The 94530-nt window shown below is 48.0% G+C and carries 106 protein-coding genes, 1 tRNA gene and 2 pseudogenes; 55 read left to right on the plus strand and 54 right to left on the minus strand.

All coding sequences use genetic code 11. The features are described 5' to 3' along the window. The first annotated feature begins 36 nt into the window (after positions 1 to 36). Together H6F51_24255 and H6F51_24260 are read left to right on the plus strand one after the other, a co-directional pair. Entirely contained in the window at positions 37 to 792 is a 756-nt protein-coding gene (locus tag H6F51_24255) for a class I SAM-dependent methyltransferase (protein ID MBD1825585.1), read from the plus strand. A 3-nt stretch (positions 793 to 795) separates the two neighbouring features. Further along, the gene (locus H6F51_24260) at positions 796 to 1482 is read left to right on the plus strand and encodes an SAM-dependent methyltransferase (protein MBD1825586.1); all 687 of its coding nucleotides are present in this window, start codon (positions 796 to 798) and stop codon (positions 1480 to 1482) included. Here H6F51_24260 and H6F51_24265 read toward each other — a convergent pair. Continuing rightward, on the minus strand, positions 1469 to 1873 hold the full coding sequence (locus H6F51_24265) for a 4Fe-4S binding protein (GenBank protein MBD1825587.1): 405 nt from the start codon (positions 1871 to 1873) through the stop codon (positions 1469 to 1471). The genes H6F51_24260 and H6F51_24265 overlap by 14 nt on opposite strands. Before the next feature lie 242 nt (positions 1874 to 2115). Here H6F51_24265 and H6F51_24270 point away from each other — a divergent pair, with 242 nt between their 5' ends. Beyond that, on the plus strand, positions 2116 to 2841 hold the full coding sequence (locus tag H6F51_24270; protein MBD1825588.1) for a PTPA-CTERM sorting domain-containing protein: 726 nt from the start codon (positions 2116 to 2118) through the stop codon (positions 2839 to 2841). Positions 2842 to 2928: 87 nt separating this feature from the next. After that, positions 2929 to 4107 carry a SpoIIE family protein phosphatase gene (locus H6F51_24275; protein ID MBD1825589.1) on the plus strand — a complete coding sequence of 393 codons (1179 nt, stop codon included), beginning with the start codon at positions 2929 to 2931 and terminating at the stop codon, positions 4105 to 4107. A 76-nt stretch (positions 4108 to 4183) separates the two neighbouring features. Here H6F51_24275 and H6F51_24280 read toward each other — a convergent pair whose 3' ends face one another. After that, positions 4184 to 4510 carry an STAS domain-containing protein gene (locus tag H6F51_24280; protein ID MBD1825590.1) on the minus strand — a complete coding sequence of 109 codons (327 nt, stop codon included), beginning with the start codon at positions 4508 to 4510 and terminating at the stop codon, positions 4184 to 4186. Between the two features lie 215 nt (positions 4511 to 4725). Here H6F51_24280 and H6F51_24285 point away from each other — a divergent pair, with 215 nt between their 5' ends. The 3 genes from H6F51_24285 to H6F51_24295 all read left to right on the plus strand — a co-directional run bounded on the left by H6F51_24285 (position 4726) and on the right by H6F51_24295 (position 6446). Next, entirely contained in the window at positions 4726 to 4911 is a 186-nt protein-coding gene (locus H6F51_24285) for a hypothetical protein (protein ID MBD1825591.1), read from the plus strand. Between the two features lie 74 nt (positions 4912 to 4985). After that, the gene (locus H6F51_24290) at positions 4986 to 5966 is read left to right on the plus strand and encodes a sugar transferase (protein MBD1825592.1); all 981 of its coding nucleotides are present in this window, start codon (positions 4986 to 4988) and stop codon (positions 5964 to 5966) included. Positions 5967 to 5987: 21 nt separating this feature from the next. Continuing rightward, positions 5988 to 6446, plus strand: a complete 459-nt coding sequence (locus H6F51_24295; GenBank protein ID MBD1825593.1) for an anti-sigma regulatory factor — start codon at positions 5988 to 5990, stop codon at positions 6444 to 6446. A gap of 11 nt (positions 6447 to 6457) precedes the next feature. Here the strand turns inward: H6F51_24295 and H6F51_24300 are convergent, their stop codons facing one another. Then, positions 6458 to 7168 (minus strand): Uma2 family endonuclease, encoded by a 711-nt coding sequence (locus H6F51_24300; GenBank protein ID MBD1825594.1) that lies wholly within the window; start codon positions 7166 to 7168, stop codon positions 6458 to 6460. 117 nt (positions 7169 to 7285) lie between these two features. On the opposite strand from H6F51_24300, the gene H6F51_24305 reads away from it, so the two are divergent. Further along, a complete protein-coding gene (locus tag H6F51_24305) occupies positions 7286 to 7882 on the plus strand; it encodes a 3-isopropylmalate dehydratase small subunit (GenBank protein ID MBD1825595.1) in 597 nt (198 codons plus the stop codon). A 4-nt stretch (positions 7883 to 7886) separates the two neighbouring features. Here H6F51_24305 and H6F51_24310 read toward each other — a convergent pair whose 3' ends face one another. Together H6F51_24310 and H6F51_24315 are read right to left on the minus strand one after the other, a co-directional pair. After that, a complete protein-coding gene (locus H6F51_24310) occupies positions 7887 to 8348 on the minus strand; it encodes a CYTH domain-containing protein (protein MBD1825596.1) in 462 nt (153 codons plus the stop codon). A 4-nt stretch (positions 8349 to 8352) separates the two neighbouring features. Beyond that, entirely contained in the window at positions 8353 to 9318 is a 966-nt protein-coding gene (locus H6F51_24315) for a carbohydrate kinase (protein MBD1825597.1), read from the minus strand. 72 nt (positions 9319 to 9390) lie between these two features. On the opposite strand from H6F51_24315, the gene H6F51_24320 reads away from it, so the two are divergent. Beyond that, the gene (locus H6F51_24320) at positions 9391 to 10683 is read left to right on the plus strand and encodes a cytochrome P450 (protein MBD1825598.1); all 1293 of its coding nucleotides are present in this window, start codon (positions 9391 to 9393) and stop codon (positions 10681 to 10683) included. On the opposite strand, the gene H6F51_24325 is transcribed toward H6F51_24320, so the two are convergent. Beyond that, on the minus strand, positions 10659 to 11597 hold the full coding sequence (locus H6F51_24325; GenBank protein MBD1825599.1) for a cation diffusion facilitator family transporter: 939 nt from the start codon (positions 11595 to 11597) through the stop codon (positions 10659 to 10661). The genes H6F51_24320 and H6F51_24325 overlap by 25 nt on opposite strands. A gap of 58 nt (positions 11598 to 11655) precedes the next feature. Here H6F51_24325 and H6F51_24330 point away from each other — a divergent pair, with 58 nt between their 5' ends. Then, positions 11656 to 12480: an HAD family phosphatase gene (locus H6F51_24330; protein ID MBD1825600.1), complete on the plus strand. Its 825-nt coding sequence runs from the start codon at positions 11656 to 11658 to the stop codon at positions 12478 to 12480. Between the two features lie 181 nt (positions 12481 to 12661). Here H6F51_24330 and H6F51_24335 read toward each other — a convergent pair whose 3' ends face one another. Then, complete coding sequence (locus H6F51_24335; GenBank protein MBD1825601.1) at positions 12662 to 13423, minus strand: hypothetical protein; 762 nt, start codon at positions 13421 to 13423, stop codon at positions 12662 to 12664. Positions 13424 to 13800: 377 nt separating this feature from the next. Here H6F51_24335 and H6F51_24340 point away from each other — a divergent pair, with 377 nt between their 5' ends. Continuing rightward, the gene (locus tag H6F51_24340; GenBank protein ID MBD1825602.1) at positions 13801 to 14517 is read left to right on the plus strand and encodes a Crp/Fnr family transcriptional regulator; all 717 of its coding nucleotides are present in this window, start codon (positions 13801 to 13803) and stop codon (positions 14515 to 14517) included. Between the two features lie 76 nt (positions 14518 to 14593). After that, a complete protein-coding gene (locus H6F51_24345; GenBank protein ID MBD1825603.1) occupies positions 14594 to 14683 on the plus strand; it encodes an NAD(P)-dependent oxidoreductase in 90 nt (29 codons plus the stop codon). Between the two features lie 39 nt (positions 14684 to 14722). On the opposite strand, the gene H6F51_24350 is transcribed toward H6F51_24345, so the two are convergent. The 3 genes from H6F51_24350 to H6F51_24360 form a co-directional block, all read right to left on the minus strand. After that, positions 14723 to 15958 (minus strand): lipid-A-disaccharide synthase, encoded by a 1236-nt coding sequence (locus tag H6F51_24350; GenBank protein MBD1825604.1) that lies wholly within the window; start codon positions 15956 to 15958, stop codon positions 14723 to 14725. Positions 15959 to 16018: 60 nt separating this feature from the next. Then, positions 16019 to 17542, minus strand: a complete 1524-nt coding sequence (locus tag H6F51_24355) for a carotenoid oxygenase family protein (protein MBD1825605.1) — start codon at positions 17540 to 17542, stop codon at positions 16019 to 16021. A gap of 99 nt (positions 17543 to 17641) precedes the next feature. Beyond that, the gene (locus tag H6F51_24360) at positions 17642 to 19066 is read right to left on the minus strand and encodes a folate/biopterin family MFS transporter (protein ID MBD1825606.1); all 1425 of its coding nucleotides are present in this window, start codon (positions 19064 to 19066) and stop codon (positions 17642 to 17644) included. A gap of 234 nt (positions 19067 to 19300) precedes the next feature. Between H6F51_24360 and H6F51_24365 the strand changes: the two genes are divergently transcribed. Then, complete coding sequence (locus H6F51_24365; protein MBD1825607.1) at positions 19301 to 19480, plus strand: high light inducible protein; 180 nt, start codon at positions 19301 to 19303, stop codon at positions 19478 to 19480. Between the two features lie 78 nt (positions 19481 to 19558). Here H6F51_24365 and H6F51_24370 read toward each other — a convergent pair whose 3' ends face one another. After that, entirely contained in the window at positions 19559 to 20956 is a 1398-nt protein-coding gene (locus tag H6F51_24370; protein MBD1825608.1) for a DUF2079 domain-containing protein, read from the minus strand. Between the two features lie 159 nt (positions 20957 to 21115). Here H6F51_24370 and plsX point away from each other — a divergent pair, with 159 nt between their 5' ends. Genes plsX through H6F51_24395 form a run of 5 tightly spaced genes read left to right on the plus strand, consistent with a single transcriptional unit; the run spans position 21116 to position 25512 of the window. Continuing rightward, the gene (gene plsX / locus H6F51_24375; GenBank protein ID MBD1825609.1) at positions 21116 to 22147 is read left to right on the plus strand and encodes a phosphate acyltransferase PlsX; all 1032 of its coding nucleotides are present in this window, start codon (positions 21116 to 21118) and stop codon (positions 22145 to 22147) included. Between the two features lie 26 nt (positions 22148 to 22173). Then, the gene (locus H6F51_24380; protein MBD1825610.1) at positions 22174 to 23172 is read left to right on the plus strand and encodes a beta-ketoacyl-ACP synthase 3; all 999 of its coding nucleotides are present in this window, start codon (positions 22174 to 22176) and stop codon (positions 23170 to 23172) included. 27 nt (positions 23173 to 23199) lie between these two features. After that, positions 23200 to 24081: an ACP S-malonyltransferase gene (gene fabD / locus H6F51_24385; protein MBD1825611.1), complete on the plus strand. Its 882-nt coding sequence runs from the start codon at positions 23200 to 23202 to the stop codon at positions 24079 to 24081. Between the two features lie 32 nt (positions 24082 to 24113). Continuing rightward, positions 24114 to 24752: a 1-acyl-sn-glycerol-3-phosphate acyltransferase gene (locus tag H6F51_24390; GenBank protein MBD1825612.1), complete on the plus strand. Its 639-nt coding sequence runs from the start codon at positions 24114 to 24116 to the stop codon at positions 24750 to 24752. Positions 24753 to 24810: 58 nt separating this feature from the next. After that, entirely contained in the window at positions 24811 to 25512 is a 702-nt protein-coding gene (locus tag H6F51_24395; protein MBD1825613.1) for a hypothetical protein, read from the plus strand. Between the two features lie 10 nt (positions 25513 to 25522). On the opposite strand, the gene uca is transcribed toward H6F51_24395, so the two are convergent. The 4 genes from uca to H6F51_24415 are packed head-to-tail and all read right to left on the minus strand — an operon-like array spanning position 25523 to position 30778. After that, positions 25523 to 29128, minus strand: a complete 3606-nt coding sequence (uca, locus tag H6F51_24400; GenBank protein MBD1825614.1) for an urea carboxylase — start codon at positions 29126 to 29128, stop codon at positions 25523 to 25525. A gap of 7 nt (positions 29129 to 29135) precedes the next feature. Next, a complete protein-coding gene (locus H6F51_24405; protein MBD1825615.1) occupies positions 29136 to 29318 on the minus strand; it encodes a hypothetical protein in 183 nt (60 codons plus the stop codon). 54 nt (positions 29319 to 29372) lie between these two features. Beyond that, entirely contained in the window at positions 29373 to 30014 is a 642-nt protein-coding gene (locus H6F51_24410) for an urea carboxylase-associated family protein (GenBank protein ID MBD1825616.1), read from the minus strand. Positions 30015 to 30049: 35 nt separating this feature from the next. After that, entirely contained in the window at positions 30050 to 30778 is a 729-nt protein-coding gene (locus H6F51_24415; GenBank protein ID MBD1825617.1) for an urea carboxylase-associated family protein, read from the minus strand. Between the two features lie 660 nt (positions 30779 to 31438). On the opposite strand from H6F51_24415, the gene H6F51_24420 reads away from it, so the two are divergent. Genes H6F51_24420 through H6F51_24435 form a run of 4 tightly spaced genes read left to right on the plus strand, consistent with a single transcriptional unit; the run spans position 31439 to position 34843 of the window. Next, positions 31439 to 32500, plus strand: coding sequence for an ABC transporter substrate-binding protein (locus tag H6F51_24420; GenBank protein MBD1825618.1), 1062 nt, complete (start codon positions 31439 to 31441; stop codon positions 32498 to 32500). Between the two features lie 3 nt (positions 32501 to 32503). After that, entirely contained in the window at positions 32504 to 33352 is an 849-nt protein-coding gene (locus tag H6F51_24425) for an ABC transporter permease (protein ID MBD1825619.1), read from the plus strand. Positions 33353 to 33375: 23 nt separating this feature from the next. After that, positions 33376 to 34146 carry an ABC transporter ATP-binding protein gene (locus H6F51_24430; GenBank protein ID MBD1825620.1) on the plus strand — a complete coding sequence of 257 codons (771 nt, stop codon included), beginning with the start codon at positions 33376 to 33378 and terminating at the stop codon, positions 34144 to 34146. After that, complete coding sequence (locus H6F51_24435; protein MBD1825621.1) at positions 34121 to 34843, plus strand: biotin--[acetyl-CoA-carboxylase] ligase; 723 nt, start codon at positions 34121 to 34123, stop codon at positions 34841 to 34843. The genes H6F51_24430 and H6F51_24435 overlap by 26 nt, the downstream gene beginning before the upstream one ends. Here the strand turns inward: H6F51_24435 and H6F51_24440 are convergent. Next, positions 34840 to 35493, minus strand: coding sequence for an endonuclease III (locus tag H6F51_24440; protein MBD1825622.1), 654 nt, complete (start codon positions 35491 to 35493; stop codon positions 34840 to 34842). The two genes, H6F51_24435 and H6F51_24440, sit on opposite strands and share 4 nt — an antisense overlap. Before the next feature lie 50 nt (positions 35494 to 35543). On the opposite strand from H6F51_24440, the gene H6F51_24445 reads away from it, so the two are divergent. Next, a complete protein-coding gene (locus tag H6F51_24445) occupies positions 35544 to 36032 on the plus strand; it encodes a crossover junction endodeoxyribonuclease RuvC (GenBank protein MBD1825623.1) in 489 nt (162 codons plus the stop codon). A 24-nt stretch (positions 36033 to 36056) separates the two neighbouring features. Here the strand turns inward: H6F51_24445 and H6F51_24450 are convergent. Beyond that, positions 36057 to 37427 (minus strand): annotated as a pseudogene (locus H6F51_24450) (glycosyl hydrolase family 57). A 212-nt stretch (positions 37428 to 37639) separates the two neighbouring features. On the opposite strand from H6F51_24450, the gene glgA reads away from it, so the two are divergent. After that, the gene (gene glgA, locus H6F51_24455) at positions 37640 to 39115 is read left to right on the plus strand and encodes a glycogen synthase GlgA (protein MBD1825624.1); all 1476 of its coding nucleotides are present in this window, start codon (positions 37640 to 37642) and stop codon (positions 39113 to 39115) included. A gap of 107 nt (positions 39116 to 39222) precedes the next feature. Here the strand turns inward: glgA and pyk are convergent, their stop codons facing one another. Further along, positions 39223 to 41004, minus strand: coding sequence for a pyruvate kinase (pyk, locus tag H6F51_24460; GenBank protein MBD1825625.1), 1782 nt, complete (start codon positions 41002 to 41004; stop codon positions 39223 to 39225). 401 nt (positions 41005 to 41405) lie between these two features. On the opposite strand from pyk, the gene H6F51_24465 reads away from it, so the two are divergent. Together H6F51_24465 and H6F51_24470 are read left to right on the plus strand one after the other, a co-directional pair. Then, positions 41406 to 43667 carry an amylo-alpha-1,6-glucosidase gene (locus tag H6F51_24465; GenBank protein MBD1825626.1) on the plus strand — a complete coding sequence of 754 codons (2262 nt, stop codon included), beginning with the start codon at positions 41406 to 41408 and terminating at the stop codon, positions 43665 to 43667. A 147-nt stretch (positions 43668 to 43814) separates the two neighbouring features. Next, positions 43815 to 44624, plus strand: a complete 810-nt coding sequence (locus H6F51_24470; GenBank protein MBD1825627.1) for a DUF1028 domain-containing protein — start codon at positions 43815 to 43817, stop codon at positions 44622 to 44624. A 66-nt stretch (positions 44625 to 44690) separates the two neighbouring features. On the opposite strand, the gene H6F51_24475 is transcribed toward H6F51_24470, so the two are convergent. Beyond that, complete coding sequence (locus tag H6F51_24475) at positions 44691 to 45671, minus strand: DUF2382 domain-containing protein (protein ID MBD1825628.1); 981 nt, start codon at positions 45669 to 45671, stop codon at positions 44691 to 44693. A 145-nt stretch (positions 45672 to 45816) separates the two neighbouring features. Here H6F51_24475 and H6F51_24480 point away from each other — a divergent pair, with 145 nt between their 5' ends. The 4 genes from H6F51_24480 (at position 45817) to H6F51_24495 (ending at position 48231) form a co-directional block, all read left to right on the plus strand. Further along, positions 45817 to 46473: a bifunctional 4-hydroxy-2-oxoglutarate aldolase/2-dehydro-3-deoxy-phosphogluconate aldolase gene (locus tag H6F51_24480; GenBank protein MBD1825629.1), complete on the plus strand. Its 657-nt coding sequence runs from the start codon at positions 45817 to 45819 to the stop codon at positions 46471 to 46473. Positions 46474 to 46476: 3 nt separating this feature from the next. Further along, positions 46477 to 46914, plus strand: a complete 438-nt coding sequence (locus tag H6F51_24485) for a DUF1311 domain-containing protein (GenBank protein MBD1825630.1) — start codon at positions 46477 to 46479, stop codon at positions 46912 to 46914. Between the two features lie 62 nt (positions 46915 to 46976). Beyond that, positions 46977 to 47951, plus strand: coding sequence for a cysteine synthase A (locus tag H6F51_24490; protein MBD1825631.1), 975 nt, complete (start codon positions 46977 to 46979; stop codon positions 47949 to 47951). 4 nt (positions 47952 to 47955) lie between these two features. Further along, positions 47956 to 48231, plus strand: coding sequence for a (2Fe-2S) ferredoxin domain-containing protein (locus H6F51_24495; GenBank protein MBD1825632.1), 276 nt, complete (start codon positions 47956 to 47958; stop codon positions 48229 to 48231). Here H6F51_24495 and H6F51_24500 read toward each other — a convergent pair. From H6F51_24500 to purH, 8 genes are all read right to left on the minus strand, one after another. Then, positions 48228 to 48950: a Uma2 family endonuclease gene (locus H6F51_24500; protein MBD1825633.1), complete on the minus strand. Its 723-nt coding sequence runs from the start codon at positions 48948 to 48950 to the stop codon at positions 48228 to 48230. The genes H6F51_24495 and H6F51_24500 overlap by 4 nt on opposite strands. A 30-nt stretch (positions 48951 to 48980) precedes the next feature. After that, a complete protein-coding gene (locus H6F51_24505; protein ID MBD1825634.1) occupies positions 48981 to 49283 on the minus strand; it encodes a hypothetical protein in 303 nt (100 codons plus the stop codon). A gap of 132 nt (positions 49284 to 49415) precedes the next feature. Continuing rightward, complete coding sequence (locus H6F51_24510; protein ID MBD1825635.1) at positions 49416 to 49955, minus strand: hypothetical protein; 540 nt, start codon at positions 49953 to 49955, stop codon at positions 49416 to 49418. A gap of 659 nt (positions 49956 to 50614) precedes the next feature. Further along, on the minus strand, positions 50615 to 52204 hold the full coding sequence (locus H6F51_24515) for a glycoside hydrolase family 57 protein (GenBank protein ID MBD1825636.1): 1590 nt from the start codon (positions 52202 to 52204) through the stop codon (positions 50615 to 50617). Positions 52205 to 52422: 218 nt separating this feature from the next. Further along, the gene (locus H6F51_24520) at positions 52423 to 52872 is read right to left on the minus strand and encodes a hypothetical protein (GenBank protein ID MBD1825637.1); all 450 of its coding nucleotides are present in this window, start codon (positions 52870 to 52872) and stop codon (positions 52423 to 52425) included. Positions 52873 to 52903: 31 nt separating this feature from the next. After that, a complete protein-coding gene (locus H6F51_24525; GenBank protein ID MBD1825638.1) occupies positions 52904 to 53392 on the minus strand; it encodes a hypothetical protein in 489 nt (162 codons plus the stop codon). A gap of 331 nt (positions 53393 to 53723) precedes the next feature. Next, positions 53724 to 54194, minus strand: a complete 471-nt coding sequence (locus tag H6F51_24530) for a DUF4079 domain-containing protein (protein MBD1825639.1) — start codon at positions 54192 to 54194, stop codon at positions 53724 to 53726. Between the two features lie 45 nt (positions 54195 to 54239). After that, positions 54240 to 55775: a bifunctional phosphoribosylaminoimidazolecarboxamide formyltransferase/IMP cyclohydrolase gene (gene purH, locus H6F51_24535; GenBank protein MBD1825640.1), complete on the minus strand. Its 1536-nt coding sequence runs from the start codon at positions 55773 to 55775 to the stop codon at positions 54240 to 54242. 72 nt (positions 55776 to 55847) lie between these two features. Between purH and H6F51_24540 the strand changes: the two genes are divergently transcribed. From H6F51_24540 to coaBC, 5 genes and pseudogenes are all read left to right on the plus strand, one after another. Further along, positions 55848 to 56477, plus strand: a complete 630-nt coding sequence (locus H6F51_24540) for an alpha/beta hydrolase (GenBank protein ID MBD1825641.1) — start codon at positions 55848 to 55850, stop codon at positions 56475 to 56477. Between the two features lie 97 nt (positions 56478 to 56574). Further along, positions 56575 to 56855, plus strand: a pseudogene (locus H6F51_24545) (guanyl-specific ribonuclease Sa). Between the two features lie 16 nt (positions 56856 to 56871). After that, entirely contained in the window at positions 56872 to 57246 is a 375-nt protein-coding gene (locus H6F51_24550; GenBank protein MBD1825642.1) for a barstar family protein, read from the plus strand. A gap of 122 nt (positions 57247 to 57368) precedes the next feature. After that, positions 57369 to 57581: a DUF2555 domain-containing protein gene (locus tag H6F51_24555; GenBank protein ID MBD1825643.1), complete on the plus strand. Its 213-nt coding sequence runs from the start codon at positions 57369 to 57371 to the stop codon at positions 57579 to 57581. After that, positions 57581 to 58786 (plus strand): bifunctional phosphopantothenoylcysteine decarboxylase/phosphopantothenate--cysteine ligase CoaBC, encoded by a 1206-nt coding sequence (gene coaBC, locus H6F51_24560; GenBank protein MBD1825644.1) that lies wholly within the window; start codon positions 57581 to 57583, stop codon positions 58784 to 58786. The genes H6F51_24555 and coaBC overlap by 1 nt, the downstream gene beginning before the upstream one ends. Here the strand turns inward: coaBC and H6F51_24565 are convergent. Together H6F51_24565 and fumC are read right to left on the minus strand one after the other, a co-directional pair. Next, on the minus strand, positions 58783 to 59034 hold the full coding sequence (locus tag H6F51_24565; protein MBD1825645.1) for a hypothetical protein: 252 nt from the start codon (positions 59032 to 59034) through the stop codon (positions 58783 to 58785). The genes coaBC and H6F51_24565 overlap by 4 nt on opposite strands. Positions 59035 to 59197: 163 nt before the next feature. Then, positions 59198 to 60586 carry a class II fumarate hydratase gene (fumC, locus tag H6F51_24570; GenBank protein MBD1825646.1) on the minus strand — a complete coding sequence of 463 codons (1389 nt, stop codon included), beginning with the start codon at positions 60584 to 60586 and terminating at the stop codon, positions 59198 to 59200. Positions 60587 to 60700: 114 nt separating this feature from the next. Here fumC and H6F51_24575 point away from each other — a divergent pair, with 114 nt between their 5' ends. Then, on the plus strand, positions 60701 to 61531 hold the full coding sequence (locus H6F51_24575; protein ID MBD1825647.1) for a flagellar assembly protein H: 831 nt from the start codon (positions 60701 to 60703) through the stop codon (positions 61529 to 61531). Between the two features lie 38 nt (positions 61532 to 61569). On the opposite strand, the gene H6F51_24580 is transcribed toward H6F51_24575, so the two are convergent. Genes H6F51_24580 through H6F51_24590 form a run of 3 tightly spaced genes read right to left on the minus strand, consistent with a single transcriptional unit; the run spans position 61570 to position 65046 of the window. Next, positions 61570 to 62235, minus strand: a complete 666-nt coding sequence (locus H6F51_24580) for an ABC transporter ATP-binding protein (protein ID MBD1825648.1) — start codon at positions 62233 to 62235, stop codon at positions 61570 to 61572. A 26-nt stretch (positions 62236 to 62261) separates the two neighbouring features. Further along, entirely contained in the window at positions 62262 to 63527 is a 1266-nt protein-coding gene (locus H6F51_24585) for an ABC transporter permease (protein ID MBD1825649.1), read from the minus strand. A 1-nt stretch (position 63528) separates the two neighbouring features. Further along, complete coding sequence (locus H6F51_24590) at positions 63529 to 65046, minus strand: efflux RND transporter periplasmic adaptor subunit (protein MBD1825650.1); 1518 nt, start codon at positions 65044 to 65046, stop codon at positions 63529 to 63531. Between the two features lie 61 nt (positions 65047 to 65107). On the opposite strand from H6F51_24590, the gene H6F51_24595 reads away from it, so the two are divergent. Beyond that, a complete protein-coding gene (locus H6F51_24595) occupies positions 65108 to 65293 on the plus strand; it encodes a hypothetical protein (protein ID MBD1825651.1) in 186 nt (61 codons plus the stop codon). A gap of 44 nt (positions 65294 to 65337) precedes the next feature. On the opposite strand, the gene H6F51_24600 is transcribed toward H6F51_24595, so the two are convergent. After that, positions 65338 to 65898 carry a hypothetical protein gene (locus H6F51_24600; GenBank protein MBD1825652.1) on the minus strand — a complete coding sequence of 187 codons (561 nt, stop codon included), beginning with the start codon at positions 65896 to 65898 and terminating at the stop codon, positions 65338 to 65340. 119 nt (positions 65899 to 66017) lie between these two features. Next, a complete protein-coding gene (gene bioA / locus H6F51_24605) occupies positions 66018 to 67298 on the minus strand; it encodes an adenosylmethionine--8-amino-7-oxononanoate transaminase (GenBank protein MBD1825653.1) in 1281 nt (426 codons plus the stop codon). A 77-nt stretch (positions 67299 to 67375) separates the two neighbouring features. On the opposite strand from bioA, the gene H6F51_24610 reads away from it, so the two are divergent. After that, the gene (locus tag H6F51_24610) at positions 67376 to 68113 is read left to right on the plus strand and encodes a cobalt-precorrin-6A reductase (protein MBD1825654.1); all 738 of its coding nucleotides are present in this window, start codon (positions 67376 to 67378) and stop codon (positions 68111 to 68113) included. Here H6F51_24610 and cbiE read toward each other — a convergent pair. Beyond that, the gene (cbiE, locus tag H6F51_24615; GenBank protein ID MBD1825655.1) at positions 68097 to 69299 is read right to left on the minus strand and encodes a precorrin-6y C5,15-methyltransferase (decarboxylating) subunit CbiE; all 1203 of its coding nucleotides are present in this window, start codon (positions 69297 to 69299) and stop codon (positions 68097 to 68099) included. The two genes, H6F51_24610 and cbiE, sit on opposite strands and share 17 nt — an antisense overlap. A gap of 48 nt (positions 69300 to 69347) precedes the next feature. Here cbiE and H6F51_24620 point away from each other — a divergent pair. The 4 genes from H6F51_24620 to H6F51_24635 all read left to right on the plus strand — a co-directional run bounded on the left by H6F51_24620 (position 69348) and on the right by H6F51_24635 (position 72392). Continuing rightward, positions 69348 to 69419: transfer RNA gene (locus tag H6F51_24620), tRNA-Lys, on the plus strand. 294 nt (positions 69420 to 69713) lie between these two features. Next, positions 69714 to 69875, plus strand: a complete 162-nt coding sequence (locus H6F51_24625; protein MBD1825656.1) for a hypothetical protein — start codon at positions 69714 to 69716, stop codon at positions 69873 to 69875. Positions 69876 to 69883: 8 nt separating this feature from the next. Continuing rightward, positions 69884 to 70021, plus strand: coding sequence for a hypothetical protein (locus H6F51_24630; GenBank protein MBD1825657.1), 138 nt, complete (start codon positions 69884 to 69886; stop codon positions 70019 to 70021). Between the two features lie 427 nt (positions 70022 to 70448). After that, positions 70449 to 72392 carry an amino acid transporter gene (locus H6F51_24635; protein ID MBD1825658.1) on the plus strand — a complete coding sequence of 648 codons (1944 nt, stop codon included), beginning with the start codon at positions 70449 to 70451 and terminating at the stop codon, positions 72390 to 72392. A gap of 370 nt (positions 72393 to 72762) precedes the next feature. Here the strand turns inward: H6F51_24635 and H6F51_24640 are convergent, their stop codons facing one another. Further along, a complete protein-coding gene (locus tag H6F51_24640; protein MBD1825659.1) occupies positions 72763 to 73230 on the minus strand; it encodes a phosphate-starvation-inducible PsiE family protein in 468 nt (155 codons plus the stop codon). Between the two features lie 131 nt (positions 73231 to 73361). On the opposite strand from H6F51_24640, the gene H6F51_24645 reads away from it, so the two are divergent. After that, positions 73362 to 73853: a hypothetical protein gene (locus H6F51_24645; GenBank protein ID MBD1825660.1), complete on the plus strand. Its 492-nt coding sequence runs from the start codon at positions 73362 to 73364 to the stop codon at positions 73851 to 73853. Positions 73854 to 73966: 113 nt separating this feature from the next. Here H6F51_24645 and H6F51_24650 read toward each other — a convergent pair whose 3' ends face one another. Both H6F51_24650 and H6F51_24655 read right to left on the minus strand, forming a co-directional pair. After that, positions 73967 to 74197, minus strand: coding sequence for a hypothetical protein (locus tag H6F51_24650; GenBank protein ID MBD1825661.1), 231 nt, complete (start codon positions 74195 to 74197; stop codon positions 73967 to 73969). A 21-nt stretch (positions 74198 to 74218) separates the two neighbouring features. Beyond that, positions 74219 to 74413 carry a hypothetical protein gene (locus H6F51_24655; GenBank protein MBD1825662.1) on the minus strand — a complete coding sequence of 65 codons (195 nt, stop codon included), beginning with the start codon at positions 74411 to 74413 and terminating at the stop codon, positions 74219 to 74221. Between the two features lie 598 nt (positions 74414 to 75011). Here H6F51_24655 and H6F51_24660 point away from each other — a divergent pair. The 4 genes from H6F51_24660 (at position 75012) to terL (ending at position 77836) form a co-directional block, all read left to right on the plus strand. After that, positions 75012 to 75431, plus strand: coding sequence for a hypothetical protein (locus H6F51_24660; protein ID MBD1825663.1), 420 nt, complete (start codon positions 75012 to 75014; stop codon positions 75429 to 75431). A gap of 205 nt (positions 75432 to 75636) precedes the next feature. Continuing rightward, on the plus strand, positions 75637 to 75879 hold the full coding sequence (locus H6F51_24665) for a hypothetical protein (protein ID MBD1825664.1): 243 nt from the start codon (positions 75637 to 75639) through the stop codon (positions 75877 to 75879). Positions 75880 to 75900: 21 nt separating this feature from the next. Continuing rightward, positions 75901 to 76455: an ArsR family transcriptional regulator gene (locus H6F51_24670; protein ID MBD1825665.1), complete on the plus strand. Its 555-nt coding sequence runs from the start codon at positions 75901 to 75903 to the stop codon at positions 76453 to 76455. Further along, a complete protein-coding gene (gene terL, locus H6F51_24675) occupies positions 76439 to 77836 on the plus strand; it encodes a phage terminase large subunit (GenBank protein MBD1825666.1) in 1398 nt (465 codons plus the stop codon). Before H6F51_24670 ends, terL begins: the two co-directional genes overlap by 17 nt. Before the next feature lie 45 nt (positions 77837 to 77881). On the opposite strand, the gene H6F51_24680 is transcribed toward terL, so the two are convergent. The 15 genes from H6F51_24680 to H6F51_24750 all read right to left on the minus strand — a co-directional run bounded on the left by H6F51_24680 (position 77882) and on the right by H6F51_24750 (position 85910). Next, a complete protein-coding gene (locus H6F51_24680; protein MBD1825667.1) occupies positions 77882 to 78601 on the minus strand; it encodes a DUF732 domain-containing protein in 720 nt (239 codons plus the stop codon). After that, the gene (locus H6F51_24685; GenBank protein ID MBD1825668.1) at positions 78552 to 79049 is read right to left on the minus strand and encodes a hypothetical protein; all 498 of its coding nucleotides are present in this window, start codon (positions 79047 to 79049) and stop codon (positions 78552 to 78554) included. The genes H6F51_24680 and H6F51_24685 overlap by 50 nt, the downstream gene beginning before the upstream one ends. Before the next feature lie 72 nt (positions 79050 to 79121). Continuing rightward, positions 79122 to 79427 (minus strand): hypothetical protein, encoded by a 306-nt coding sequence (locus H6F51_24690; GenBank protein MBD1825669.1) that lies wholly within the window; start codon positions 79425 to 79427, stop codon positions 79122 to 79124. A gap of 161 nt (positions 79428 to 79588) precedes the next feature. Then, positions 79589 to 81034, minus strand: a complete 1446-nt coding sequence (locus H6F51_24695; GenBank protein ID MBD1825670.1) for a hypothetical protein — start codon at positions 81032 to 81034, stop codon at positions 79589 to 79591. Between the two features lie 70 nt (positions 81035 to 81104). Further along, positions 81105 to 81797, minus strand: coding sequence for a hypothetical protein (locus H6F51_24700; GenBank protein MBD1825671.1), 693 nt, complete (start codon positions 81795 to 81797; stop codon positions 81105 to 81107). Then, positions 81794 to 82288 carry a hypothetical protein gene (locus H6F51_24705; GenBank protein MBD1825672.1) on the minus strand — a complete coding sequence of 165 codons (495 nt, stop codon included), beginning with the start codon at positions 82286 to 82288 and terminating at the stop codon, positions 81794 to 81796. The genes H6F51_24700 and H6F51_24705 overlap by 4 nt, the downstream gene beginning before the upstream one ends. Further along, positions 82285 to 82635 carry a hypothetical protein gene (locus H6F51_24710; protein ID MBD1825673.1) on the minus strand — a complete coding sequence of 117 codons (351 nt, stop codon included), beginning with the start codon at positions 82633 to 82635 and terminating at the stop codon, positions 82285 to 82287. The genes H6F51_24705 and H6F51_24710 overlap by 4 nt, the downstream gene beginning before the upstream one ends. An 84-nt stretch (positions 82636 to 82719) precedes the next feature. Then, on the minus strand, positions 82720 to 82989 hold the full coding sequence (locus H6F51_24715; GenBank protein MBD1825674.1) for a hypothetical protein: 270 nt from the start codon (positions 82987 to 82989) through the stop codon (positions 82720 to 82722). Next, the gene (locus H6F51_24720; GenBank protein ID MBD1825675.1) at positions 82986 to 83327 is read right to left on the minus strand and encodes a hypothetical protein; all 342 of its coding nucleotides are present in this window, start codon (positions 83325 to 83327) and stop codon (positions 82986 to 82988) included. Before H6F51_24720 ends, H6F51_24715 begins: the two co-directional genes overlap by 4 nt. Beyond that, a complete protein-coding gene (locus tag H6F51_24725; GenBank protein ID MBD1825676.1) occupies positions 83327 to 83584 on the minus strand; it encodes a hypothetical protein in 258 nt (85 codons plus the stop codon). The genes H6F51_24720 and H6F51_24725 overlap by 1 nt, the downstream gene beginning before the upstream one ends. A gap of 62 nt (positions 83585 to 83646) precedes the next feature. Beyond that, positions 83647 to 83934, minus strand: a complete 288-nt coding sequence (locus H6F51_24730; protein MBD1825677.1) for a hypothetical protein — start codon at positions 83932 to 83934, stop codon at positions 83647 to 83649. Beyond that, the gene (locus H6F51_24735) at positions 83934 to 84923 is read right to left on the minus strand and encodes a hypothetical protein (protein MBD1825678.1); all 990 of its coding nucleotides are present in this window, start codon (positions 84921 to 84923) and stop codon (positions 83934 to 83936) included. Before H6F51_24735 ends, H6F51_24730 begins: the two co-directional genes overlap by 1 nt. Positions 84924 to 85007: 84 nt before the next feature. Beyond that, the gene (locus H6F51_24740; protein MBD1825679.1) at positions 85008 to 85364 is read right to left on the minus strand and encodes a hypothetical protein; all 357 of its coding nucleotides are present in this window, start codon (positions 85362 to 85364) and stop codon (positions 85008 to 85010) included. 78 nt (positions 85365 to 85442) lie between these two features. After that, on the minus strand, positions 85443 to 85664 hold the full coding sequence (locus H6F51_24745) for a hypothetical protein (GenBank protein MBD1825680.1): 222 nt from the start codon (positions 85662 to 85664) through the stop codon (positions 85443 to 85445). A 15-nt stretch (positions 85665 to 85679) separates the two neighbouring features. Next, positions 85680 to 85910 carry a hypothetical protein gene (locus H6F51_24750; GenBank protein MBD1825681.1) on the minus strand — a complete coding sequence of 77 codons (231 nt, stop codon included), beginning with the start codon at positions 85908 to 85910 and terminating at the stop codon, positions 85680 to 85682. A 222-nt stretch (positions 85911 to 86132) separates the two neighbouring features. On the opposite strand from H6F51_24750, the gene H6F51_24755 reads away from it, so the two are divergent. Both H6F51_24755 and H6F51_24760 read left to right on the plus strand, forming a co-directional pair. Next, positions 86133 to 86402 (plus strand): hypothetical protein, encoded by a 270-nt coding sequence (locus tag H6F51_24755; protein MBD1825682.1) that lies wholly within the window; start codon positions 86133 to 86135, stop codon positions 86400 to 86402. Next, on the plus strand, positions 86402 to 86695 hold the full coding sequence (locus H6F51_24760; protein MBD1825683.1) for a fertility inhibition FinO-like protein: 294 nt from the start codon (positions 86402 to 86404) through the stop codon (positions 86693 to 86695). The genes H6F51_24755 and H6F51_24760 overlap by 1 nt, the downstream gene beginning before the upstream one ends. Positions 86696 to 87107: 412 nt before the next feature. On the opposite strand, the gene H6F51_24765 is transcribed toward H6F51_24760, so the two are convergent. Further along, positions 87108 to 87308 (minus strand): hypothetical protein, encoded by a 201-nt coding sequence (locus tag H6F51_24765; GenBank protein ID MBD1825684.1) that lies wholly within the window; start codon positions 87306 to 87308, stop codon positions 87108 to 87110. Between the two features lie 4 nt (positions 87309 to 87312). Here H6F51_24765 and H6F51_24770 point away from each other — a divergent pair, with 4 nt between their 5' ends. The 6 genes from H6F51_24770 (at position 87313) to H6F51_24795 (ending at position 94286) form a co-directional block, all read left to right on the plus strand. Further along, the gene (locus H6F51_24770) at positions 87313 to 88197 is read left to right on the plus strand and encodes a hypothetical protein (protein MBD1825685.1); all 885 of its coding nucleotides are present in this window, start codon (positions 87313 to 87315) and stop codon (positions 88195 to 88197) included. A gap of 97 nt (positions 88198 to 88294) precedes the next feature. Then, on the plus strand, positions 88295 to 88468 hold the full coding sequence (locus H6F51_24775; GenBank protein ID MBD1825686.1) for a hypothetical protein: 174 nt from the start codon (positions 88295 to 88297) through the stop codon (positions 88466 to 88468). 79 nt (positions 88469 to 88547) lie between these two features. Further along, the gene (locus tag H6F51_24780) at positions 88548 to 88940 is read left to right on the plus strand and encodes a hypothetical protein (GenBank protein MBD1825687.1); all 393 of its coding nucleotides are present in this window, start codon (positions 88548 to 88550) and stop codon (positions 88938 to 88940) included. After that, complete coding sequence (locus H6F51_24785) at positions 88937 to 92773, plus strand: hypothetical protein (protein MBD1825688.1); 3837 nt, start codon at positions 88937 to 88939, stop codon at positions 92771 to 92773. Before H6F51_24780 ends, H6F51_24785 begins: the two co-directional genes overlap by 4 nt. Beyond that, positions 92770 to 92952, plus strand: coding sequence for a hypothetical protein (locus tag H6F51_24790; protein ID MBD1825689.1), 183 nt, complete (start codon positions 92770 to 92772; stop codon positions 92950 to 92952). Before H6F51_24785 ends, H6F51_24790 begins: the two co-directional genes overlap by 4 nt. A gap of 215 nt (positions 92953 to 93167) precedes the next feature. Next, complete coding sequence (locus H6F51_24795; GenBank protein MBD1825690.1) at positions 93168 to 94286, plus strand: site-specific integrase; 1119 nt, start codon at positions 93168 to 93170, stop codon at positions 94284 to 94286. Positions 94287 to 94530: the final 244 nt, after the last annotated feature.

Genomic DNA, 94530 nt, shown 5'->3' on the forward strand with positions numbered 1-94530 from the left:
GATATGCTATGGAAGCTTTCAGACCCCTGCAAAACTATGACTGAAACGCCTCCCCTTCATACACTCGATCCGTTAAATCGGTTTTCCGATCGCGCTACCGATTACCAAAAATATCGTCCGAGTTATCCCACAGCTGCGATCGACAAAATTCTCTCCAACCTTGGTGATCCAACTCAACTGATCGCCGCAGATATCGGTGCAGGAACCGGAATTTCAGCAAGATTACTCAGCGATCGTGGTTTATTCGTCTGGGGAATTGAACCCAATACCGCAATGAGCGCTCAGACAGAACCCTACCCACGAGTAGAATTTCGCCAAGCCACCGCAGAAAACACTGGACTACCCGATCAATCGGTCAATTTAGTCACTTGCTTTCAATCGTTCCATTGGTTTGAACCAGAGCGAACCTTTCAGGAATTTCGCCGCATTCTTAAACCAAGTGGGCGACTGGCATTAGTTTGGAATACACGCGATCGTAGCGATCCATTTACTCAGGAATACGGCGAATTATTACGGCAAGCCTCGAACAAGCATCCGGCGATTGATCGTATGGAAACGCTTCCAGAGAATTCAGATTTCTCCGCTTTCGAGGAACATCGTTTTACGTTAGAACACGCACTCGATTTGCCTGCATTAATTGGTAACGCAAAAAGCCGATCGTATGTTCCAAGTTCAGGAGAACTGCTCGAGCGACTGTTACAAAATCTCGAAGCGTTGTATCACCGCAATGCAGATGCTCAGGGCCTAGTCTATGTGAAGTATCAAACAAAAGTCTTCATTGCAGGAGCGTAACAGATGGGATTGCGGTTAGAACAAATTGTGCCTTGGGGTCGATCGCGCTCCGAGTACATTCAAATGTTTGACCTTACTGAAGCTGATCTTCAGGACAAAATTCTCGACTGCGGTAGTGGGCCTGCAAGCTTTAATGCTGAGATGACAGCATTGGGCTATTCCGTAACGTCGTGCGATCCGATTTATCAATTCTCAGCCGAGCAGATTCAACAACGAATTGATGAGACCTACGAAACTATTCTCGGTAAAGTCCAAGCAACACGGGAAAAATTCATCTGGACAACCTTCCGCTCGCCTCAAGAAATGGTACAGACCCGTATGACTTCAATGCGGCACTTTCTAGCCGATTTTCCCCTTGGATTACAGCAGGAGCGATATCAAACTCATGAACTTCCTAATCTTCCCTTTGAAAATAACCAATTCAATTTAGCGTTGTGTTCTCACTTGCTATTTCTATACTCCGATCAATTAAACTTAGAATTTCATTTAGCATCGATTCTCGAAATGTGTCGCGTGTCGCCCGAAGTGAGAGTTTTTCCATTGCTGCTCAACATGACAGGTGAAACTTCTCCATTTCTCGAACCCGTCATGCAAGCGTTGAAAGAGCAAGGTTATACCGTTAATTTACGGCAGGTTCCCTATGAGTTCCAGCGTGGCGGTAATCAGATGCTTCAAATTAAAACGTCGTAGAAATCGCTTGCACCGGACAGGTCGGAATACACTGTTCGCAAACAATACAGCGCGATCGCGTGAACGATAACCGAAACGATTGCGGATCAAGCGTGAGCGCCTCGGTCGGACACACGCCCGTACACAAGCCGCAATCAACGCAAACATCCTCATCGATCGTAATTTCGCGGCTGGCGAACGAAACATGAATATCCTGCGATCGCATCCAATCGATCGACGCATCAAGCTGATCAATATCGCCTGACAATTCCACGACCAATTTACCCACCTGATTTGGAGCAACCTGAGCGCGAATGATATTGGCTGCGACATTGAAATCTTTTGCTAGTCGGTAGGTGACTGGCATCTGAACAGAGCGCTTGGGAAAGGTGAGTGTAACTCGTTTTTTCACGGCTTAAAGGCTGACTTTCCTCCATTCTATAGATGAAATTTCTGATCAGGCTGCCTCTCATCAATCAACACCGCAGTATTACGGATGAGTTCCATGAAGATTTCATGAAGTCTTTTGCGAACTCTCCGTAATTCCGACAGAATGATCGAGGCATCGAACACACAGCATTTACCTAAACTCTAAACGACTGAATCGCTCAATCAGGGACAACTGCCGCTTCACCTGAATTGGAGTAAGTTTGCATGACTACATCCGCACAAATGACCCGACTCACGATCGCCCTTGTCGCCGCGAGTCTGACCACGATCACGGCTTCAAAGTCCAACGCTGCGATCGTAACGATCGACAATTCTGGCTCCTGGATCAACGGCGCGAACACCTTAGAGAATCAAGGCTTTAATCTCATTCAAGTTCCGAATGGTAATGAAGGTTTAGGCAGCGACTTATCGACCCTGAGTTCACCCTTGGGCAACATTGAGTTCAGCCCCAGCGTTAACAAACGGCAAGTTGGCAACCCTGAGCCTGAAAAAAGATGGCGGACTTGGAGTAATAACTATCAAGGCGAAGTGTATTTTACAAATGGCGCACTGACGCTTGACCTCAAATTGCCGAACCTCGTTGCATTCGACTTCTATGCTCAACCGGACACGTTCTTCCTTGAGCCACAGTTCCAAAGACCCTACAGGATTTCCGCGATCGCTCAAAGTGGCGAAACTTCTGATGTGCTGAGTCAACTGGTCAACGGCAACAGCGGTGCCCAGTATTTTGGCTTCTATTCAGACGATCCGCTTGATCCGATTCAGTCGATTCAGATTACCTCAGAGCAGGGATCAGGCGGATTCGCGATCGGTCAACTCCGTGGCGCGAGCGCTACCGCTACCGTCCCCACTCCCTTACTTTTACCGGGAATCATCGGACTCGGCTTAGGGTTATGGCGAAAGGCGCGGAGCCAGAATCAGCAGAATTAAGCGATCAACCGCAACGGCTCAGTAACTTCAGGGTCAGTCTGGGAACTCTGAGAAAGACGATTGCACCACGGTTGCCTTTCTCCTTGTATGCTCCCAGTCCTGATTATTGAAGACGATCGATTAATGCGTAAGCTGCTGAAAAAACTGCTTCAGCCGGAAGGGTTTGAAGTGGTTGAAGCCACTACCGGAGAAGAAGGATTAGCCCTGATTTCAGCCGTTCGCCCTGCTTTGATCCTCTGTGACTGGCGCTTACCGGGAATTGATGGACTGTCTATTTGTCGCACGTTGAAGTCAAGACCAGAATGGGCAGACATCTACTTCATTTTGCTAACTGCTCATAGTACCCCTGAATCCCACGTCAAAGCGCTCGATAGTGGAGCCGATGATTTTCTCGCCAAGCCAATTCAGCTTAAAGAACTCAGTGCTAGACTTCGAGCAGGTTTAAGAGTCTATCGAGCCTTTCAGGAGCAGCGTAGACTCGCTCAAGAATTATCGCTTCAGCAACAACAACTAGAATCAGAAATTGCAGAGGCAGCCGAATATGTCCGATCGCTGCTCCCCGCTCCAATGGATGAACGAGTGATCGCACGATCACAGTTTCTTCCTTCTCGACAGTTAGGTGGCGATTGTTTCGACTATCACTGGCTAGATTCTGACTTTCTCGCCATGTACTTGCTGGATGTGTCTGGACATGGGTTAGGTGCTGCTTTAGTCTCTGTTTCGATTCAAAACATTCTCCGCGCTCAGATTCTTCCTGGAATTAATTTTTATCAGCCTGGACTGGTGCTAACTGCGCTGAATGAAGCGTTTGCATTAGAGCAACAAACAAACTGGTTGACCGAAACCTCCAGCGATCGCTACTTTACAATTTGGTATGGAGTTTACAGCTATTCCAAGCGCCTCTTGATGTATTCTTGCGCTGGACATCCTCCTGCTGTGGTGTTATCGGGTTGCTCTCCAAATCATCGGATCGATCGCCTTCGGACTCCCGGAACACCGATCGGGATGTTTCCAGACGCAAAATACAAAACTCACTTTTTCAAAGTTGAGCCAGAGAGTACACTTTATTTGTTTAGCGATGGCATCTATGAAGTCCGGCAACCAGACGGAGCAATGTGGACTTTAAATGAATTTATTGATTTACTCGATCGCTGCCACCATTCTGAAGACTTAGATAACCCCAAGAAAATCATTCAAGCCGTGAGATGCTTGAATCAAAATCACGACTTTGAGGATGATTGTTCTCTTTTGCAAATTAAGCTTTGATAGCTTAGTAAAGCAAGAATTTTATTGATCCAGACTATTGCACAAGCGATGATGCACCGGGAAAATTATTCAAAAATTATTCAGCTGTATGCTTCTGCTGATAGAACTCGGATTGACTAGAGAAAATGGGGAAAAACTGAATCACATCTGCAAGTTCTAGCAGCATTCTAATTTCCTGCTTGACTGCACAGAGCGACAGCCGACCATGCGCCGCTCTTACGGCTTTTAACGCACTAATTAACGCACCCAAACCAGAACTATCCATAAATGCAGCTTGCTCAAAATCGATTAAAACGTCACTCGTTCCGGCTGCAATCAAATCAAGAATCTCTTGTCTAAACTGCTTGGCTTGAGAGTGACCTAGAATGCCACAAACTTTAATCACTTTCACAGGATGATACATCGCGGCTCACCTAAGTAATCGATAAATGGATAAAGCGCTGCTTAATTAAATCAGCACCCTACACCATAAAGCCCTGATAATCCCAAAATTTCTTTACGTGAAATTTCAGATCTTTCGTGCTTGTGTCTAATTAGAAGCGGGGGAATTCCGTATTTTCAACCTGTCTGAATTGGCGAATTGATCATTTTCGTATTCGTTAATTTCTATCAATATCATTGCTAAAGATTGACTATTTTGTTGTATTTCGCTGTGAACAGGGGAATTTTTTAGAAGGACATCAGGGCATTGATCGTAAGCCAATTATCGCGGAGCATTCGGTTTACCATGACGATCGAATTGAGCAAAAGCAGAATATTACCGATCGCAGCGACATTACCACTCTGCTATCAGTTAAGGATTGATTTAGACAGAGCCTAAGCGATTTCGTCTAAACAGCTTTCAAACTTCATTGCCTAATGTTTTATTTGAGGTCAACATGATCCAGCATTCTCCGACCCACTTCTCAACAGTACAAACGGAAGAAGCTTGCATAATGAAATTGCCTCCTCTGTTAACTGTCGTCGAAGCGGTTGCATTCCGCGCTCTTTGTCGAGAATTAATCGAGGCAGAGCCTGCACCCAAAAAAATCGTTCTTGACTTCGCTGAAACAATGTTTATCGATAGTAGTGCGATCGGTGCATTAGTGAGGTGTCTCAAAGCTTGCCAAGCTCATCAAATTGAGCTAGTTTTGCACAGTGTAAAGCCTGAGATTCTATCAGTTTTGGTGCTTGCAGACCTTGATCGACATTTCACCATTGAGGCTAAAGCTGTCGAATTAGAACCCCCTGCTAGCCCCACGATCGCGCCAACGCATCCCTCGATTCAGTCGAGGACAAAGCGTGCGCTCGACATTGTTGGCGCGATCGTGGGGCTAGGAATTACGGCGCTAGTGTTTGTTCCGATTGCGATCGCGATTAAACTGGATAGTCCAGGTTCAATTTTGTTTTCTCAAACGCGCTGTGGTCATTTAGGTAGACGCTTTCAGGTGTGGAAGTTTCGATCGATGGTTAGCGATGCAGAACAATTAAAAGCTCAGGTCGAAAATCAAAATGAAGGGGCATTCTTTAAAAATGCAAATGATCCACGGATTACTAGAGTCGGACGATTTCTTCGTAAGACTAGCCTGGATGAACTGCCACAGTTTTGGAATGTTTTACACGGCGAAATGAGTTTAGTCGGAACTCGTCCACCCTTACCCGAAGAAGTGGAACACTATGAAATTCCGAGCTGGCAACGCCTAGATGTGAAGCCCGGAATTACCGGAGAGTGGCAAGTGCATGGTCGATCGAAGATTCGCAATTTTGAGGAAGTGATTGAACTCGATTTGCGCTATCAACAACGCTGGAGTTTGAAGTATGATCTACAGCTATTGCTCAAAACGATCGTTGTATTGTTGAACAAAGATAGCGCATTTTAACGACTTTAGGAGCGATCGGAGATGAGCGGTCTTACAGAAATAGAAGATGTGATTCACTTCGATCGATTGGTCGTTCAGACAGATTTAAGAGCGATCGCCCAGATCTTAACGTGGTTTGAAGCATTTCAGAAAGCTCCTGTCTCTCAGGCAGTTTGGTTACAGGGGCAAATTGCTTTAGTCGAAGCCTTTACCAACGCAGTTCGCCACGCTCATGAACTGTTACCAAGACAGACTCCGATCACTCTAGAAGCAGGAATTTGTGTTGATCGACTGGAAATTAGAGTTTGGGATCAAGGAGCGCCGTTTAATTTAGCACAGTTAATCGATCGAGTTGAGCAAGACTATCCTGAGCCGCTAGAACATGAGGCACATTGGGGTGCAGCTTTGTTTAAGAAGCTCCAAGACCAGCATCGCTGGAACATTGAATATCACTGTCTGAACGAAGGTCGCAATTGTTTACGCTTGGTCAAGTTTTGCTAGCAGAATTCGGTTTAAAGCGCTTCTGGATCAATGCCGAGCGATCGTAGCCGTTCCGCCATTTGGTGCGCCCGTTGTTCTGCTTGCTCTGCCCGTTGGCGCTCTTGTGCTAATTGCTGCTCCGCCTGTTCTGCTCGTTGGCGCTCTTGATCAAGCAGTTGATTAATTTCAGCAAACGAGAAAAAGGAGATTCCGTCAGGTCGAAACAGGTGCAGTTCTGCACCTAATTCAAACCGGATTCCCAATCGAGGGCTAACCCAGCCCAACATCGATTCAATCCGATCGAGCATTCCATCTTCCGACCGTATCCATCCTTCTAATCGGATGCGATCAGGATCATAGACATAGTATTCCTCAACACCATAGCTGTGATAAAACAGCAGCTTTCGCTCCATTTCGCGTTGCGTGTTGCCCGGAGATAATACTTCAAAGACAACTTGAGGCGGAATGTTATTTTCTTTCCATTGTTGATAAGAGCCGCGATCGCCCTTTGGTCTACCAAACACAACCATTGCATCAGGGGCGGTACTCAGCCTATTGTTGCCTTCAACCGGATACCACAATAAATCGCCTGCAACAAATACATCAGCATTATCTGCAAACAACCATTCTAGATTCTGCTCAATCACTACAATCCAGCGAAATTGTTTGGTGTTGTCTGCCATTGGTTTGCCGTCAGTTTCCGGGTAAAACACATCGCTCTTGTTCGACTGCTGAGTCACCATAAAGCGGAATTTCCTGCAATGCTGAACGTTTTCTTAACTATAGTACAGTTGATTCATTTTTTCAGTGAGCCTTGAGAAATGCCAAAATAGATCGCACTGAATGGAAGACGAAACAGTATGGTAAGTGAAGTTAAAGCGATCGCAGGTTGCGGAATTCCCGTGGTTGGAAACGACATTGACACCGATCGCATTATTCCAGCTCGATTTTTGCGTTGCGTCACGTTCGATGGATTAGGCGAACAAGTATTTGCGGACGATCGCGCTCAGCTTAAAGGAGAGCATCCTTTTGATTTGCCACAATATCAAGCAGCCACGATTCTGATTGTGAATGGAAATTTTGGCTGTGGATCGAGTCGGGAACACGCGCCGCAAGCGATCGCAAAATGGGGCATTCAAGCGATCGTCGGTGAGAGTTTTGCAGAAATCTTTTTTGGCAACTGTGTTGCGATTGGAATTCCCTGCGTGACTGCTGATCCTAGTGTGACAAGCCAGCTTCAAACGCTAGTAGCAAATGATCCACAGGCTGAGGTGACGATCGATCTAGATCAAATGCAAGTGCGGTGTGGATCATTTATGGCTGCAATTTCGATGCCTACAGGCGCACATCAAATGCTGACTTCGGGTACATGGGATGCTTGCGGTCAATTAGTCGCACAAGCAGAACAAGTCCGCGCCACCGCAGCAAAGTTACCTTATGTTGCTTGGAGCCGCTAGTCCTCTACCAAGTTGTGAAGGGATGCTTTGTGAGATTGGAATTGTAGTAGCGCGGATCATGTGAAACATCTTCCCCGATCCAGTCTGGAAGGTCGATCGCTTGATCCGCATTTCTCAGTTCAACTTCTGCAATGATTAATCCGTGATTTTCTCCTAAAAATTCATCGACTTCCCAAATCAAGCCGTTTAGCTCAATTTTGTGGCGGTACTTTTCGATGAGAGGAGCCTTGCACAAAGTATCTAACATTTGTGCCGCATCGCTCACAGGAATCTCATACTCAAACTCAGCGCGAGAGATGCCTTGACTCATTCCTTTAATCGTGATGAAACCCCGATCGTTCACCACACGAATTCTCACCGTACTTTCGACAGTGGGAATGTAGCCTTGTCGGTACAGTTCACCCGGAGCGAGATCTCGCCATCGATCGCCTTTAACTAAAAACTTGCGCTCAATTTCAACACCCATAGCCTTATTCCTCTTGCTGCAAAAATGCATCGACTTCTGCACCTGTCGGCTGAGCATCAATCGCCCCTGCCCGTGTTGTGGTTAATGCTCCTGCTGCACTCGCATATCGCACAATGCGATCGGCATCTTGATTTACTTCCGTAAGTTGATGTTGACAAAGTTGATGAACAAATCCAGCTAAGAAGCTATCGCCTGCTCCGGTTGTATCTTCAACGGCGATCGAAAATGCTGGAACCTTGCCTTCTTTCTGGCTCAAACCGTAAGCACAACCTTTCTCGCCTGCTGTGACTAGCACTCCTTCTAAGCTTTCAACTCGATGAGCAATCACACCCGGATCGGTAGTCTCAAACAACCATTCTGCTTCTTCTTCTGCAAGCTTTAGATAGTCTGCTCGCTTGATTAATTCATGAATCATTCTAGGTGCGATCGTCTGATCATTCCAGAACACAGGCCGCCAGTTTACATCAAGTACAACTTTGACAAAGAACTGTTCAGATAGTTGAAGTGCGCGTTCGATCGCGGCTCGGCTCTCCGGATAAGCTAGTAGTAAAGTTCCAATCACCAAGTAATCTGCGTGCTGAAATAGCTCCGTTGGAATTTGATTGGCTTGTAGATGAGTGTCTGCAAATTCAGTTGTGTCTCGCTGCTCTCCAAAGGCAACGAAGCTACGATCGCCCGTTTCTGATCTTAAAACTAAAACGGTGCGTGTCGGTGCGGAATGCGTTTGAATTCCGGTGGTATCGACTCCGATCGTATGAAGCAATTCGACCAGCGATCGACCCTGTTCATCCTCGCCCACGCAGCCTACAAAGGCGCTGGATGTGCCCAATTTGGTCAACGCGCAGGCAACATTCGCGGGAGCGCCACCAGGGTAAGAAGTCCAGGAAGTAACCGATTCAAGCGGCAGTCCAGGTTGATTAGAAATGCAGTCGAATAGAATTTCGCCTAAGCAAATCACGCGAGGGTGCATTACAGTTTTACTGGTAGTGTGTCTTCTATTAGTGTATTTGCCCCTGCTGTCTCGAAACCTAAAGAAATCACGATGTCTTTACCTCCCGGAAATTTTGGATTGCCCGTCATCGGTGAAACGCTGTCGTTCCTCTTTGATCCGCAGTTTGTTGAGAAACGCTACCGCAAGTATGGCGTGGTATTCAAATCGCATATTCTTGGTAAGCCTGCTGTATTTATGATGGGAGCGGAAGCGGTCGAGTTTCTGCTTTCAACGGGATTTGAAAACTTCTCTTGGCGGGATGGCTATCCGGAGACGTTTCATAAATTGCTGGGTCGATCGCTGTTTGCCCAAGAGGGTGAAGAACATCGGAGAAATCGTCGGTTGATCATGCCTGCGTTTCATGGTGCAGCCCTAGCGCGGTATTTTGAAACAATGGATAAACTGATCTGTAAATACTTAGTCAAATGGGAGCAAAAACAAGAATTCAAATGGTTTGAGGAATTCAAGCAGTTAACGTTTGAGATTGCAAGTCAAATCTTCTTAGGCATTGATTCGAGCGATGAAGCAAAACGCTTTAGTGATCTGTTTGCCACACTCACTGATGGCTTTTTCTCCTTTCCAAGCTTGCCAGGAAGCCGATTCCACAAATCAGTGAAAGCGCGTGATCAAATTTTGGTGCATTTGGATCAGGTGATCGATCGCCGCCGCCAGCACCCAACCGATGATGCTTTAAGCTTGCTGATCCAGGCAGAAGATGAGAGTGGCGATCGTCTCAGCACCGAAGAAATCCGGGTTCAGGCTTTGCTGCTTTTATTTGCTGGACATGAAACCACAACCGCAATGTTAACTTGGTTAGTTCTAGAACTTGCGCGACATCCTGAAGTGTTAGAAAAAGCACGATCGGAGCAACAACACTTCGATTCTTCGATCACTTTAGACCAACTCAGCAAAATGCCTTACCTAGATCAAGTCCTGAATGAAGTAGAGCGATTACATCCTCCGATCGCGGGTGGCTTTCGTGGTGTAATCAAACCATTTGAATTTGCAGGTTATCAAATTCCTCAAGGCTGGATGGCGCAGTATTCGATTTTGTTCACGCATCGATTACCGGAACTGTATCCGAATCCAGAGAAGTTTGATGTCGATCGCTGGAAAGATACGAAGCAAAAGCCTTTTAGTTTAATCGGTTTCGGTGGCGGTTCTCGCATCTGCATCGGCCTTGCCTTTGCCAAACTCGAAATGAAGTTGATCGCGGCTCATCTCTTGCGAAGCTACGCTTGGGATCTCTTACCCAATCAAAGCCTTAAGCCTGTGATTATTCCAACTCGCCGCCCCAAAGACGGCTTGAAGGTCAGGTTTCAATCGATTTCGCGGCTTGACTGATCTGATCGCACCTGCTCAAACGGATGCTGTAATTCGTCCCGCGCTTCCTCGACAAAAATCATCACCTGAACTGCACCATAACGATCACGAATCCCCCCTTCAATCTGTTCCGCAATCCAATCCCTTGCACCCAAAAACTCTGGATGCACCATCACCCGCATCTCAACAAACACCTGCCGCCCCACAATTCCCCGCGATCGCACCCCATAACAGTGCGTCACACCTTGCACCTGGCGCACAATCTGCCCAATCGCTTCAGGCGCAATCGCGACTTGGCGCATCATTAAGGGTAATTGCCAATTCAGCACCCGCCAGCAGCTTACTCCGGCTGTAATTACCATTGAGATCGTCAACACTGGATCAAGCCACACATACCCGCGCCAAATTCCCAACAGTCCCACTAATAGAAGAATAGTTAACCAAGCATCTTGCAGAATGTGACGGGCATTCAACTTCAAAATCGAACTATCAAACGATCGCGAAACCTTACGCTCAAACAACGCAAGCCCCACACTGGCTAAAAATACAACCGCCAACAATCCAATCACTGACAATCGCATCTGCACTGGAGGCAATGTTCTTAACGCTGAATCCGCCGCGAGTTGGTCGATCGCTACCCCAAACAAGCTTAAGCCTGCAAACCCCAACAATGCGACCAGCAATAACGCTAATCCTGCCTCTAAGCGCCCATGCCCCCAAACCTCGCGCCCCGATTGCCGGTTTGGAGTCGAAAGCGCAATCAGACCCAAAACCGTACTGAATCCAGCAATTACGGTGTGAAGCGACTCTGCAACGATCGACAGCGATCGTGTCGCCCACGCCGCTCCCACTTTCACCACCAGCATCAGCAGCGTTAGCCAAAGCGTCACCAGCAAAATCCGGCGACTAATTCTTTTCTGATTGACTTCAGCCATAAAGCGTTCCGAGGTAGGAGGATGATGGAAGCTGAAATCCTTCACCCTGAATCAAGTTATGCAGCACTCTGAAATTCGATTACTGGTTTTAGACATCGACGGGACGATCGCAGGCAAATCTAATCATATCCGTGAACCTGTCTTAGAGACGATCGCTGCCGCACAGAAACGCGGCGTACAAGTGGCGATCGCTACGGGACGGATGTATCGTTCTGCACTCCGATTTCACCAAGCAGTAGGCTCAACCTTACCCCTGATCGCTTACCAAGGCGCATGGATACAAGATCCCATGACTCAGCAGATTTTACGCCGCTGGTCAGTACCGAGAGCGCAACTGTCAGAACTCCTCGACTATTTTGAGCAGCCCAAATTGCGTGAACTTTTGTCGATTCACTTTTATATCAATGATGATTTGTACGTCCGCGCGATGACTCCTGAAACGATCGCTTACGTCGAACGCAGTGGAATCACACCGATCGTCGTGGGCGACTTGCGATCGACGCTCCAGATGGAAACGACAAAAGTGCTGGCGCTGAGTGACGATATTGCGCTAATCGACTCGCTGCTTGGCTCTTTGCAGAAACAGTACACGCCCGCTGAACTCTATCTTACGAAGTCAGTCGCGACCTTTTTCGAGGCAACCAATCCAGCGGCAAATAAAGGCGCAGCAGTGAAATACCTGGCTGAAGAGTTGCTGAATCTCAAACCTGAGAACGTCATGGCGATCGGCGATAACTTCAACGACCTCGAAATGATTCAGTATGCGGGAATCGGGATCGCGATGGGGAATGCACCAGAAGCAGTGCAGCAGATCGCTCAATGGGTTGCGCCGCCTGTAGAAGTAGATGGGGTTGCGATCGCACTCGAAAAATTCTTGCTTTAAAATCAGAAAGGGCACCGACGACTGGCCGTGTTTCGTCTCGGTGCCCTTAGCTGGTTCGCTCCTCACACTCCAATACTATAGGTGGGTTTCATAGGTTTGTCACCCTTTGGCTGATAAAAATTCTTTATGGCGATTTTGTGACATTGGTGTGACATTCGATCTCAACTTGTGCTGCCGAATCTTAAAGGGTTTCCGGTGCTAACACGCCCAATCCTTGCTCTAAAAGCTGTTTCAAAAGCCAATGGGTAATCATTACTAAAGCTAATCGACATTGCGCGATTTCACAGTCAACTGTGCTGTACTTTACAATTTGGCAGTGTTGGTAAAACGCTTGAAAGGCTTGGCTAAGGGCGATCGCAGCCTTCAAAACCGGTGCTTCCTCCCAGGTGTCCAGCGTTGTGACAATCTGCGCGGTGAGCGATCGCTCCTGTTGCAATAAAAGTTTTCCATCCCTCAACCAAATCGCTTCTTGACTAATCAGCACCTGTGAATCGACCAAGCGTAAAAGCGCCGCGCAGCGGGCATAGCTGTACTGACAGAAGAAAATCTCAGGATTTTTTGAAAGCGTTTGATTGGGTGCCGCATTCGACTGCCACTCAAGACCCTGAGACGAACAATGCTGTAGCACAACTTGCAGCCAAGCCGTGATCGCGATCGCTCCAAATTCAAATTCAAGTTGCCCTGCTTCAGTTGCCCTCACCGTAAGATCACGGAGAAGCTTCTTTTCAATCTCAGTTTTTGCAGAATCGAACGGCGACGATAGAAAGAAGTCAATAATTTGACCTGCAACTTGCTGAGTCGTTTGGATTGATCCTACACCCAATTGAAGCGCGATCGACGAGCGATATAGGGCGATCGCAGTTTGATTCCTAACCTGTTTCGGCACGCTCAATTGCTGAAAATGCTTGAAATTTGAGAGTTCTATCCCGAATTTCGAGTGCATAATTAGGGCGTTTTCTACTTCAACATCCGTCTTTTGGCAGATTACCTCGTATATTTTCAGAAGTAACAATGAGCGAAGCGTAGGATAAGTAATCTTTGGTAGGTTACAATTCACAGTAATTACGGTTGAAGCCCTAAAATGAGACACTTTTGACCAAAAAAGTTCAGCTCTACCAGTAGTTTATGCTTGAATCTGTAAAAATCACCGTGATTCCACTGTAAGTAGCCAATTTCTCCGTATAATCTCGTAAAGACACCGGATACAGAGAACTGACCACACCCCCTGAGCAAACCTTCCATTGGTTTGAATCTCTTCTGCAACCCCGCTGGACTCAGCGCTTGTCAAAGTCTCACTGTTCTCCAACAGCCTATTAATATATGTACTCAGTCACTCCCCAAAATTCTGACGCGGCTCGTCCGTTCCTCACTTGGCAACGAATCATTGATTGGGCGCAGGAACATTATCGCGTTCGCAACTTTAGCAAAGATGAACGGGTTCCAACTCGTCCGGGCTTGCTTTACTTGGTACAAAAGGGCGCGGTTCGCTTGGTTGGTACGGCTCAGGTGAATGCAACGAGTGGGAATGCGGCTCGCTTGGCTCGAATTAGCCCAGAGGAAGCTTTTTTAGGATTTGTGGGAACGGGTCAACCGTTTGAAATCGTAGCGCAGTCGCCCTTTACGCTCCAGGCTTATGCTCATGTAGATCAAACCTCTGTCGTCTGGATGTACTGGCATGACTTGGACAATTGGCCTCACTTCCGCCGCGAAGTCCTGGATGCGTTCCGCTATCAGCATCAGCGCAAATTGCTGTGGCTCAGTACGCTAGGACAACGCCGGACGATCGACCGACTGCTCGGCTTTTTGACCCTGTTAATCGAGGAATACGGTGAACCCACGGATGAGGGATACTGCTTACCTTTTCCTCTGACTCATGCTCAAATTGGTAGCGCGATCGGCTCGACTCGTGTGACGGTGACGCGCTTAATGGGTAAGCTGCGGCAAAAGGGAATGATTCGGACTCAGGGCGATAATCTCCTTTGTCTACCGACGGATTCGGTGATGGCTCGTTCTGAAGGAAAGCTAAACGAAAATTAGCACGATCGTGATCACAAGAAGATCCGAGAATGCAGTGATCCCCGGCTCTTCTTGCTATTTCTAAGTGTTCCCCGTCATGATTTTTGTCACGGGTGCTTCTGGAGGTGTGGGAGCCGCAGTCGTAAAATATTTGCGCGATCTCAAGGTGTTTAACACATTGTCTTGATCTCGGTTCCAGGATCATTGTCATTCATGACAGAAACCCCTAAAGTGCTAATTCTTCAGCGACGATCGCGACCAGTTTTTTCGCGGCTCCTGGTTCTCCCCGCACTCGTCTAAGTCGATCGCGCATCTGATCTAGCTTTTCGGGATGCTCAAGATAATCGATCGCCAGGTCTGCGACTTCCTGCGGCTTCAGTTTTCCAATTAGTTCTGGCACGATCATTTCTTTTGCCCAAATGTTGGGCCAAGCTAATAAGCCCAATCGCTTCAGCATCATCGAGTTGATCAGCTTTGCCATACTAGAGCCGACTCCCGGCAGATTAACAAGCAATCCTAAGAGTCCATCCCATGACCGCATCGCATCAAGCTGCTGTGTGGGTAAGATAACAATCATCGGCACAGCGAGCGATCCAAGCTCTGCGGTATTCGCGCCAACTGTTGTGATACACAATTGACACTGGGACAGCACTTCATAAACTGGAACCCGCTCCTCATTTCGAGATTGCCAAAGCTCGATCGCGACTCCATTCTGAGTTTTTAATATCAGTCGATCGCCTTGAATCAATTCGCCGGAAACGTTGCCCATGAGCGGCACGATCGGATTCTGTTCTGGATCAGCATACTTCGCTAAAGTGGGTAGATCTAACGTTGGAGCAACGGGGATCACAAATTGCGCTTGAGGACGATCGCGCTGAATTTCTTCAGCTATCGCCATCATGATCGGCACACCTTGCATCAGCTTTGAAGGCTTTGATCCCGGCAGCAGTCCGATGTATTCTTGTGAGGAAGGGCTTGTCTGTTGAGTCTGCACTTCTGCCATGAGATCCCCAACCACGCTGATTTTGTCTCTAAATTGAGCGGGGGCGCGATCGAGAATTTCCGATCGCATCACACCAAAGCGATCAATCCAGCGATGCCATCGGGCCTCCCATTCGGCATAAATCACGGTGCGATATCCCAACCGCTTGCCAATCACCACCGGGAAAAACTGATCGCCACCCAGAAAAATCACCACGCCGCGATCGTGCCAGTCCCAGTTGTCCGCTGTTTTTCCTCCTAGCAGAAACGGGAAAAAATGCTCTGCGGATTGAACGCGATCTACTTCGGGATAACTCCGGGCGATTTCCGCCTCTTGTCCACTAGCGTTCGGACAGGGAGACAGCACGATCGAAATTCGCGGCTCTGAACCGAGTTGCGCTCTGAGTTCCCGAACCGTGGGCTTTACCCAGGTTGCAAGTTCACCCGGAGCATTTGACAGAATCAGAATATCAACAGCCATAACAACAATCAGAATGGTACTTCTGATTATCGATGACGCAGTTCACACAAAAAAGAGCAATTACGACTCAAAGTAATGCGGCGTGAAGGTTCCGTGCAATCCATAGGGAATGTGATGCTTCAGATGCAGCGTTGTAACAATGCTGAGATCTTTGGCATCGACAATGACCACGTCGGTTCGATCGCGCTCTGTGTTAAACACCGTTGCAATCAACCATCCGTCATCTTCTTCGCCCTGCAATTCTGTGTAAAGTCCTGCTTCTGTTGCCTTTCCACGCGGAACAAACACAGGTTCACTCACATATCCCGTGGGCGCAAAGCTGCAAAGCTGCCGCGCTCCAGTCTCGACATCGACCTTGACGATCGCTTGATGCGGTGCATTCCCTGTTTCCGCATGAGCCGCCGCCATGTAGATATAGCGATGTGGTCGTCCAGCTTTTGCCGGATGAATAAACGGAAATTCACAGCAGCGGGGTTCGAGTAGAGTGCGATCGACCTGACCCGTTTCTAAGTTCATGCGAAAACGCCACAGTTGACCGGGTGAAAGTGCATCAAACTCAGTTTCTCGGTAATCTGCACCAGGTTCAACAGCGGGCAAACTGGTGTAACAAACTGAATCAATCACAATCTCGCCCTCCTGCTCAAATGCGTTTGCATGATGAAACACAAAGCCGGATGGAGTTTCGAGAGTTTGAGGTTTTGCTTTAATCGCCGAATCGCGTGGAATGATCAGAACCTTTGTCGGCTGATCCGGCTGAAATTGAATGCATTCTCCTGCCGATCGCGTTCCTGCTAAAAACGGCAGCGGGTTAAACTTCACTGGATTCTGGAAGAAAATACAGTAGTTCGGCGTAATGGCAAAGTCGTGAATAAAGGCAAATCCAGGCACCGGATAATCGTGCTGGCGAACAATATTGCCATCAACATCGAGTTCGTAGATTGCGATCGTAAACGATAGCCCTGCCTTGATCGAGAAATTCACCAAGCAAGGCTTGCCACCGTCAAATTTGCTCGACGGATCAATCCAGGGATGTGCCGCAAACGGTGCGCCTTTTCCTAGCTTGCCGTCGAAATACTCTAAACCCAGCGTTTCTAGAGTTTTTGGATCAAGTCGATGGGGTTCAGCCGCTTCCCACAATGCCAGCAGCTTACCGCCCCAGTAAATCACCTGCGTATTGGCGATATTTTTAATCCGGACATCAAAGGCATTCGCCAACCAACCGCCAGATTTCTGCGTCCCGAACACGCCGCGATAGAGAATTTTTCCAGCTTTCTGCTCCGCCAAATAGCCCTCAGTTCTGACAAACCGATTGCGGAAGTGAGCGCGTCCATCGTGAAAAGCGATCGCGCTAATCATGCCATCTCCATCAAACGGATGCTGAAATCTTTCGCCGTTGACCTCAAACAATCCAGGCCCATTTCTAAACAGCGTTCCGTTTAACTCGGCTGGCAGTTCGCCTTCAATTTCATCGATCCAGTAGTCATATTCTTGCGTGAGCGATCGATAGCCCCGCTGCCATTCTTTCGTGTTGTAAGCCTTGGTCGGAACCGTAGCCGCATGTTCAAAAAGCTGAAACCCTTGCATTGTTCGTTCGTACCTTTACCTTGATTTTTACTTGGCTTTTAAATGAGAAGAACCCCGAATGTTTTCACAAATTCGGAGTTCTGATCCGCGGTGATTTAGCTACTCGATCGAAGTCTCCACCGTTTCACCTGCCACCGAAACTAAGTTCGGCATAAATGCCTGTCCGATCGGTTTTGCCGGATCAGCTTCCAACGCAGGAGGATATTGAACGGTGGACGTTGTTGTATCTGCCCCAGGCAACCAGCCCAACAGCGGTAACGGCAACAACGTACTCAAGTTCGTAATTAGCACCAAAATCCAGAGGTTATCGAAATTCGTATCAGTCACGCCCAACCAGTGAGTTAACAGCGCACCGAACTCATACGACACCAGCCCCGATAAATTCACTACCGACATTAACAAAGCAAATAGCGTGGCTTCTACCCCCGGTGGGCAGAGTCTTGCTGCCAGCACCAACACAGGCATAAACGCGATCTGTCCCATCACTGTCAGAATTAGGCTGTCTCCCAAGCTAAACCAGCGATCGTCGATCCCCAACGCTCGATTGGTATGCGTTACAAGCAGCAGCATCGTCAGACCTAATACTGCTGAAATTACCGTAGACCAGCCGAAAATGGCGCGAAACGGCACAGCTTTGAGAAATCGCTGAAAAACCCAAATTCCAACCACCGAAGCGATGCTCGTCACTAATCGCACTCGCCCTAAAAACTCCGGCTCAAACCCTAATTCATTGGTTGAAAAGTAGAAAAACGAGGATTCAGCCGTGGGTGTCGCCTGCCATAAAAATAGAAACAGGGTCGGCAACCAAATCGATTTCTGCGACACTGCTTGCTTAAGCTGCTTTAACTGATCGCCTACGATCGACCAATTCGCTTTCTCGGTGACGGGCGATTCTGCGATCAACCACGCCACACAAGACACAATCAGCGGAAACGTCGCCGTAATCCAAAAAATCGTCCGCGTGTCAAAATGCTGAAGCAGCGCACCGCTAAAATACGCCGTAATCAAGCCTCCCACGGCAGACGCGCCCCAACTGAGTGACTGGAGCGATCCCGCACCGCTCACTGATTCTCCTCGCGCCCGCTCGACCACTAGCGAATCCACAATCACATCGGCGATCGCGGTCGAGAGCGATCCGAGCGAAATCGCCAAAGTTGCTGCCCAGGCAGAATGCACAACGGTTGCAAGTAAAACCCAAGCGATCGCGCCTAGTATTCCTGACAAAACGAGATAAGGACGACGACGATATCCAAAGATCGGCAAGCCGTCCGAGATAAATCCAAACAGGGGTTTAATCATCCACGGCAGCGCGACAATTCCCAACAGCGCCGATACTTCCGCCGGGTTCAGGTGTAACTCGTCTTTGAGAAAGAAACTCACTGCCAAGCGAGCCAGCCCCAGAATTCCCTGAACAAAGTAGACCAGAAGAATCGCGATTAGCTCAGCAGAAGGCTCATGACCGAAAAACAGCTTTTCAGTAATCGAGTCTTTGAGTTTGTGATAGCGAGCGTCAGAGACAATCATTATTGATGATTCTTTACAATTATCAATCGCCTTGATCATATCGCTATATTCAAAACTAGCGCGAGTTTCAGCGATTAAAGTTAAGCGAGCGCTGATTTTTGCTGAGAATTTTCGGCTTGCAGTCGCTGCATGAATAAGATTTACGGATTAAATCCTCTGGCTTACGTAATACTTTGACACTTTTCGTTACATTAGTTAATATATTTCCAGCTAATGCGTTTCAGAGTAATAACCATGCAAGATACACAAAAGATGGCGGCAACGGCTACGGAAGACCGCAATGCTTGGAGATTTGGTTTCACCCCGCAAGCCGAACTGTGGAATGGTCGGTTTGCAATGCTCGGTTTTGTCGCTGCTTTAGCTACGGAATACTTGACGGGTGGTGGAACGCTTCACTTCCTGGGTCTGATGTAATTTTTCCTCTAAATTCTGGTCAACCTTGAAAGCTAGTCTTGCGGGTATCTCTTTTGGGGGATGCCCGATTTTTTTGGCTCAAGCCACCGATCGCTTCACAAATAAATAGACGCTGCTTCTTTGATACCGAAGCTCGAAGTCTGGGTTGGCTTGAACTTGACTCAAAATCTGTTGAGCGAACTGTGAACTGCTTGCCCATCCCGGAAATGCTGGATTGAGTAGAACGTACTTAAAATCGTTTAGGTTCGTCGCGGGTTCGCTGAGCTTGAGGTAGTCGATCGCCGTTCGATGCGCGAGGTGCGGCACAAGATAACTCGTCGTCAACACAGGCTCTTTAGTCGTAATTTGCGCGATCGCAGCATAAGTTTCCGATAGGATCGAAACGCGATCAAGGTAACGCGACCCAAAATAACCGAATTTCGCCAATGCTAAAAAACCAATCAGCGACCAGACCAGGATCAGGCGCGATCGTCGTCTTTGGGTTGCAACGGTTGAGATCGCCATCACCATCAAAAACGGCAGAATGGGCAGCGCATATTGATTCACTAAATCTCGCTGATTTGCAAACTCCGAGAGTAAATTCATTGCAAACACTGGAATGGTTGCTACAAGCGGCGCAAAATGACGCAGCGAAACACCCCAGCCGATCGGTGCCAAAACTAGCACAAGATAAAGTAGGTTCTCGATCGAGAAAAGCCGTCTGACCCAAAGCCAAGGCTTTAAGCCCAGATTTTGTACAATCTCACCGATCGAAGCGCCCAAATAGCTGTAGCGCATGACAAAATCCGCTCCTGCGGGACGAAAGTGAGGAATAATCACCCCCGTTGCAATCGCAAACCAACTCACACCCAGAATGAGCGCGATCGCCCCAGATTTTTTACGCCCTTCAAACCCAATCAGCCAAACTCCCATTGCCGAGATCGACAGCGCCAAAGATGCCCGACACCCCAAAATCAGCACCATACACAGCGTAAACCAACCAATTCGATTTGATCTCGCCGCCCAAATTGCCGCAAAAAACAGTGGCAGAGCAATCACTTCAGGATGAAAATCAAACAGACTGAGATTAAAAACAAGCGGATAAAGTAAATAGGCAACGGCGATCGCATTCGATTTCTGGCGATCGAGTCCTGCCTGATGCGCCAAGTACCAAACGGGGATCGTCGCGATTGCAAACATGCCACTCTGGATTGCAAACAACCCATAAACGCTGGGAAAAATCTGATAAACGCCTGCGATCAGATACAAAATCCAAGCCGCATGATCGCCGAGAACGTGATAGGGGCGGAAAGACACGATCGGCGTTTTTCCCTGACTAATTAGATAAACTGCCTGATCGAAATAGCCTAAATCAAGCGCATTTGACTGCAACAGTAGATGTCGGATCACGCTAACAGCGAAAAACACCACAAAACTGGAGATCACAAGCGATCGCAAAAAATTTTCTGATTTCCAGAATCGGGGAATCCACTGCATAAATCCGGCATATCACAGGACGCAGATAGCCTAACCTGTTCCTTCACACTTCTCAAGATGTCCCCCTTGTGAGGCAGAATAAAGCAATTCGGATAGACAAGGGTGAGGGCATCATCCGCTTCTGATAAAATTTGGAAGGTTTTTAAGAACTTAGAGCCAATGGGATCAACGCGGGTACGAATTGCAATCGATGCAATGGGTGGAGATAACGCCCCCGACGAAATCGTCGCGGGAGCGGTGCGGGCACAGGCAGAACTCGATGTCGATGTCGTCTTGGTGGGTGATCCGCAACAGGTGGAAGCTGCTCTGAAGCATCATACGCAGTCTTCGGCAATTGAAATTGTGTCCTCGGAAGGCACGATCGCAATGGAAGAAGAGCCGCTGACGGCACTGCGTCGTAAGCCAAAAGCCTCAATCAATGTGGCAATGGATTTGGTGAAGCAAAAACAAGCGGATGCAGTGGTTTCGGCAGGGCATTCCGGTGCGGCAATGGCAGCAGCATTGCTGAGATTAGGACGCTTGAAAGGCATTGATCGCCCTGCGATCGGCGCTGTTTTGCCCACGCTAATCGCTGGCAAGCCTGTGCTAATTCTCGATGTCGGTGCCAACGTCGATTGTCGTCCCAAATTCCTAGAGCAGTTCGCCTTGATGGGCACGATCTATTCGCAATATGTCTTGGGCAATTCTGAGCCAAAAGTCGGCTTACTTAACATTGGCGAAGAACCAAATAAAGGCAACGAACTCGCGATTCAGACCCATCAATTATTAACAGATAATCCGCTGATTCCGTTTATTGGCAATGCAGAAGGGCGCGATGTGCTGTCTGGGCACTTTGATGTGATTGTTTGTGATGGCTTTGCCGGGAATGTGTTGCTGAAATTTGCTGAAGCGGTCGGTGAGGTAGCGCTACAGATTCTGCGCGAAGAGTTACCCCGTGGGCTACATGGCAAAGCGGGTGTCACCTTATTACGCCCGAACCTGAAGCGAATCAAGCAGCGGATGGATCATGCAGAGCACGGGGGCGGATTGCTGCTCGGTGTCGATGGGGTCTGCATTATCAGTCACGGCAGTTCGCAGGCTCCGACGATTTTCAATGCTGCACGATTGGCGAAAGACGCGATCGACAACAATGTTTTAGACCGAATTCGCTCAAGCTACGATCCAACGGTTGCTGCGCGTTCTGACAGCTAACCTACGCACTGGAGTTAAAGATTTTGGTGGACTACTCAGGGGTCGGAATTGCCATTACGGGATGCGGATCAGCCGCACCGGAGACTGCGATCGACAACGATCGTTTAAGTGAAATCATGGACACTTCCGACGAATGGATTGCCTCACGCACCGGGATTCGGCAGCGACGGCTCAGCGATGCGTCTGGATCGCTCGTGCAGCTTGCGACCGAGGCGGCGAGGGGCGCGATCGAGATGGCGGGCATTGAGCCGATCGATCTAGATTTGATTTTGCTCGCGACTTCAACTCCAGACGATATGTTCGGCAGTGCGTGCCAGGTTCAAGCAGCCTTGGGAGCCTCGCAAGCGGTGGCATTTGATTTAACAGCGGCTTGTTCGGGGTTTGTGTTTGGGCTGGTGACTGCGGCGCAATATATTCGCACCGGAACTTACCGTAATGTGCTGCTGATCGGGGCGGATGTTCTATCGCGCTGGGTGGATTGGAGCGATCGCCGGACTTGCGTATTATTTGGCGACGGTGCGGGCGCGGTAGTCATGCAAGCGAATACGGTCGATCGCTTACTGGGATTTGAGCTGAGAAGCGATGGCAGTCAGCATCACTGCTTAAATCTGGCGTATTCAGGAGAGCCAAAAGCGTTACTGAACGACTGTGAAATCACCCAAGGGCAGTTTCGATCGTTAACGATGAACGGGCAGGAAGTGTATCGCTTTGCGGTCAAACGAGTGCCGGAAGTGATTGAAAAAGCGCTGTTTCGGGCAAATATCACTGTGGAGGCGATCGACTGGCTGCTACTGCATCAAGCGAATCAGCGAATTTTGGATGCAGTCGCCCATCGTTTAGGAATTCCCTCGGAAAAAGTAATCAGCAATCTGGCAAAATACGGCAATACTTCAGCCGCATCAATTCCCCTCGCGCTCGATGAAGCTGTGCGGGGAGGAGCGGTAAAACTAGGGGAGACGATCGCGGTATCCGGCTTCGGCGCGGGCTTGACTTGGGGAGCCGCAGTTTTTCAATGGGGACGCTAACTCGATTCATGACAAATAATTAGGACAATGGTAAAAACGGCATGGGTGTTTCCTGGGCAGGGGTCTCAGGCGATCGGAATGGGACTCGATTTATTAGAGGTTCCCGCAGCAAAAGCGAAGTTTGCTCAGGCAGAAAAAATTCTCGGCTGGTCGGTGGTCGAGATTTGCCAAAGCACGGAAGATAAAGTGTCGCAAACGCTTTATACGCAGCCTTGTCTGTATGTGGTAGAGACGATTTTGGCGGATTTGCTGAAGGAGAAAGGTCGGTATCCTGACTACGTTGCAGGGCATAGTTTAGGCGAATATTCGGCGCTGTATGCAGCGGAAGTGTTTGATTTTGAAGCGGGACTGCGATTGATGCAGCGTCGGGCTGAGCTGATGGATAGCGCGTCGGATGGCATGATGGCAGCGCTGTTGGGGTTCGATCGCGATCAGCTTGAGGCAGTGCTGGCACAAACACCGGATGCGGTTCTGGCGAATGACAACAATTCAGGTCAGGTGGTCATTTCTGGAGTGCCTGCGGCGGTTGAAGCAGTGATGTCACAAGTGAAATCGAAAAGAGCGGTCAAATTGAATGTAAGCGGGGCGTTTCACTCGCCTCTGATGGCAGATGCGGCGGCGCAGTTCCAAACGGTGCTGGATTCAGTGAATTTCAAAGCAGCTCAAGTGCCAGTTTTGTCAAACGTTGATCCAATTCCAAGCCGGAATGCGGGTGAATTAAAAAGTCGGTTAAGTCGGCAGATGACGGGTTCGGTGCGGTGGCGCGAAATTTCGCTCAAATTTCTGGAAGAACAGGTCGATCGAGTCGTCGAAGTCGGTCCTGGAAAAGTTTTGACGGGAATTATTAAGCGCACTTGTCCCGATCTCGTGTTAGAAAATGTGAGCAGTCTTGCTGACATCCCCGTATGAGAGAAACGCCCACCCGCCCTGTGAACGCTGAAATTTCACCCGATCGCGAACCTTTGATCAGTTTGATTCTGTATCACCTGTTCAAATGGTCGATCGTGTCTCCGGTGCTGCACACCTATTTTCGCGGTCGCATCTACGGAGCGGAGAATGTGCCGAAACAGGGGCGGCTCCTAGTCGTGAGCAATCATGCCAGCGATTTCGATCCGCCGTTGTTGTCTTGTGCGATCGGTCGTCCGGTCGCTTATATGGCGAAAGAAGAACTGTTCAACGTTCCTGTTCTGAAGCAGGCGATTAAGGCATACGGGGCATATCCGGTCAAGCGAGGAACTGCCGATCGCTCAGCGATGAAAGCGGCGATGGCTTCGATCGAGTCCGGTTGGGCGACGGGTGTGTTTCTCGATGGCACTCGCACTACTGACGGTCGAATTGCTGATCCGAAATTAGGAGCCGCTTGGATTGCGGCAAAAACGAATTCGCCTTTAATTCCAGTGAGCTTGTGGGGAACGCATCAGATATTCAAGCCTGGAAGCGCGATTCCGCGCCCTGTGCCGATTACGATTCGGATCGGGGAAGTCATTGACGCGCCGCAGAGTAGCGATCGATCTGAGCTTGAGGAAATCACTCAGCGATGCGCTGCTGCAATTCATGCGTTACATGATTTAGGACGGTGACGAATTGAGCCGAGACAACTGCTACACTCGATCGGGCGAAGGATTAGAAGGATAGCGAATGCCGATCGAGACTTGGTTTCCTCTAGCGATTTATTATGAGGACTTGCCAGATGCCGCGAAACATCAACAAAGTTTGATCAAGGCGGTACTACAGCTAGAGAAAGAAGCAATCGAACCCCGGAACTATCCGGAGATGGCTTGGACAGGAGACATTCACGGCGTTAATCAGATTCATACTCATCCCGCTTTTGAATGGATTGTGAAACAAGTCGAGCAGCACGTCGCCGCTTATCTACAAGACATCGGCGTGGATTTGAGCAAAGTGGATCTGTACATCCAAAGAGCGTGGCCCATTGTCTCGCGCAGTGAACAAGAAATCGGCGCTCATTCCCACAATACGGCTCATATTAGTGCGGTTTACTATATTCAGGTGCCGACTGACGAAATGGGCGATCCAGGAAGTTTAGTCTTCTTCAATGATGCGCGAGTGAATGAAGTTTGTCCGGGACTGGGAAGCGAGAATACGGATATTGTCGATTCAGATAACTATCTGAATCAGCTTTATGCCGCTTATCCACCCGTAGAGGGACGGCTACTGATCTTTCCAGCGAAACAGCGTCATGCAGTGACAATGAATGAGACAGAGGAATTGCGGATGTCTTTGTCCTTTGACATTGTGGTGACAGCAACAGGAACCGCGGCAGGCGTATATGAGTTTCTAACGCCGCCGCCGCCGCAATGGAAGAAATTTTCTGGTTAGCAAAGGTTCCTCATGACCGGATAGCGAGTAGAACCTGACCTGCGGAAACCGTCTGCCCCTGAACGCAGTAAAGTTCTGTAATGGTTCCTGCTTCGTCTGCGGTCACTGCAATTTCCATTTTCATTGCTTCTAAAATTACTAAGCGATCGCCTTCTGCAACTACATCTCCTGGCTTGACCAAGACTTGCCAGACATTTGCAGAAACATGAGCAACGACGGCTTCACTATCTGGAGGCAGAACAATCTCAGGTGTTTCTTCCTGATCAGCTTGTGCTTCTTCGAGGGTTTCTTGGCGGGTAAATTCTCCGGCCGCTTCCCAGCGATCGCGCTCTGCTTGGAATGCGGCACGTTGTTTCCCTCTAAATGCAGCAATCTCATCCGCATTCGATTTGAGAAACTCATTGTATTTTCTCAAACTAAAGGTTTCTTCTTCGATTCTGAGCTTCAGTTTGCCTTGAATTAAAGCTTCTCGATCGCGTAGCAATTGTTCTGCTGAAACCGGATAGTATCGAATCTGATCAAAGAACCGCAATAACCAAGGCTGTGTAAAGTCCTCTGTTTGCTTGTAACGGTTCCAAATTGGTACGGTGCGTCCTACAAATTGATAGCCACCCGGACCTTCCATGCCATAGATGCACATATAAGCCCCACCAATCCCGACTGCATTTTCTGGTGTCCAAGTGCGAGCAGGATTGTACTTCGTGGTGACGAGACGATGCCGTGGATCAAGCGGTGTAGCAACAGGTGCACCGAGATACACATCTCCTAATCCTAAAACTAGATAGCTTGCATTAAACACAATGTCTTTGACTTGCTCGATGCTATCTAAGCCATTAATGCGGCGAATGAATTCGATGTTACTTGGACACCAAGGCGCATCGGGTCGCACCGACTGCATATATTTCTGAATGGCTAACTGGGTCGATTCATCATTCCAAGAAAGTGGTAGATAAACAATGCGAGTCGGGACTTCGATCGTATCAATGTTCGGAAGTTCTGATTCAGCTTTAGTCAGAATTGCAATCAGTTCTTGAACGGGAAGAGTGCGACTATCGTAGTGAATTTGAAGCGATCGAATTCCCGGTGTGAGATCAATAATGCCCGGAATATGGTTCTCTTGCAGCCATTGAACTAAGGCATGAACACAGAATCGTAAGTTCAGATCCAGTACCAGATCGCCATATTCAACGAGAAGATACTTATCTCCAGCTTGACGATAGGTTACGGGAATTTGATCCGCATCAAAAATCCGATCCAGAATCGGGGAATGTTCTGTAACTTGCAGCGGTGCAGATTTAGGTAACGGAGTGAGTGTTGCGATCGCGCTATCCTGAGCAAGTTCCCGATCGCGGGCTTCCGTCGCGCTTAACCGATAAAACCGAACGCTATCCCCTGGTTTTAACTGTCCAATTTTCCAGAGTTCAGACTGTACGATCGTTGCTGGACAAACGAATCCTCCTAAACTGGGTCCATCATGGGCAAGGATGATCGGCATATCACCTGTAAAGTCAACGGTGCCGATCGCATAAGCATTATCGTGAATGTTCGACGGATGTAATCCTGCTTCACCGCCATCGGTTCGCGCCCATTTCGGTTTCGGTCCGATGAGACGAATTCCTGTTCGAGCGGAGTTGTGGTGGATTGTCCAATCGGTTGAGAAGAACATATCAATGTCTTCGGGTGTGAAGAAGTCCGGCGCACCATGCGGACCATACATCACTCCGATATTCCATTGAGTCGAGCATTGTTCTTTGTACTGTTGAACTAACTCAGATGAACAGTGTTGGGCTGAAAGTTCGCTTGTGGGTTTCTCAATGCGTAGAACGTCCCCGGTTCTGAGAGTTCGTCCTGCATGTCCGCCAAATTTCCCCAGCGTAAAGGTCGATCGACTGCCCAGATACTCTGGCACATCCAAACCATTCTGAACAGCGATGTAAGTTCGATATCCATCGCCTTGAATTGCTTTAAGCTTCAGGGTGCTCCCTGCTTTGACTTCAATGGCTGTCCAAAATTCAACAGGTTGCCCGTTCAGAGTTGCCTTCATGGTTGCGCCTGTAAGCGCGATCGTTGTATCACAGTTAAATCGCAGCGTTGGACCTGTTGCCGTACATTCCAAACCTGCCGCAGATTCAGGGTTCCCCACAATTCGGTTTGCCACTCTGAAGGCAAAATGATCCATTGGCCCCGACGGTGGCACACCAATATCCCAATATCCCAACCGTCCTGGATAGTCTTGAACTGTGGTGTAAGTTCCAGGCTCTAGAATGTCGATCGTTCTTGGCTTGTACTCGAATGAGTTGAGAAACCTTGTGCTGATCGTTCCAGCTTGGAACGTGGGAGCAGCAACCACCTGCTTCAGATAGTCTAAGTTCGTTTCGATGCCTGCGATCGTTGATTGCTCTAAGGCAGATTGAAGGGCTGCGATCGCGGAGGTGCGATCGTCACTACGAACAATCACTTTTGCCAGAAGCGGATCATAAAACGGTGTTACCTCAGTCCCCGCTTCAATCCAAGCATCAATGCGAACCGAATCCGGAAACTCGACAGCATTTAACAATCCAGAACTCGGCTGAAAGTTCTTGTTCGCATCTTCTGCATACACTCGCACCTGAATCGAATGACCTTGCGGACGATGCTGATAAGCTTTGATAAACTCGGTCTCACCTGCTGCCACTTGGATCATCCATTCAACGAGATCAACGTCGCTAACTTCTTCCGTGACACCATGTTCAACCTGCAAGCGAGTGTTGACTTCTAGAAAATAGAACTGTTGTGCTTCGACATCAAACACATATTCGACAGTTCCCGCCGATCGATAGTTCACTGCTTTCCCAAGTCGAATCGCCGCGTCAATCAATCCCTGTCTCAACTCATCAGAAACTCCTGGTGCGGGCGTTTCTTCAATCACTTTCTGATTGCGTCGCTGCGTGGAACAGTCCCGCTCACCTAGCGCAATTACATTCCCGGTGCCATCCCCAAAGATCTGAACTTCAATATGTCTTGCAGTTTGAATGTATTTTTCTAGGAAAATTCCGCTTTGCTTGAAGTTAGATTGACTCAAGCGCTGAACTTTCTCATACGCATCGGATAGTTCTGCTTCACTCATGCACACCTGCATCCCGATGCCACCGCCCCCTGCGGTACTCTTGAGCATCACCGGATAACCGATCGTACTCGCCACTTCTCGTGCCTGCTCTAAACTCTCAAGCAAAGAACTCCCCGACAGCATCGGCACTTGATTCTGTTGAGCAATTTCCCGCGCCGTATGCTTCAACCCGAACTGCCGCAACTGCTCTGGAGTCGGACCAATAAACGCAATTCCTGCGGTTTCACAAGCTTCGGCAAACTCAGCATTCTCGCTCAAGAAGCCATAACCCGGATGAATCGCATCTGCACCCGTTTGTTTCGCGACTTCGAGAATGCGATCGTACTTCAGATAGCTCTCTGCCACCGGAGCCGCGCCAATATGAACGGCTTCCGTCGCCATTGAGGCGTGCTGAGCATGAGCATCTGCATCCGAGTAGACTGCAACCGAAGGAATATTTAAGCGATCGAGCGTCCGAATCACTCGACAAGCAATTTCGCCTCGATTAGCAATCAGAACTTTGTTGAACATAGAAAGACTACCGATGTTTGATCACGAGCTTTAGCACTAGAAAACTAAACAGTCCCAAGACAAAAGACCATAAAGCGCTGAGTGCTGGATTGTTAGGATAGAGATAAGCATCTGCGAGTACCCAAATCCCGCGCCAGGTAATTGCGGTTGCAAAGAGTGCAACACAGGCAGAAAGCAATGGAATTTTCATAAGTTCTTTGCCATAAAGGGCGATTTGTGCAGTGATGCAAATCGCCCTTTCTCCTTAAGCAGCGTCCCAAATAATTAGCCGAATCGGAGTTGGATTGTAAGCATTACAAGGATTGTTGACTTGGGGACAGTTAGAAATCAAAACCATCAAATCCATTTCTGCTCGCAGTTCAACAATTTTGCCAGCTTCAGAAATGCCGTCAACAATTTCCAAACGTCCATCTTCACTGACTGGAACATTCATGTAGAAATTGACGTTGCTGACTAAATCACGCTTGTTCATTTCATACTTGCTGAGTTCCAGCAAATAGTTCTCAACACAGGCATGAAGATGTTTCTTGTGCAGCCCATAGCGCACTGAGTTGCTTTCCATGCTGCAAGCACCGCCGATCGTGTCATGCTTGCCACACTCATCATCGGTAATCGTCGCCATCACATTTCCTTCGTTGGAGATCAACTGAGTCCCCGTAGTGATGAAGATGTTGCCCTGACGAACCACTGTATCCGGAGCGCTGTAGCGTTCAGAAACATCGTGAGCATTGTAAAACAAAGTATCAACTGCCTGGTTGCCCATCAAGTCAACAATTCGCAGCGTTTGACCTTTCTTCAAGATTCGTGACCAAGGCTGACGCGCAGGAACAGTCTCATCGTAGATCGCAGTTGCTGGATCAAGTTTCGTTTGCAGAGTAGAAACCATTGTGAGTTCTCCAAAATATCTATGTTCTGAGCAATCTAAGCTTGAGCAAACAAAGCATCGGTGTTCTGGAAGGCACGCACCGCTTCCGGGCAAGAAGTCCGACACAAATCATCTGCCGCTGGAGCCGCGGATTTCCAAATTGTGAGTTGAATGGGTTTCGGCTTGTATTCAGTGCTTGGGTGCATCACATGAGGACAGTTCGACACCACGACCAATACATTCATCTCCGCCCGCAAATCAACGAAGCTTCCTGGCTTTTCAATGCCCTCGACATAGTTCAAATCACCATTGGGAGCGACTGCAACGCGACTAAAGAGATTCACGTTCGGCATCAAGTCCTTCCGAGTCAGACCCCACTTGCCGAGCGCTTTGAGGAAGTTGTTGCGCGAGTTGTTGTAATCTCCTTCGCCGTATTTTGCCAAGTTGCTAGCAGCATTGCTACATCCGCAGATCAAGTCATGATAGCCGGCTGTATCTTCGGTCATCGAGAACAGCACTCGACCCATATCAGAATAGAGTAGCTTGCCTTTTTGCAGAAACGCATTGAACTGGATTTTCGAAGTGTCGGCAACATTCAAGCGTTCGATCGGGCTATCCGCGTTGTAGCAAATCAGCGAAACTCCCTGAGAACCTTCCAAATCGGTGATGCGGAGCGTATTTCCACGCTTAATTACAAAATGCCAGTACGCGCCACCGGGGAGCTTTTCATCGAGCAAAATCAGGCTGGGATCGATTTGTGAAGTCTTAGCAATGGTCTGCACCATAAAAATTCTCCAGAAAATGAACGGTTAAGTGCGATCGACCCAAAACGGCAAAGCCCAGGAGATACCAAGACAGGAATCTGTATGGTTCTCCCGGGCTTTTGTCCCGCCGTGTGACCGAATGATCGTTTCGGCTGCTTCTCTTGGACCAGGCATTCAGTGAACCGGAACCCTAGAAGCTTACTCCTATTCAATTTGCGTTTGAGTTCTGAATCGTTAAGTTGCTTAACTCTCCGTTAGTCTATCACTTCATATTAAGAAGTCAAGCGATCGCACTCAATTTTTTGATTTATGAATTCTCGTTCTTTGGAAAGTTGTGAAAGCTTAAAAAGTTTCTGTCTAAATCATAAATAGTAATGATTGATACAAACTGCTTGTAAATCAGTTGTTACTGTAAAGTCGAACCAATCTACTCACAGTAGTGTGCGATTGCAGTTCTAGTATTTAATTTGCTTCTAGGGTTCCGATTCCTTGAATGTCTGGTCCGAGAGAAGCAGGCTAACCAAAAAATGTTGGCTACACGGCGGGAGAAAAGCCCGGGAGGAACTTTCAGTCGATGCAAAAGACTGTGAGGTTTCTTCTGGGCTTTTCTATTAGAAACTCGATCGTTTGTCGCTAACCTTGACCGCTCTATTTCCCAGAACCTTGACCCAGGATTTGCTTATGAAAGCGAAAACGATCGTGACTTCCTGTCTGCTGTTTTTAATGGCTGTATTTCTAGCAGTTGGTTGCACAAATCCTGCCACTTATATTCGGACGACGACAGAAACAGAAGCAGTTGCAGCCACGACAACCGCTAACACGATTCGACTCGGCTTTAGCGCTTGGCCCGGTTGGTTTCCCTGGGAAGTTGCACAGCAACAAGGCATCTTTAAAACTAAATCTGCTAATGCTGATCTCAAGTGGTTTGATGGCTATTTGGAATCGATTAGCACGCTCACAGCAGGACAAATTGATGCCAATAGTCAAACGCTCGGAGATACGGTGAATTCGATCGCGGGTGGTGCAGATCAAGTCATTGTGTTGGTGAACGATAATTCAACCGGAAACGACAAAGTTATTGTTCGAGAAGGCATCAACACGGTTGCAGATCTCAAAGGAAAAAGAGTTGCAGCCGAAGAAGGAACGGTCGATCATTTCTTGTTGTTATTGGGCTTGAGAAAAGCGGGACTTTCGCCTCAAGATATTCAATTCGTGCCACTTGAAACTGGGAAAGCTGCCGCCGCATTTGTTGGCGGACAAGTCGATGCCTGTGCCGTTTTCGCACCCTTTACGACTCAAGCATTGAAGCGCTCAAACAGCAAAGAACTCTTCAGCTCCAAAGATTTTCCGGGCGCAATTTCGGATCACTTAGTTGTCAATCGCAAGTTTCTGTATGAGCATCCGGATCAAGTGCAAGCTTTAGTGGATACTTGGTTTTCAACGCTCGACTACATCAAAAATAATCAAGCGAAAGCTTATGAAATTATGGCGAAACGGGCGGGAGTGTCGATCGACGAATACAAAGAATACGCCGATGGCACTCGTTTATTTACGCTCGAAGAGAACCTGAAAGCCTTTCAGCCTGGAAACGACATGACTTCGCTGCTTCATGCAGCCAATGAAATGAGCAAATTCCTAATGGATGTTGGACTGGCGAAAAATAAACCAAACACGATGCTATTGTTTGACGATCGCTTTGTTAAAGCCCACGCTCAGAACCAAAAAGTAGCCAAAGCAGCTTAAGTTATGCAAAACTCGACTCCCCGATCGATTCAGTCTCTGATGAAGCCTAAACCGATGAAGCCGACGGTGTTTTGGCGTTTAGCAGAAGACATTCCGAAACCTTTGTATACGACTTTAACCGTTCTGTCGATCGCGCTTCCGCTCTTGCTCTGGTGGGCAGTCACAACTTTCGGCAACATTGATTCAAAGTTTCTCCCTTCACCTGCAAAAGTGCTAGAGGCATTCGGGCGACTGTGGAGCACTCGTGAACTGCTGAAAGATACCGTTGCAAGCTTGTGGCGGGTCGGAGTAGGGTTTCTATTTGCGGCATTGTTATCTATCCCGGTTGGCATACTGATGGGTAGCTTTCCAAGCATTCGAGCTTTGTTGGAACCCTTGTTCGGATTAGTGCGCTACATGCCAGCACCCGCATTTATCCCACTGTTGATTCTCTATCAGGGAGTGGATGAAGAGCCAAAGATTACACTAATTTTCCTTGGAACGTTCTTCTTTAACTCCCTAATGGTGATGGACACCGTGAAGTTTGTGCCGAAGGATTTGATCGAAGCAACCTATATGCTCGGTGGCAATCGTCGAGCCGCATTAACTCAAGTCATTTTGCCGCACGTCCTTCCGGGAATTTTGGATGCTTGTCGGATTAACTTAGCAGCAGCTTGGCAGCTTGTCATTGTGTCTGAATTGATTGCAGCGACAGAAGGTTTAGGACGGCGAATTAGTGTAGCAGGACGCTTTCTCAGAACCGATGAAATTTTTGCTGGACTAATTGTGATTGGAGTCATTGGTCTAACATTTGACTTACTGTTTCAGTATCTGTTGCGTGTCACTTGCAAATGGGCAAGCCAAAAACGATAACCTTCACTCTGGAGACCTCACCAATGTTTTTGCAAATTAACAATCTCAGCAAGCATTTTTCCACCAGCAATGGAACGCTCGTTGTTCTGAAAGATATTGATATCGAGATCGAGCAAGGCGAATTTGTTTGCGCGGTCGGTGCATCGGGGTCAGGTAAATCAACACTGCTGCGTCAGATTGCAGGATTGGATACACCGACGATCGGCGAAGTGCGGATCGAAGGCAAAAGAGTTACAGGGCCAGGACCCGATCGCGGCATGGTTTTCCAGCATTACACGCTGTATCCGTGGATGACGGTGCAAGAAAATGCAGAGTTTGGTTTAAAGCTGCAAGGCGTGCCGAAAAAAGATCGTCGAGAGCAAGCTGGCTACTATCTGAATGTTGTGGGCCTATCACAGTTTGGTAAGGCGTTGCCGAAAGAGCTATCCGGTGGGATGAAGCAGCGAGTTGCGATCGCTCGTGCTCTTGCTTCGGAACCGAAAATTCTGCTGATGGATGAACCGTTTGGAGCTTTGGACATCCATACCAAAGAGTCGATGCACGACTTTATGATTGATCTATGGCAGCGCACAGGGATTACAATCTTTATGATTACTCACGATGTCGAAGAAGCAGTGTTTCTCTCGAACCGAATTTTTGCTCTGAGTGCGCGTCCGGGAACGGTTCGCAAGGTGATGAACATTAATTTACCAGAACGAGCAGCTTCGGTGAAGCGACATTCTACGTTTCACGACTATCGAGATGAACTTATGGATTTGTTACGCAAGCATGGACAAGAAGCGATCGCAGCCTGACAAACAATGGTTGATTGAGCTAGAAAGCTGCGAAAGTACCAATTCGTGGACACTAGATCAGCTTTCTCAATTGCAGCACGGAGATGTGGTGTTTACCCGCAATCAGACCGCAGGACGGGGACAGTTTGATCGTGCTTGGGTGTCTTCGTCGGGTGCATTAACTGCGAGTTTTGTGCTGAATTTGCCGATCGCGCAACTCGCGGGGTTGAGTTTGATTGCGGGACTTGCGACAATTGATGCGATCGAAACTTTGTTGCCGAATTTGCACGGTACGCTGGGTTTGAAGTGGACAAATGACGTATTTGCAGAAGATCGAAAGCTTGCGGGTGTGCTGTGTGAATCGCGGATTCAAGCAGAGCAAGCTCAGGTTGTTGTAGGAATTGGAATTAATTGTGAGGCTGTGCCTGTGGATGGGGCAATTAGCTTACAAGAAATTTCAGCGTATGTGCCAGATTTGCAAGCACTGTTAGAGCAATTACGATATTGTTTGCTGCAACTATGCAATCGCTCTCTTGTGGAATTACTGCCGGAGATTCAAGCGCGAGACATTCTACAGAGAAAAACGATCGTGTTCGATGCTGTAAATGAGCAATTGACTGGAGTAGGTGCTGGGATTGATGAGCAAGGGCGATTGTTAATTCAACTTGCTGAGGGGATTAGGGCTTATCGATCGGGGCGGGTTTTGTCGATCGATTAATCAATTCTCTGTTCGCACCAATCTAAAACAGGGCACTGGGAACAATGAGGACGCTTCCCGGTGCAAATGTGTTTCCCAAACGGGACTAATACTTGATTAATTTCGATCCAGTAGCGTTGCGGAAGTTTTGCTGAAAGTGCGATCGTGGTTTTCTCTGGTGTTTTCGCTTCGACGTATCCCCAACGATTTGTAATCCGATGCACATGAGTATCGACGCTGATGTATGGCTGCTTGCAGGCGATTCCCAAGGCTAGGTGAGCGCATTTCACTCCAATTCCCTTAAAGCTTAATAGCACCTCTAAATCGGCTGGAAGTTCACCTGCATAATCGTTGACGATTTGATTCGCGATCGCATGAATTTGCCGTGCTTTTTGCTCTGGATAGGTACACTCTCGAATCAGCGTTTCAATTTCTTCTGGGGTGAGTTGTGCAATCTGATTCGGTGTCCGAGCGCGTTCAAACAATCGACGTGAAACAGGTAAGCTCACTTCATCGTAGGTGCGAACCGAAATTAAGCAGCTAATTAATTGCTCAAACAAAGAAGTGTAACCCGCTTCGTAGAGTTCAAACATTGCAGCTTTGGGAAGTGTCTCAACAGCTTCGCGGGCTCTATCCAGCACGATATCAATATCAAATGGAAGTTTCGCCATATTCGATAGTTCGAGTGTATTATGAAAGTCTAAAGATAGCGCTAATACAAATGCTAACGTTACAGGGAAAAATTATTTTAGGCATCGATCCGGCGATCGCAACGATCGGATATGGAGCCATCCAGGACGACACGGTTTTAGATTATGGTGTGATTGTGACTCCTGCAAAGTCTTCAATCTACGATCGCTTGAAGCAGATTCACGATGATGTTTGTGAGCTTTGCCAAATTCTAAAGCCTGATGTTGTTGCCTTAGAAATGCCTTTCTTTAGCCGCGAAATGACAAGCGCGAATAAAGTTCTGCGGGCATTAGGTGTAATCGAATTAGCGCTGGGTGAATGTGGGTTATCTGAGCCGATCTTTTTGCACCAATCACAGGTAAAAGCTTCTGTTGCAAAATATGGGGCGCAAAAATCAGAGATTCAGCAAGCCGTGATGATGATCTTTGGACTGTCAGAGCCACCAAAACCTGATGATGCAGCCGATGGATTAGCGATCGCCTATGCCGCGCAATCCGGCGCACGCGCAAACGTGAAGTAGAAAGCAATGGCGATCGCTCCGGTTCTAACTCAAAATTGCCTTACCCCGTTGATACAGTTCACGAGCGTAGTCTGTCCAAGTGCCTTGACCCCAGTATCGAAAACAACTGGTCTGCAGCAGTAAGTTGTACAACAATGCTTCTTGATAGTCCGCTCGTGCGGCTACGGTTGGATCTTCCGAATCAAACTTTTGGTGAAACAATGCACTCAGTTCAATCATTGGCTCTAAAACATTCTCGTATCCTTTGACCCAACTGAGATCGTTCGTCCAGGATGCACCATCAATGTGAAAGCGATCGTCCGATTGCTTTAAATGTGCGATTGCTTGCTCAACCGCTTCAGGAGTGACCTGATCAACGCTTTGCCAAATTTTATGCTGTTGAATCGCTTGAACTTTCGGATAGTCATCCTCCCGAACTCCAGCCGCTTCAATCAGTTCTAGATACTCTGTTCCATTGATCGCCACTACTCCCGAAGTGTTGTTTCCTGCATTCCGGATGTCGTGATAGATCCTGAACAAGTCGCGAGGATACTCATTCATCATCACTCCGCCATTTTCCCCGTCTGCGATCTGAGACACGATCGAGGGAATCACAGTATTGCTGATCGATTGTTTCGATCGTGTTTTCGCCTCAAAATAAGGCTGCATTTGTGCCACTAACTTTGTATCCGAGCCTTGAGTTTTAATCAATGCCGTGATTGAAATGGTTTCACCGTTAGAATTACGTGCTACTAATTGATTTGGAATGTACTTTTGATCCTGAGTTAAGCCTGAACCATCTAGCTGCTCTACGGAATGTTCCTGCACCAAAAGCCAGCGATAACCGCACTCTTTCAGCGCTTTAATGTACTCAAACAGCGTATCCGGATGATTCGGCAAGTGCATTTCTGGCGGCGAAAATCCTCGAACTCGTTGCAGCGCATCAACTCCGAAAATCGAAGCAAAATAATGCCGCCATGCTTGTATATGCAGCTTCAAATCAGGAATCGGTGTAGATGGAACAACCGCATGGCTCCACATTGTACCGAGCCATTCCACATAAGGCTGGAACTGTCGATCGCACGTAATCCGCTTCAGGTTATTGAGAATATCCTCGCGTCCCATCTGCTGAAGTCCCCAGAGCAAATTCCCAGAATAATCGAGCATAATTCGAGGATTGCAGCCTTGAGCCACCAACTCCGGGATAAATTCACCCATGCGACCGTAGCACCAGGCAAACACACTAGCATTGTGATTATCTCCCTCGTTCGGATGCTCGAACATCTGTTGTAGATTGCTGATCAATGCCCCGTTGTGACCTGCGGGGATTGTCGGTTGGTGCATATGCAGGGCACAGGCAAACGCAGCCCTGATCGCGTCTAATCTTAAATTCGTAGTGGCAAGAAAGACGGGATCAGCCGAGGGAGCCGGCAGAGTGCCAGAAATGTGAGGCAGTGAAGCGAGAGTTACAGTCATGAGAATTGCCAGAGTCTTTGCGTCAAATCATAGATCGGACATTCTAAGAATGCGCTTAAGTTTTGAGACCAGATCGCCCCTTGCAAAAATCCGAGCTTGCGTATTGAATAAAGACATCAAAAAATGAACATATGTAAAGCAAGAGGATACCGATGTACATTGTGCAAATTGCCTCCGAATGCGCTCCAGTGATTAAAGCTGGAGGACTGGGAGATGTAGTCTATGGGCTGAGTCGCGAATTGGAGAGTCAAGGGCACTGCGTCGAATTGATTCTGCCAAAGTATGACTGTATGCGGTATGACCACATTTGGGGCTTGCATGATGCGTATCGGGATTTGTATGTACCCTGGTTTGATAGCTGGGTACATTGTTCGGTGTACTGTGGTTGGGTACATGGGCAAGTATGCTTTTTTATTGAGCCGCACTCTGAGGATTTTTACTTCGATCGTGGCTGTTATTATGGCTGCAATGATGACAATATGCGGTTCGCGTTCTTCAGCAAAGCTGCACTAGAATTTCTGCTGCAAAGCAATAAGCGACCAGATGTGATTCATTGTCATGATTGGCAGACCGGATTGGTTCCAGTAATGCTGTTTGAGATTTACAAGTATCACGGCATGGCAAACCAGCGAGTCTGTTACACCATTCATAACTTCAAGCATCAAGGCTTTGGTGGCACAGATATTTTAGAAGCAACTCAGCTCAGAAGACCCGAATACTACTTTAGCTATGACAAGCTAAGAGACAATTTCAATCCGTTCTCGATCAACTTCATGAAAGGTGGAATTGTTTACTCAAACGCAGTAAATACCGTTTCGCCACATCATGCTTGGGAAGCTCGGCATACGACCATCAGCTATGGATTAGGGCACACTTTAGAGCTTTATCAAGACAAGTTTACGGGCATCCTCAACGGGATCGACTATGGTTTCTGGAACCCGGAGAACGATCGCTATCTTCCGTATCATTATTCTGCCGATAGCTTCGAGCAAAAGCATTACAACACGAAAGCACTCCGAGAGCGATTGTTACTTCGAGAGGAAAACAAACCCATTGTATGTTTCATCGGTCGCTTAGATGATCAAAAAGGTGTGCATCTAGTTCATCACGCGATGTACTATGCGCTAGAGCGAGGCGCACAGTTTGTGCTACTGGGGTCAGCAACGGAAGCCGCGATCGATCAATGGTTCAGACACGAAAAAGAGTTTCTGAACAATAATCCAGATTGTCATATTGAACTTGGATTTAACGAGGAGCTATCGCATTTGATTTATGCCGGCTCAGATATGATTGTGGTTCCGAGTAACTTTGAGCCTTGTGGACTAACACAGGTGATTGCTTTGAAATATGGAACTGTGCCGATCGTTCGGGGTGTGGGTGGATTGGTCAACACGGTGTTTGATTACGACTATGATCAAGCACATCCACCAGAAGAGCGGAACGGCTTTGTCTTCTACGAGTCGGACAATACTGCGCTGGAATCGGGCTTAGGACGCGCTTTTGATCTTTGGGGACAAAACCGTAAGATTTTTGAGCAGTTGGCGATTCAAGGCATGAAGTACGATTACTCTTGGAAGAATCCCGCGCAGGAATATCTTGCAATGTACGATCGCATTCGTCATCAATAACGCCAGCGTGATGGAGCGTTTGCCCCCTTGCAAAGCGTGGCGGAACGCCTGCCCCCGCCCTTCTCCCCAAGGGAGAAGGGCGCTAGAATCCTGTTTCCTACGCCTGCTTAAAGCGACAATGCTGCATCCGTCTGATCGGCTCCACTGCTACCGGAATAAACCAAACCGCGCTGCATATCAAGCGTCACAATCTCACCATCGCGGATTACACCCGTTGCATTCTTCACGCCGACCAAAACCGGAATTCCTAAGCGCAATCCAATCACAGCCGCATGACTGGTCAAACTGCTGTCCTCAGTTACAATTCCCGCCGCCTTGCGGATGGCATCAATATGCTCAGCCGTCGTACTCGGTGCAACTAAGATTTCACCCGAATGGAATTGGCGACTCTCCTTCAGCGTCGAAGCTAACCGCGCTCGACCACTAACCGACCCTTGTCCAATCCCAACCCCTTTACCGCGTACCGCCGTGACCACTTCAACCTTGATCAAGTCCGTTGAACCCGCCACCCCTTGCAGCGTTCCTGCGGTCAGCACCACCAGATCACCTTCTGAAACTAAACCTTTTTCTTGAGCAACATTGAGCGCTGCTTGGAAGGTTTGCCCCGTCGAAGGGAGATCTAGCACCAGTAGCGGTTTAACTCCCCAAACGAGCTGCAGTTGACGCGCCACATCCACATGAGGCGTGATTGCGAGGATCGGCGTTCTGGGGCGGAATTTGGACACGTTACGAGCAGTGGCACCCGTTTTAGTCAGCGACATAATTGCAGAAGCATCGAGCTGCACGGCAATATTCCCAACCGCTTCACTGATTGCATTGGGAATCGATCGACCATTACTGTCTAAAAGCTGCTTGTTGCTTTCCTGCTCGATCCGTACCGCGATCGAAGCCATCTGCGAAACGGCTTCGATCGGATATTTTCCAACTGCGGTTTCATTCGACAGCATCACGGCATCGGTTCCATCCAAAATCGCGTTGGCGACATCGGAAATTTCAGCACGAGTCGGACGCGGACTATGCACCATGCTATCCAGCATCTGCGTGGCGGTGATCACCGGAATTCCGAGACGATTTGCCGTTTTGATCAAGCGCTTTTGCAGAATCGGCACATCTTCAGCAGGCAATTCAACTCCGAGATCGCCCCGCGCTACCATCGCGCCATCGGAGATCGAAAGAATCGCTTCCATTTGTTCGATCGCTTCGTGCTTTTCGATCTTGACGATCACCGGGGTCGATTTTCCAGCACTCGAAATCAGTTCTTTGATTTCTAAAACATCTTGCGGATTGCGCACAAAGCTGAGCGCGACCCAATCGACTCCTTGATCCAGTCCAAACACCAGGTCTTTGCGATCTTTGTCGGTCAGCGCCTTGATCGACAGATACACGCCGGGGAAGTTCACGCCTTTGTTGTTCGAGAGCGGGCCACCCACAATCACGCGACAATGTAGCGATTGAGTTGCTTGGTCAACTTCTTCGACCTTCATTTCCACTCTGCCATCGTCGAGCAGAATTGTTGCGCCGACTGGGACTTCTTCAGACAGCAAATCGTAAGTCACCGAGCTAGCGTCCTGGGTTCCGGGAATCATGCGGCTGGTTAATGTGAAGCGATCGCCCTTATTGAGAATGATCGAGCCGTTCTCAAACCGTCCCAAGCGAATCTTCGGACCCTGCAAATCCTGCAAAATTCCAACAGGCTGATTCAACTCAAACGAAATCTGGCGAATCAGGCGAATGCTGCGGAGATGATCATCGTGGGTGCCGTGAGAAAAATTCAGGCGCAGCGTGGTTGCCCCTGCCTGAATGAGATTGCGGAGGACATCAGGGCTGCTCGTGGCAGGGCCGATCGTGGCAACAATTTTCGTGCGACGGTGAGAGGATGGCAATGGCATTACAGTGGACAACCTAGAGAATCAAATTAATCGAATCGGATGATCGCTGGCCCGGCAAAGCCTTTCACCAAAAAGCAGCGAAGCCGCTCATCAGCAATGTGCTGCTAGGGCATTTGGGATACTACCACGTTTGGGCACAAGACAGAATCGCTTCTGGATAGAGATTATCGCAGCTTTGGACGCAGAACGAGATGCCAATTGAATTGAGAGGTTGGGGATCAATCTGTAATCCAGGTTTACTCGTTCAAGTTAATTAAAACCATCAAGTAAAACGAAACCGATCGCAATCAAAAGTAATGAATTAGCAAAGTTTGAAACTGGAAAATCCGGATCGCATCATCGTCGTTAAAATGGTTACGATTTGTTCCCTAAACCCTGCATACCAGTCCTCCACAGAACTCATGACCGTAGAAATTATCGAACTTGATGGTAGAAAATTTGCCCCCGCCGATCACCATCCAATTCCGGAGTGGATATCCGTTTTAAGTGAGCGTCCGCAACCGATTTTGACGCTTAAAGATGATGATTTGTTTTTGCTCACGGATACGTTTGGCAATATTGGTGGCTCATCGGATGAAGGGCGCAGTAGCGGTCTCGGATTGTTTTGCAACGATACGCGGTTTCTCAATCGGCTAGAGTTGCAGTTAGATGGACGACCCCCAATTTTACTCAGCAGCACTGCCGAAAAAGGCTTCGTGATGTCGGTGCTGTGTACCAATCCGCGCCTTGACGATCGCATCCCGGCAGAAACGATCGGGATTAAACGCGAATTAGTGCTGAACGGTGGATTATTTGAAGAAATCGAGATTGCCAACTACAGCACCGAACCGGTTGAATTTGAATTGAGTCTGAGCTTTGGAGCAGATTTTATCGATTTGTTTGAGGTGCGAGGCTTTTCGCGAAACCAGCGTGGCACCTTATTAAGACGGCTGCCCTCAGAACCGCACGAAATTGAGGATATGGAATCCTTTGTGGCAGTCGATGAAGCGGAACATTCGCCGATCGAGCTAACGCTAGCGTATCAGGGCTTAGACGGCACGATTTTAGAGTCCCGAATCGATTTTGTTCACCATCAACCCGACATCCTCAAAGGCTATACCGCTCTTTGGCAATTGAGATTACAGCCGCATGAGAAACAGAAACTCGGTTATCGCTTGCAGCCGTTGAGCAATGGTCGTCCTGTTTCTAAAGTCAGCGCACCGATTACCTTATCGCAAGCGAAAGCCGCCGAATTTGCCGAAGAACAGCACTGGCAGCAGCAAGTGACGCAGATTCGATCGGACAAAAACACCTTTAACCGCGTGGTCGAACGGGCTGAGCAAGATGTTTATCTCCTCAGACAAACCTTTGGAAAAAATAAAGCGCTTTCTGCTGGAGTTCCGTGGTTCTCGACTCTATTCGGACGCGACTCGATTATTGCTGCTTCGCAAACGCTGCTGCTTGATCCACAAATCGCACGTGAAACGCTAACGATTTTGGCGCACTATCAAGGCAAAGTAGACGACGAATGGCGAGAAGAACAGCCCGGAAAGATCCTGCACGAAATCCGTTTCGGTGAGATGGCACGCTGTCTGGAAATTCCACACACTCCCTATTACGGAACGGTAGATGCAACTCCACTTTGGTTGATGCTGTATGCCGAGTATTTCTCCTGGACAGCCGATTATGAAACGCTCGATCGACTCTGGAACAATGCGCTTGCTGCAATGGAATGGGTCGATCGCAACCTGAAAGAAACGGGCTATCTCAGCTATCAGCGCAAATCCAAACGCGGCTTAGATAACCAAGGCTGGAAAGATTCAGGGAACTGTATTGTCGATCGCAAAGGCAAACTGGCTCAAGGAGCGATTACGCTCTGTGAAGTACAAGGCTATGTGTATTCGGCAAAAGTGCGATTGAGTCAGATTGCCCGAATGAAAAAGCGGATTGATCTTGCCGATCGTTGGGAAGAAGAAGCCCGCGATCTCAAAGTTCGGTTTAATCGAGATTTCTGGATGGAAGATCAAGACTTCTGTGCTTTAGCGCTCGATGGCGATGGCAACCCAGTGGATAGTATTACCTCGAATCCGGGACATTGTTTACAGTTAGGCATCTTTACGCCAGAGAAAGCTTACAGTGTCGCAGAACGACTCCGCGCACCGGATATGTTCAACGGTTGGGGTATTCGCACCTTGAGCAGTCTATCGCCTGCTTACAATCCGATGGGATATCACGTTGGTTCGGTGTGGCCGCATGACAATGCACTGATTGCGATCGGACTGCGTTCTCTTGGTTTGATCGATCAAGCTTTGGAACTGTGTAAAGGCTTGCTCGACATGACGCGCCATCAACCTTATCAACGTCCGCCGGAATTGTTCTGTGGCTACGATCGCACTGAAGATAATGAACCTGTGCAATATCCGGTGGCTTGTACTCCGCAAGCTTGGGCAACAGGCAGCATTTTCCAACTGGTTCACATGATTGTGAATTTAGTGCCGGATGCGCCCGGAAACTGTTTGCGCGTGATTGATCCAGCTTTACCAGAATCAATCAACTATCTCGCGCTGAAGAATCTGCGAGTGGGGCCTACTTTGCTAGATTTGGAATTTGAGCGATCGGGGTCTTCCACGTCCTGCCGCGTTTCGAGAAAGCGGGGAAATTTACGCGTTGTCATTGAAGCGTAGGGCATAGGGAGTAAGGGATAAAGATGTCTTGCTACTCCCCACTCCCTACCCAAATCTTGGAAGCGTTACGTTAAAGACAGTTTCAACTGAGCGATCGATGATATCAAAGGGTAATATCTCTATACATTTTTTAGTGATTAGAACTCTATGACATTCTCGATCGTGGCATGGGATTTTGAGACACAGATGACCGGGATTGCTGTCGCGACGAAACATCTAGCCGTTGGCTCACTGGTGCCGCACGTTAAAGCCTCTGTTGGCGCGATCGCCACCCAAGCACAAACCAATCCTTTACTCGGAATTCACGGGATTCAGCTTCTAGAGCAACGCATCGCCAGTGAAGGCACAGCCGATGAAATCTCGGTTGAAGACATTATTGACTTACTTCTAGAAAACGATCCAGAAGCAGACGATCGCCAACTGCATCTTGTGGATCACACCGGACAAACCGCCGCTTGGACAGGATCTCGCTGTGTTGATTGGGCAGGGCATTTGACTTTTCCGGGCTTTTCTGTGGCTGGAAATATGCTCGTCGGTGAACAAGTTCTAACCGCAATGGCAGAAGCCTATCAAGCGAAAGCAGGCATGGAATTTTCAGAACGATTGCTGCAAGCCCTAGAGGCGGGAGAAAGAGCAGGCGGCGATAAGCGCGGGCGACAATCGGCCGCGATTTATGTGATGAAACAGGATGTTTATCCGCATTTAGATTTGCGCGTGGATCATCATCATGATCCGATCGCGCAACTCAGATTCCTCTTTGAAGAATCCCGCAAAGACTACTATCAATCTTTCCGTCAAACGATGCCCTCGCAGTGTCTCCGGACTCATTCGGTCAGAGCGAACCAATTAGCGAAACAAATTCAGGAGGTGATTCTGAAAAAAGCGGCATCGTCAAAGTTTAAGCCGGACGATCGAGCTTCAGAAGCCACAGGAATCAGCGTTGCGGAATCTCGATAAACACTAAAAAACCTCCGAGCTTATTACAACTCGGAGGTTTTCGTTTAGTCTATCTCAAGCGAGACACTACACCTTGCGGGTCGAAGAATCATCGATCACCGGGCGACCGTCAGTGTTGAGATCCAACTCTTCACGGCGGATTTGCTCTTCGCTGTTGACGACATCTTGGTCAACCACTTTCTTCACGCGCACTTCTTCACGTACAAACGCTTCTTTGCGGATGTCCGGCGTTTCTTCGTAGACTTCCATCCGAGCAACTTCGCCTTCGTGGAACGCAGCTTCACCCACAGGAACTGCAGTCGTATCGGTCGAAGCAACCCGCTCTACAACCACGCGCTCTTTCTCGATCGGCACACTCACACGAGCCGTTTCGGTTTCAACGTGCTTGCCAACTGTGACTTCGCCTGCTTTCATGCGGCGCTTGTTCGCGATCAGACGCTCTTCATACAAGCGAATGCGATCGTCATGATGATCCATCTTGTAGAGGTCGCGATCCAGGTCATAGTTGTAGGTGTCTTGGTCGTAGGTCGGGGTGAAACCTGCGCCCATCGATGAACCCGTGTACGCCATGCCTGCTGCATCTGAATCTAGCGCGGCAGATCCCTCGATCGGGGTGTTCATTGCAGATGTGTCAATTGTAGATGCACCCATTGCAGCACTCGTACCCGTAGCACCCGTTGCAGTAGTGCTTGCAGCATCAGAGCGGTAGACGTTACGTACTTGTTCTTCACCGTGGTAGTCCATTTTCAGGTCATCGGTGAATTCAGGAAGCTGTTCGACTTGTTCTTTCGTTAAACCATTTGCGTAAGCACGATGAGCGCTGTAATCAATTTGAGCGCGTCCGATCGGCAATAAAACTTTCTTACCAAAGATCCATGCGCCAGTGCTGATGACGAGATAGCGAAAACGTCCATCTTCATCGACTAGAACATCATTCACTGAACCAATTTTTTCGTCGCCGTTGTAGAGATCTAAATCCTTGACATCACCACCATCAAAATGGTCCCGATAGTTGGGATCGAATTCCTTGATTTTGTATAAAGCCATCTTTTTAACTCCAGGATTGGTTACACACTTAGCTTAGGAAGTGGGATATTCTTTTCCCTCTTTCCAACGACCGAATCGACTCAATCTAATGAGAGAAATCCACTAAAATAATTTCCTTGGAACTAGAAAAAATAGATTATTTTATATGAGAGATAAAGCTTGGTTAAGTTTGATTAAACAGCAGAGAGCGATCGCAATTATCCGCGCTCCGAGTTTAAGAATGGGTATGCAAATGGTAAAGACTGCGATCGCAGGCGGCATGACCTTGATCGAGATTTCTTGGAACAGTGATTGCGCTGCGGAATTAGTCACACATCTGCGATCGAGCTTTCCAAACTGTGTGATCGGAGTCGGTACAATTCTTACAGTAAAAGATTTAAAGAATGCAATTGCAGCAGGCGCACAATTTGCGTTCACACCCCATATTAATTTTGATTTAATTGCGATCGCAAAGCGTCATGAAATTCCAATCATTCCCGGCGCTTTAACTCCGACCGAGATTATGACCGCATGGAATGCGAAAGCCAGTTGTGTCAAGGTTTTTCCAATTCAAGCGGTCGGAAATGCGAATTATCTTGAAGCATTACGCGCACCACTCGGACATATTCCGATGATTCCAACTGGAGGGGTAACGATCGAGAATGCTAGCTCAATGATTCAAGCAGGCGCGATCGCGGTTGGAATTGGTGGAAACTTATTTCCGAAACAAGTTGTTGAATCAGAAAATTGGACGCTGATCGAACAGCAGATCAAAACACTAATGCACAGCTTACAATCTGTAAATAACTCAAGTGAGACATAACTTATGCAATGGGATCAATCTATTTTAGGAATTACAGCTTTGCTGATTGGCAGCGCGATGTATTTAAATGTGCCGACTCAAGCACAAAGCAATCGTCCACCAATCGACAATCAACCAAGCAATATCAAAATAGATTGCCAAAATCCTAGAAGTCAGTTTGACCTCAACTTCTGTGCGGCTGAACGGGTAAAAACCGCCGAGCAGCAACTCAATCAAGCGTATCAGCGAGCGATCGCAAAATTCAAGGGCACTCCCCAAGAAGCCCAACTCATCGCAGCTCAATCCGCTTGGACTAAATTTCGCGATGCTGACTGTGCCTTCGTGCGCGATCGCTTCAAAGGCGGCTCAATGGCTCCAATGGTCTACTCTAGCTGCATCGCTCGATTGAGCCAGCAACGCAGACAAGAGCTTCTGTCTTATCTCACAGAAACGGGACTTTAACCCCCTCGATCGCGCCACAATCCGTCAAAATGGCAATAGGGAACTCACAGGAAGATTTAGGCATGGATATCAAACACGGATTTGTAGGCGCGATCGGCAATACTCCACTGATTCGCCTCAACAGTTTTAGCGATGAAACCGGGTGCGAAATTCTTGGCAAAGCGGAATTTCTCAATCCCGGTGGCTCCGTCAAAGATCGCGCTGCGCTCTACATCATCGAAGATGCCGAGCGACAAGGCTTACTCAAACCCGGCGGAACCGTGGTCGAAGGCACAGCAGGCAACACTGGAATCGGACTCGCGCACATCTGCAACGCCAAAGGTTACAAATGCCTGATCATCATTCCTGAAACCCAGTCTCAAGAAAAGATTGATTTGCTCCGCACTTTAGGCGCAGAAGTTCGCACCGTTCCGGCGGTTCCCTACAAAGATCCGAATAACTATGTTCGACTGTCGGGCAGAATCGCTTCAGAACTGGAAAACGCGATTTGGGCGAATCAGTTCGATAACTTAGCGAATCGCCGTGCTCACTACGAGACTACTGCCCCTGAGATGTGGACTCAGACCAACGGCAAAATTGATGCTTGGGTGACAGCCACCGGAACAGGTGGAACTTATGCCGGAGTTGCGCTGTATCTCAAAGAGCAGAACCCTAATATCAAGTGCGTCCTGGCTGATCCGATGGGTAGCGCTCTCTATAGCTATGTCAAAACCGGAGAGACGAAATCCGAAGGCAATTCAGTCACAGAAGGAATCGGCAACAGTCGCGTCACTGCCAACATGGAAGGCGCACCCGCAGATGATGCCATTCGGGTAGACGATCGAGATGCCATCCGCGTCCTGTACCAACTGCTCGAAAAAGACGGTCTATTTATGGGCGGTTCTGTCGGAATCAACGTTGCAGCGGCAGTTGCCCTAGCAAAACAAATGGGAGCAGGACATACGATCGTCACCATTCTCTGTGATGGCGGCAGTCGTTATCAATCGAAGTTATTCAATCGAGACTGGTTAGCGGCAAAAGGACTGCTACCAGATTAATCGAATGATCACGGTCAGAGTTTGCCAGAACAAGGCTTGTCGCAAACAGGGCGCAGCAAAGGTACTCAAAGCCTTTCAAACGCTTGCGCCTGATGATGCCGCGATCGAGCCTTCCCAATGTTTGGGTCAATGTGGCAATGGCGCAATGGTACTCGTTTTACCGGACGAGATCTGGTACTGTCGCGTTCTGCCCGAAGAAGTGGATGCGATCGTCGATCGGCACTTGATTCAAGGACAGCCGATCAAAGCCATGCTTTACCGCAAATTCCATCCGAACTAAATCTCATCCGGGTTAATTCCTAATTCTCGTAATCGCGCTGCTAGACGATCGGCTTTCTGGCGTTCCGCTTCGGCTCTTTGGAATTCTAGAACCTTACCTTCGGCTCCGGTTGGGATGACTTGCTGATCACGATCGCACCATCGCAACCAAATTCCACTCACCGCTTCAAACTCTCCTTGCCAAACGGTTAATCCCAAACCTACAGTAGGCAGCCAAAACGGTTGTGACAGCTCAACATACTGCCCAAATGATAGACCCCAGACTCGAAGCAGTTGCCCATTCATCTCGTCTGGTCGCTGAAGTTGCTTGAGCGGATCAAAGACGGCATAGTAAGGGACACCAATCCGCGCATACAGATCTTTCTTTTTGCCTAATTCGTTTCCTTCGCGGTTGGAAACAATCTCAATACAAACATCTGGGAATTTGCCAAACTCCCAGACAAAATAAGAGCGATTCTGCTTTTTGCTCCAGTCGGTCGGCATTTCGACCCCTAAGCTGAGGAAGGCATCCGGGACGATCGGATCTTGCTTCGTAGTGTAAAATAACCCAACATTTGCATCTGCAACGAACGGCAGGTTCTCCAACCAAGATGTGTAGAGTGGTTCAACGAGTAGCCTTTGTTGTTTCGCACTTTGAAAATTGTCCACAGGCGTATCGTTCTCGGTGACAATGTGGCTAATGTCGGGCGCAACGAATTCCCCGATATATTGCTGAGTCATAGTCCGAAGTCCAAACCCTACACTTTATTATCACAGTATTCCTGTATTCAGGTTCGCGCTGCAAATCATGTCGATCGCTTGATCGGCCGTGATCAGACGCTTCAATACCACCTGTCTGATCGCGCCCGATTCGACTGCGGGAGTTGGCTTCACTTCCACCATCAGCACCGCATCTTCGACCCGATAGAGTCGCAGCTTCTCGCCGTTTTCCCAAATGTACAATTCCAACTGCTCGATCTGGGGCTTCCGTCTCCAAGCGACCTCATTCCACAAGCCGCCCAACTCCCAGACTCGACCGACACTCCAGCCTTCAGACAGAAAGAAATACTTCACTACCTTCACCAGTTCAGCCATGCTGCTAACCCTAGCGCGAAAGTAGCTCGATCGCGTTCAATTTAACCAAGTTTTCCAGCCTCGTTCGGGTGCTGATTTAAATCCTTGCTCAACACCCGAAGTTCGATCGATTCATTTCCAAGCCCGTTGCTGATAGTTTTGCTTACAAACATTCAAAATTCGCTGATCGTTTTCGCTGACCTTGGAAATGCGATGGTAGCCTTCCAGACCGACCGGCGCGATCGTGGGATTTCCACGGGATGCAACAGAATCATTGCGCTCGGTTGCAATGACGTAGGGATTTTCGTCACGATCGTAGCTGTTGATCACGGTGAGCGAAACTTTATCGGGTTCAACGCTACCATAGGTGCAATCGAACGACGATCGCGGCATATACAGCGCACCGACTAACTTACCTTGTCGTGCTTCAAATACAAAATAGCCCTGCCCGATCTGATCGGGTTCTGCGGATTGCCCGTAAAGGTAGACTCCATCCGGCAATGTGGTTTTCTGTGTGGTTGCTTGAGCAACTGCGTTTTTCGCCAGAGTGCGGGGAGCTGCTTGAGCAGGAGCATTCGTCGCCACCAAGCTAGTGAGCGCAAGCGAAAAACCTGCGATCATCGGGGCTGCCTGTTTAACAGGGGCGAGGAGGTAAGTCTTCAATGCTTTCATGGAATGCCCTCTCATAAATAAAGTCTTTAGCGGGGGTTGAATAAAAAGTGTTGTAATACCCTGATTTCACCAGGGGGCTAGTGAACAGTATCCAACACCGTCTTTGTACTGCTACTCTCTCTGAGGATGTGATTTCGGAAAACGAAATGCAGAGATTTTGAAAAATGCCTCAGCCAAGTACGTAGTAGGGATGCGAGCAAGAAAGAGCCATTGAAAAAGCAGTGCAACTCTGTTGTGAAGAATCTTCAACAAGCGTTACACCTTGCCTTGCTTAACTATCAAATCATCTGTTGAGAGCCGTCGGATTTGATAGAGTGACAGTCTAAAATTTGGCAGTTGAGGTAGGTCGATCGCAACCTGTTTGAAGGGCTGAAATGCCTTACTTGCCCCAATTCACCGCGCTTTAGAGCAGCATCATGCTTAACTTACCATGCCTGATCCAAGCAATTTGCGTTTGCAACAATGATTAATCTCAGATTTGCTTGCCTAGAAAGCAACATCAAATGAATGTTGTCCCACCGTGAAATCTTACCCATTGGCGATGTAGGCACTTCGCTACATCAGACGGATTCACGCCTCTACATTTTCTAAATGCAAGAAAGCCTGATCGATAGGATAACCTTGCTCGATCAGGCTTTCGTTGACTTGTCATTATGAATTTAAAGTGGACGATAAACGCGGTAGTTGATGTCCGGGAAAATGTTGTCGATCGCTTCCACCTTCTCAATCCAACCAGAATCTACTTTGCCGTGATTCAGGTCTTCATAGAGTTTGTTGAAGCGCATCAGGTGCGATCGAGTTCTTCTAATCGCATACGGAACCATTGTTCCGGTTCGCATGATAAATGCCCAGTCGGAAGATTGCGCTAACAAGAGTTCTCGCGCCGCTTGGTTGAGTGCTCGCCACTCCAACTCGTCTGCGGGTTCCCGTTTTGCAAGGTCAATCATGCGTTCTGCGGCTTTGTGCAGATGCGGATAAATCCACGCATTCGTTTCATTCAGCCAATACTCGTGGAAGCCCTTGTAGCCCCAGCTCGATTGCGACGGGCGACACACTTGCTGAGTCGGGTGCTTTCTCAGATAGTCCGCTAAGTGCGTCATTTCAAAGGTGTCTTGATCAAACCAGGCTTTGCGGAATAGGTAATCGATAAACCAGGGGCCTTCGTACCACCAGTGACCAAAGAGTTCGGCATCATAAGGGGAAACGACGATCGGCGGGCGGTGCATAATGCCAAACAAATGCTCAACCTGGCGTTCCCGGTTGTAGACAAAGTTGGCGGCATGTTCAGTTGTCTTTTCCCGCGCCCAGTACGGATCATAAAGCTGCTTATCACCCAGCCCTAACCCTTTACCCGTAATTTTGTGATACTTGATGCCCACATTCTTGCGCTGACCATTGGGCATGACATACGGCTTGATGTATTCGTAGTCTGCATCCCAGCCTAAATCGCGATAGAACTCGCGGTATTCAACCGCTCCTGGATACCCAACTTCTGATGACCAAACCTGCTGAGACGATTCATGATCGCGCCCGAATGCAGCCACACCAGGTTCTGTGAAAATTGGGGCATAACTTCCATACCGGGGGCGAGGACGCGCGTAGAGAATGCCATGTCCATCGGTGAGGAAGTAGCGCAGTCCCGCATCGGCTAACATCCGTTCAACTCCTTCGTAGTAGGCGCATTCGGGGAGCCAGATTCCTTTGGCGGGACGACCAAAGGTTTTTTCGTAATGTTCGCAGGCAACTTGGATCTGTGCCCAGACTGCTTGCGGATACATTTTCATCAGGGGCAGATAGCCATGAGTTGCCCCGCAAGTAATGATTTCGAGGTTGTTCGAGTCGAGAAACTGTTTGAAGGCAGTGATGAGGTTGCGATCGTACTTTTCCCAAGTATTGCGAACCGCATTGAATTCTTTGGCGTTGTGTTCTGCCAGATACTTCATGTGCCCAGAGTGAGCATGACGCTCAACCTCTAGTTCTGCCAGTTCTTCGAGTTGGGCGAGATGCTCATCGTAGCGCTCTTGCAGAAGTGGGTCTGCCAGCATCGAACACAACGGCGGGGTCATGCTCATGGTGATTTTGAAGTCTACCCCGTCGCGCTTTAACCCTTCAAAGACCTGAATTAGCGGAATGTAGGTTTCGGTAATCGCCTCGTAAAGCCATTCTTCTTCTAAAACGTAATCGCTTTCTGGGTGACGCACAAACGGTAAATGAGCGTGAAGTACGAGGGCAACATATCCGATACTCATAGAACTTTTTATCCGTAAGTGGACTGGGATCAGTTGCCAAAATTGTAAAGCAAAATTGTAGCCAATATAGTGAAATTCAAAACGGTAATTTGCTGCCGTTAGTGCTGGAAATTCTGGATGCCAAAAACAATCCTTCCTCCAGCTTTAGCCAAAGGAAGGATGAGATGATTTTATGCGGCGGTCTTGCGTTGCCCTTGGGCTAAGCGAAGCCTTCGTAATTAGTAGCGATATCCTTCTTCGTCAGCCGGATCGCCATAGGGATCTTGACTTGCAGGCGTCACATCGCCATAACCTTGATCAGCCGGATCGCCGTAGGGATCTTGGCTTGCAGGCATCACATCACCATACCCCTGACCATATTGATTAGCCGGATCACCGTAGGGATCTTGGCTTGCAGGCATCACATCACCATACCCCTGACCATATTGATTAGCCGGATCACCGTAGGGATCTTGGCTTGCAGGCATCACATCACCATATCCCTGACCATATTGATTAGCCGGATCGCCATAGGGATCTTGGCTTGCAGGCATCGCATCGCCATAACCTTGATCAGCCGGATCGCCATAGGGATCTTGGCTTGCAGGACGGGGGCGACGCTCTTCTTCGGATGAATTTTCATCACCTAAAAAAGCACCAGCAACTCTTCTAAAAATATCGTCAACCATGATCTAATCTCCAAATAAGGTTTTACTCAATCTAGAAGCCCGCCGATCGCGCTTCGGGCAAACTAGTTAAATCGCGTCCGCTTGGTCGGTTGTTGTATCCCTGAAACTGTTCATATTGCCGCGCTTCTGATGCTGGAACCTGAATTCCTTCACGCGGCGGTGTCACCCACTGCACCCGTTTCTGAGCATCCCGGTAGTAAACCCGACCATTTTTCGACATGTAATACTGCGGTTGTTGACCCTTGGCGGCTTGGGACTTTTTGTGCTGGTTGTAGAGGTAATACAACGCTGCTGCACCTGCTAAGGTTACTGCTGCTTTTTGGCCCGTCGATAGTCCTTGTTTTTTAGGTCGCGCTGGCGCATTCGGTGCACCGTTTGGAGCAGACGCGATTCGAGCGTCATCGATCCGAGTTTGTTGATTGCTACCACCACCACATGCAGCGACAAATGGCACCATCATTAGACAGGACAGAAACCATGAAGCAAGTTTTGTTCCTTTCTGAGACTTGAATAAAATCATTTCCTACCTCGCCACCTCGTTGTTCTGTATAAAAGTTTTTGTAGGTTGTACGCCTTTAACTGTGACCGGAAGTGAATTAGCTTCCCTCGCACTTGTGATAGAGATAGCGAAAGCCTGAGGTATGAGACTGTGGCGAGTCGCACCTGTACCAAGATCTGTAGTGCGGATCTAGAGACCTGGTATTACACGGGCTAGACGGAACCTCAGACGAGGGGGATGATGGCTAGGAAATCAAGGAATTTCTTTCGTCAGTCCTGGAAGAGTGATCAAAAATCGCAAATAAAAATCCGAAGGTAGGATCGCTCCTGCCTTCGGATTAGATTGAGTTGAATTACATTCGGTTAATGATGTTCTGCACGATCAGCATTCCGGTTACAGCTTGCCATCCGAATAATCCAGTAATCACCACATTGATCAAGATATGGCTCATTCGTGCCCATTCCTGACCTTTCTGCATAAACGGGGTGAGTGAAGCTGAGATTGCAATTAAGCAGGTCATGCCTAGTCCTGCAACTAAATGGGGATTGACAAAAAGCTTGCCGCTATTAATGTAAGTTGCGCCCATTGCTCCAACTGAACCCACCACCATCAAAGTCAACACGATCGCACCAATTTGATGATGTTTGATGTTGAATTTCTGCTTGATGAGCTGTTTTTTCAGGTCGCCTTCTGCCGATCGAGTCCGTCGCCATTGGAATCCTGTGTACAGCGCATAGCTTGTCAGCGCTAGCAACACCCACATCAAAACAGGGTGAACAAACTGACTGTAGACTTTGAGGGTGTGAAGGATGTCAGGCGACATAGGGGATGTGTTTCGTGAGAACTGTAATAAAACTTAGCACAATTTCTAATGCAGAAAGTGACGAATTCCGGTAAGCACCATCACGATTCCAAGCTCGTTGGCAGCAGCGATCGAGTCGGCGTCTCTCATACTGCCTCCGGGCTGAACGATCGCGCTAATTCCCGCCGCCGCCGCCGTTCGCACCGAATCATCAAACGGGAAAAAGCCATCGCTAGCTAGCACTGCACCGTTTACTTTGTCTCCTGCTTGTTCGAGTGCGATTTTGACAGAACCGACGCGATTCATTTGTCCGGCTCCAACTCCTAACGTGGTGCGATCGCGACTGACGACGATTGCGTTTGATTTCACGTGCTTACAAATCTTCCAGGCAAACAGCAATTCTGCAAGCTGTTCGGGAGTTGGCTTTCTTTCGGTGACAAACTGCCAATTGTTTGGATCGGCAACAATATCATCTGCTGCCTGTACTAAAAACCCGCCTGCAATTTGTTTAATGTTCTCTTTTGCACCATTGCTCAAATCTAGGAGAACTAACACTCGTAAATTCTGCTTTGCCTGCAAGATGGTTTGAGCTTCTGGATCAATTCCAGGCGCAACTACGCATTCTAGGAAGGTTTTGGTTAAGGCGGTCGCGGTTGCAGGGTCGATCGCTCGATTCAATGCCACAATGCCACCAAATGCAGAAGTCGAATCTGCGTTAAACGCCTTCTCATACGCTTCGGAAATTGATCCGCCCATGGCTGATCCACAAGGGTTGTTGTGCTTGATGATCGTTGCAGCGGGATCATCGTGAATAAATTCAGCAATAATCGATCGTGCTGCTTCCAAATCAACCAGATTGTTGTAGCTCAGTTCTTTTCCCTGAAGCTTTGTTGCGGCTGCCCAGCCGGTTGCAACGGCTCCGGTTTGATACCATGCTGCGGGTTGATGTGGATTTTCTCCGTAGCGTAAGGCTTGAATTTGCGTTCCTGTTAGAGTGAACGAGGTTGATGCTGATTGTGTTTGCTTTTCTAGATAAGCTGCGATCGCTTGATCGTAACTTGCAGTATGTTTGAAGGCTTGGAGTGAGCAGTGTTGGCGGAATGCGATCGAGGCTTCTCCATTCTTCCGAAGCTCCTCAAGGTAAGCATTGTACTGATTGGGATTGCACAACACGGTGAGGTTTGCAAAGTTCTTAGCCGAAGCGCGAATCATGGCAGGGCCGCCGATATCGATTTGTTCGATCGCGTCTTCGAGCGAGACATCCGGTTTCGCGATCGTCTGCTCAAACGGGTAAAGATTGACCACGACCAGATCGATCGGGCGAATGTTCTGCGCTTCCAAATCTGCTACATGCTCCGGTAAATCTCGACGCGCCAGAATTCCGCCATGAATCCGAGGATGCAGCGTTTTGACTCGTCCGCCTAAAATTTCAGGAGATCCGGTGTAGTCTGAAACCTTTGTCACAGGCAATCCGGCTGTTTTCAATGCCTGAGCCGTTCCGCCACTGCTAATCAAATCAAAGCCAAATTCTTCGACTAACTGTTTTGCAAGCTCGATTAATCCCGTTTTGTCGGAGACGCTCAATAATGCTAAACGTGCCATCGATTTAGTTCCCAAGTAAAAAGAGATCTTTAAGCATAGCGTTACAATCAGCAGGATGAGTGATGAAATTCTATGGCACTGAACGCGATCGCAATTCCCGCAAAATCTGGCACTCCCAAAGGCTCGATCGTCATCCTGCACGGCTGGGGATCGAATGCTCAAGATGTTGCATTTCTCTGCTCACTTTTGGAGTTACCGGATATTCAATTTTTCATTCCTGATGCGCCGTTCCCGCATCCCTACAGCACTCAGGGAAAAATGTGGTATGACCTCTCGTATGCCAACTTTCAAGCTGATTTCACGCAACAATCAGACTTACAAACGAGCCGAAAAGCTTTGATCGACTGGCTGAACTCGCTCGAAGCGCAGTCTGGAATTCCTTTATCTCGCACGATTCTTGGCGGTTTTTCTCAAGGTGGTGCAATGACTTTAGAGGTGGGATTGTCGTTACCGTTAGCCGGATTAATGGTTCTGAGCGGCTATCAACACGGGGCATTGAATCCTAGCAAAGAAATTCCACCGATTCTGATGGTGCATGGACGGCAGGATCAGGTTGTGCCGATCGCTGCCGCCCATCGAGCCAAGGCGAATTTAGAGCGATTGAAGGCATCGATCGAATATCGTGAGTTCGATATGGGACACGAAATTTCGCCGTTAGTATTAAACGAAGTTTATGCGTTTGTGCAGAAAGCTTTGCTGTAAATGGTAAAGGTTTGCCGTAGATGGTACACATCCCCAGAAATAGCGTGATCAGGGATAGGCTGAGAGATAGAGTGGCTGAAACGAATTCGTTAAAGATATGAAAAAGGTTTCATCTACTGACTTACCTCCTGAAGCTCAGGCAACACTCCAGCAAATTCAATCTGGAGGTAATTTTCCTTACCCTCAAGATGGTTCTGTCTTCAAGAACTTGGAAAAAAACTTCCGATTAAACCCCAAAATTACTATTTGGAATATACCGCTGAAACTCCTGGAAGTGCTAATCGTGGACAGCGACGACTTATAGTTGGTCAAGGCGGCGAGATCTATTACACAGATGACCATTACAATGGCTTTCAGGAGGTTATCATTGCCTCTTAGTTAACGGAGGAAACCTGTGCAGTTACAGCAACGTTCCGCACTTGATCTGCAAGCGGAAGCCGTAAAGAGCGCTTCTCAACCGGAAGTAAAGGTTTTTTATTTAGATGGCAGAAAGATTGCCAGTAAGGAGGAATTTCTGCGAGAAGTGGCTGAAGCTATGGATTTTCCAACTTACTTTGGTTACAACTGGGATGCGTTTGACGAGTGTATTCGCGACCTAAATTGGTTGCCTGCTCAAAAATACATCGTCATTTATGATCGTCCCGACATTTTCGCAAGAGCGCAGCCCGAACAGTGGCAAATCGCTCAGGAGATTCTTCAATCTGCGGCGCACCACTGGCAGGAATCCGGTCGGTTAATGGAAGTTTGGGTTCTATCACTTCTAAACTAAGTCTTTTCCTTTTTCAAATCTTGAATTAGCTCGATCGTAAACGAACATTTTATTCTGTTAATCGCCTCCGTCTTCTGAAGTAGAATTTGAACTTACGGGGAAACTAGCGGGAGGTTAGTATGATGACTGCATTTCGTTCGGGACAACTAGATGTGTCCGCATTGACCGAAACAGATATCGCAGAACTGGCGACGCGCTTAGAGCAAGATGATTACACCGATGCGTTTGAAGGGCTGAAGGACTGGCATTTACTTAGAGCGATCGCGTTTCAACGTCCAGAATTAGTCGAACCGTATCTTTATCTACTGGATTTAGAAGCGTTTGATGAGTCGTGATGCCCAGTCAGCGAGTTTTATTTGGTATCACAGGCGGGATTGCAGCTTATAAAGTGTGCAATGTAGTTTCGGCATTGGCAAAAGAAGGGATTGAAGTCCGAGTCATTCTCACCGATTCGGCTCAAGCGTTCGTTTCACCATTGACGTTTGCAACACTGAGCCGTCATCCCGCTTATGTCGATCGCACGTTTTGGGATGCTTCAAACGATCGTCCACTGCATATCGAACTTGGTGAATGGGCTGATCTGTTTGTGATCGCTCCCCTAACGGCGAACACCTTAGCAAAATTAACTTACGGACTGTCAGATAATTTATTAACCAACACGGTACTCGCTTCAATTTGCCCGGTATTGTTAGCCCCTGCAATGAATACCGATATGTGGGAGCAACGATCGACCCAACGCAACTGGCGCGAATTGCTAATTGATCCTCGTTACCATTCGGCTGATCCAAGTGCGGGAATTTTAGCGTGCGATCGCGTCGGGACTGGACGCATGGCAGAACCGGAAGAATTACTTGTACAGATCCGATCGCTATTACACACAAAAGGAAAACGAGACTTAGCCGGAAAGCGCGTTTTAATCAGCGCAGGTGGAACGCGAGAACATTTTGATCCAGTGCGGTTTATTGGTAATCCCTCAACCGGGAAAATGGGCGTGGCGATCGCGCAAGCGGCTCTACATCGCGGCGCACAAGTCACCCTGGTTCATGCTCCGATCAACTCGCATCTCCTTGCTCCGCTCCGCAATGTTCGCTTAGTTCCTGTCATGAGTTCCGCTGAAATGCAGCAGGCAATGAAAGACCATCTTAGTGTTGCGGATTATATTGTCATGTCTGCTGCGGTCGGTGATGTACGTTCTGATCTCTATAGCGATACTAAACTTCCGAAAAATCAACTACCAACATCGTTAGATCTAGTTTCAATTCCTGATATCGTTGCTGAATTGTCAACTCTAAAGAAACCCCATCAAACTCTGGTCGGATTTGCAGCGCAGACTGGAGATTATGTTACGCCTGCGATCGACAAACTCAAGCGCAAAAACCTAGACGCGATCGTCGCCAATCCCGTTGATCAACCCAATAGCGGGTTTGGAAGTGATACGAATCAGGCGGTGTTGATTGATCGCTCCGGTCGCCAACTCACCCTTCCAACCTGTAGCAAACTAGAACTGGCGCATCAACTTTTTGACTTTCTTCAGGCTTAATCCTTTTTGCCTTGCCAGTCGGGACAATTTGAATCCTCCCAGCCGAACGGATGAAATCCGCAAATCAAAGGGGTGCGCTTCTCGCGGCTGTACCCGTATGCAATCCCGTGATAATTCGCACAACCGCGACACGATTTGGGACGCGATGACTCTACCTCGCCAAACCCTTGCTGCGATCGCAAAATTTGCTGATTACTCTGCTGACGATGCCAATTGACATAATCAGCCTTACGCAAAAGATAATCGATTCGTCGAAGCGGGGTTCTAGCTGCATCCATTGGTTTAGGTTCCGGAGTAAGGACAACGTAGCGAAAGCCGAAACTTCAGAAGCACTCGCGCCCTGAATATTTTTAGATTATTCGGATTGAATCAGTTCGCGCCTCACTCCTACGTCTAATTTTTGACGCTGGTTTAGCTCGGATAAATCATGTGCTCCGGTCGCACGATTTGATCGAATTCTTCCCCCGTTAAAAAGCCTAGATCAATGCAAGCCTGCCGTAAGGTTGAATTCTCTTGATAAGCTTTGTATGCAACTTTCGCAGCCCGATCGTATCCAATCTTCGGATTCAGCGCAGTAACTAGCATCAATGAATTTTCGAGAAATTGGGTAATGCGATCGCGATTCGGTTGAATGCCTGCAACCATATGATCGGTGAATGAAGCACAAGCATCTGAGAGAATGCGAATCGAATGAATCAAGTTATGAATTAACACAGGCTTGAACACATTCAGTTCAAAGTTCCCTTGACTGGCAGCAATGCCGATCGCGCTATCGTTTCCCATCACTTGCACACACACCATTGTCATCGCTTCACACTGAGTTGGATTGACTTTTCCCGGCATGATTGATGATCCCGGTTCATTCGCGGGTAAGACTAATTCTCCAAGTCCACATCGTGGGCCTGATCCCATCCAGCGCAAATCATTCGCAATCTTCATCAAGGCGCAAGCTAGTGTTTTGATCGCGCCACTGGTAAAGACGATCGCTTCATGCGCTGCTAATGCCGCAAATTTATTCGGCGCACTGACAAAGGACAATCCGGTTAACTTCGCGATTTCATCGGCTGATCGTTCTGCAAATTCTGGGTGCGTATTAATTCCAGTTCCGACTGCGGTTCCTCCGATCGCTAACTCATACAATCCCGGCAATGTTGCTTCAATGCGAACGATCGCTTGATCTAACTGTGCCACATAGCCCGAAAACTCTTGTCCCAGGGTGAGTGGAACTGCATCCATCAAATGAGTCCGCCCAATTTTGATAATGGTTTCAAACTCGGCTGATTTTTCCTGCAACGCATCCCGCAGCTTTTTGATCATCGGTAACAATGATTGATGAATCGCTTCTGCTGCTGCAATGTGCATCGCTGTGGGAAACGTATCATTTGATGATTGCGACATATTAACGTGGTCATTTGGGTGAATTGGAGCTTTACTGCCTAAAATACCGCCAGCGAGATCGATCGCACGATTTGAAATTACCTCATTTGCGTTCATATTGGTCTGTGTTCCGCTTCCTGTCTGCCATACAGATAACGGAAAATGATCGTTTAGCTTTCCTTCGATCACTTCGTTCGCAGCTTGAATGATCAATTGGGCTTTTTCGGGTGGGAGCTTTCCTAAATCTTGATTGACGATCGCCGCTGCCTTTTTCAGAATTCCAAATGCCCGAATCAACTCGGTCGGCATCCTATCTTGTCCGATCGCGAAATACATCAAAGAGCGTTGCGTTTGTGCGCCCCAGTAGCGATCGTTGGGTACAGCGATCGCGCCCATGCTGTCTGTTTCAGTTCTAGTGGTCATGTGAAGGCTTCCTTGTGCGATCGGCAATCTCTAGACTACGGGATCTGTGGCAAAGGGAAAAGCGAGACCGAAACCGTATAATACAATCGCTCTGACAACTCTAAATTCGATCGTGTGACTCAAAACCCCTTTGATCAACTCGCTAAACAATATTTAGAGGAATTTCTTGCTCCGATTGGTACAGTACAACGACAGTATGAAATTCCAGGTGAGTCTAAATTTGTCGATGTTTGGTTTGTTCCCAACCCAGATGCAACTCAAACCGAAGATTTGGGACTTTTACGACGAATGGTACAACAGCCTTGCCTGTTCGAGCCATATCGCAATGTTCCAACTCGTACTGAGGTGAGAGTATCAGTCATGAAGTTGGTTTGGATACAAGAAGATGAACGGCGCAAAGCTAAACTCGATGAGCTTCCAGAAGAGGCTTTACCTTGTCTGTGGATTCTGGCAGCGACAACCTCGAAGCCATTGTTAGAGGAAGCAGAAGGCAGAGTCAAAGCTGACTGGATGCCCGGAGTATACTTCCTGTCAGGCATCTTTAAGAGCGCTATTGTTGCAATTGATCAACTTCCTGAAACTGAGGACACTTTATGGCTCAGAGTTTTGGGGCGTGACAGAACTCAGGAAAGAGCAATCCGAGAAGTATTGGCGCTACCGCCTGATCACCATCGACGAAATACTATCTTACGATTGCTGACAAACTGGAAGATTAGAATTGATTTAGGTGAACTGGTAAACTTCTGCGATTCGGAGGCGATCATGGCATTTTCAGAAGCGTTCTTAGAATGGGAGCGACAAACTCAAGAGCGAAGTAAACAAGAAGCGGTGGAAGCGATCGCGTTTAGAATGCTACAAAAAAATCTTCCCCTAGAGACGATCTCGGAAGTCACGGGACTAACAATGGAGTATCTCCAGCATCTTCAAGCTGAACGCGATCGATGAGCATTCGATGGTAGAGACAACGACAAATTAGAAGAATTTTAACGATCGACCACTAATCCATCCTTGACATGAATGACTCGTTGAGTTTGCGCTGCAACATCAGGTTCATGGGTCACAATCACGATCGTAATTCCTTGCTGATTCAACTCGGTTAATAAACTCATCACCTCGGTTGAAGTTTGTGTATCTAACGCACCTGTCGGCTCATCCGCTAGCACCAGCGCTGGACGATTGACCAAAGCACGAGCGATCGCAACTCGCTGCTGTTGTCCCCCTGAAAGCTGGTTCGGGCGATTTCCTAACCGCTCTGCAAGTCCAACGCGAGTCAGTGCTTCTGCGGCACGTTCTTTTCTTTGCGATCGCGGAACCCCTGCATACACCATTGGTAACATCACATTCTCTAACGCCGTCGATCGATTCAATAGATTGAATTGCTGAAATACAAAACCGATGCGTTGATTGCGAATAAAAGCGAGTTCATCATTATCGAGTGTAGTTAAGTTCCGACCTTCCAGTACATAATGACCCTCCGAAGGACGATCGAGACACCCGATAATGTTCATCAAAGTTGACTTACCCGATCCAGACATTCCCATAATCGCAACATACTCACCTTCCTCAATGGAAAGATTAATGCCTTTGAGAACAGGAACATCAATATCGCCTAAACGGTAAGTCTTAATGATGTCTTCCATCCAAATCATGGTTGCCATTGTTCAGTCACTCCTGTTCAATCACTCCGTAGTGCTGCGATCGGATCAAGTTTGGCTGCATTCCGAGCCGGAATCACGCCTGCAATCAACCCAACAACCAAGGCAAGCGTTAATCCTGATGCGATCGCGAATCCCGAAACAATAAACGGAAAGCTAAACAGGCTGGATGCTGCGAATGCTAATCCCAATCCCGCAGCCACCCCGATCGCACCCCCCAGCATCGAAACTAAAATTGCCTCCGTGAGAAATTGGCTTAACACAGCGCTATTCGTTGCACCGATCGCTTTTCTAATTCCAATCTCGCGAGTGCGTTCGACCACAGACACTAACATAATGTTCGCAATTCCAATGCCGCCAACCACCAGGGAAATACCTGCGATCGCGCTCACTAATATTGTGAACAGTCCCACAACACTACTAAACGTATTGATAATATCTACCTGATTGCTAATACGAAAGTCATCCGGCGTCGGTGGATAGATATTGTGCCGAATTCTGAGTAGATTCGTCACTTGAAACTGTGCCGCTTCAAGTTGTTCTTGATCTTTCGCTTTCACCCAAAACCCGCTAATCGCACGACCATTTAGCGAGTTATTTCCCACAATTCGCGAAGACATGTTTGTCAGGGGAATATACACACGATCGTCTTGATCTTGTCCACCCACTGATCCTTTTGACTCTGCCACACCCACCACGGTATAGCGCCCATTTTGAATGCGGATATTTGCACCGATCGCGGCTTCTCCTGGGGAGAATAAACTATCGCGAACTGCGCTTCCCAGCACCACAACAGAATTTTCATTCTGCATATCGTCCTGAGTAAAAAATCGCCCCTCTTGCGGCTTGATCTCTTTCACATCGGAATAATTGAGATCAATCCCTAAAATTGAAGTCGAATCATTCTGATCGTTGTAAACAACCTGTCCACCACGCTGTAAAAACGCCGTTACTCCTTCTGCTGCTGGAACCTGACGCCCCGCTGCTTGAGCATCTTCGAGCGTCAGGGTGCTTGCTGATCCGGCTCCTTGGCTAATTCCACCCGATCGTGCCACGCCTGAAAGCACCAGCATCACATTCGTTCCCAGGGCTTGAATCTGCTGTTCTGTCGCTTTCTGTACCCCTTGCCCAACTGAAGTGACTGTAATCACCGAAGCGATTCCAATAATCACGCCCAGCATAGTTAAACTGGTGCGTAATCGATTGCTCCAGAGTGCTTCCACTGCCATCGTAAAGATTTCCAGCAGGGATACGGGATTCGATCGAATCTCTGCAAACTTTCCCATATCATTGACCTCCGCTGCGTCTACCGCCACCTTGAGCTCCGCCGCCACCGCCTGGCGCACCCGGAAAGACCGAAGGCGTTCTCGATTGCGGTCGCTCACCTTGCGGAAAGCTGATCAATACGCGATCGCCCTCTTTCAGCCCTGATTCCACAATGGTTTTATCATCCACGGTTGCGCCCGTTGTAATTCGTTGAAATCGGGGTCTTCCTTGCTCTCGACCGGAAAGCAAAACGCCCGTTCCTTCGGCTTGTCGCACGATCGCAACCGTTGGAACGACTAAAGCATTCTCAATCTGACCGACATTAAATTTCGCATTCACATTCATTCCAGCCTGCAAGTTGTTTTGTCGATCGTCGATCGAGGTCTTTACTTCAAAGTTCGTCACATTCTGATCGACCGTGGATTGATTCGCAACTTGCACCACCGTTCCGGTGAAAGATTTGCCCGGAAAAGCATCGGCATCGATCGTCACTCGCTGCCCCACTTTGATCCGAGAAATGCTCGTTTCTGGCACTTTCGCCACAACTTGATTCGTCGCCGCTAACGCCAAAATTGAAGAAGAAGTCGCAGACGAAACCGCACTACTCGAAGTGGTTGGAGTCACAAACGAACCCGGATCAGCAAACTTGCGCGTAATCACACCGCTAAACGGAGCGCGAATAATCGTGTCATTGATTTGAGTTTGAACGGTTTTGAGTTGTCCTTGAGCACTCAAGACCTGAGCGCGAGCCGCAGCAATATCCTCCGATCGACTCCCTGCCTGCTGTAAGCTCAAAGCTTGCCTTAACTGTTCAACTTGAGCGCGAGCCGCCGCAATTTCCTCTGGACGAGTTCCGGTTTGCTGAAGATTGACGGCTTGCTTGGCTTGTTCAACCTGAGCGCGGGCAGTTGCAAGAGCCGTTTGAGACGTATCAAATTCGCGCTGAGACAATGCCCCAGAGCTAAACAATCGCTGATTCTGGTTAAAGTTCAACTGAGCTTGCTGTAAGCTTGCTTCAGCCGCCGTGAGCTGCGATCGAGCCTGAGCAATTTCCTGCGGACGGTTGCCTGCAATCAGCTTATCTAAGTTCGCTTCAGCCGCCGTGAGCTGCGCTTGGGCTTGGGCAATTTCTTGCGGACGATTGCCAGATTCAAGCTTATTCAAATTTGCTTGAGTATTAGCAATTTGCGCCTGAGCTTGAAGCAATTGTCCTTGTAGGTTCGAGTCATCCATCCGTGCTAGAACCTGACCTGTGACGACTCGATCGCCCTCTTTCACCAGCAACTGTTTCAGCACCCCAGAGCTTTTTGGACTCACATTTACCGATTGGGCAGGCTGCACGGTTCCATTGGCCGAAATTGTAATGGCGGTATCAACGCGATCGACCGTCACCGTTTGCACGCGTCGTCTGGCATCCTGCCGCTGCGATGCCGTGTACTGGTTATAGGCAAAATAGCCTCCGGTTCCCAGGATGCCTGCTGTCAGTAGCCACACCACCCACTTCGGAAGCTTTGGTCTAACTTTCATCCACTGTTTCACAGATGCCATTTCCCCTGCCTCAGTCCGAAACCAACGTTGAACCATCGTGCTTATTAGTGTAGTGAATGCTGTTCCTATTAGACGGCACGATCGCGAAAAGCGTTCAAAGCAAGAACGCAGACGAGCAGAATTAGAGCGGCAGAGAGCAGAACAAGCAGAGCAGGAATTAGAAGCGGAAAGATCGAGAGCAGAGCAAGAAAGATCAAGAGCGGAAAGTGCTGAGCGTGACTTAGAACGAGAACGCTGAAAAGCGCAGCAACTTGCAGAAAAATTGAGGGCGTTAGGGCTTACTTAATCCTGATGATTTTTGAGCGAAGGTTCTAAGACCGGGGCTGTTGATTCGACAGGACTGAGCCAGATAATCCGATCGTCAATCTTCACCATCTTTTCATCACCAGGTACCTGGATGAAAAACCTCTCTTTGCCAAAGGTGATCTTCTCTACTGGCAGCCACCTCTTGCCCTCATGTATCAGTAAGGGAATTTTTGGCTCTGTGCTGTAGTGAACGCGCCAAGCTTTCCAGAGTTGGCGAAATTCAGTGCAGTTTGCTTCGTAGCCTACGGGTATCGGGCAGTGCTCGTATTCGATCAGTCCCTGCGGATTGATTCGAGTTGGGATATATTGCTGAGCTATCAAGATGCGATTGACGAGTTCTTGATAGGCTGTGGATTGCCGTACCAAAACAGCACGAATTTGCCCAACGAGTTTCGCAGTCGCAACCAGTTCGCCTTTTCTGGCTAAGAGTTGCTCAGTGTTAAATGCAGGCTCAATCCGCAAGTTTTGATTTGCCAAAAATGAAATCTTACCCTCAACAAATTTCTTGACTAATTCGGTGTCATCGAGGCTATTCATCGTTCTTAGAAATCAGTAAATACTCGGTAGCACTAATCATTCTCTTGCTACAGTATCGCTGATTCTACTTAGACTTCTTTGTGTTGTTCCAGAAAAGTTACATGAAGAAATCGTAAATTCTACAGTGCTGATAAAGTGCGATCGATAACCTCATAAATCGATTCGAGTTCATCGGCTGTAATGCAGTAGGGTGGCATGATGTAGAGCGTATCTCCGAGGGGGCGCAACAGAAATCCCGCTTCCAGGAATTTCGATCGCAGCCGGGGAGCGATCGCATTAAAGTAGCCGGATTCGTCGTCGGTCTTGATCTCCATTGCCGCGATCGTACCGCAGACGCGGAACTGCTTTAAGCGCGAATGAGCCAGCAGATAGCGATCGAGAAATTTCCAATGCAGGTCTTCTAAGCGTTTATACGCATTCGGATTTTGTGTCAGTAATTCCAGGGAGACAACTCCGGTTGCACAAGCGAGGGGATTTCCGGTGTAAGAATGTCCGTGATAAAACGCTTGAGTGGGATCATCTTGATAGAAGGCTTGATAAATCGCTTCGTTTGCGATCGTCACTGAAAGCGGTAGACATCCACCGGACAGACCTTTGGATAAGCAAATAATGTCAGGGGTTGCAGCAGATTTCACACAGGCAAACAGTTCACCCGTCCGCCCAAACCCCGTCATAACTTCATCATAGATGAGCAACACATTAAACTGATCTGCTAATGTCCTCAGTGCTTGTAAAAATTGAGGGCGACACATTCGCATTCCACCCGCCCCCTGAATCAGAGGCTCGATGAAAATGCCAATGATGTTTTGTTGTTTGAGTAATTGTTCGATCGTCTCTAAAACTTCTGCTTCTTTGCGCTCGATCGTTGAATCCCCTCGATAAGTTGCCGGAAACGGAACTAACGCAGTCTCGAACATCAAATCGCGGAATGGCTGCCACCAAGTTGAGCCAGAACCGATCGACATGGCACCGATCGTGTCCCCGTGGTAGCCCCCCTCAAAGGTAATAAATGTGCTGCGTTGTTCTCCAAGGTTGCGCCAGTATTGATATGCCATTTTCAGCGCTACTTCTACCGAAGTTGAACCATTATCAGAAAAGAAAACTCGCGTTAGCTCAGACGGTAAGTGAGCTAATAGATTACGCGCCAATCGCTCAGCCGGATCATGCGTGAATCCAGCAAAAATCACATGCTCTAGCTGTTGAGCCTGTTGATAAAGCGCTTCAGCCAAAGCAGGATGACTATGACCATGAATAGTTACCCACCAGCTAGAAATACAATCGAGAATGCGGCGATCGTCTTCAAGTTCTAGCCAAACTCCGTCGCCCCGCTTCACTTTTAACGGTTCAGGGGTGGTTTTCATCTGCGTGAAAGGTCGCCAGATCGGAGAGTGTGCGTTCATAGTCAGTGTTAACTTCAGTGATGTTCATTGTCTCAATGACTGCGCGATAATATCAACAGAAAACTGGACTTTGATCAGTGAAAAAACGATTGCTCATTCTGGGCGGCACAACAGAAGCAACACAATTGGCAGCAAAAGCCTCAGAACTTCCCAATTTAGATGTGATTTCTTCACTGGCTGGACGCACTCAACAGCCACATCATCCTTTGGGAGACCTGCGGATTGGGGGGTTCGGGGGCGCAGTAGGACTGTTTCACTATCTGCAAGACCAGCAGATTGATTTACTAATTGATGCTACGCATCCGTTTGCGGCTCAGATTTCGTGGAATGCGGCAACCGCCGCCGATCGCGCTTCGATTCCAAGATTAGCGATCGTCCGTCCTGTCTGGGAAACTGAACCCCATTGGATCGAAGTCGAAAGCAATGAAGCCGCAGCAGGTCTGTTACCGGAGATTGCAAAGCGAATTTTTTTGACGATCGGGCGACAGGAACTCGCAACATTTGCTCATCTCACACAGCTATGGTTTCTGATGCGAATGATTGATCCTCCCGTTGCAGGAACGCCAATTCCACCGGGAGAGGTTTTGTTAGCGCGTCCACCGTTTTCAGTTGCACAAGAGCGATCGTGGATGCAGAGTTATAACATTCAAGCCATTGTCAGTAAAAATAGCGGCGGTGTTGCAACCGTTGCTAAGCTAGTTGCAGCTCGTGAGTTAGAACTACCTGTTGTGATGGTGCAGCGTCCAACGATGCCAGAGGGAGCCTCTGTTTCTGATGTTGATGCTGCATTGTTGTGGATCAATCAACAGCTTTGATCACAGACCATTGCGTAATCGGTGACATTGCTTTCCAGCCCAAGAACTTTCCGATCGGTTCTGCTCTCTGAACAGCAATTCGGCTAAGTTCTCCCCCAATTTGACTTTGCCACTGAAACAATTGTGCTTCGGTTTCAACTGTGACAGCATTTGCAACCAGTCGCCCACCCGAACGCAGCGATCGCCAGCAGGTTTCCACGACATCCGGTGTGGTCAATCCGCCACCGATAAAAATGGTGTCCGGTTGAGGAAGATGCTGAAGCGCGATCGGTGCTTTTCCCGCAACGATTTTGAGATTGGGAACACCGAGCGTATTGGCATTTTGAGCAATTAACTTTAAGCGATCGGCGTTCGATTCAATTGCTATTGCTTGACATCGGCGATCGGAGCGCATCCATTCGATCGCAATTGAGCCACAGCCAGCCCCCACATCCCAAAGCAGCTGTCCGGGTAGCGGTGCAAGCGTCGAAAGGGTAACGGATCGGATTTCGCGTTTAGTTAACTGTCCATCGTGTTGATAAGCAGCATCGGGCAGTCCTGGGACGCGAGGAGGGACAGGCGCATTTGAGCAAGTGATCGCGATCGTGTTGAGATCTGCAATATCGGTATGATTCCAATCAGCAGCGGTACTTGCAAGAATGCGTTCTTGGGTTCCACCCAAATGCTCTAGCACGATTATTGAACTTTCCGCTAAGCCACGATCGCGCAGCATTTGAGCCACAATTCCAGGCGTTTGACGATCGGCGCTTAACACTAAAATTCGCGCCCTCGAATACAGCACCGCATTTAGTAACGCTGGATCGCGACCACAAAGACTCAGGGTTTCGACTTCAGACATCGACCAACCCAAGCGAGAACAAGCCAGACTGAATGCCGAAGGCGCAGGAATAATAATCATTTCATCGATCGCAATGCGACGAACCAAAGTTGCACCAATGCCGTAACACATCGGATCGCCGCTAGCTAATACACACACCGATCGCCCCCGATAGCTCAACAGCTTTTGAATTGAATCTTCGATTGGAGAAGTCCAGCGAATTCTAGGGCGCGAATCAGCAGGCAGCATTGCCAAGTGACGATCGCCGCCGACCAGAATTTCAGCTTGCTCAATCCGCGATCGAGCGATTGAGGCAACCCCGTCTATTCCATCATCGCCAATTCCAACGATCGACAACCATTTCTCCATATCCGATCTCGATGTGAGCAGTTCTGATATGATGGTAGAAGATTTGTCGGATGACTAGCTCAATGGTAGAGCATCGGACTCTTAATCCGCTGGTTCTGGGTTCGAGCCCCAGGTCATCCATTGGTTCTAGCCTTCAGATAAAAGCCATGAGCCAAATCTGATCCTAGAGCCAGTCTACAACTGAATAACGTGGACTGCGGATCAATGTCGTATTCACAACTTTTAACGGGATGAAATGCCCATAAAAAGCTATGAATACTAAGACTGATACCGCCATTTTTGATGTGTGTGAGAAGCTGACTTATTTAACTAGAACGCTTATACTCCGGTTCTCACACACATTATTTTGAGGATTGAAAAAGGTGATCGCGCCTAATCCGGGAACGCTAAACCCGTCCCTTATTTCCAGTGGCGATGGAAGAAATCGATTTTTTAATGAATTCTGAACCCGCGATCGTGCCCATGACGATCGAAGCTTGGGTCATTCTGGCGTTCATGCTTGGGCTAGTGGCTTGGGGCTTATGGGAGCTCCAGCAGAAAAACCTGCTCCAGCAGAACCCCCTGTCCCTGCCGTAGCCCGTCCCGTGGAACCACCCGCAGCTGAACCATCGCCTGCTGAGGCACCGCCACCAGAACCTGCTCCCGCAGCTGAACCGTTGCATGCCGAGCCATCTCCGGCAGAGTCACCAGCAGCAGAAACGCCTGCCCCTGATAAACAGTAATTTGACTGGAGTATGTAAAGGATATTCTTGGTCTCAACTCAGGTTCTTCAGACTGACACTTAAGTTCTCTTCCATCGACAGTGCAATCTCGTCAAAAACTTTCGCTCTCTTGGCACATGAACGGATGTACATCGTTCTCGTCATCTATCCCGTTTTTCGGCAAGTACAGTTCGCGATCTACAAAGGCATGCTCAATCGCTAGATTCAGGTCGTCCTTTTAGAGCGTAAAATTAACCAGTTAACTTCTGTCGTGTAACCGAATGCATAGGCTCCTATCCCCGTGGGTGAAAAGCAAGGGGCGCTTTCAGGAGGAAGAACCCTGAATCCAGTGAATTAGATTTGTTTAAGTCCCTTGAATCCCCAAGGTGTTTAGGAAACCAAATAGCGGTATGTGACAGTGAGATCTTGCTAGGGAGATGGAAGGGGCATGGTTCGCGCAATTAATTCAAGTCAGTATTACAGGAAAGTAATGCGCTGGCTGCTTGAAGAGGACAAGCAAACCCAGGAAGGACCTTATTCTAAGCAGCACGCCCATCGAACTCATGCGTGGTGGAAGGTGATGTGCCTCACCGGAGTGGATTATTTCTCGACTTTGGGCTATCAACCTGGAATTGCAGCTTTAGCAGCAGGGAACCTTTCTCCAGTAGCGACCTTAATTTTGGTGTTACTAACCCTGTTTGGTGCATTACCCATCTATCAACGAGTTGCAGCTAAAAGTCCTCATGGAGAGGGCTCAATTGCAATGCTGGAACATCTCTTGCCATGGTGGCAGGGCAAGTTTTTTGTGCTTTGCCTGCTGGGCTTTGTCGCAACTGACTTCATCATTACCATAACGCTTTCGGCAGCGGATGCGACTGCTCATGTTATTGAGAATCCGTTAGCTCCTCACTTTCTGCATGATCAAGCTGTTGCTATTACGCTTGTCCTCATTACCTTGCTGGGAGCAGTCTTTCTCAAGGGGTTTCAGGAGGCGATTGGGTTAGCTGTTTTCTTGGTCAGTGTTTATCTACTGTTGAATCTGATTACAATCGGAGTTGGGATATCCCAAATTGTCCATCAACCAACGGTCATCGTGGATTGGCAACGGGCTCTGTTCGCCAGTCATAACAATCCTGTTGCGATGCTCGGCATGGCAGCCCTGCTGTTTCCAAAACTAGCACTGGGTCTATCAGGATTTGAAACAGGTGTGGTTGTAATGCCGCTCGTAAAGGGAAGCGACAGCGACACCGAGGAACATCCAACCGGGCGTATTCGTAATACGCGCAAGTTGCTGACCGCAGCAGCACTCATTATGAGCCTGTACTTACTAAGCAGTAGCTTGGTGACCACCCTGCTGATTCCACCAGCAGAATTCAAAGCAGGAGGAGAAGCCAGTGGACGAGCGCTAGCTTATCTAGCTCATCGTTATCTCGGGGGTGGATTTGGAACTGTCTATGATCTCAGCACGATCGCGATTTTATGGTTTGCTGGTGCTTCAGCCATGGCAGGATTACTCAACATTGTGCCGCGCTACTTACCGCGCTATGGTATGGCACCGAACTGGGCCCGGGTGACACGTCCGCTAGTTCTGGTTTATACCGCTATTGCTTTCACTGTAACCATTTTGTTTAGAGCAAATGTAGAGGCACAAGGGGGAGCCTATGCCACCGGGGTATTAGTGCTCATGACCTCGGCAGCAGTTGCAGTAACACTCTCGATGCGTCGTCATGGATCAAAACACGCAAGATTTGCATTCGGGGCAATCACATTGGTGTTTCTGTACACGACCCTTGTGAATATCATTGAGAGACCTGAGGGCATTCGGATTGCTGGCTTTTTCATTGCTGCAATCATCTTGACTTCATTAGTTTCGCGAGTCTGGCGATCCACTGAGCTCCGGGTCGAGAAAGTTGAAATGGATGAAACTGCTCATCGGTTCATTACCGAAGCCAGCCAAGATACGGTGCGGGTCATTGCGAATCGACTGAATACGGGGGATGTTGAAGAATATTACTGGAAGGAAAAGGAAGTTCGAGAGGATCATCATATTCCAGAATCCGATGCGGTTCTGTTTTTGGAAGTTCAAATTGCTGATGCATCCGAGTTTGCCAATAGTGTTCGAGTCAAAGGGATTACCGTTGGCGACTATCGGATTTTGAGGGTTGAGAGCGCTGCTGTCCCCAATGCGATCGCGGCAATTTTGTTATATACCCGCGACCAAACCGGCAAATTGCCGCATGCCTATTTTGGTTGGGTAGAAGGCAATCCGATCCAATACTTGCTGCGTTTCATTCTGTTTGGCGAGGGTGATATTGCTGTGGTGACGCGCGAAGTACTTCGTAAGGCTGAAAAGAACCCTCAACTCCGTCCTGCGATTCATGTTGGAGGTTAAGTAATCGTCATCCATTCTGTTCGACCTCATGAACGCGCTGGTTGCACTGACCTTTACGGCAAGAACCCTCAGTAGGCAGAGCAAACCCTCCTGCTGAGGGTAATCACAGCACCCATCTTTCTGATTTGCCAATACGATTTACGTAGGAAATTTAGCGTGACTAGAGTGACGAATGGAGTATCTCAATCCTATGCTCAGCCAGACTGTCTTTTCATCGGCATAGTATGCTGAATTTTCCAGCCAGGATCACAATGGGATAGGGAAAGAATCTGTAACCCCGGAATCCACATGTAGCGCTAAACCCTTAAACTCAATTGTAAATGAGTCATTAATTGAGAATCTGTAGCCTAGAACGATTTTCATTAGCATTTTAAGAAGAATGCGTTTGATTCGTTCGTCGTACCAACCAATAACAGAACGATAACGCTGCAACAATTAAGGCAAGCCCACCTAAATAGAGGTTAGGTGTACTTTTAGCATCGAAGATAATAATCTTTCGGGCAATAACAATTAACGAGGCGGTAATGACTAGCTCAACTTGAATGACATGTCGTTTGAGATAAACGGTAATATTCTCTAGAACTGCAAGGGCAACTAAAACATTAAGAAATAGCCCAAAGAGTTCAATGAGAGTGGTTGAAGGATTTCCACTTAGAGTCAGAAGAATTTGGTTTATCAAAAACACGATTAATTCAACAACTGAAATGAGCAGTACAACAATCATCGCAATCGACAAAATCTTGGCATTAAAAGATCCTACTTGCTTGAGAATTTTCAAAAAATTCTCATCGCTGCTTGCTGCTCTAATCTGCTTGCATAAATCTTGCCATTTCGTCATAGGTTTTCTGAACACAAAAGCTTGTGTGCATTAGTTAACAAACAATTGATAGTCATTGAATACTTACTCATCATTATTGAGATCTTATAGCAATAGTGCGATAAAATCTTCTTGCCATAAATAAAGATCATATGGACAAAGATCAGGAGTACAAGATTTCCTACTTTTGTACCCGTATCAAAATACTCCTCCAATCGGTGCCGTGGATTTCTTTAAGCTTGTTACTCACGGGCTATATTATCCAGGGCTACTTGCTCGCTCAAGTCCATGCTCCCTGGCTGATTTATCTGTCCATCGTCATGGGGTACATTCTATTACAGTTAGTGATCTTCCATCCATGGACACAGCAGGCTAGAAATATAGTCAAGCAGTGGATTAGTTCAGATGCCCTTCGTCTCATCGAAATCTTCGTATTAGTCTTCCTGATCTCCCTTGTGGTGAGCGCTTTAAAGCTATTTGAAGAAATTCTGTTAATCCTAGCAGCAGAAATTCTTGCAAGGCTCGACCTTCAACAAAGAGAACTCAACCAAACGCAAAGAGGTGTAACCTTAACTTTATGTTTTGCAGCAGGTCTAGCGATTGGATCGACAATTCATCAGCTAATGACTCAATCGCTTACATAGTGAGGCTCTATTGCTCAGATAGTAAATCCCCAGCAATCGATAGCATTGAATTGTGATTATGGCACAAGGCGATTCTGCACATCTAAACTTATGAATTGTATTAACCTACTCTCCTATGTTAGCGATCGAGAGATCACCGATTCTCGCTTCAATTCCGAAACTTCTTGCTCTAGTCTGGCAATTCGGCTCAATGGGCCATCGTCGCTGCCGATTCCGAGATATTGCACGATCGCGTTATGGATGACGGCTGAGGGTTGAATGTCGCTGGCGGCTGCCAGTTGTTCGATTTGTGCCTTAATCTCTGGCTCGACTCGACAGCCCACCATTACTTTAGGACTCGACATCGTTGGAATCCCCCGCAATCTTCACAAGCATCGAGGGATTGCGGCAAAGTTCCATTGGAATATTGACGCTCCAAGATCACCGTTGTCCTGAACGATCGCTTGATTGTTCGATCGCTTCAGAATTTGGTTTACGGCTCCCGATCGCGTCGTATAAATCCGCACCACTTTCTCTGCATAGTTGAAAGCGATCGTAGTTTCGTGTTCGTCAATTGACATTTTTTTCTGCTCACCGTCTGTCCCTATTAGTCTAAGCCGAGACTCAGATCGAGAGCATTGATAACTCTATTTAATGGGTACATTTGCTTCCATCTTGCAAGATGTCTCGATCGTCCTGTGCAAAATAAGATCGTCACTTAGTCCAAATACGCCATTTCTAGTCCAGGCATTTCTGAGGCGAGTTAGATTAATCGCTTAAATCATTGCCAGATGTGAATTCTGAGTTTTATTGATTTGATTGAACTTCTGCGGTTATAGCAGAAGTTCAGGGTATTTGTAATATATCTTTGAACCTCATTGACGGTGAGAATGCTCACTATATCTACGTTTCAGCCTTTCAGATACCTTCTTTCCCGGGCTAACGATCGCTCTCCATTTTGACCGATTAGCCTATTGTCAGAATTTATCGATTACCCTTTTCACCAAAAGCGCGTAAGAGCCTAATTTGCGTGGTACGCGACAACTGCATAAACACACAGCGCTAATCGTGAACATCTCACAGAGCAGCCTTAGCGCTACTCAATTCATGATTTGAGCAGTTCACAGCACAAATCGGACTGCTATGTTGACTGGCCTTTTGAATGGAGACCTCTAGATAATGATTACCAAAATGATCACCAACTCTAAAACCGTTTTAGCTTTGACGTTTGTGATCTCTAGCGGATTTACTTTGATAGATTCCGTCATGCACGTGGCGTCAGCAGGGTTCATCGGTGTTCCATCTAACTATGTCTACGACACGAGCGGTCGATCAGGACCCGTTAGCCGCCACGACTACTGTACCAACTCGCCCGACGAGTTCCCGAATCCTTTCGGTAGCAATGCCGACTTTCGCGGACCTTGTGCTCGTCACGACCTTTGCTACGACAGCCCAACCGACAAAAAGAAATGCGACGTGCGTCTCCTTCAGGATATGTATACCAATTGCAAGAATGAATACGGGCCATTCAATCCCGTTCGCCATTCTTGCTTAAAAACGGCAGGGATCTACTTCAAAGCCGTTGTAATCGCCTGGTAGGAGTCAAAGTATTTCAGTCTAGCTAACATCTCCTCCGCAGAAGATGTTAGCTAGGTGCTTCATGCAATAGAAAAGTTTGCTCAAGATGGAATCCCAGATCAAGCGATCGCGCTGATGGAACATAACACCCCTGGCAAAATGCGATATTTTATCGTAATTAAGCGAGAATAATACAAAAGTTCTTTCACGAAGGACAAAAAACAATATGATCGAGCTTCCGCACTTAAATTTGGTTCAGCAGTTGCATTCGGGTATTCAAGATTTGAAGTATCGATACCCCGATCGCTGGAAATCGATGCTTGAATCACTAGCCAATGATCCAAATGTGAATATTGAGCAACTGGCAAAACGACAAACTCCAGCAACGGCAGCGACAAAAGCACCGCTGATCGACTTCAGCGAAGAGCGGATTAAAGAGATTGCGCGACGGGCATACGAGGGACGGTAAAACGCATAACCATAGAAATGCATGAGTGGACGCGACAAACGCCCCAAGATTCAGCGCGATCGCGATCGTGCCACTGTTGCTGAGCTAAGGCTTAAAGGCTGGACTCAGCAGCAAATTGCTGACTATTTAGAGTTAGATCAGTCCACAGTTTCGCGAGATTTGAAAGCCTTGGAGGAGCAGTGGAAAGAATCAGCCTTGCGAGATTTTGACCTTGATCGCGCAATGGAATTAGAGCGGCTACGTTTAGCAGAGCGCGAATTTTGGGACGCATGGCAACGATCGCAACAGTCGAAAGAAACCTCAATCCGTGAGCAACTGAGGAACGCGATCGCGGATGAGCAAGGCGGCTCGATTGCTGGAGATGGTCGCATCAAGATTGCCACTCGAACCGAGCAGAAAACCGGAGAAGCGGTGTTTCTCAATGGCGTGATCAAATGTATCGAACTGAGATCGAAGCTACTCGGACTCTACGCGGAAGGTGCAACGAATCTCGGTGGCTCCATTCATCTGAACGAATCGCAGTTAGGCACGATCGCCGCACTTATGGGAGAGAAAGCAGATGTCTCAGGCAGTTGATCAAGCCTTTGTTCTTCAATTTCTGCGATCGAACCTTGCCGCATATTCGGCTGCAATGTTTTCAGACTTTAAGCCCGGAAGACATCACAAACTGATTGCTGAAAAGCTCGAAGCGGTGAACCGAGGCGAAATCAAACGCCTTTGTGTGACGATGGCTCCGCGTCATGGAAAATCGAAACTCGCGTCTGAACTGTTCCCAAGCTTTTACTTAGGACATCATCCAACGCACCGGATTTTGTCATTATCCTATGGTCAAGATTTGGCGGATGTGTTCGGGCGATCGGTCCGAAACTACATCAAATCTCCGACATTTGGGGCACTGTTCCCAGATTGCAAGCTGTCCCCAGATTCAAATTCGATCAAGCGGTTCAACGTGGTACCAGGCGGCGGCTATGCAGCGATCGGGGTCGGAGGTGCGACCACCGGACGGGGCGCAAATCTGCTGATTCTGGATGACCTAGTTAAAGATAGGCAGCAAGCCGATTCACCCGCATATCGAGAAACGCTGATCGATTGGTACAAATCAGTAGCTCGAACCCGATTACAACCGGACGGCGCGATCGTATTGGTTCAGACCCGCTGGGGCACTACCGATTTTGTTCAGTGGTTGCTTGATGAAACCGAGCATGAAGGATGGGAGACGATTAGCTTACCTGCGATCGCGCTCGAAAATGACGCGCTAGGACGGAAACCCGGTGAGCCACTCTGGGGAGAAGCTTATGATGCAGATGCGCTCTCAGAAATTCGTGCAACGCTTGGATCTCGCGATTGGTGGGCACTGTACCAACAGCAACCGATCAGCGATGCGGATGTTATTTTTGAGAGTCGCTATTTGAAGTTCTATCGAGAATTGCCCCCAAACTTAGAGCTATACCAATCTTGGGATTTAACCTTTGGCGGAATGGGTGAGGGGTCTAGCTGGACGGTCGGGCAAGTCTGGGGAATTCGCGGCAAAGATAAATATTTAGTCGCAATGGACAGAGAGCAGCGCGGATTCAGTTCAACGTTGCAAGCAATTGAATCAATGTGCGATCGCTATCCTGCGACCCGAAAGATTTACATCGAAAACAAAGCAATGGGAAGTGCCGTGATCGAGACGTTGCAGAAGAAACATCCCACCAGAATCACACCTGTGACCCCGATCGCGTCGAAAGAGCAGCGAGCTTATGAAGTCTTGCCGCATTTCGAGCGCGGTGAAGTTCATCTGCCTGATCCATCGCTTTACGGATGGGTGAAACCATTACTGAACGAAATCGAACTCTTTCCCAAAGGTGCGAATGACGACTGCGTTGATAGCATGACCCAATTTCTAAGCCAGAAGCTGAAGAAAGCATCATCTGCGATCGCCGTCGGAAAACTTCAACAGTTCTCAATTCGGTGAAACGCTTGCCATCTGGATATTTGCGAGTCCGCTATGAAGCGTTTTTTATCGCGACATAAGAGAAGGACAATAGGAGCGAATCGCGACGTTAACGAACTGATTTGCACCATACCGAGCAGTCATTGGATGCAGATTTGACAGATTTGAACTGTTGTCCCTAGATGCCTGAGAAAATCCCCGAATAGCATCGGAGATTATCAATGACTTCGGGACATCTGCGGCTCTTTGATCGCATACTTTCGTAGCGAGGTTGTAAGTAGCATCAGGCTGCTTAGCAACCATTAGCCCAATAAGAGCTGTTGCCTCAAGTGCGCGTTGCTTATCCTCTTTAGACTCCTGCACTTCCCTTTGAGACCGATGTTGTCCTAAACGTTGTTCTAAACGTTGTTCTAAAGATTGCGAGAATTCTTGCGTCTTTCTAATACTTTCTTCTGAAAATTCTTCTGCAAAAGCTGCGTCTTTTTCAGGTGTTCGCCAATGGTCAGGGGCGGCTTGTGCTATTCCTGAGAACAGTCCAGACAATATAAAGACCAGCGCTAGATTCTTAAGCATTTCGCATTTTCTCCTTGGGCTTTCGTGTATCAATCTACACTGGGCTTGGATTTTTTTTCTCGTCCTCATTAAAGCTTTTTGATTATTAGGCTTATCAACAGTAGAGCGATCGCTCCCATAAAAAAAAATCCCGCTGATCATAACGATCGCGGGATTTCTGCTCTTATTGACGCGGAAAAATTTGCTCCCATCCATTCTCGAAAATGATTTCATCGACTCGTTCTTTACCAGCCGCGATCGCGGCTTCTGGAGTCCGAAACTGCATCAAGCTTTTCGTTTTGTAGGCGTGTTCAGGCTCGATGAGAGTAAAACCAAATTCGCCATAAAGATCTGATTTTTCTTGCCTTGGAATCACTAAATGATTGCGATATGAAGTGGATTGATCCATGAGATGACGTACCCGCGGCGTGGGTAGTGGCACATTTTCTGGAACAAGTCCTGTTATCTCAGACTCTGCAACAATGTCGTCTGAAAATTCATGGGGTGCAGGCTCAAATCGAAGTTCATAGCCCCAGCCCGCTTTACCGCTGCCGTTTTCCGTCGATTCTTCACTGAAAATTACAGCAATCACTCGACCTCTCAAAACCTCAAGTAACTCATTATTGTCACGATCTCGGCACTCCACGACAACTCGATCACCAATGGAATATCTAGGAAACACGGTTCAATCCTCCAATTTTCAGAATTCGTTTCAAAATGTGGCGCTTAGTTCCGTCTGATACTTGAAATTCGTTCACGCGGCTCTTGATTTGAATTGATTTAGTCTCTTTTGATGGGTCATCCATAAGCCGATATCGCTTTGATTTTTCCAACATTCGAGCAGGGCAGCGCGTCTCTTTCCGCTCAGTCCAGCGATCGGGCATTCCTTCCAACTAGAAGACTTGGGAACCCATCGAAACAGACGATCGCTTTTCTCGTTGATCGGCGGAATCCAAAAGTAAACTTGTTCAGTTCCAAGCTTTTTCGATGTGGCAGTAAACCTCAAGCCGATCGGATCAAAATGCTTGAATTCGGGCAGACGAAATGATGCTAATTCCATGCGTTACCTCTGGAGATTGTTAATAGTTTAATAGTGCGATCGTAGAAGGGTGTAATTCTTCCTTGGTCTTGACACGGGTGACACGAGTAGCCCTGACACGACCCTTGACACGGGCTGAAACGCCCCGTGTCATCGTTCTTATGTCACCCGTGTCAGGCGTGTCACTCAGAATCGAGAATTTCAATTTGTGTTAGCAGATATCGAAATTGAGGGCGGCTAAAACCTTTCCTTGCTGCGTTATAGTTCGCGTACTGTTGCGAGAAAGATAACCCCGAATTCTTATCAATCCATTCTCCTAATTCAGCGATCGCTAAAACCAATTCGGTGCGAGAGAGACTTGGCTTTTGAATATTGCTCTTGTCTTCCTTATTCGCTTGATTGCTCTGGGTAACTTCAGGGGCAATTGCTGGGGTTACAATCGGGGCTTGACTTGTTGGATTAGCTGCCGTCAGTCCCTCCCCTCGATCACTGCCTGGATTGTCCAATCTCGGCATCGGTCGCCATTCGCCAATCGCTGTATGAAAGTAAGCAATTCCTTTAAGAATTGAATGATTCTTGAGATGTTGCGTTGCAGTTGAACGGCTGACAGCGCTTTGAAAGACTGCCTGATTCGTGAGTGCCTTTGGAAATACTTTGACGCTTGCCCCGACCGATTCAATGAAGGCGAACTGGGTAGAGTTAGCGATCGCAAGGAAGTAGATGTTCCCACGATCGCCACTGCCTAGCCCTAGTTCTTCCAGGGACAGCGCTTGAACAGTCCCATAGAGAAAATGACGGTTCGCATTCCCTTGGATGGCGAAATATGAGATGTAGTGGGCAATATTTTGCCATTCTGCCTTCATGCCTGCGTTGATGTATGCAGCCCTCACGCCGTTGATCTCAGAGAATGCAATGAATGACATCGGCTGTTGAACTGCAAGCTTGAGCGCGGCTAATAGCCCGGAATGATAACTTTCTGGATGATCCAGCATTGAGAAATGGAGCGTCTTGTCGTAAATCTCGCGGCTCCATAACGCCCGTTCATTCGGATGATTCTTGCCGTCGATACCCAGGAAATAAGCATTGTGAGCGCTACGATTGCGCTTCATGAGGTTATAGAGCGTGATGTCTTTTCCTGCCTCTGATTGCCCGAAAATCAAAGTGTTATAGGGCTTCTGAATTGCCAGAGACATCAGATCTTCAGGTAATCCAGCTTGATCTACTGTTTGGTAAGAGCGATTGAGCAATGCAACCGAATCGGCTTGTACCTGAACATCGATCGCGCTTTGCTCTCCCAGTTGTGTTGTGATTCTCACTGGTTCACGTTCAGGCAAGTGCGCTTGATAGTTTGGAGTTTCAACGCCGTTCACATCGTCGTAAAGGTTTGATATGACTTCGCGGGCTTCTCTGCCGCTTAAGTTGAAAGATTCAAACACCTTTATTGCTGCGTAACCTGCAAGCGCGATCGCAATCACCGGACTTACCGGAGCGGCAGTGATAGCAGCGATGCCCAAAAATGCAGCCTTCATCGTGGGAATGAAGCCTTGATCCGGTTCGGACTCTACAATCTGAGTGTTGCCGATCGTCCAGATGATGTGGGCTTCTGAATGTTTCGAGAGTTGGGACATGATAGGGACTCCGTAAGCGGACAAAGGAACTAGAGCCGATCTGGGGTGCATTAGATCGGCTTTGATAGGTTTAGCCACGCATCGCGCGGAAAATGCGCCACACGGCAAGAACGAACCGGATTAGAATCTCGACGGCAAAGATCGAAGCCAGCATTAAGCCGAATTGCACATAGAGAATTTTGTCGATCGTCCAGAGTGGTGCATCCTTGATGAATGCAGTCCATCCGCCACGGTAGGGAGCGAAATAAGCAAGGTTGACCGCAAGCTCAAGTAAGTAAGCGATCGCGCTAAACTTGCCGACCTCGTTAAACACATCCAGCAACCATTCCGCAATTTTCTTCTGATACTTAGCAATCTGGGGATTGTCGCTATCCGGTTCTTTCTGCGCTTTGAGCCAAGCTACGATCGCCCCATAAATCGGCGGCACTGCCAACAGTGTTGGGGAAATCTGAACCACGTTGACGATCGCCCAGAGTCCAGCACCAAGGGCATTAATCAGAATCCATCGCAAAAACGCAAACAACAGACCGAGAAAGGGGATTGCAACCAGGGCGTTGTATAACCTTGTCGCTGCAATTTCACTTCCGATTAGATGACCTACTTCGATCCAAGGCGTTGCAGAGAAGAAAGCTAAAACCCCCGCGATCGCATAAAAGCTATATTCTGCAAATCGGAGCAATGCTCTGTTGCTATGGTGCGATCGTTTAGTTTGGCTTGATTGTTGCGTCGATTGTTGAGAGTGACCACTTGAGGCTGTCTTCATTTCAAGTTGCTCCTGAATTCTTGAAGTTTGTTTGCTTCGACTCGATAGATTTTGCTGAGAAATCCGCCCTCAGTTGTGATCGCTGTGTCGCCAAATTGATTGCACACAGTAATGCCAGGGGGCATTGGCTGAACCCCGTTGATCGGATTCCCTTGCTTGTCAAATCGCGGAGTTTTGGGATTTGCGGGGAATGTCTGAGCATCCCAAACTCTTGCTTTGTTCTGGAATCGAGCAGGTTTATTGTTCTGAGTCAGCACAACGGCAACACAGCCCGATTTAGCGCGATCAAGAGCAGTCTTAGAGTCGGATTGAGCCTTAGTAAGTCGAGACTCTTCAGACGTTTGCTCTGCTTGATTCTGGGCGGCTTCTGCTTGTCGAGCCTGGATGCTTGCTTGATATTGCAGGATTCGACCGGAATCGATGATGCAGCCGAATACGATCGCAAGTCCTAAGAGCGATCGGGTAACGGTCTTTTTTGAAATGCTGTTCATTTCAGGTAGTAACCTTCCATCAATTGATGACAGATTGAGACGCATAGACCGAGTGTGCTGTCGTCTCCGATGTTGTAGTCTGCGAGAATTTCAAGGCAGCGTTCGACATCTGAAGAAAATGGTTCAACTCGAATTAGATCGCTTTGCAGGAAATCGCTCAATGTGATCGGGTCGTCACCTTCCTCCTGCGATCGCGTGTCGAATTCTTGCCAGTCTCCGAAAATGGCGAGCAGATTTAGTTTTTCGCAAGCGCTTAGCGTTGATAAACGCTCTCCAAATTCAGAGATCAACGCTTGAATTGCTGGACTATCAGCGTGATAGGTGATCAAACTTTGTTTTGTCGCCATAATAAAAAAATCCTCAATGCTTGACGTTGTTGGGGTGAGCCGATCGCGTTTTTTTGTCACGGCTGGCGCGATCGGTTTTGAATGTTACCAATCGTCGTAATCGTCAATCTGAGTAAAACTTAGTGTTTTCAGGGCTTCCAAGTCCTTCAACAGTCCTCGGAGTCGCACTGGGGGAGAAGTACGATCGCCGTTCAAGTAATCGATCTCGTCCATTACCTCGCGGGTGAGAGTATCGAAGAATCGCTCACCCGTTACCATCTGCCACCCGGTTAAGCTGAACGGCGGATTAGGAAAAGTGGCGCGATCGCACGTCAAATACCAATCGCAAAGCGCACGAACTTGCTCATCGTTCATAAATTTGGATCGTTCAGTCGTTTCGGAAGTTCACCGGATGCGCCAGCGATCATTTGCTGTATTCGATCGAGGTGTTCTAGTTCCGATTTGGGTAATGCTTCCAGCTTCTTTTCGAGTAGCGCTGCAAGTTTTCCGAGACACGCGATCGTGTCAAGTCGAGAAACTTGCTTAATCCGCTTGCTGCGGTTCACGAACCCATCAGATGACTTGACCTCGATCGCACTGCCATCAACAAGCGATCGACCGATATCAGAAGCCAGAAAACAAAGATCGGTGAAGGATGCCTTGCTGCAATTTGCACCGTAAAACTGGCAGATTTGATTGAACAGCTGGGACATTAGAACCTCACCTCATATGAACTTGGGAAGTTTTCAGACAGTCCGCGATCGAGCAGCGGCAGGAAAGCTTCGGTGTACTCCAGCGCTAGATCGGCAATTTTGGCTTCTACCGGAATGAAGTCTTCATTCGCTTCGATCGCCGCTTGATCTTCCGCATTTAATTTCTCAATCAGCGCGGAATTACAAAGCAGCGATTTGAAAGCCTCGATCGCAACCTTGGCGTACATCTCCGGGGTAGCTTGAATGTTGTGATACATCTCGAAAAATTCCTTTGCGATTAATACCCTGAGTATCTTGGGGGCAATGCGATCGTGCTTTCTTAGAGTCCCGTCAATGGCGGCGGCTTATCCGGCTGGCTTTTAGGCTTTTCTGCAACGGGTAGCGACTCACTACGGCTTACTACGGCATTCGGCGGCGTAACTACTTGTGGAGCCGTAGCAGGCTGTTCTATGCCTTTATCAATTGCAAAAAGCTGTCTTAGATGTGAGTGATAGCGACGTAACAGCAACGTAATCACTAAACTGTTATCGATGCCGCAATCTACCGTCAAAGCTTGCAGAATTGCGGCGGCATCATCGGGGAGTGTTATCTGCTTTCGTTGTCCCATTAGCAACTCATCCCCAGAATTGTGATGTCTTGCGGATTTGGCGCAATCTTGAACCGTCCCCCGGTTGATTGCTCGATCGCGCCTGCTAATGGAGCGCTCCCCCCAACTAACAAAACCTCACCCAAATCACTGAGATAAGACTGCCACTGACCACGCGCTGCTGAGCGGATATCGTCCAACCATTCAGAAACGCAACTCTCAAAGCAGGCTGCAAAGCTCACGCCGTTGTGTCCGGTTGTGTAGGTCTGATTCTCGATACCATCCAGAATTGAGCCGATATCAACGCTTTGCCCCGTAGCTTTTAACAATCGAGCTTGGATTGCATGACCTAACTGGTTCGACCCAGGCAATGTGACTGATGCCTCTCGGATCGGCACTCCTTCAGGCGCAAACAATCGCCCGGAACTTGTACCGCCACCAAAATCAATCACGCCGTTGATAGCTCCAGTCCACTGATATAAGCCGTGTTTGATGCCATATCGGTAAGCGGCGGCGGCTTCCTCGATCGCTGTTGCCTTAGCGATCGTCACAATTAAATCCTTACCGTTGCGCTTATAGTCGAAGGTTCCCTCTAGAGATTTCACCGCTCGGAGTGCTTCATCATTCCGCACGTCTGGGACTGCAATCATGAGGTTTTCGACTCTCAGGATGTTAGAGCCTGGATTCGGTTCTAGTGCTGCAAACACCAAATCAGCCATCATTTGAAGCTTGCCTTTGTCGAATGCGGCTTTTCCCTTGAGCGTCTTAGCCAAGGAGCCGATCGCATAGATTCGCTTGTCGCGTTCAATCACAACCGTTGTTTCGTTGCATTGGGGATAGTCTTCAAAGTCGAGATCAAAATCTCGGACCACTGAGGCAAGGCGAATGATTTGCCCTTGGGGATTCAGAAATTCAGTGAATCTGTTGCCGGGATTGACATAGACTTTTTCCCGGATTGCTTGATAGTTCCGATTGAGCTTTTGCAGCTCTGACATTGTTGAATAGTTCATTGATGCTCCTAGTTTGAAAATGGACGCAGGAAAGCCCTCAGCTTTAACTAAGGGCTTGGGTGATCTGGGTACGATTGCGAATCGCTAGGCTTGGAAGCCTTCTTGCCATTCGCCCGGATTATCGGGAGGAAACTTGATTTTTTCGTCCTTGATGGCTTGTTCGAGTCGATGAAGCACGATCGCGGATTCCTCAGTAATTTCATAGTGTTCCGCGCTTCGGACTTTCCAGATTGCGTTGATCTTTGATTCAACTCCCTCGATGAGTCGATCAACGCGGAAATCGTAATCGCTGCACTCCTTGATCTCTGGATCTGTGGTCAACCAACAGCCCTGAAAAACATCTCTCGGATTGCCGTGGCGATAAACAAGGTAGATGTGTTGCCCGCCAGAACAGCAGGCTAAGAGTCTTTTCTGGTTGGCTTTGCTCATTGAAGTTGGCATGATGTTTTCTTTTGTTGGGTGATCTGGATGCGATCGTAAGGGACAGCCAGAAGCGTTTATTCATGGCTGTCACCTGCATTAAAACGGCAGCAAACTCGCAAAATAGCAAGCCTTCCGCTTCGGTGAGGTCTTAGCACCTTCCTCTAGTCCGGCTCTCGCTTTCATCAAGCAAACATTGGAACTAGAGCAAAACTCTCTGCACTGTGAACAGGTTGGAGCTAGGGCAGCGATTCTGCCTGATCCGCGTTCATCTTCATCCGAAGCAGTTGAGGTAATTGGAGCGGTTTCGAGTGTTAGCATTTGGATGAATCCTCGTTATTGGGGACAGCCGATCGCATTTCTTTCCAGGGAGCGCGATCGGCTTTTTGATTGCCGAAATTCCGGCGGATCGTGTTGCTCTGTCACCGCAAACAGCGATCGCTGAAATCTTTTGAACTTTGCCCTACTGGAGTCCCCCGATCGGTCTCCTGCCCAGATAGCGGCGTATTTGTTTGTGTTGGTTCTGTAGTTGCCCTTCCGGGCCTCCGGTGTCTCTGGCAGGCTCATCGCCGCCCCCTGTTTCCGGGATGTCTGGGCGTTGTCTCTCACCCGACAATTTCAATATAAATTAAAAATCTGTGTTTTATCTGTACAAAACACATCATTATTCTATATATAAAACAGACGAATTAATAATTCGATCTCATGTTTTTTGTCTGTACAATATCTGGTTTTTACGGCTAAGGTGAATGTACCGAATACTTTTGGAGTTCAATAGGAGATGTACAAATGACAGTGGCAACTGTGGGAAGACCGAAGCGATCGCGACCTGTGGACAGGGTGAATTACAAACTTGATAGTGATTTGCGCGAGATATTGCAGCAAATTGCGGAGCGCAATGGACGCAATGAAGGCGCACAAGTTGAGCAATTGATCCTGTTCTATGAAGCGATCGAGCAGTTGAACAGTGAAGGAATTCCAATTCCGTTTAATGAAATCAATGCTCGTGTGCGGCAGATCTGGACAAAGTTAACCGAGAAAGACGGGGGCGATGAATAATGCAGGCAATCGCAGGAAAGCTTGAGTTAACAATCAAGATCAACGAACTCCCCAAATCCGTAACTGTTGAGAACGGGTGGAAAGAATTTTCTGTTAACTGCGACGGGCAAGTCGTCTTAATCACCGTCAGACCAAAAATCTGGAACAAAATCGAAGCCGCGAATGAGCAGTTCCCTTTGTGGGTGGCTGCGATCGCGGGTTCAATGGGCAAGAAAACTCAGAGCGGTTTTATCCTGGACAATCCCTCGATCCAGGTGTTTGAACGCAAGCCGAGGGAACCAAAGGATTGCTAGAGCACAACACGGCACAGTGACGATCAGGAAAATGACCGATCTCCCCCGTTTTGAGGCAGCGATCGTGTCGTTTCTCCCACATTTCCAGGCTTGCAACTGACAGCAGCACAAATTCTGAATGCGGCTTAGAACCGCTAACCAATCTCGATTCCACTACTCAGGCAACGTGAACATTTGTATCATCATCTGTAACTCTTGCGTATGATTTTTGACCCCAAAGTACAGCCCAATCAGAATACATTTGGGTACAGATGAGTACACACTTCTAAAAACACAATCGTCGTAATGCTGATTATAAGGGCGTTACACAATTCGCAATGCTAAGACGATCGCTCAATTGCACTTACAGCTGTTTTCTCAGGGCATCTTGTCAGACTTTGAAAATCAATGGCAAACTGCGTCTCAGTAATACTTAAGGACTTGGATTGATTCGCCATGCCTCAAGCATCACCTGATACGTTTCGATTGAAGACTGAACTACGAGATCGCCTGTTACAGACTTCAAGAGAGCAAAACATTCCCAAAAATCAAATCGCAAACGCAGCGATCGGAGCTTACTTAGACAAGCTTCAAAACGGAAGTTCCATAGCGTCGTAATAGAGTCAGGAGCCACAGTTATGAACAAGAAAAATCTAACTCGTGCTGAAATTCAAGCACAGTTGCATCACGAACAAGCATTGAACGTTGTATATCAACAGCGTAAGATGCAATTCTTTCGTGGCTTTGCAGATTCGTTTGAGCAGGTCGTTGAACGGTGGCGAAATAAAACGGCTGTTTGGGATGACTACCTCGTTTTAATTCGATTCCTGCCGGAAATGCTGCTTTACCGCTATGGTTTTGAGCAGTGTTTGTGTCATCCGGATCAAATTGCAGCGTACAGCGGACATATGAAATGGTACAGATCGCTGTCTGAATGGCTGAGCTATCTAGTTCCAGGGGACAAAAAAATTCCTGCTGAACTTTTGTTCTCTGACGAAATCCGAGTTAAACCAAGAGCCGAGCTTTCCAAAGCTGTTTTAAATTTGGCGATTCAGCTACTTCCAAGAAGTGCCGAACTGCAACAGGATTTCAGCACACCTGCTGATCTTTGGTTTATATGGGAGTCATCGATACTGGATGCAGATATTTTCATGTCAGGACTAGCTACAGGGAATGCCAGCGAAGGGATTCAACTTTCCAACACAGACAGTTATAAAGTGATGCAACAGACCGCGCAATGGCTAGAGTCTGCCGATTCTCTTCAGCCATCAAAAGACCATCGTGTGTCGCTACCCTTGTCCGAAGCGCTAATAGGAATATCAGCATTAACAGCATCGAAGGATGAAACTTTTCGACTTAGCAAGGAGTACCAAGCATTTCAGCGTGAGCTTAAGCGCTGGGGGAGAACAATCAGAAACACATCTGGATATAACCAGATGGCATTTCGGAATGGACAGTTACTTCCTAGCGGCAAAAAGGCTCCCCGTACTGCCAAACGGGTAGGAAAAGGATTCGGTTCGTAACGAGATCGTTACAAAAACAAAGTTAGTTGCACAAAAATTGCGATCGCAGATTGAGACTTCTACTCTACGTATATCGGTATTTTTGAACCAAATTGACATGAAGCGCCAAGTTAAGAGCATTGTTCTTCCACTTCGTTTGAGTCCGGTTGAATGGGAAGCATTGCAGGATCGTGCAAAACTCGAAAACTCAAACGGTAGCGCGATCGCAAGACAAGCAATTTCTGAATACCTGGTTGCATCGCCAACAAAAAGATCCCCCAAAGCCGCTTAACTCTTTGAGGGATCTTCCAAGAAAACCCGGAGCGCCAAACTCTCACATAAGCCGCTGCCGGATTCGCCTGATAAATATAATGTCAAACTTTTGCTCAATTCTAGCACCCGTCCAATTGGGGGCACAAGGGAAGCAGAGCAGCGCTTCTCAAAGCACTTCGCAGCTTACACTCTGGCAACCAGAGAAATTCTCATGCGAATCGCGTAAACCAGATCTAACGATCGCACCCGTTCCCCAAAAAATTGCACTTGATAGCGATCGTTTTTATATCGCGTGTGGTGACTGGACGCTTCCGATCCAACTGAACCAACTCGAAGCAAATTACCTCTACTATCAATTAGCGCGGCTTGATTGGACGTTAGACGATTTAGGAATTCCGATCAACTTAGAGCAAATTTGGACGATCGCTGAGTCGGAACTTAAAGAGCTTTGGAATACTCTCAAGTTAATCGGCGAAGGAGGTGCGGTATGATTGCGATCGCACCTCCAAACAATCCTTTAACTCTTACCAGTTTGACTGGATTGGCAGCTTTTCGAGCATTCCTAAGTGTCTTGGCTGCGGTTGATGGATCCAAAGAGATTTGGATCAAAATCGGGCATAACAAGTTCTTTGTCGGCGACTGGAATGACTCTGGAAACTTTGAGTTATTCGCCACATCTGGACAGGGAGCCGAGCGCCGCCGAACTTACAAAGTAACGGATAAAGCGTTTGATTACCTTTGCCGCAAATGTCGGGAATTAGATGGCGGAGTGTTCTACATTTCGACTCAGCCCCAGGACAATCCGCTAAAAGAATGTGTCAGCAAAACTGACGACATTGGCATCGAAATCGACCAGGGGAGCCGAGAGGAACAAATCGCGCTTTATCAGCGATTTAGTGCTGTCACAGCACTAAATCCTGCCTTGCTCATTACAAGCGGCGGGAAGTCAGTTCACGGTCATTTCAAGTTTGATCGCCATTACCCAGTAGAGCAAATCCAATCGATTCGCCGATTGATGGTGCTGGCTTTCCTCGCTGACCCTGTAACGGTGCGGCTCCATCAACCGATGCGGTTGCCGGGATTCTCCAGACGGGAGAAAGGGAGAGAACAGGAATTACTGTACTACTCACACGATCGCTACACTCCCGATCAGATCCTTGCTGGATTGCAGAAATGGTTCGATTATTCGGGATGGAACTTGCCGGAAGAAATGCCCGAAGATTGGTGGCGCGATCGCTTTCACTCTGCACTGAAAACTTCAGCGAAACTGAATGAACAGCAGAAACACGAGTTTGTTAGAGCAGAACTTGCTAAAGGCTTGGTTGGCTATCGAAAAGAGATTGCTGATCGTGCGGCTGCAAGAGAACAAAAGAGAATTGAACTATCTAAGCGGGTCGCAGTCGGAAACCCCAACCTGATTGAGTTGGTTCAAGAAGCCTGCGATCGACTTGGATCGGATGCTTTTACCCTCTACCCGCACGATTGGAAGTTTAGCGGACAAAAAGCTAGAGGACGATGCTGTAATCCGAGTCACCAGAGTGCGTCTGGTACTTCTGCGTGGATTGCACCAAATCCAAATGGCGGATGGGGATATCATTGCACCGCTTGCACCGACGATAAACCGATCGATGCTTTCGGGTATTGGCTTTATAACAAGCGCTACTGGGGCTGTCCCTACCCGTCTGGAAAGGACTGGATTGAAGCAGCGCGGGAATTTCTGAAGGATTCAGGCGTTGAGGTTCCAAACAGTCCTGCGCCCCATTATCAAGGTTTCAAAACCGCGTGTGCTGCATATCAAGATGATGCCGATACAGAGCAAGCCGAACAATCAAAGCGCGATCGCTTAATCAATAAGCGAAAGCTTCGATTCCTCCAATATTGGGAAAGTTTGAAGCGTGATTTCCTATTGCCTCCCCTTGTCAGTGGCAATGAAATTCGATTTCAGTCATACCAAGGATTTGCACCGATCATCGATCTGTTCTGGGATACAAACTGTTTACAAGGATGGTTGGGTGCTGGCAAAACTGAATCGATGCTGCGATCGCTGATTCCGTTCAAAGATAAGCCGATCGTTCTAGTTTCGCCTCGAAACGGATTGCTCCGCCAAACAGCACAACGTGCTAAAAAACTTGGATTTAATGTCTACCACTACCAGGATGACCCCGGCAAATTTCGAGCAATGCTTGAAGCAGGTGAACCTGGAATCTATTGCATGGCTCCCGATTCATTCAAGCCTTATGCAGTCGGTAAACTTCAGTGGGAAGACGTAATTCTTATCCTTGATGAATTTTGTGGGATTCGTAAAGAAATCCTTGGTAAAACTGCCGAATTGCCACAGGTTACGGATGCGATCGCTCGATGTGCCTCGCTGATTGCGGTAGATGCTTTCTTGAGCGAAATCGATATCCGTGTGATTCAGAAACATCGATCAGGTTCGATGCAAATTCTCAACCAGGAATTTAAGAAGTCACCCGTCAAAATCAAGTGGCTGGAATGCCGCAATAAGGCGGGTGAGATTTCTTTCAGTCATGAGGGAATTTACTATTCCTTACTCGATCGCTGGATTGACGAGAAGTTAGGACGGATTGCGATCGCGGTCGATTCAATTCATACTGCAAAGATGCTCGATCGCTACCTCAAATCAAAGGGTGTGAAGACTTGGATCGTTTGCTCTGAAACGCCGCAAGAAAATCAGTCCTTCATGCCTGAACCGGACAATGTGATCGAACACGGCAAGATTCAGGCAGTAATTTACACTCCCACCGCTCAATCTGGGTTAGACATTCAGGCGAAATTCGATCGCGGACTGCTGATTTGTACTGGAACGCTTGCACCGACTCAAATGCTGCAAATGCTCGGTAGATGTCGGCAGTGTCCAGAATGGTACGTTTCAGCCCCCAGACATTCAGGTAATCCCGAATGTGTGACCCCTTCATTGGACAGCAAGAAGATCCGGCAGTGGGCTGAGCAAATCGCGCAAACACTCATGGATTTGGGCTTCAATATGCCCCTAGAAGTGCAAGGATGGGCAGTTTGGGAAAGGCTTATTCGTGATATCGAAAAGGCGTTTACGTCTGAATATATGCGGTGTCTGCTCGATTATTTCTTTGAGTCGGTTGAAACGGTTGAAGTCGAGAGCGATCGCGTTTCCGAATGGCGAAAGGATGCCCAAATTCTCAAGTCTGAGGACGCTGAAAGAACGCTAAAAGCGAATCTACAGAACGGATTGCGATTGATTGATGAAGAGAAGGAGCCTAAATTAAATTCTGAGGTTTGGGATATCAAGCTGGCTCAATTCTTAGTCAAGTACCCGAATATTGCGAAGAAAGCGATCGCAGATGTTGAACAGTCTGAAGTTGAAGTGCGTCAAGCGAATGCAGAAATTGACAGCTTAGGCGGTTGTGATGCCATTCGAGGCAAGCTATCCGAACTTGCTGCAAACATTGAGCAACTCACCGACGCGATCGAGATTTTAGACGAGCGGCTTGACATTCTGAAACGCTTCTATGCTGAGTCTGATAGTCCTGACGATTGGCAAGCGCTTGTGGACGCTCGCAGAGAGTGGTTCTTGCTGGCAAACCGACGAACGAATGCTTTTGCAGAATACGCAAAACTTGATCGACTATTGCAGAGCGCCAGGGCTGAACTCGGATCGGCTGCAATCGAGTTGACGAAGCTGTTTCACTCTCGACGGGTTGAGAAGCTTAAAAACTACATCACGGCAACCGAACCGAATGAACAGGACGATCGTGACCTGCTTCAGTATTTGCGGGAACGTCCAGCGCATTACAACGTTGGCAACTTTAAGCGGCTGCAAAATATCAAGCTGTTTCGAGTATTGAATCTTGGAAAGTTAGCATCTGTCTCCACTGTCAAGGAAATTGAGGCAGATTTGAACGCTTTCCGGGCTGCAAGTGATGCGATTGCGAAGCTGCATCGGCAGTTTCAAGCTAATTCCGAACTGGCTCGACTGTTCCCGTTGATTGATTCGCAGAAATCATTCTTCGACCATATCAAGGCTTGTATGTCGTATCTGGGCTACGAGAAGGGTGGCAAGTCGATCCGAGTTGAAACGGAGGAACTTAACCCAAACGGTAAGGATCGCCACGGGAAGCAGCGGTTTAGCAAGTCGAGATCAATCTACTTTGTATTCTGGTTCTTGATGGAGTGTAGTGGTTCTGCCTACTTCCGAGACAATCTAGAACTGATTTTGCAATCGATCCGCGATCGCTTAGCTGCTGAACGTGAAGAACGCGCCAAACAGCGTGAAAGGAAGGAGCGATACGAATCGCCACCGCCAGGATGGGAGGCATACGTGGCATGAGCGAAACTCCCGAAATTAATGCAGAGACAACCTCACACACAGATGAGGTGCGCTTGCGATGCCACAGATTAATCGATCGCATCGCGAAACGTCCCGGTTCAGCGAAATTGCTGCAACTGGCTGAGAAATCATTAACCCTTTACGCAGAATATAAGGCGAGTCGCAAGCATGAGCGGTAAAACTTGGTATTTCACAAATGAGGCAGCGATCTTGCTTGACCTGACTGACAAAAAACTGAGAGAGTTGAATCGATTGGGGACGCTCAAGATGGGCTACCACGTCCGAGATGTTTCGCCAACCGGCTCAAAACGCCCTACGCTGCAATTCCATATAGAACGATGCACAGAGTTGCTCTGCACGCCTCCTGAGAAGCGCAAATCTTACTAATTGAACAATGAACTTAAAACAACTGAATGACCGCTTAAAGGCGGCTAAGCTTGGCGTGACCGTTGAAGCTAGAGGCAAGGGATTTATGCTGTCCCTTCGTGCCAAGTTGCCACCAAGAACAGGTACAGGTGAATGGTATCGGCAATATATTCCGCTTGGAATCTTTAACAACTCTGCTGGAATTAAAAAAGCAGGGGAAGAGGCGAAAAAATTAGCAGGGCAACTTGCTGCTAAAGAATTCCGATGGGATGACTGGAAAGAACCTGAAAAGCCTGAATCCGAAACGATCGCAACCTGGATCGAGCGTTATGAAACCGAATACTTTACCCGTCGATCGCGCAATCCAAAAAGTGAGACAACGTGGGAAACCGAATACGCTCAAGTGTTTCGGCAGTTGCCACCGGATGCACCTCTAACATTAGAACTGCTGCGATCGACCATTGAATCAACAGCACCCGACACCCGAACACGAAAACGTTATTGCATGGTTTTAGGAAAGCTAGCTGAGATTGCAGGCATCGACTTGAATGTGAAACCATTGCGCGGCAAGTACGGAAGCAAGGGAGCAAAGCGAGTATATCCACGCGATCTACCATCGGACAAAGAGATCAGCGAATGGCGCGATCGCATCTATGCAAAAAGCGAATCTTGGGGCTACGCATTTGGCTTGATGGCTTGCTATGGACTGCGGAATCACGAATTGTTCTACATCGATTTGGAAAAACTGAAAGAATCCCCGGTTCTCAGCATCATCGAACATGAAGACGGAAGCAGCGCAAAGACCGGAGAGAGAAGGGTCTGGGCAGTTTACCCGGAATGGTGGAACAAATGGCAATTGTGGAATGTCTCACTACTGCCGCAAGTCACCGGAAAGAACAATCGTGAGCTAGGGCATCGGGTGACGGCTGCATTTAGACGATACGGTTTTCGCAATCCCTATAATTTGCGGCATCGATGGGCAGTTAGGACAATCGAGTTTGGCTTACCCGTTGAACTAGCAGCACAACAAATGGGGCATAGCTACAAAGAACATACAAATACCTATCATTACTGGATCACTGATGAAATCCACCAAAGAGCCTATGACCTCTTGATGCAGCGCGACGATCGACCGTTGCCACCGTGAGCCAAATTTGATCCGTTTCAGCAGCGATCATTGGGAACATTTCGAGACAATTTAGTACATTTGCTCAAGCCAAAAAGCTTGATTCTATTAAGATTTCAGCCTGTATCGTACTGGTACAGGCGTTTTTTTAGTCGGACTCTTAATCCGCTGGTTCTGGGTTCGAGCCCCAGGTCATCCATCTGTGAATTGAGATTTGCTGACACTCACAAGCGCTCGACCAAGTTTGCTACTACTGCAATAAACT

The sequence above is a fragment of the Cyanobacteria bacterium FACHB-DQ100 genome (genome assembly GCA_014695195.1).
Lineage (GTDB): Bacteria > Cyanobacteriota > Cyanobacteriia > Leptolyngbyales > Leptolyngbyaceae > Leptolyngbya.

Coding starts and splice junctions, on each gene's coding strand:
- H6F51_24255 (MBD1825585.1), top strand. CDS start 37: ATGACTGAAACGCCTCCCCTTCATACACTCGATCCGTTAAATCGGTTT.
- H6F51_24260 (MBD1825586.1), top strand. CDS start 796: ATGGGATTGCGGTTAGAACAAATTGTGCCTTGGGGTCGATCGCGCTCC.
- H6F51_24270 (MBD1825588.1), top strand. CDS start 2,116: ATGACTACATCCGCACAAATGACCCGACTCACGATCGCCCTTGTCGCC.
- H6F51_24275 (MBD1825589.1), top strand. CDS start 2,929: ATGCTCCCAGTCCTGATTATTGAAGACGATCGATTAATGCGTAAGCTG.
- H6F51_24280 (MBD1825590.1), bottom strand. CDS start 4,510: ATGTATCATCCTGTGAAAGTGATTAAAGTTTGTGGCATTCTAGGTCAC.
- H6F51_24290 (MBD1825592.1), top strand. CDS start 4,986: ATGATCCAGCATTCTCCGACCCACTTCTCAACAGTACAAACGGAAGAA.
- H6F51_24295 (MBD1825593.1), top strand. CDS start 5,988: ATGAGCGGTCTTACAGAAATAGAAGATGTGATTCACTTCGATCGATTG.
- H6F51_24300 (MBD1825594.1), bottom strand. CDS start 7,168: ATGGTGACTCAGCAGTCGAACAAGAGCGATGTGTTTTACCCGGAAACT.
- H6F51_24305 (MBD1825595.1), top strand. CDS start 7,286: ATGGTAAGTGAAGTTAAAGCGATCGCAGGTTGCGGAATTCCCGTGGTT.
- H6F51_24310 (MBD1825596.1), bottom strand. CDS start 8,348: ATGGGTGTTGAAATTGAGCGCAAGTTTTTAGTTAAAGGCGATCGATGG.
- H6F51_24315 (MBD1825597.1), bottom strand. CDS start 9,318: ATGCACCCTCGCGTGATTTGCTTAGGCGAAATTCTATTCGACTGCATT.
- H6F51_24320 (MBD1825598.1), top strand. CDS start 9,391: ATGTCTTTACCTCCCGGAAATTTTGGATTGCCCGTCATCGGTGAAACG.
- H6F51_24325 (MBD1825599.1), bottom strand. CDS start 11,597: ATGGCTGAAGTCAATCAGAAAAGAATTAGTCGCCGGATTTTGCTGGTG.
- H6F51_24330 (MBD1825600.1), top strand. CDS start 11,656: ATGCAGCACTCTGAAATTCGATTACTGGTTTTAGACATCGACGGGACG.
- H6F51_24335 (MBD1825601.1), bottom strand. CDS start 13,423: ATGCACTCGAAATTCGGGATAGAACTCTCAAATTTCAAGCATTTTCAG.
- H6F51_24340 (MBD1825602.1), top strand. CDS start 13,801: ATGTACTCAGTCACTCCCCAAAATTCTGACGCGGCTCGTCCGTTCCTC.
- H6F51_24345 (MBD1825603.1), top strand. CDS start 14,594: ATGATTTTTGTCACGGGTGCTTCTGGAGGTGTGGGAGCCGCAGTCGTA.
- H6F51_24350 (MBD1825604.1), bottom strand. CDS start 15,958: ATGGCTGTTGATATTCTGATTCTGTCAAATGCTCCGGGTGAACTTGCA.
- H6F51_24355 (MBD1825605.1), bottom strand. CDS start 17,542: ATGCAAGGGTTTCAGCTTTTTGAACATGCGGCTACGGTTCCGACCAAG.
- H6F51_24360 (MBD1825606.1), bottom strand. CDS start 19,066: ATGATTGTCTCTGACGCTCGCTATCACAAACTCAAAGACTCGATTACT.
- H6F51_24365 (MBD1825607.1), top strand. CDS start 19,301: ATGCAAGATACACAAAAGATGGCGGCAACGGCTACGGAAGACCGCAAT.
- H6F51_24370 (MBD1825608.1), bottom strand. CDS start 20,956: ATGCAGTGGATTCCCCGATTCTGGAAATCAGAAAATTTTTTGCGATCG.
- plsX (MBD1825609.1), top strand. CDS start 21,116: ATGGGATCAACGCGGGTACGAATTGCAATCGATGCAATGGGTGGAGAT.
- fabD (MBD1825611.1), top strand. CDS start 23,200: ATGGTAAAAACGGCATGGGTGTTTCCTGGGCAGGGGTCTCAGGCGATC.
- H6F51_24395 (MBD1825613.1), top strand. CDS start 24,811: ATGCCGATCGAGACTTGGTTTCCTCTAGCGATTTATTATGAGGACTTG.
- uca (MBD1825614.1), bottom strand. CDS start 29,128: ATGTTCAACAAAGTTCTGATTGCTAATCGAGGCGAAATTGCTTGTCGA.
- H6F51_24405 (MBD1825615.1), bottom strand. CDS start 29,318: ATGAAAATTCCATTGCTTTCTGCCTGTGTTGCACTCTTTGCAACCGCA.
- H6F51_24410 (MBD1825616.1), bottom strand. CDS start 30,014: ATGGTTTCTACTCTGCAAACGAAACTTGATCCAGCAACTGCGATCTAC.
- H6F51_24415 (MBD1825617.1), bottom strand. CDS start 30,778: ATGGTGCAGACCATTGCTAAGACTTCACAAATCGATCCCAGCCTGATT.
- H6F51_24420 (MBD1825618.1), top strand. CDS start 31,439: ATGAAAGCGAAAACGATCGTGACTTCCTGTCTGCTGTTTTTAATGGCT.
- H6F51_24425 (MBD1825619.1), top strand. CDS start 32,504: ATGCAAAACTCGACTCCCCGATCGATTCAGTCTCTGATGAAGCCTAAA.
- H6F51_24430 (MBD1825620.1), top strand. CDS start 33,376: ATGTTTTTGCAAATTAACAATCTCAGCAAGCATTTTTCCACCAGCAAT.
- H6F51_24435 (MBD1825621.1), top strand. CDS start 34,121: ATGGACAAGAAGCGATCGCAGCCTGACAAACAATGGTTGATTGAGCTA.
- H6F51_24440 (MBD1825622.1), bottom strand. CDS start 35,493: ATGGCGAAACTTCCATTTGATATTGATATCGTGCTGGATAGAGCCCGC.
- H6F51_24445 (MBD1825623.1), top strand. CDS start 35,544: ATGCTAACGTTACAGGGAAAAATTATTTTAGGCATCGATCCGGCGATC.
- glgA (MBD1825624.1), top strand. CDS start 37,640: ATGTACATTGTGCAAATTGCCTCCGAATGCGCTCCAGTGATTAAAGCT.
- pyk (MBD1825625.1), bottom strand. CDS start 41,004: ATGCCATTGCCATCCTCTCACCGTCGCACGAAAATTGTTGCCACGATC.
- H6F51_24465 (MBD1825626.1), top strand. CDS start 41,406: ATGACCGTAGAAATTATCGAACTTGATGGTAGAAAATTTGCCCCCGCC.
- H6F51_24470 (MBD1825627.1), top strand. CDS start 43,815: ATGACATTCTCGATCGTGGCATGGGATTTTGAGACACAGATGACCGGG.
- H6F51_24475 (MBD1825628.1), bottom strand. CDS start 45,671: ATGGCTTTATACAAAATCAAGGAATTCGATCCCAACTATCGGGACCAT.
- H6F51_24480 (MBD1825629.1), top strand. CDS start 45,817: ATGAGAGATAAAGCTTGGTTAAGTTTGATTAAACAGCAGAGAGCGATC.
- H6F51_24485 (MBD1825630.1), top strand. CDS start 46,477: ATGCAATGGGATCAATCTATTTTAGGAATTACAGCTTTGCTGATTGGC.
- H6F51_24490 (MBD1825631.1), top strand. CDS start 46,977: ATGGATATCAAACACGGATTTGTAGGCGCGATCGGCAATACTCCACTG.
- H6F51_24495 (MBD1825632.1), top strand. CDS start 47,956: ATGATCACGGTCAGAGTTTGCCAGAACAAGGCTTGTCGCAAACAGGGC.
- H6F51_24500 (MBD1825633.1), bottom strand. CDS start 48,950: ATGACTCAGCAATATATCGGGGAATTCGTTGCGCCCGACATTAGCCAC.
- H6F51_24510 (MBD1825635.1), bottom strand. CDS start 49,955: ATGAAAGCATTGAAGACTTACCTCCTCGCCCCTGTTAAACAGGCAGCC.
- H6F51_24515 (MBD1825636.1), bottom strand. CDS start 52,204: ATGAGTATCGGATATGTTGCCCTCGTACTTCACGCTCATTTACCGTTT.
- H6F51_24520 (MBD1825637.1), bottom strand. CDS start 52,872: ATGGTTGACGATATTTTTAGAAGAGTTGCTGGTGCTTTTTTAGGTGAT.
- H6F51_24525 (MBD1825638.1), bottom strand. CDS start 53,392: ATGATTTTATTCAAGTCTCAGAAAGGAACAAAACTTGCTTCATGGTTT.
- H6F51_24530 (MBD1825639.1), bottom strand. CDS start 54,194: ATGTCGCCTGACATCCTTCACACCCTCAAAGTCTACAGTCAGTTTGTT.
- purH (MBD1825640.1), bottom strand. CDS start 55,775: ATGGCACGTTTAGCATTATTGAGCGTCTCCGACAAAACGGGATTAATC.
- H6F51_24540 (MBD1825641.1), top strand. CDS start 55,848: ATGGCACTGAACGCGATCGCAATTCCCGCAAAATCTGGCACTCCCAAA.
- H6F51_24555 (MBD1825643.1), top strand. CDS start 57,369: ATGACTGCATTTCGTTCGGGACAACTAGATGTGTCCGCATTGACCGAA.
- coaBC (MBD1825644.1), top strand. CDS start 57,581: ATGCCCAGTCAGCGAGTTTTATTTGGTATCACAGGCGGGATTGCAGCT.
- fumC (MBD1825646.1), bottom strand. CDS start 60,586: ATGACCACTAGAACTGAAACAGACAGCATGGGCGCGATCGCTGTACCC.
- H6F51_24580 (MBD1825648.1), bottom strand. CDS start 62,235: ATGATTTGGATGGAAGACATCATTAAGACTTACCGTTTAGGCGATATT.
- H6F51_24585 (MBD1825649.1), bottom strand. CDS start 63,527: ATGGGAAAGTTTGCAGAGATTCGATCGAATCCCGTATCCCTGCTGGAA.
- H6F51_24600 (MBD1825652.1), bottom strand. CDS start 65,898: ATGAATAGCCTCGATGACACCGAATTAGTCAAGAAATTTGTTGAGGGT.
- bioA (MBD1825653.1), bottom strand. CDS start 67,298: ATGAACGCACACTCTCCGATCTGGCGACCTTTCACGCAGATGAAAACC.
- cbiE (MBD1825655.1), bottom strand. CDS start 69,299: ATGGAGAAATGGTTGTCGATCGTTGGAATTGGCGATGATGGAATAGAC.
- H6F51_24625 (MBD1825656.1), top strand. CDS start 69,714: ATGGAAGAAATCGATTTTTTAATGAATTCTGAACCCGCGATCGTGCCC.
- H6F51_24635 (MBD1825658.1), top strand. CDS start 70,449: ATGGTTCGCGCAATTAATTCAAGTCAGTATTACAGGAAAGTAATGCGC.
- H6F51_24640 (MBD1825659.1), bottom strand. CDS start 73,230: ATGACGAAATGGCAAGATTTATGCAAGCAGATTAGAGCAGCAAGCAGC.
- H6F51_24645 (MBD1825660.1), top strand. CDS start 73,362: ATGGACAAAGATCAGGAGTACAAGATTTCCTACTTTTGTACCCGTATC.
- H6F51_24650 (MBD1825661.1), bottom strand. CDS start 74,197: ATGTCGAGTCCTAAAGTAATGGTGGGCTGTCGAGTCGAGCCAGAGATT.
- H6F51_24655 (MBD1825662.1), bottom strand. CDS start 74,413: ATGTCAATTGACGAACACGAAACTACGATCGCTTTCAACTATGCAGAG.
- H6F51_24660 (MBD1825663.1), top strand. CDS start 75,012: ATGATTACCAAAATGATCACCAACTCTAAAACCGTTTTAGCTTTGACG.
- H6F51_24665 (MBD1825664.1), top strand. CDS start 75,637: ATGATCGAGCTTCCGCACTTAAATTTGGTTCAGCAGTTGCATTCGGGT.
- H6F51_24670 (MBD1825665.1), top strand. CDS start 75,901: ATGAGTGGACGCGACAAACGCCCCAAGATTCAGCGCGATCGCGATCGT.
- terL (MBD1825666.1), top strand. CDS start 76,439: ATGTCTCAGGCAGTTGATCAAGCCTTTGTTCTTCAATTTCTGCGATCG.
- H6F51_24680 (MBD1825667.1), bottom strand. CDS start 78,601: ATGAAATCATTTTCGAGAATGGATGGGAGCAAATTTTTCCGCGTCAAT.
- H6F51_24690 (MBD1825669.1), bottom strand. CDS start 79,427: ATGGAATTAGCATCATTTCGTCTGCCCGAATTCAAGCATTTTGATCCG.
- H6F51_24695 (MBD1825670.1), bottom strand. CDS start 81,034: ATGTCCCAACTCTCGAAACATTCAGAAGCCCACATCATCTGGACGATC.
- H6F51_24700 (MBD1825671.1), bottom strand. CDS start 81,797: ATGAAGACAGCCTCAAGTGGTCACTCTCAACAATCGACGCAACAATCA.
- H6F51_24705 (MBD1825672.1), bottom strand. CDS start 82,288: ATGAACAGCATTTCAAAAAAGACCGTTACCCGATCGCTCTTAGGACTT.
- H6F51_24710 (MBD1825673.1), bottom strand. CDS start 82,635: ATGGCGACAAAACAAAGTTTGATCACCTATCACGCTGATAGTCCAGCA.
- H6F51_24715 (MBD1825674.1), bottom strand. CDS start 82,989: ATGAACGATGAGCAAGTTCGTGCGCTTTGCGATTGGTATTTGACGTGC.
- H6F51_24720 (MBD1825675.1), bottom strand. CDS start 83,327: ATGTCCCAGCTGTTCAATCAAATCTGCCAGTTTTACGGTGCAAATTGC.
- H6F51_24725 (MBD1825676.1), bottom strand. CDS start 83,584: ATGTATCACAACATTCAAGCTACCCCGGAGATGTACGCCAAGGTTGCG.
- H6F51_24730 (MBD1825677.1), bottom strand. CDS start 83,934: ATGGGACAACGAAAGCAGATAACACTCCCCGATGATGCCGCCGCAATT.
- H6F51_24735 (MBD1825678.1), bottom strand. CDS start 84,923: ATGAACTATTCAACAATGTCAGAGCTGCAAAAGCTCAATCGGAACTAT.
- H6F51_24740 (MBD1825679.1), bottom strand. CDS start 85,364: ATGCCAACTTCAATGAGCAAAGCCAACCAGAAAAGACTCTTAGCCTGC.
- H6F51_24745 (MBD1825680.1), bottom strand. CDS start 85,664: ATGCTAACACTCGAAACCGCTCCAATTACCTCAACTGCTTCGGATGAA.
- H6F51_24750 (MBD1825681.1), bottom strand. CDS start 85,910: ATGAGCCTGCCAGAGACACCGGAGGCCCGGAAGGGCAACTACAGAACC.
- H6F51_24755 (MBD1825682.1), top strand. CDS start 86,133: ATGACAGTGGCAACTGTGGGAAGACCGAAGCGATCGCGACCTGTGGAC.
- H6F51_24760 (MBD1825683.1), top strand. CDS start 86,402: ATGCAGGCAATCGCAGGAAAGCTTGAGTTAACAATCAAGATCAACGAA.
- H6F51_24770 (MBD1825685.1), top strand. CDS start 87,313: ATGAACAAGAAAAATCTAACTCGTGCTGAAATTCAAGCACAGTTGCAT.
- H6F51_24775 (MBD1825686.1), top strand. CDS start 88,295: ATGAAGCGCCAAGTTAAGAGCATTGTTCTTCCACTTCGTTTGAGTCCG.
- H6F51_24780 (MBD1825687.1), top strand. CDS start 88,548: ATGTCAAACTTTTGCTCAATTCTAGCACCCGTCCAATTGGGGGCACAA.
- H6F51_24785 (MBD1825688.1), top strand. CDS start 88,937: ATGATTGCGATCGCACCTCCAAACAATCCTTTAACTCTTACCAGTTTG.
- H6F51_24790 (MBD1825689.1), top strand. CDS start 92,770: ATGAGCGAAACTCCCGAAATTAATGCAGAGACAACCTCACACACAGAT.
- H6F51_24795 (MBD1825690.1), top strand. CDS start 93,168: ATGAACTTAAAACAACTGAATGACCGCTTAAAGGCGGCTAAGCTTGGC.